Origin of the sequence: Pseudonocardia sp. (genome assembly GCF_050250275.1) — a bacterium.
Taxonomy (GTDB): Bacteria; Actinomycetota; Actinomycetes; order Mycobacteriales; family Pseudonocardiaceae; genus Pseudonocardia.
Genome location: NZ_JBFWOY010000026.1, coordinates 1 through 104,651 on the forward strand (window position 1 = coordinate 1; position 104,651 = coordinate 104,651).

At 73.6% G+C, this 104,651-nt stretch carries 94 protein-coding genes, 1 tRNA gene and 1 pseudogene; 48 read left to right on the top strand and 48 right to left on the bottom strand.

The window, feature by feature from the left end; genetic code table 11:
• Window positions 1-439 precede the first annotated feature (439 nt).
• The 12 genes from tyrS to argC form a co-directional block, all read right to left on the bottom strand.
• Window positions 440-1,720, bottom strand: coding sequence for a tyrosine--tRNA ligase (gene tyrS, locus AB7F12_RS22045; protein WP_428501748.1), 1,281 nt, complete (start codon window positions 1,718-1,720; stop codon window positions 440-442).
• Between the two features lie 77 nt (window positions 1,721-1,797).
• Window positions 1,798-2,811, bottom strand: coding sequence for an ABC transporter substrate-binding protein (locus AB7F12_RS22050; protein WP_428501749.1), 1,014 nt, complete (start codon window positions 2,809-2,811; stop codon window positions 1,798-1,800).
• Between the two features lie 20 nt (window positions 2,812-2,831).
• Complete coding sequence (locus tag AB7F12_RS22055; RefSeq protein WP_428501750.1) at window positions 2,832-3,461, bottom strand: DNA-3-methyladenine glycosylase; 630 nt, start codon at window positions 3,459-3,461, stop codon at window positions 2,832-2,834.
• Between the two features lie 74 nt (window positions 3,462-3,535).
• Window positions 3,536-4,765, bottom strand: coding sequence for an aminotransferase class I/II-fold pyridoxal phosphate-dependent enzyme (locus AB7F12_RS22060; RefSeq protein WP_428501751.1), 1,230 nt, complete (start codon window positions 4,763-4,765; stop codon window positions 3,536-3,538).
• Window positions 4,762-6,159: an argininosuccinate lyase gene (argH, locus tag AB7F12_RS22065; protein ID WP_428501752.1), complete on the bottom strand. Its 1,398-nt coding sequence runs from the start codon at window positions 6,157-6,159 to the stop codon at window positions 4,762-4,764. The genes AB7F12_RS22060 and argH overlap by 4 nt, the downstream gene beginning before the upstream one ends.
• On the bottom strand, window positions 6,159-7,601 hold the full coding sequence (gene argG, locus AB7F12_RS22070; protein ID WP_428501753.1) for an argininosuccinate synthase: 1,443 nt from the start codon (window positions 7,599-7,601) through the stop codon (window positions 6,159-6,161). The genes argH and argG overlap by 1 nt, the downstream gene beginning before the upstream one ends.
• A 79-nt stretch (window positions 7,602-7,680) precedes the next feature.
• Window positions 7,681-8,169 carry an arginine repressor gene (locus tag AB7F12_RS22075; RefSeq protein WP_428501754.1) on the bottom strand — a complete coding sequence of 163 codons (489 nt, stop codon included), beginning with the start codon at window positions 8,167-8,169 and terminating at the stop codon, window positions 7,681-7,683.
• Window positions 8,166-9,104 (bottom strand): ornithine carbamoyltransferase, encoded by a 939-nt coding sequence (gene argF / locus AB7F12_RS22080; RefSeq protein ID WP_428501755.1) that lies wholly within the window; start codon window positions 9,102-9,104, stop codon window positions 8,166-8,168. The genes AB7F12_RS22075 and argF overlap by 4 nt, the downstream gene beginning before the upstream one ends.
• Window positions 9,101-10,240 carry an acetylornithine transaminase gene (locus AB7F12_RS22085; protein WP_428501763.1) on the bottom strand — a complete coding sequence of 380 codons (1,140 nt, stop codon included), beginning with the start codon at window positions 10,238-10,240 and terminating at the stop codon, window positions 9,101-9,103. Before AB7F12_RS22085 ends, argF begins: the two co-directional genes overlap by 4 nt.
• 109 nt (window positions 10,241-10,349) lie before the next feature.
• Window positions 10,350-11,267, bottom strand: coding sequence for an acetylglutamate kinase (gene argB, locus AB7F12_RS22090; protein ID WP_428501756.1), 918 nt, complete (start codon window positions 11,265-11,267; stop codon window positions 10,350-10,352).
• The gene (gene argJ / locus AB7F12_RS22095; protein WP_428501757.1) at window positions 11,251-12,411 is read right to left on the bottom strand and encodes a bifunctional glutamate N-acetyltransferase/amino-acid acetyltransferase ArgJ; all 1,161 of its coding nucleotides are present in this window, start codon (window positions 12,409-12,411) and stop codon (window positions 11,251-11,253) included. The genes argB and argJ overlap by 17 nt, the downstream gene beginning before the upstream one ends.
• Before the next feature lie 33 nt (window positions 12,412-12,444).
• Window positions 12,445-13,497 (bottom strand): N-acetyl-gamma-glutamyl-phosphate reductase, encoded by a 1,053-nt coding sequence (gene argC / locus AB7F12_RS22100; RefSeq protein ID WP_428501758.1) that lies wholly within the window; start codon window positions 13,495-13,497, stop codon window positions 12,445-12,447.
• A gap of 9 nt (window positions 13,498-13,506) precedes the next feature.
• Here argC and AB7F12_RS22105 point away from each other — a divergent pair, with 9 nt between their 5' ends.
• Entirely contained in the window at window positions 13,507-14,235 is a 729-nt protein-coding gene (locus tag AB7F12_RS22105) for a DNA alkylation repair protein (RefSeq protein ID WP_428501759.1), read from the top strand.
• Window positions 14,236-14,281: 46 nt separating this feature from the next.
• Window positions 14,282-15,007 carry a TMEM175 family protein gene (locus tag AB7F12_RS22110; protein ID WP_428501760.1) on the top strand — a complete coding sequence of 242 codons (726 nt, stop codon included), beginning with the start codon at window positions 14,282-14,284 and terminating at the stop codon, window positions 15,005-15,007.
• 10 nt (window positions 15,008-15,017) lie between these two features.
• Here AB7F12_RS22110 and AB7F12_RS22115 read toward each other — a convergent pair whose 3' ends face one another.
• A complete protein-coding gene (locus tag AB7F12_RS22115; RefSeq protein WP_428501761.1) occupies window positions 15,018-15,686 on the bottom strand; it encodes a DsbA family oxidoreductase in 669 nt (222 codons plus the stop codon).
• Between the two features lie 61 nt (window positions 15,687-15,747).
• Between AB7F12_RS22115 and AB7F12_RS22120 the strand changes: the two genes are divergently transcribed.
• Window positions 15,748-16,788, top strand: a complete 1,041-nt coding sequence (locus AB7F12_RS22120) for an Atu2307/SP_0267 family LLM class monooxygenase (protein WP_428501762.1) — start codon at window positions 15,748-15,750, stop codon at window positions 16,786-16,788.
• A gap of 55 nt (window positions 16,789-16,843) precedes the next feature.
• Here the strand turns inward: AB7F12_RS22120 and pheT are convergent, their stop codons facing one another.
• The 7 genes from pheT to AB7F12_RS22155 form a co-directional block, all read right to left on the bottom strand.
• Window positions 16,844-19,354 carry a phenylalanine--tRNA ligase subunit beta gene (pheT, locus tag AB7F12_RS22125; RefSeq protein ID WP_428516496.1) on the bottom strand — a complete coding sequence of 837 codons (2,511 nt, stop codon included), beginning with the start codon at window positions 19,352-19,354 and terminating at the stop codon, window positions 16,844-16,846.
• Window positions 19,355-19,386: 32 nt separating this feature from the next.
• Entirely contained in the window at window positions 19,387-20,460 is a 1,074-nt protein-coding gene (gene pheS / locus AB7F12_RS22130) for a phenylalanine--tRNA ligase subunit alpha (protein ID WP_428501539.1), read from the bottom strand.
• Window positions 20,461-20,484: 24 nt separating this feature from the next.
• Window positions 20,485-21,789 carry a hypothetical protein gene (locus tag AB7F12_RS22135; RefSeq protein ID WP_428501540.1) on the bottom strand — a complete coding sequence of 435 codons (1,305 nt, stop codon included), beginning with the start codon at window positions 21,787-21,789 and terminating at the stop codon, window positions 20,485-20,487.
• Window positions 21,779-22,444: a response regulator transcription factor gene (locus tag AB7F12_RS22140; RefSeq protein WP_428501541.1), complete on the bottom strand. Its 666-nt coding sequence runs from the start codon at window positions 22,442-22,444 to the stop codon at window positions 21,779-21,781. The genes AB7F12_RS22135 and AB7F12_RS22140 overlap by 11 nt, the downstream gene beginning before the upstream one ends.
• Window positions 22,445-22,449: 5 nt before the next feature.
• Complete coding sequence (locus tag AB7F12_RS22145) at window positions 22,450-23,247, bottom strand: ATP-binding protein (protein ID WP_428517979.1); 798 nt, start codon at window positions 23,245-23,247, stop codon at window positions 22,450-22,452.
• A gap of 95 nt (window positions 23,248-23,342) precedes the next feature.
• Complete coding sequence (locus AB7F12_RS22150) at window positions 23,343-24,011, bottom strand: LuxR C-terminal-related transcriptional regulator (protein WP_428501543.1); 669 nt, start codon at window positions 24,009-24,011, stop codon at window positions 23,343-23,345.
• 133 nt (window positions 24,012-24,144) lie between these two features.
• Window positions 24,145-24,939 carry a choice-of-anchor P family protein gene (locus AB7F12_RS22155; RefSeq protein ID WP_428516493.1) on the bottom strand — a complete coding sequence of 265 codons (795 nt, stop codon included), beginning with the start codon at window positions 24,937-24,939 and terminating at the stop codon, window positions 24,145-24,147.
• A gap of 246 nt (window positions 24,940-25,185) precedes the next feature.
• On the opposite strand from AB7F12_RS22155, the gene AB7F12_RS22160 reads away from it, so the two are divergent.
• From AB7F12_RS22160 to AB7F12_RS22190, 7 genes are read left to right on the top strand one after another with little or no spacing between them, the layout of a single operon-like run.
• The gene (locus AB7F12_RS22160; protein ID WP_428501545.1) at window positions 25,186-25,893 is read left to right on the top strand and encodes a PIG-L deacetylase family protein; all 708 of its coding nucleotides are present in this window, start codon (window positions 25,186-25,188) and stop codon (window positions 25,891-25,893) included.
• A 23-nt stretch (window positions 25,894-25,916) separates the two neighbouring features.
• Window positions 25,917-27,302 carry a glycosyltransferase family 2 protein gene (locus AB7F12_RS22165; protein ID WP_428501546.1) on the top strand — a complete coding sequence of 462 codons (1,386 nt, stop codon included), beginning with the start codon at window positions 25,917-25,919 and terminating at the stop codon, window positions 27,300-27,302.
• Window positions 27,299-27,865, top strand: coding sequence for an exosortase/archaeosortase family protein (locus tag AB7F12_RS22170; protein WP_428501547.1), 567 nt, complete (start codon window positions 27,299-27,301; stop codon window positions 27,863-27,865). The genes AB7F12_RS22165 and AB7F12_RS22170 overlap by 4 nt, the downstream gene beginning before the upstream one ends.
• The gene (locus AB7F12_RS22175; protein WP_428501548.1) at window positions 27,858-28,541 is read left to right on the top strand and encodes a hypothetical protein; all 684 of its coding nucleotides are present in this window, start codon (window positions 27,858-27,860) and stop codon (window positions 28,539-28,541) included. The genes AB7F12_RS22170 and AB7F12_RS22175 overlap by 8 nt, the downstream gene beginning before the upstream one ends.
• Window positions 28,538-29,488 carry an ATP-grasp domain-containing protein gene (locus AB7F12_RS22180; RefSeq protein WP_428501549.1) on the top strand — a complete coding sequence of 317 codons (951 nt, stop codon included), beginning with the start codon at window positions 28,538-28,540 and terminating at the stop codon, window positions 29,486-29,488. The genes AB7F12_RS22175 and AB7F12_RS22180 overlap by 4 nt, the downstream gene beginning before the upstream one ends.
• The gene (gene wecB / locus AB7F12_RS22185) at window positions 29,485-30,609 is read left to right on the top strand and encodes a non-hydrolyzing UDP-N-acetylglucosamine 2-epimerase (RefSeq protein WP_428501550.1); all 1,125 of its coding nucleotides are present in this window, start codon (window positions 29,485-29,487) and stop codon (window positions 30,607-30,609) included. The genes AB7F12_RS22180 and wecB overlap by 4 nt, the downstream gene beginning before the upstream one ends.
• Complete coding sequence (locus AB7F12_RS22190; protein ID WP_428501551.1) at window positions 30,606-31,346, top strand: HAD family hydrolase; 741 nt, start codon at window positions 30,606-30,608, stop codon at window positions 31,344-31,346. The genes wecB and AB7F12_RS22190 overlap by 4 nt, the downstream gene beginning before the upstream one ends.
• On the opposite strand, the gene AB7F12_RS22195 is transcribed toward AB7F12_RS22190, so the two are convergent.
• The 5 genes from AB7F12_RS22195 to AB7F12_RS22215 form a co-directional block, all read right to left on the bottom strand.
• Window positions 31,292-32,116 carry a TrmH family RNA methyltransferase gene (locus tag AB7F12_RS22195; RefSeq protein ID WP_428501552.1) on the bottom strand — a complete coding sequence of 275 codons (825 nt, stop codon included), beginning with the start codon at window positions 32,114-32,116 and terminating at the stop codon, window positions 31,292-31,294. The two genes, AB7F12_RS22190 and AB7F12_RS22195, sit on opposite strands and share 55 nt — an antisense overlap.
• 8 nt (window positions 32,117-32,124) lie before the next feature.
• Window positions 32,125-32,511, bottom strand: a complete 387-nt coding sequence (gene rplT / locus AB7F12_RS22200; protein ID WP_098957998.1) for a 50S ribosomal protein L20 — start codon at window positions 32,509-32,511, stop codon at window positions 32,125-32,127.
• Window positions 32,512-32,591: 80 nt separating this feature from the next.
• On the bottom strand, window positions 32,592-32,786 hold the full coding sequence (rpmI, locus tag AB7F12_RS22205; protein WP_147112153.1) for a 50S ribosomal protein L35: 195 nt from the start codon (window positions 32,784-32,786) through the stop codon (window positions 32,592-32,594).
• A gap of 74 nt (window positions 32,787-32,860) precedes the next feature.
• Complete coding sequence (gene infC / locus AB7F12_RS22210) at window positions 32,861-33,475, bottom strand: translation initiation factor IF-3 (protein WP_428501554.1); 615 nt, start codon at window positions 33,473-33,475, stop codon at window positions 32,861-32,863.
• Between the two features lie 288 nt (window positions 33,476-33,763).
• Window positions 33,764-36,718, bottom strand: a complete 2,955-nt coding sequence (locus AB7F12_RS22215) for a BTAD domain-containing putative transcriptional regulator (protein ID WP_428501553.1) — start codon at window positions 36,716-36,718, stop codon at window positions 33,764-33,766.
• A gap of 260 nt (window positions 36,719-36,978) precedes the next feature.
• Between AB7F12_RS22215 and AB7F12_RS22220 the strand changes: the two genes are divergently transcribed.
• Window positions 36,979-38,115, top strand: a complete 1,137-nt coding sequence (locus AB7F12_RS22220) for a class I SAM-dependent methyltransferase (protein WP_428516491.1) — start codon at window positions 36,979-36,981, stop codon at window positions 38,113-38,115.
• A 6-nt stretch (window positions 38,116-38,121) separates the two neighbouring features.
• On the opposite strand, the gene AB7F12_RS22225 is transcribed toward AB7F12_RS22220, so the two are convergent.
• Window positions 38,122-38,568: an SgcJ/EcaC family oxidoreductase gene (locus AB7F12_RS22225; RefSeq protein WP_428499348.1), complete on the bottom strand. Its 447-nt coding sequence runs from the start codon at window positions 38,566-38,568 to the stop codon at window positions 38,122-38,124.
• Window positions 38,569-38,625: 57 nt separating this feature from the next.
• A complete protein-coding gene (uvrA, locus tag AB7F12_RS22230; RefSeq protein WP_428499347.1) occupies window positions 38,626-41,535 on the bottom strand; it encodes an excinuclease ABC subunit UvrA in 2,910 nt (969 codons plus the stop codon).
• Window positions 41,536-41,763: 228 nt separating this feature from the next.
• Between uvrA and AB7F12_RS22235 the strand changes: the two genes are divergently transcribed.
• The 3 genes from AB7F12_RS22235 (at window position 41,764) to AB7F12_RS22245 (ending at window position 45,184) form a co-directional block, all read left to right on the top strand.
• Entirely contained in the window at window positions 41,764-42,477 is a 714-nt protein-coding gene (locus AB7F12_RS22235; protein WP_428499346.1) for an MBL fold metallo-hydrolase, read from the top strand.
• A 586-nt stretch (window positions 42,478-43,063) separates the two neighbouring features.
• Window positions 43,064-43,579, top strand: coding sequence for an SRPBCC family protein (locus AB7F12_RS22240; protein WP_428499345.1), 516 nt, complete (start codon window positions 43,064-43,066; stop codon window positions 43,577-43,579).
• A gap of 306 nt (window positions 43,580-43,885) precedes the next feature.
• Complete coding sequence (locus AB7F12_RS22245; protein WP_428499344.1) at window positions 43,886-45,184, top strand: LCP family protein; 1,299 nt, start codon at window positions 43,886-43,888, stop codon at window positions 45,182-45,184.
• A 12-nt stretch (window positions 45,185-45,196) separates the two neighbouring features.
• Here the strand turns inward: AB7F12_RS22245 and AB7F12_RS22250 are convergent, their stop codons facing one another.
• Window positions 45,197-45,397, bottom strand: coding sequence for a hypothetical protein (locus AB7F12_RS22250; RefSeq protein ID WP_428499343.1), 201 nt, complete (start codon window positions 45,395-45,397; stop codon window positions 45,197-45,199).
• A 150-nt stretch (window positions 45,398-45,547) separates the two neighbouring features.
• On the opposite strand from AB7F12_RS22250, the gene AB7F12_RS22255 reads away from it, so the two are divergent.
• Window positions 45,548-47,653 (top strand): prolyl oligopeptidase family serine peptidase, encoded by a 2,106-nt coding sequence (locus tag AB7F12_RS22255; RefSeq protein WP_428499342.1) that lies wholly within the window; start codon window positions 45,548-45,550, stop codon window positions 47,651-47,653.
• A 33-nt stretch (window positions 47,654-47,686) separates the two neighbouring features.
• On the opposite strand, the gene AB7F12_RS22260 is transcribed toward AB7F12_RS22255, so the two are convergent.
• Window positions 47,687-49,162, bottom strand: a complete 1,476-nt coding sequence (locus tag AB7F12_RS22260; protein WP_428499341.1) for an MFS transporter — start codon at window positions 49,160-49,162, stop codon at window positions 47,687-47,689.
• Between the two features lie 115 nt (window positions 49,163-49,277).
• On the opposite strand from AB7F12_RS22260, the gene AB7F12_RS22265 reads away from it, so the two are divergent.
• The 6 genes from AB7F12_RS22265 (at window position 49,278) to AB7F12_RS22290 (ending at window position 55,124) form a co-directional block, all read left to right on the top strand.
• On the top strand, window positions 49,278-49,652 hold the full coding sequence (locus tag AB7F12_RS22265; RefSeq protein ID WP_428499340.1) for an FKBP-type peptidyl-prolyl cis-trans isomerase: 375 nt from the start codon (window positions 49,278-49,280) through the stop codon (window positions 49,650-49,652).
• Window positions 49,649-50,173, top strand: a complete 525-nt coding sequence (locus AB7F12_RS22270) for a metallophosphoesterase family protein (RefSeq protein WP_428499352.1) — start codon at window positions 49,649-49,651, stop codon at window positions 50,171-50,173. The genes AB7F12_RS22265 and AB7F12_RS22270 overlap by 4 nt, the downstream gene beginning before the upstream one ends.
• Before the next feature lie 75 nt (window positions 50,174-50,248).
• The gene (locus tag AB7F12_RS22275) at window positions 50,249-50,539 is read left to right on the top strand and encodes an antibiotic biosynthesis monooxygenase family protein (RefSeq protein ID WP_428499339.1); all 291 of its coding nucleotides are present in this window, start codon (window positions 50,249-50,251) and stop codon (window positions 50,537-50,539) included.
• 110 nt (window positions 50,540-50,649) lie between these two features.
• Window positions 50,650-53,520: an alpha/beta fold hydrolase gene (locus AB7F12_RS22280; RefSeq protein ID WP_428499338.1), complete on the top strand. Its 2,871-nt coding sequence runs from the start codon at window positions 50,650-50,652 to the stop codon at window positions 53,518-53,520.
• A complete protein-coding gene (locus AB7F12_RS22285) occupies window positions 53,517-54,521 on the top strand; it encodes an ABC transporter permease (RefSeq protein WP_428499337.1) in 1,005 nt (334 codons plus the stop codon). Before AB7F12_RS22280 ends, AB7F12_RS22285 begins: the two co-directional genes overlap by 4 nt.
• Window positions 54,522-54,671: 150 nt before the next feature.
• Entirely contained in the window at window positions 54,672-55,124 is a 453-nt protein-coding gene (locus AB7F12_RS22290; RefSeq protein ID WP_428499336.1) for a DUF6918 family protein, read from the top strand.
• Window positions 55,125-55,267: 143 nt separating this feature from the next.
• On the opposite strand, the gene AB7F12_RS22295 is transcribed toward AB7F12_RS22290, so the two are convergent.
• A complete protein-coding gene (locus tag AB7F12_RS22295; RefSeq protein WP_428499335.1) occupies window positions 55,268-56,317 on the bottom strand; it encodes an EamA family transporter in 1,050 nt (349 codons plus the stop codon).
• Between the two features lie 71 nt (window positions 56,318-56,388).
• On the opposite strand from AB7F12_RS22295, the gene AB7F12_RS22300 reads away from it, so the two are divergent.
• A complete protein-coding gene (locus AB7F12_RS22300; protein WP_428499334.1) occupies window positions 56,389-57,303 on the top strand; it encodes a LysR family transcriptional regulator in 915 nt (304 codons plus the stop codon).
• A 96-nt stretch (window positions 57,304-57,399) separates the two neighbouring features.
• On the opposite strand, the gene AB7F12_RS22305 is transcribed toward AB7F12_RS22300, so the two are convergent.
• The 4 genes from AB7F12_RS22305 to uvrB all read right to left on the bottom strand — a co-directional run bounded on the left by AB7F12_RS22305 (window position 57,400) and on the right by uvrB (window position 61,827).
• Complete coding sequence (locus AB7F12_RS22305; RefSeq protein WP_428499333.1) at window positions 57,400-57,822, bottom strand: VOC family protein; 423 nt, start codon at window positions 57,820-57,822, stop codon at window positions 57,400-57,402.
• A gap of 79 nt (window positions 57,823-57,901) precedes the next feature.
• On the bottom strand, window positions 57,902-58,249 hold the full coding sequence (locus AB7F12_RS22310; protein WP_428499332.1) for an MmcQ/YjbR family DNA-binding protein: 348 nt from the start codon (window positions 58,247-58,249) through the stop codon (window positions 57,902-57,904).
• Window positions 58,250-58,254: 5 nt separating this feature from the next.
• The gene (locus AB7F12_RS22315) at window positions 58,255-59,499 is read right to left on the bottom strand and encodes a glycosyltransferase 87 family protein (protein ID WP_428499331.1); all 1,245 of its coding nucleotides are present in this window, start codon (window positions 59,497-59,499) and stop codon (window positions 58,255-58,257) included.
• Window positions 59,500-59,631: 132 nt separating this feature from the next.
• Window positions 59,632-61,827, bottom strand: a complete 2,196-nt coding sequence (uvrB, locus tag AB7F12_RS22320) for an excinuclease ABC subunit UvrB (RefSeq protein ID WP_428499330.1) — start codon at window positions 61,825-61,827, stop codon at window positions 59,632-59,634.
• 82 nt (window positions 61,828-61,909) lie between these two features.
• On the opposite strand from uvrB, the gene AB7F12_RS22325 reads away from it, so the two are divergent.
• Window positions 61,910-62,410, top strand: coding sequence for a DUF402 domain-containing protein (locus AB7F12_RS22325; RefSeq protein WP_428499329.1), 501 nt, complete (start codon window positions 61,910-61,912; stop codon window positions 62,408-62,410).
• Between the two features lie 6 nt (window positions 62,411-62,416).
• Here the strand turns inward: AB7F12_RS22325 and AB7F12_RS22330 are convergent, their stop codons facing one another.
• The 5 genes from AB7F12_RS22330 to rpsA all read right to left on the bottom strand — a co-directional run bounded on the left by AB7F12_RS22330 (window position 62,417) and on the right by rpsA (window position 67,523).
• On the bottom strand, window positions 62,417-62,923 hold the full coding sequence (locus AB7F12_RS22330) for a hypothetical protein (protein ID WP_428499328.1): 507 nt from the start codon (window positions 62,921-62,923) through the stop codon (window positions 62,417-62,419).
• The gene (locus tag AB7F12_RS22335) at window positions 62,916-63,815 is read right to left on the bottom strand and encodes an RNA polymerase sigma factor (protein ID WP_428499327.1); all 900 of its coding nucleotides are present in this window, start codon (window positions 63,813-63,815) and stop codon (window positions 62,916-62,918) included. Before AB7F12_RS22335 ends, AB7F12_RS22330 begins: the two co-directional genes overlap by 8 nt.
• Window positions 63,816-63,953: 138 nt before the next feature.
• Window positions 63,954-65,018, bottom strand: a complete 1,065-nt coding sequence (gene coaE, locus AB7F12_RS22340; RefSeq protein WP_428499351.1) for a dephospho-CoA kinase — start codon at window positions 65,016-65,018, stop codon at window positions 63,954-63,956.
• Between the two features lie 35 nt (window positions 65,019-65,053).
• The gene (locus AB7F12_RS22345) at window positions 65,054-65,788 is read right to left on the bottom strand and encodes a hypothetical protein (protein WP_428499326.1); all 735 of its coding nucleotides are present in this window, start codon (window positions 65,786-65,788) and stop codon (window positions 65,054-65,056) included.
• Between the two features lie 265 nt (window positions 65,789-66,053).
• Window positions 66,054-67,523 (bottom strand): 30S ribosomal protein S1, encoded by a 1,470-nt coding sequence (gene rpsA, locus AB7F12_RS22350; protein WP_428499325.1) that lies wholly within the window; start codon window positions 67,521-67,523, stop codon window positions 66,054-66,056.
• 325 nt (window positions 67,524-67,848) lie between these two features.
• On the opposite strand from rpsA, the gene AB7F12_RS22355 reads away from it, so the two are divergent.
• The 7 genes from AB7F12_RS22355 (at window position 67,849) to AB7F12_RS22385 (ending at window position 74,914) form a co-directional block, all read left to right on the top strand.
• The gene (locus AB7F12_RS22355) at window positions 67,849-68,712 is read left to right on the top strand and encodes a class I SAM-dependent methyltransferase (RefSeq protein ID WP_428499324.1); all 864 of its coding nucleotides are present in this window, start codon (window positions 67,849-67,851) and stop codon (window positions 68,710-68,712) included.
• Between the two features lie 134 nt (window positions 68,713-68,846).
• Window positions 68,847-69,281 (top strand): hotdog fold thioesterase, encoded by a 435-nt coding sequence (locus AB7F12_RS22360; protein ID WP_428499323.1) that lies wholly within the window; start codon window positions 68,847-68,849, stop codon window positions 69,279-69,281.
• Between the two features lie 219 nt (window positions 69,282-69,500).
• Window positions 69,501-70,730 (top strand): branched-chain amino acid ABC transporter substrate-binding protein, encoded by a 1,230-nt coding sequence (locus AB7F12_RS22365; protein WP_428499322.1) that lies wholly within the window; start codon window positions 69,501-69,503, stop codon window positions 70,728-70,730.
• Window positions 70,731-70,823: 93 nt separating this feature from the next.
• Complete coding sequence (locus tag AB7F12_RS22370; protein WP_428499321.1) at window positions 70,824-71,873, top strand: branched-chain amino acid ABC transporter permease; 1,050 nt, start codon at window positions 70,824-70,826, stop codon at window positions 71,871-71,873.
• On the top strand, window positions 71,870-73,024 hold the full coding sequence (locus tag AB7F12_RS22375) for a branched-chain amino acid ABC transporter permease (protein WP_428499320.1): 1,155 nt from the start codon (window positions 71,870-71,872) through the stop codon (window positions 73,022-73,024). Before AB7F12_RS22370 ends, AB7F12_RS22375 begins: the two co-directional genes overlap by 4 nt.
• 332 nt (window positions 73,025-73,356) lie before the next feature.
• A complete protein-coding gene (locus tag AB7F12_RS22380; protein ID WP_428499350.1) occupies window positions 73,357-74,214 on the top strand; it encodes an ABC transporter ATP-binding protein in 858 nt (285 codons plus the stop codon).
• A complete protein-coding gene (locus tag AB7F12_RS22385) occupies window positions 74,201-74,914 on the top strand; it encodes an ABC transporter ATP-binding protein (protein ID WP_428499319.1) in 714 nt (237 codons plus the stop codon). The genes AB7F12_RS22380 and AB7F12_RS22385 overlap by 14 nt, the downstream gene beginning before the upstream one ends.
• Before the next feature lie 66 nt (window positions 74,915-74,980).
• Here the strand turns inward: AB7F12_RS22385 and AB7F12_RS22390 are convergent, their stop codons facing one another.
• Window positions 74,981-75,616, bottom strand: a complete 636-nt coding sequence (locus AB7F12_RS22390; RefSeq protein ID WP_428499318.1) for an ANTAR domain-containing response regulator — start codon at window positions 75,614-75,616, stop codon at window positions 74,981-74,983.
• 110 nt (window positions 75,617-75,726) lie between these two features.
• On the opposite strand from AB7F12_RS22390, the gene AB7F12_RS22395 reads away from it, so the two are divergent.
• The 5 genes from AB7F12_RS22395 to AB7F12_RS22415 all read left to right on the top strand — a co-directional run bounded on the left by AB7F12_RS22395 (window position 75,727) and on the right by AB7F12_RS22415 (window position 81,530).
• A tRNA-Leu gene (locus AB7F12_RS22395) sits at window positions 75,727-75,803 on the top strand.
• A gap of 557 nt (window positions 75,804-76,360) precedes the next feature.
• Window positions 76,361-77,638 carry a right-handed parallel beta-helix repeat-containing protein gene (locus tag AB7F12_RS22400; protein WP_428499317.1) on the top strand — a complete coding sequence of 426 codons (1,278 nt, stop codon included), beginning with the start codon at window positions 76,361-76,363 and terminating at the stop codon, window positions 77,636-77,638.
• 361 nt (window positions 77,639-77,999) lie between these two features.
• On the top strand, window positions 78,000-78,710 hold the full coding sequence (locus AB7F12_RS22405) for a response regulator (RefSeq protein WP_428499316.1): 711 nt from the start codon (window positions 78,000-78,002) through the stop codon (window positions 78,708-78,710).
• A gap of 26 nt (window positions 78,711-78,736) precedes the next feature.
• A complete protein-coding gene (locus tag AB7F12_RS22410; RefSeq protein WP_428516487.1) occupies window positions 78,737-81,154 on the top strand; it encodes a hypothetical protein in 2,418 nt (805 codons plus the stop codon).
• Window positions 81,141-81,530, top strand: coding sequence for a thioredoxin family protein (locus AB7F12_RS22415; protein WP_428498527.1), 390 nt, complete (start codon window positions 81,141-81,143; stop codon window positions 81,528-81,530). The genes AB7F12_RS22410 and AB7F12_RS22415 overlap by 14 nt, the downstream gene beginning before the upstream one ends.
• A gap of 153 nt (window positions 81,531-81,683) precedes the next feature.
• Here the strand turns inward: AB7F12_RS22415 and AB7F12_RS22420 are convergent, their stop codons facing one another.
• The gene (locus tag AB7F12_RS22420; RefSeq protein WP_428498528.1) at window positions 81,684-82,484 is read right to left on the bottom strand and encodes an IclR family transcriptional regulator; all 801 of its coding nucleotides are present in this window, start codon (window positions 82,482-82,484) and stop codon (window positions 81,684-81,686) included.
• 362 nt (window positions 82,485-82,846) lie between these two features.
• On the opposite strand from AB7F12_RS22420, the gene AB7F12_RS22425 reads away from it, so the two are divergent.
• From AB7F12_RS22425 to AB7F12_RS22440, 4 genes are read left to right on the top strand one after another with little or no spacing between them, the layout of a single operon-like run.
• A complete protein-coding gene (locus AB7F12_RS22425; RefSeq protein ID WP_428498529.1) occupies window positions 82,847-83,671 on the top strand; it encodes a hydroxypyruvate isomerase family protein in 825 nt (274 codons plus the stop codon).
• A gap of 37 nt (window positions 83,672-83,708) precedes the next feature.
• Window positions 83,709-84,602: a 2-hydroxy-3-oxopropionate reductase gene (locus AB7F12_RS22430; protein ID WP_428498530.1), complete on the top strand. Its 894-nt coding sequence runs from the start codon at window positions 83,709-83,711 to the stop codon at window positions 84,600-84,602.
• A gap of 25 nt (window positions 84,603-84,627) precedes the next feature.
• A complete protein-coding gene (gene gcl, locus AB7F12_RS22435) occupies window positions 84,628-86,421 on the top strand; it encodes a glyoxylate carboligase (RefSeq protein WP_428498531.1) in 1,794 nt (597 codons plus the stop codon).
• A complete protein-coding gene (locus tag AB7F12_RS22440) occupies window positions 86,421-87,620 on the top strand; it encodes a glycerate kinase (protein WP_428498532.1) in 1,200 nt (399 codons plus the stop codon). The genes gcl and AB7F12_RS22440 overlap by 1 nt, the downstream gene beginning before the upstream one ends.
• Here AB7F12_RS22440 and AB7F12_RS22445 read toward each other — a convergent pair.
• Together AB7F12_RS22445 and AB7F12_RS22450 are read right to left on the bottom strand one after the other, a co-directional pair.
• The gene (locus AB7F12_RS22445) at window positions 87,587-88,372 is read right to left on the bottom strand and encodes a GntR family transcriptional regulator (protein ID WP_428498533.1); all 786 of its coding nucleotides are present in this window, start codon (window positions 88,370-88,372) and stop codon (window positions 87,587-87,589) included. The genes AB7F12_RS22440 and AB7F12_RS22445 overlap by 34 nt on opposite strands.
• The gene (locus AB7F12_RS22450) at window positions 88,369-90,492 is read right to left on the bottom strand and encodes an aminodeoxychorismate synthase component I (RefSeq protein ID WP_428498534.1); all 2,124 of its coding nucleotides are present in this window, start codon (window positions 90,490-90,492) and stop codon (window positions 88,369-88,371) included. Before AB7F12_RS22450 ends, AB7F12_RS22445 begins: the two co-directional genes overlap by 4 nt.
• A gap of 410 nt (window positions 90,493-90,902) precedes the next feature.
• Here AB7F12_RS22450 and AB7F12_RS22455 point away from each other — a divergent pair, with 410 nt between their 5' ends.
• The 3 genes from AB7F12_RS22455 (at window position 90,903) to AB7F12_RS22465 (ending at window position 94,909) form a co-directional block, all read left to right on the top strand.
• Window positions 90,903-92,123: a L,D-transpeptidase gene (locus AB7F12_RS22455; RefSeq protein WP_428498535.1), complete on the top strand. Its 1,221-nt coding sequence runs from the start codon at window positions 90,903-90,905 to the stop codon at window positions 92,121-92,123.
• Between the two features lie 97 nt (window positions 92,124-92,220).
• Window positions 92,221-93,135: a hypothetical protein gene (locus AB7F12_RS22460; protein ID WP_428498536.1), complete on the top strand. Its 915-nt coding sequence runs from the start codon at window positions 92,221-92,223 to the stop codon at window positions 93,133-93,135.
• Between the two features lie 49 nt (window positions 93,136-93,184).
• Window positions 93,185-94,909, top strand: a complete 1,725-nt coding sequence (locus AB7F12_RS22465) for a phosphatidylglycerol lysyltransferase domain-containing protein (RefSeq protein ID WP_428498574.1) — start codon at window positions 93,185-93,187, stop codon at window positions 94,907-94,909.
• Here AB7F12_RS22465 and AB7F12_RS22470 read toward each other — a convergent pair.
• Window positions 94,836-95,567, bottom strand: coding sequence for a TetR/AcrR family transcriptional regulator (locus AB7F12_RS22470; protein WP_428498537.1), 732 nt, complete (start codon window positions 95,565-95,567; stop codon window positions 94,836-94,838). The genes AB7F12_RS22465 and AB7F12_RS22470 overlap by 74 nt on opposite strands.
• A 166-nt stretch (window positions 95,568-95,733) precedes the next feature.
• Here AB7F12_RS22470 and AB7F12_RS22475 point away from each other — a divergent pair, with 166 nt between their 5' ends.
• Window positions 95,734-96,525, top strand: coding sequence for an SDR family NAD(P)-dependent oxidoreductase (locus AB7F12_RS22475; RefSeq protein WP_428498538.1), 792 nt, complete (start codon window positions 95,734-95,736; stop codon window positions 96,523-96,525).
• Between the two features lie 7 nt (window positions 96,526-96,532).
• Window positions 96,533-98,068, top strand: a complete 1,536-nt coding sequence (locus tag AB7F12_RS22480; protein ID WP_428498539.1) for an AMP-binding protein — start codon at window positions 96,533-96,535, stop codon at window positions 98,066-98,068.
• Between the two features lie 34 nt (window positions 98,069-98,102).
• On the opposite strand, the gene AB7F12_RS22485 is transcribed toward AB7F12_RS22480, so the two are convergent.
• The gene (locus tag AB7F12_RS22485) at window positions 98,103-98,558 is read right to left on the bottom strand and encodes a YkvA family protein (RefSeq protein ID WP_428498540.1); all 456 of its coding nucleotides are present in this window, start codon (window positions 98,556-98,558) and stop codon (window positions 98,103-98,105) included.
• Between the two features lie 237 nt (window positions 98,559-98,795).
• On the opposite strand from AB7F12_RS22485, the gene AB7F12_RS22490 reads away from it, so the two are divergent.
• Entirely contained in the window at window positions 98,796-99,545 is a 750-nt protein-coding gene (locus AB7F12_RS22490; protein WP_428498541.1) for a PadR family transcriptional regulator, read from the top strand.
• Between the two features lie 60 nt (window positions 99,546-99,605).
• Here the strand turns inward: AB7F12_RS22490 and AB7F12_RS22495 are convergent, their stop codons facing one another.
• Entirely contained in the window at window positions 99,606-100,001 is a 396-nt protein-coding gene (locus AB7F12_RS22495; protein WP_428498542.1) for an SCO5389 family protein, read from the bottom strand.
• A gap of 106 nt (window positions 100,002-100,107) precedes the next feature.
• A complete protein-coding gene (locus AB7F12_RS22500; RefSeq protein WP_428498543.1) occupies window positions 100,108-101,058 on the bottom strand; it encodes an AAA family ATPase in 951 nt (316 codons plus the stop codon).
• A 190-nt stretch (window positions 101,059-101,248) separates the two neighbouring features.
• On the opposite strand from AB7F12_RS22500, the gene AB7F12_RS22505 reads away from it, so the two are divergent.
• From AB7F12_RS22505 to AB7F12_RS22515, 3 genes are all read left to right on the top strand, one after another.
• Complete coding sequence (locus AB7F12_RS22505; RefSeq protein ID WP_428498544.1) at window positions 101,249-102,172, top strand: fumarylacetoacetate hydrolase family protein; 924 nt, start codon at window positions 101,249-101,251, stop codon at window positions 102,170-102,172.
• A complete protein-coding gene (locus AB7F12_RS22510) occupies window positions 102,169-103,443 on the top strand; it encodes an LLM class flavin-dependent oxidoreductase (RefSeq protein ID WP_428498545.1) in 1,275 nt (424 codons plus the stop codon). The genes AB7F12_RS22505 and AB7F12_RS22510 overlap by 4 nt, the downstream gene beginning before the upstream one ends.
• Before the next feature lie 73 nt (window positions 103,444-103,516).
• Window positions 103,517-104,449 (top strand): MBL fold metallo-hydrolase, encoded by a 933-nt coding sequence (locus AB7F12_RS22515; protein WP_428498546.1) that lies wholly within the window; start codon window positions 103,517-103,519, stop codon window positions 104,447-104,449.
• A gap of 14 nt (window positions 104,450-104,463) precedes the next feature.
• On the opposite strand, the pseudogene AB7F12_RS22520 reads toward AB7F12_RS22515, so the two are convergent.
• Window positions 104,464-104,651: pseudogene (locus AB7F12_RS22520) on the bottom strand (LysR family transcriptional regulator); the annotation flags it as partial.

Below are 104,651 nucleotides of genomic sequence, written 5' to 3' on the forward strand. Positions count from 1 at the left end.
AACAAAACCCTGACAAACAAACTGGCACCCACACCCGGACGGGATCCGAAATGCGAGCACAAAACAAACTGGCACAAACCGCCAATTCAAAAACAAGCTCGACACACTGTTGAGTTCTCAAAAGACATCCGCGCACCATGATCACCGCTGACGCGGTAGATGTCCGGGGCTGTTCTGTCAGTTTGCCACACGGACCATGTCCGGAGCAACTTTCTTATGCTACGTGGTCCGAGTCGCGGAGTCAAGCTCCGCCTGTCCCACGCCCGCCAGGCCGACACCGAGGTGCTCGTCCTTGACGGAGGTTTGTCGCCGTTGTGGGGGCTGACTCTGGGCCGGTGAACCGTCCCGGTCTGTCGTGCTGCCCGCTGGCGACTTGGAGAAAGTTACACGAGGCGAAACCCGCCGTTTCACGGGGGGTCCCTTTTAGCGTTTCCGCAGGTCAGCGGGCTGCAGCGCGCGCGCCGGCCAGATTGCGCTTCCCGCGGCGCAGGACGAGCCAGCCGCCGGCGAGGAGGTCGGTCGCGCGCGGCGTCCACTCCTCGTCGGTCACCTTCGCGTTGTTCACGTAGGCGCCGCCCTCCTTCACCGCGCGCCGCGCGGCCGACCGGCTCTCGGCCAACCCGCTGTCGCACAACAGGTCGAGGATCGTCGGCGGCGCGTCGAGGCCGAAGTCGGCCGTCGGGACCTCGGCCATGGCGGCGTCGAGGGTCGAGGCGTCGAGACCGGTCAGCTCGCCCCGGCCGAAGAGCGCCTGGCTCGCCGCGACCACCTGGTGGGTGTGGTGCTCGCCGTGGACGAGCGTCGTGAGTTCCTCGGCGAGGCGTCGCTGGCCGGCGCGCAGGTGCGGTCGTTCGGCGACGTCGCGGTCGAGCTCGGCGATCTCGTCCTGGCCGAGGAACGTGAACAGCCGCAGGTACTTCCCCACGTCGGCGTCGGCGACGTTCACGAAGTACTGGTACCAGGCGTACGGCGAGGTCATCGCCGGGTCGAGCCAGATGTTGCCGCCCCCGGTGGACTTCCCGAACTTGCGCCCCGACGAGTCGGTCACCAGGGGCGTGGTCAGCGCGTGCGCCGATCCCCCCTCGACCCGGCGGATCAGCTCCACCCCGCCGACGATGTTGCCCCACTGGTCGGAGCCACCGATCTGGAGGCGGCAGCCCTGCTCGCGGTAGAGCCGCAGGTAGTCCTGCGACTGCAGGAGCAGGTAGGAGAACTCCGTGTACGACATCCCCTCCCCCTCGAGGCGGCGCTTGACCGTCTCGCGGGCGAGCATGACGTTGACCGAGAAGTGCTTGCCGACGTCGCGTAGGAACTCCAGCACCGACTGCGGTCCGGTCCAGTCCAGGTTGTCGACGATCGTCGCTCCCGTGGGCGAGTCGTCGAACTCCACGAACCGCTCCAGCTGGCCGCGGATCCGGCCCGCCCAGTCGGCGACGACATCGGCGGTGTTGAGTGTGCGTTCCCCCTGGTCGCGGGGGTCGCCGATCATCCCCGTCGCGCCGCCTGCCAGCACGATGGGCCGGGCACCGGCCTGCTGGAAGCGGCGCAGCGTGAGCAGGGGCACGAGGTTGCCGGCGTGCAGGCTCGGTGCCGTCGGGTCGAACCCGCAGTAGAGCGTCAACGGGTCGGGTCCGGACAGGTCCGTGCGCAGGGCGTCGCGGTCGGTCGTCTGCGCGATCAGGCCGCGCCAGTCCAGCTCGTCGAGGATGTGCGTGCTCACATCGTCGATCCTCCCGGTGACACGCCGGTGCCCGGCCGCCGGGGTCGGCAGTCGGGCACCGGTGGTGGGTCGTGTGGTCAGCCGGCCTTCCGGGCGAGCTCGGCGGGGAGGGTGTCGAGGACCGACGGCAGGCTCAGCACGCTGCTGAACGACAGGGCGGCGGACTCGTCGTCGTCGAGGACGAGGAACGTGCCCTCACGCACCGACTCGAGGTCGGCGTAGCCGGGCTGCGACTCGAACGCCGTGCGCTCATCCGCGGAGGCCGTGATCAGCACGACGAGATCGGCCTGGTCGAGCTGGGACAGCTGCTCGCTGCTGATCGTGGCGTAGAACTTGTCGCCGGCGAGGGTGTCGAACGCGGCCGGCGTGGTCAGGCCGAGGGCCTCCAGGAACCGGACGCGCAGGTCCTGCGAGCCCCAGACGAAGAACTCGGCGCTGCTGGTGCTCGGGCGGACCGCGGCGACCGACTTACCGGCGAGCGCCGGGTACTGCTGCCTGACCTGCGCGAAGCGGGCCTCGAGGTCGGCGACGAGCGCGTCGGCCTCCGCGGAGCGGCCCAGCGCCTGGCCGGTCAGCCTGGTGGCGTCCTGCCACGGGGTGCCGTAGTCGACGAAGCCCGAGGGTGCCGCGATCGTCGGCGCGATCTTCGAGTAGGTGTCGTAGGTCTCCTGGGTCAGACCCGCGGAGATGCCGACGATGAGGTCGGGGCGCAGGGCCGCGATCGCCTCCGTCGAGACGTCGCCGACGGGCAGGACCGTCGCGGTCCGGCCGTCGAGCTTCGGCTGGGCCCACGGCCAGGTGGCCGACGGCTGGTTGCCGGTGAACTCACGGATCCCGACGGGCACCACGCCGAGCGCGAGGATCGCGTCCTGGTCGGTGTAGCCGAGGGAGACGACGCGCTGCGGGGCGGCGGGGACGGTCGTCGAGCCGAACTTGTGGGTGACCGTCGCGGGGAACGCGCCGCCGGCCGACGGCGCGGAGGAGCCGTCCGGGGAGCCGGAGCCACACGCGGCCAGGACGAGCAGTGCGACCAGCGAGGCGGCCACGGCGGACAGACGAAGTGCGCGCATGCGCAGGAATCGGACGATCACGCAAGATAGGTTAGGCTGTCCTACTGTGACCGTCCAGGCGTGGTTGCGTGACGGTCGCGAACGCGTCCCGGCCGGTACGGACTGACCGCATGCGACCCGCTGTCCCAGAATCGCCACGGCAGGTCGGCCGCTGCCGCGACCCCGACTCGCGGTCCCCTGGCCACCCGCGCCACCGGCACCCGCGCCCCCCTGAGCAACCGCACGGGCGACGCCGCGTCGGTCACGTCGATCCCGTTGTGCTCCTTGCGCAGACCCATCAAGGACGCGAGCCGGGCCGGGCCACGGGCGAGGTCGTCGTCGCGCCGGGCGGTGGGGCGGCGGGTACGGGCCACCCCGAGGTCGGACACGACCTCCCCCGCGCGCAGCAGCACCGCGCCCGCCTCCCCGTCGGGCAGGCAGCTCACGTTGGCGCAGAAGTGCATCCCGTAGACGAAGTACACGTACAGGTGCCCGGCCGGCCCGAACATGACGGCGTTGCGCGGCGTGCGGCCGCGGAAGCTGTGCGACGCGGGGTCGTCGGCGGCCCGGTATGCCTCGACCTCGACGATCCGCGCGGCGACGAGCCCGTCCGGGGTGTCGGCCTCCAGCACCGTGCCGAGCAGCCGGGGCGCCACGGTGAGGACGTCGAGGGTGAGCTCGGCACGGGTCACCGGCGCTGCCGGGCCGAGAGGTGCGGACGTCGCCCCGGTGCGCGCACCGGGACGACGTCCGCCGTGCGACACGATCAGGCGCCCGCGCGAGCCAGCGCCAGCCGCACACACGTGACGACGCCGGCCATCGCGGCCTCGACGTCGGCGAGCGGCGGCAGGGTCGGGGCGAGGCGGATGAGCGCGTCCTGCGGGTCCTTGCTGTAGGGGTGGGTCGCACCGGCCGGGGTCAGCACGATCCCGGCGTCCTTGGCGAGCGACACGACCTGCGAGGCCAGCCCGTCGGGCACGGTCAGCGCCACGAAGTAGCCGCCCCTGGGCGTCGTCCAGCTGACCCCGGGGGTGTCGGCGAACGCCTCGGCGAGCAGCTTCTCGACGACGGCGAACTTCGGGGCGATCAGCGCCCGGTGCGCGGCCATGTGGGCCCGCAGGCCGTCGCCGTCGCGCAGGAACAGGGCGTGGCGGCGCTGGTTGACCTTATCCGGCCCGATGGTGCGCTTCTCGGTGAGCTTCAGCCACCAGGCGACGTTGGCCGCGGACGCCCCGAGGAACGCCACGCCCGCGCCGGCGAGCGTGATCTTCGACGTCGACCCGAACACGAACGGCCGGTCGGGGTTGCCCGCCTCGGCCGCGAGCGCGAGGACGTCGGCGAGCTCGGGCTCCTGCTCGGTCAGGTGGTGCACCGAGTAGGCGTTGTCCCACATGATCCGGAAGTCCGGCGCGGCCGTCGGCATCGCGGCGAGGCGGCGGACGACCTCGTCGGAGTAGACGACGCCGTCGGGGTTGGAGTACTTCGGCACGCACCAGATGCCCTTGATCGACGGGTCGTCGGCGACGAGCCGCTCGACCTCGTCCATGTCGGGGCCGTCGGCGGTCATCGGCACGCTGACCAGGTCGATCCCGAGGCGCTCGCAGACGGCGAAGTGCCGGTCGTAGCCGGGGACGGGCGCGAGGAACGCGACCCGGCCGGCGTCGGCCCACCGCACGGGCGCACCCGGCAGCGGGGAGAGCAGCGCGTGGACGAGCGTGTCGTGCATCAGCTCGAGGCTCGAGTTGTTGCCCGCGATCAGCTGCGCGACGGGGACCTGCAGGAACGGCGCGAACAGCTCGCGCAGCTCCGCGAGGCCCTGGACGTTGCCGTAGTTGCGGGTGTCGGAGCCGTCGGCGGCGCGGGCCAGCTCGGAACCGGGCAGGTCGAGCATCGGCGCGGCGAGGTCGAGCTGTGCCGCCGACGGCTTGCCGCGGGTGAGGTCCAGCTTCAGGCCTGCGGCCCGGAGGTCCTCGTAGTCCTGCTGCGGGTCACTCATCGTGCCAACCATTCCCTCGAGTCGGTGACGGCCGTGCGCAGGCCGTCGAGCTGTTCGGCGACGCGAACGCCTGCGGTGCCTCCGCGGGCGTCGCGCGACGCTATGGAGCCTGCCACCGTCAGCACCTCGCGGACCTGCGGGGTCAGCGCGGGGTGGACGGCGGCGAGCTCGTCGTCGGTGAGGTCCTCCAGGCCGGCGCCGCGGGCCTCGGCGGCGCGGACGCAGCCGCCCGCGGCCTCGTGGGCGACGCGGAACGGCACACCCTGGCGGACGAGCCACTCGGCGACGTCGGTGGCCAGGGTGAACCCGGCCGGGGCCAGCTCGGCGAGCCGGTCGGTGTGGAAGACGAGCGTCGCGACCATGCCGGCGACCGCGGGCAGGAGCAGGTCGAGCTGCTCGACGGAGTCGAACAGCGGCTCCTTGTCCTCCTGCAGGTCGCGGTTGTAGGCCAGCGGCAGGCCCTTGAGCGTGGCCAGCAGCCCGGCGAGGTTGCCGATGAGCCGACCGGCCTTGCCGCGGGCCAGCTCCGCGACGTCGGGGTTCTTCTTCTGCGGCATGATCGAGCTGCCGGTGGAGTAGGCGTCGTCGAGGGTGACGTAGGAGAACTCGGCCGTCGCCCAGACGATGACCTCCTCGGCGATCCGGGACAGGTCGACCGCGACCATGGCCAGCACGAACGCGGCCTCGGCGGCGAAGTCGCGCGACGCGGTGCCGTCGATGGAGTTGGCCGCGCTGCCGGTGAAGCCGAGCTCGGCGGCGACGGCCTCGGGGTCGAGCCCGAGCGACGAGCCCGCGAGCGCGCCCGACCCGTACGGCGAGACGGCGGTACGGCGGTCCCAGTCGCGCAGCCGGTCGACGTCGCGCAGCAGCGCGTGCGCGTGCGCGGCCAGGTGGTGGCCGAGCAGGACGGGCTGGGCGTGCTGCAGGTGCGTGCGGCCGGGCATCGGGGCGTCGGCGTGCGCGGTGGCCTGGTCGACGAGCGCGTCGACGACGTCGAGCACACCGGCGGCGACCCGGCGGGCGGCGTCGCGCAGCCACATCCGGAACAGCGTCGCCACCTGGTCGTTGCGGGACCGGCCGGCGCGCAGCTTGCCGCCCAGGTCGGGGCCGGCGCGCTCGATCAGGCCGCGCTCCAGCGCCGAGTGGACGTCCTCGTCGTCGGGCGCGGGGCCGAACACCCCGGTGTCGACGTCGGAGGCCAGCTTGGTGAGCGCGTCGAGCATGCCGGCGAGCTCGTCGTCGGTGAGCAGGTCCGCGCCGTGCAGCACCCGCGCGTGCGCCATCGACGCCCGCAGGTCGTAGGGGGCCAGGCGCCAGTCGAACTGCGTGGACTTGCTCAGGGCGGCCAACGCGTCGGCCGGCCCGCCCTCGAAGCGGCCACCCCACAGGGCCATCAGTCGGTCCCCGCTTCCAGCGCCGCCTCGTCGAGGGACCGCTCGGCCTCGGGCTCGACGGTGTCGGTGGCGTCGTTGTCGGTCGCGATCGAGTCGAAACCGCCCGCGGGCAGCTCGCCGAACAGGGTGCCGTGCTCGACGAGCACCGTGCCCTGGTTGTGCGGCTGACCGGCGTAGGCCTCCAGCTTGGCGCGGGAGTCGGCGATGTCGAGGTTGCGCATCGTGAGCTGGCCGATCCGGTCGGTCGGCCCGAACGCCGCGTTCTCGACGCGCTCCATGGACAGCCGCTCCGGGTGGTAGGAGAAGCCCTCGCCCTGGGTGTCGATGATCGAGTAGTCGTCGCCGCGGCGCAGCCGCAGCGTCACGGTGCCCGTGACCAGCGAGGCGATCCAGCGCTGCACCGACTCGCGCACCATCAGCGCCTGCGGGTCGAGCCAGCGGCCCTCGTAGAGCAGCCGGCCCAGCTTGCGCCCCTCGTTGTGGTAGTTCGCGACCGTGTCCTCGTTGTGGATCGCGTTGACCAGGCGCTCGTAGGCGATGAACAGCAGCGCCATGCCGGGCGCCTCGTAGATGCCGCGGGACTTGGCCTCGATGATGCGGTTCTCGATCTGGTCGGACATGCCCAGTCCGTGGCGGCCGCCGATCGCGTTGGCCTCCAGGACCAGGGCGACGTCGTCGGCGAAGCGCTTGCCGTTGATCGCGACCGGGTAGCCCGCCTCGAAGGTGACCGAGACGTCCTCGGTGCCGATCTCGACCGACGGGTCCCAGAACTTGACGCCCATGATCGGCTCGACGGTCTCCAGCGACACGTCGAGGTGCTCCAGGGTCTTGGCCTCGTGCGTGGCCCCCCAGATGTTGGCGTCGGTCGAGTACGCCTTCTCGGCGGAGTCGCGGTAGGGCAGGTCGTGCGCGGTGAGCCAGCGGCTCATCTCGTCGCGCCCGCCGAGCTCCTCGACGAAGTCGGCGTCGAGCCACGGCTTGTAGATGCGCAGCTCGGGGTTGGCCAGCAGCCCGTAGCGGTAGAACCGCTCGATGTCGTTGCCCTTGAAGGTCGAGCCGTCACCCCAGATGTTGACGTCGTCGGCCTGCATCGCGCGCACCAGCAGCGTTCCGGTGACCGCGCGGCCCAGCGGGGTGGTGTTGAAGTAGGTGCGCCCACCGGAGCGGATGTGGAACGCCCCGCACGCGAGCGCCGCGAGGCCCTCCGCGACCAGCTGCGGCTTGATGTCGACGGCGCGGGCGATCTCGGCGCCGTACTGCTTCGCGCGGGCCGGGACCCCGGAGATGTCGAGCTCGTCGTACTGGCCGAGGTCGGCGGTGTACGTGCAGGGGATCCCGCCCTTGTCGCGCATCCAGGCGACCGCCACGGACGTGTCGAGCCCCCCGGAGAAGGCGATGCCGATGCGCTCTCCCACGGGGAGGGAGGTCAGGACCTTGCTCACGGGTTGGTGCTCCTTGTCGAGTTCTCGCGGTCGGGGTCTCGCGCAGGTCGGGGGTCGCGCGCGACCCCGGTGGTACGGGTCAGAGCTCGCGCAGCCGCGCGACGAGCTCGGCGCCGGTGAGCGGCTCGCGGGCCACCACCAGCAGAGTGTCGTCGCCCGCGATCGTGCCGACGACATCGCCCAGCGCCGCGCGGTCGAGTGCGCTCGCAAGGTACTGGGCGGCGCCCGGCGGGGTGCGCAGCACCGCAAGGTTGCCACTCGCGTCGGCGGACACGAGCACCTCCCCCAGCAACCGGGCCAGCCGCGCCGTGCCGCCCTCGACACCGCGCACGGGGCTCCCGTCGTCGGGGATGACGTAGGTCGCCGCGCCGCCGTCGACGCCGCGAAGCTTGACGGCGCCCAGCTCGTCGAGGTCGCGCGACAGCGTCGCCTGCGTCGTGGCGATGCCGTCGTCCTCCAGCAGCCCGAGCAGCTCGGTCTGGCTGTGCACGGCCCGGTCGCGGATGAGCTCGGCGATCCGGGCCTGCCTGGCAGGCCGCGACACGGCGCCGCTGCGCGCGGCCGTCATCGCGGCGCCTGCTCCGATCGCTGCAGCAGCCAGGTGAGCAGCGCCTTCTGGGCGTGCAGCCGGTTCTCGGCCTCGTCCCACACCGCCGAGGCCGGGCCGTCGAGCACCTCGTCGGTGATCTCGTCGCCACGGTGCGCGGGCAGGCAGTGCAGGACGATCGCGTCCGCGGCCCCGCGCGCGAGTAGCTGCGGGTCGAGCCGCATCGCGCGGAACGGCGCGGCCCGGTCGAGGCCGTCGTTCTCCTGGCCCATCGACACCCAGGTGTCGGTGACCAGGACGTCGGCGCCGTCGGCCGCGGCGTGCGGGTCGGCGACGACGTCGACGCTGGCGCCGGTGTCGGCCGCGCGCGCCTTGGCGTCGGCGAGGAACTGCGGGTTCGGCGCGAAGCCCTGCGGCGCGCAGACGCGCACGTGCAGGCCGGCCGTCGCGCCGCCCAGCAACAACGAGTGCGCCATGTTGTTGGCGCCGTCGCCGAAGTAGGTCAGCGTGAGCCCGGCGAGGCGGCCCTTGCGCTCGCGGATCGTCTGCAGGTCGGCGAGGACCTGGCAGGGGTGGAACTCGTCGGTCAGCGCGTTGACGACGGGGACGCTCGCCGCGGCGGCCATCTCCTCGATGCGGGTCTGCGCGCCGGTCCGCCACACGACGGCGTCGACGTAGCGCGACAGGACGCGGGCGGTGTCGGAGATCGTCTCCCCGCGGCCCAGCTGGCTGGAGCCCGCGTCCATGATCAGCGGGTTGCCGCCGAGCTCGGCGATGCCGACCTCGAACGACACCCGGGTCCGGGTCGAGGACTTGTCGAAGATCACCGCGACCGACCGCGGACCGGCGAGGGGCCTGTGGCCGAAGCGGTCGGCCTTCATCACGTCGGCGAGGTCGAGGACCTCCCGCTGCTCGTCGGGGGTGAGGTCGTCGTCGCGCAGCAGGTGCCGGATCACGGGGTCACCCCGTCGAGGAGCGACGGCAGCGCCGCCACGAACTCGCCCGCCTGGGCCTCGGTGAGCACGAGCGGCGGGGCGAGCCGGACCCGGTCGGGCACGGCGTTGTTGACGAGGAACCCGGCGTCGCGGGCCGCGTTCGCGACGTCGGCCGAGACCGGGGCCGTGAGCGCGATGCCGACGAGCAGCCCGGCGGCGTCGACGTGGTCGACCAGCGGGTGGCCCAGCCCTTCGACGCCGCTGACGATCTCCTTCCCGACACGGGTGACGTGCTCGAGCAGGCCGTCGGACTCGATGGTCGTGAGGACCGCCATGGCGGCGGCGCAGCTGACCGGGTTGCCGCCGAACGTCGTGCCGTGGTGGCCGGGTTCGAGCAGCTCGGCGGCCGCGCCGATGCCGATGCAGGCACCGATCGGCAGCCCGCCGCCGAGACCCTTCGCGAGCGTCACGACGTCGGGGACGATCCCGAGCGGCTGGTGGGCGAACCAGGCGCCGGTGCGCCCGATGCCCGTCTGCACCTCGTCGAGGATCAGCAGCGCACCCCGCTCGGCGGTGATCTCCCGCGCCGCCCGCAGGTAGCCCTCGGCCGGGATGATCACGCCGGCCTCGCCCATGATCGGTTCGAGGATCACGGCGGCGGTGTCGGCGTCCACGGCCACGTCGAGGGCGTCGACGTCGCCGTAGGGGATGTGGGAGACACCCGGGACGAGCGGCTCGAACGGCGCCCGCTTGGCGGGCTGGCCGGTGAGCGCGAGCGAGCCCATCGTGCGGCCGTGGAACGCGTTCTCCGCGGCGACGACGTGGGGCCGCCCGGTGCGGCGCGCGATCTTGAACGCGGCCTCGTTGGCCTCGGCGCCGGAGTTGCCGAACAGCACCCGCGCGCCGGGGACGGCGAGCAGCTCGACGAGCTTCTCCGCCAGGGCGAGCGCCGGCTCGTTGACGTAGAGGTTCGACGTGTGGCCCAGCGTCGAGACCTGGCGGGTGACCGCCTCGACGACGGCCGGGTGGGCGTGGCCGAGTGCGTTGACGGCGATGCCGCCCAACAGGTCCAGGTAGCGTCGGCCGTCGGCGTCCCAGACCTCGGCGCCACTGCCGCGCACGAGCGCGAGCGGCGGGGTGCCGTAGTTGTTCATCATCGTCGCCTGCCACCGCGACGCGTAGGACTCGCTCACCGCACTCCCTCGCTGACGCTCGGTCGGCGCTGCGCGCACACGCTGTGCCGTTGATTCGCTCGCTGCCGCTCGCTCATGGGATCACCATCGTTCCGACTCCATCGGACGTGAACACCTCGAGCAGTACCGAGTGCGGTACCCGCCCGTCGATCACGTGTGCCTGGCCGACCCCGTCGCGCACCGCCCGCAGGCAGGCCTCCATCTTCGGCGCCATCCCGCTCTCCAGCGACGGGAGCATGGGCTCCAGCTGGTCGGCGGTGAGCTCGCTGATGATCGAGTCGGGGTCGGGGTAGTTCTCGTAGAGCCCTTCGACGTCGGTGAGCACCACGAGCTTCGCGGCGTCGAGTGCACCGGCGAGCGCCGCGGCGGCGCTGTCGGCGTTGATGTTGTAGACCTGCCCGTCGACGTCGGGCGCGACGCCCGCGACGACGGGGATGCGCCCGGCGGCGACGATGTCGAGCACCGCGTCCGGGTTGACCCGCACGACGTCGCCGACGAGGCCGATGTCGACCTCCTCACCGCCGACGAGCGCGGTGCGCTTCTCCGCGGTGAACAGCCCCGCGTCCTCCCCGGACAGGCCGACCGCATAGGGGCCGTGCTGGTTGATCAGCCCGACGAGCTCGCGCCCGACCTGGCCGACGAGCACCATGCGCACGACGTCGACGGTCTCGGGCGTGGTCACCCGCAGCCCGCCGCGGAACTCGCCGGGCAGCCCGAGCCGGGCGAGCATCGCGCTGATCTGGGGTCCGCCGCCGTGGACGACGACGGGGTGGATGCCGGCGAGGCGCAGGAACACCATGTCCTGGGCGAAGGCCTGCTTGAGCTCCTCGTCGATCATCGCGTTGCCGCCGTACTTGACGACGACGATCTTGCCGTGGAACCGCTGCAGCCACGGCAGCGCCTCGGCGAGGACCCCGGCCTTCTCCCCGGCGTGTTCGAGCCGTGCGGCAGCCGCGCTGCGGCGGGTACCGGCCTCAGGAGGGGTAGGCACTGTTCTCCTCGACGTAGGCGTGCGAGAGGTCGGTGGTGAGGATCTCGGCGGCGCCGTCGGCCAGGCCCAGCGCGATGTCGACGACGATGTCCGCACCGGACAGGTCGGCGTCGGTGCGCCCGCCCGCGGCGACGCCGCCCTTGCACAGCAGCGTGCCGTTGATCGTGATGTCGATGCGGTCGGGGTCGACGTGGGCGTCGGAGTAGCCGACGGCGGCGGCGACGCGGCCCCAGTTTCCGTCGGAGCCGAACAGGGCGGTCTTGACCAGCGAGTCGCGGGCGACGGTGCGGGCGACGGTGACGGCCTCCTCCTCGGTGCGGGCGCCGGTGACGCGCACCAGGATCCGCTTGGTGACGCCCTCGGCGTCGGCCTGCATCTGCCGGGCGAGGTCGCGGCAGACCTCGGTGACCGCCGCGGTGAGCGCGGCCTCGTCGGCCCGGACCCCGGACGCGCCGGAGGCGAGCAGCAGGACGGTGTCGTTGGTCGACATCGAGCCGTCGACGTCGAGGCGGTCGAAGCTGACCCGGACGGCGGCCCGCAGCACGTCCTGCAGGCAGGCGGGGTCGACGAGGGCGTCGGTGGTGACGACGGACAGCATCGTCGCCATCGACGGGGCGATCATCCCGGCGCCCTTGGTGAGCCCGCCGACGCTCCAGCCCGCCGGGTCGGTGTGGGCGGCCTGCTTGGCGACGGTGTCGGTCGTCATGATCGCGGAGGCGGCGGCCAGAGCGGCGGCCTCGGTCGCCGCCAGGGCACCGGCGGCCTTCTCGACGCCCGCGAGCACCGTGTCGCGGGGCAGCTGCCTGCCGATGAGCCCGGTCGAGCAGACGGCGACCTCGATCGCGCCGCAGCCCAGGACCTCGGCGGCCTTCTCCGCGGTGGCGTGTGCGACCTGGAAGCCCTCGGGGCCGGTGCAGGCGTTGGCGCCGCCGGAGTTGAGGACGACGGCGGTGAGCGTGCCCGTCGTCAGGACCTGCTCCGACCACAGGACGGGCGCGGCCTTGACCTTGTTGCGGGTGAAGACGCCCGCGGCGTGGTGGTCGGGGCCGTCGTTGACGACGAGGGCGAGGTCGAGCCGCTCGTCGGACTTGATGCCCGAGGCGACGCCCGCGGCCCGGAAGCCCTTCGGGGTGGTGACGGTCATGTCTGGTCCTTCACGTTCAGGGAGCGACCGGGATCAGGGAGCGACGCCGGTGAGCGGCAGGCCGGCCGTCTCCGGCAGGCCGAGGGCGATGTTCATGCACTGCACGGCCGCACCGGCGGTGCCCTTCGCCAGGTTGTCGACCGCGCCGACGACGACGACCCGGCGGGCGTCGGCATCGACGGCAACCTGCAGGGCGACGACGTTCGACCCGAGCACCGCGCCCGTCGTGGGCCACTGGCCCGCGGGCAGCAGGTGCACGAACGGCTCGTCGGCGTAGGCCTTCTCGTAGACCTCGCGGACGGCCTCGGCGGCGCCCGCCGCGTCGCCCGCGAGCGGGGCGGAGCAGGAGGCGAGGATGCCGCGCGGCAGCGGCGCGAGGACCGGGGTGAAGCTCACCGAGACCGGGCCGCCGCACGCCGCGGACAGGTTCTGCATGATCTCCGGGGTGTGGCGGTGCACGCCGCCGACGCCGTAGGCCGACAGCGATCCCATGACCTCGGCGCCGAGCAGGTGCGGCTTGAGCGACTTGCCCGCGCCGGAGGTGCCGGTGACCGCGGTGATCACGACGTCGGGCTCGACCAGCCCCGCGACCAGCGCGGGCACGAGCGCGAGGCTCGACACCGTCGGGTAGCAGCCGGGGACGGCGACGCGCCGGGTGCCCTGCAGCGCGTCGCGGCCGCCGGGCAGCTCGGGCAGGCCGTAGGGCCAGTGCCCGGCGTGCTCGCCGCCGTACCAGCGGTCCCAGGCGTCGGAGTCGGCGAGCCGGTGGTCGGCCCCGCAGTCGACGACGAGCGTGTCGTCGCCCAGTGCGGCGGCGACGGCCGCGGAGTGGCCGTGCGGGAGGGCGAGGAAGACGACGTCGTGGCCCGCGAGGGTGTCGGTCGTGGTCTCGGCGAGGACGCGGCCGGCCAGCGGCAGCAGGTGGGGCTGCAGCTCCCCCAGTCGCGCGCCGGCGTTGCCGCCCGCGGTGAGTGTGCCGATCTCGACGTCGGGGTGGGTGAGGAGCAGCCGGAGCAGCTCGCCTCCCGCGTACCCGCTCGCCCCTGCCACCGCTGCCCTGATCACGTGGATGATTATGCATACCATCGAATGGCGATGCAACGCGATTCGTCGGTACCCGGCCGTAGTGTGCGCCACGTGACGGATTCGGCAGCCGCCCTGGTCGCGGCCGCGCGCGCGGGACTCGCCGAACGGGGCGATCCCGCCGCGGCGGCGGACATGCAGCGGTACATGAAGTCGGAGCTGCCCTTCCACGGCGTGCCCGCCCCCGCCCGGGAGGCGCTGCTGCGGTCGCTGGTCCAGACGCACCCGCTCGCCGACGACGACGTCGGCGCGGCCGCCGACGCGCTGTGGGACGGCGCGTCCCGTCGCGAGGAGCGCTACCTGGCCACCGGGCTGGTCGGGCACCGCCGCTACGCGCGGCTCGTCGACCCCTCGTGGGTGCCGCGGCTGCGGCACTGGATCGTCACCGGCGCCTGGTGGGACCACGTCGACGAGATCGCGTCCCGGCGGATCGGGCCGCTGCTGCGCGCACACCCCGGCGAGCTGCGGCCCGTCGTCGTGGCCTGGTCCACCGACCCCGACCCGTGGCTGCGCCGCACCTCGATCATCTGCCAGCTGCAATCGCGGGCCGACACCGACCTCGACCTGCTCACCGAGGCGATCGAGGCCAGCATCGACGACCGGGACTTCTTCCTGCGCAAGGGGATCGGCTGGGCACTGCGCCAGCACGCCCGGACCGACCCGGGCTGGGTGCGCGCGTTCGTCGACAGCCATCCGCAGCTCTCGCCGCTGTCACGCAAGGAGGCGCTCAAGCACCTGTGAGCCGGTCCTACCGGACACGCGCCCGGGATCACTACGCTCCCGGCCCATGACGTCCGAGGGACCGGAGCGGCCCGCCGGGTCCGCCCCCTCCGAACGGCCCGCCCGTGATGGCGCGGTCGAGGGCTCCGACGGGGCCGAGGGGGCGGGCGAGATCGCCCGCGGCGCCGCCGAACGGCTCGCGTTCTTCTCCGACGCCGTCGTGGCCATCGCGATCACCCTGCTCGCGATCGAGCTCCCGGTCCCCGAGGGCAACTCCGACACCGAGTTGCTGCACAGCCTCGCCGCGGAATCGCTCAGCTACGTCACGTTCCTGATCAGCTTCGTCGTCATCGCCAGCCACTGGTCGGCACACCACCGGGTCTTCCGCTGGGTGGCGCGGGCCGACCGCGGGCTGGTGCTGCTGAACCTGGCCTGGCTGCTGCTCGTCGTGCTCACGCCGTGGCTCACCGAGGTCCTCCGCGAGGGCGACGAGCTCACCTGGGCCCGCTTCGGGATCTACGCGACCGCGCAGGCGCTGCTGCTGTCCCTGCTCGCACTCATGATCGCGCGGATGTCGGCGAAAGGCCTGTTCCTGGCCGGGACGCCGGCCTCGCTGCGCCGCCGCGGCTGGGCCGGCGCCGCGATCAACGGCATCGCCTTCCTCGTGTCGATCCCGCTGTTCCCCCTGCTGGGCCTGTGGACGTTCGCGGTGTGGATCGTCGTCCCGGCCGCGCTCACCACCCTCGCCCACCGCGTCGGGCTCGTCCCGCGCCGCGAACGCGAGCAGCGCTGACGCCGCCGCGTCACGCGCCGCCGCGGGCCTCCCACGCCGCGTCGAGGGCCCTGCCGAACAGCTCGACCGGCTGCGCACCCGACACCGCGTGCGTCCCCCCGAGGACGACGAACGGTACCCCCGTGACGCCCAGCTTCGCGGCACGGACGACGTCGGCGTCGATCTCCTCGTCGAACCCGCGGCCGTCGAGCACGTCGCGGGCGGCGTCGGCGTCCACGCCGACCTCGGCGGCCAGACCGGCCAGGGTGTCGTGGTCCCCGACGCGGGCGCCCTCGGTGAACTGTGCCCGGTAGAGCCGCACGAGCATCGCCGTCGACCGTTGCGACTCCCCCGCGAGGTGCACCATCCGGTGCGCGGCCCGCGTGTTGGCCATCAGCGCCCGGTCGAAGCGGTACTCGATGCCCAGCGCGGCGCCCTGCGCACGGATGCGGTCGTGCATCTCCTCGGCCTGCGGGCCGGCCGCGACGCCCTTGGCCGCCAGGTACTCCCCGACCGGGACCGCCGTGTCCGCGGGCAGGTCCGGGTCGAGCTGGAAGCTGCGGTGGCGGACCTGCACCGCGTCACCGTGGACGAAACCCGCGATCGCCCGGGCCAGCGCGGCATGCCCGAGGTAGCAGAACGGGCAGACGACGTCCGCCCAGACGTCGACCACCATCGGGGCGTCGTGATCACCTGCCATGTGCCCACCCTCGCAGAGCGGCGCCGGAACAAACCACGCCACGCGGCGACTTGGTGCCGGCATGGAGATCGGCGTCACCACCTTCGCGGACGCGTCGCACGACGTCGCGCCGGCGCAGCGGCTGCGCGAGACCGTCGAGCAGATCGCGCTGGCCGACCAGGTCGGGCTCGACATGTTCGGCGTCGGCGAGCACCATCGCGCCGACTACCTCGCCTCCGCCCCCGCGATGGTCCTTGCGGCCGGCGCCGAGCGGTCCTCCCGGATCCGGCTCAGCAGCGCCGTCACCGTCCTGAGCAGCGACGACCCGGTCCGCGTGTTCCAGAACTTCGCGACGCTCGACCTGCTCTCGGGCGGGCGCGCCGAGATCATGGCGGGCCGCGGGTCGTTCGTGGAGTCGTTCCCGCTGTTCGGCCACGACCTCGCCGACTACGACGAGCTGTTCGCCGAGAAGCTCGACCTGCTCCTCGCGCTGCGCCGGGACCCGCGCGTCACGTGGTCGGGGCGGCACCGGGCGGCGCTCGCCGACCAGCCCGTGTTCCCGCGCCCCGTGCAGGACCCGCTGCCGGTGTGGGTGGCCGTCGGCGGCAACCCGCAGTCGGCGGTGCGTGCCGGGACGCTCGGGCTGCCGATGGCGCTGGCCATCATCGGTGGCGCACCCGACCGGTTCGTGGCGTTCGCGGAGCTGTTCCGGCGGTCGCTCGCCGCGGCCGGCCACGACCCGGCGACCCCGCTGTCGCTGAACATGCACGGTTTCGTCGCCGACACCGACGCGGCCGCCGCCGACACCTACTTCCCGCCGCACTCGCGGGTGATGAACCGGATCGGGCGCGAACGCGGCTGGAGCCCGACCGGCCGGGCCGCCTTCGATGCCGCGACGACCCTGCCGGGCCCCTACGTCGTGGGCGGCCCGGAGCGCGTGGCGGAGAAGATGCTGCACCACCACGAGCTGTTCGGCCACGCCCGCATCGCGCTGCAGCTCGCCATCGGCGACATCGCCCACGCCGACGTCATGCGGGCGATCGAGCTGCTGGGTACCGAGGTGGCGCCGCTGGTCCGCGACGAGGTCGCGCGGCGCCGTGCGACACCGGCACCGGCCGTCTGAGCCCGGGTCGTGTCCCGCCCCGGTCGCCATGGCGACCGGGGCCGGGCACAGGGGCCTACCCGCGCAGCTCCGCGCCGACGCGACGGCCGGCCAGGGCCACCGCCGCGTCGCGGGCCGCGTTGGCCTCCTCGCTGGTCAGCGTCCGGTCGTCGGCGCGGAAGCTCATCGAGAACGCCAGCGACCGCCGGCCCTCCCCGACCTGCGCACCGCTGTAGACGTCGAACAGCCGGACCTGCTCCAGCAGCTCGCCACCGCCCTCCTCGAGGGCGTCGGCGACGTCGGCGACGGGGACGTCGTCGGCCGTGACGAGCGCGACGTCGACCGCGACCGCCGGGTACGGCGACACCCGCGGCACCGGCCGCGGGTCGGCCAGCGGGACCAGGTCGAGGTCGAGCTCCATCGCGCACGTCCGCGGCGGCAGCCCCAGCGCCTCGACGACCTTGGGGTGCAGCTCGCCCGCGTGCCCGGCCGGGAGGTCGCCGACCCGCAGCACCGCGGTGCGACCCGGGTGGAACGGCGCCAGCTCGCCCTTGGTGACCCGCAGCTCGACACCCGCGACCCGCCCGACGAGCCGGGCCGCCTCCACCGCGTCGGCCCAGCCCGCCTCGCGCCCGTCGCCCCACCAGCCCCGCGGCTCGCGCTCCCCGGCGAGGACCGCGGCGACGTGGATCGGCTGCGCCGGGAGCGCGGCGTCGATCTGGGCGTACTCGTTCGCGCTCGGCCGTGTCCGTACCGCCGGCTCCGGCATGGCGACGGGCTGCGCGTGCGGCAGCACGACCTGTCCGACGTGGAACAGCGCCACGTCGTCCAGGCCGCGGGACCTGTTGCGCACCAGCGCGTCCAGCAGTCCTGGCAGCAGCGTCGTCGACAGCGTGTTGCGTTCGGCGTCGAGCGGGTTGACCACCGTGACGGTGCGCCGGCGGACATCGTCGGCGGCCAGGCCGAACGCGTCCCACACCGCGTCCCCGACGAACGGGAACGGCAGCACCTCGACGTAGCCGGCCTCGGCCATCGCCCGCGACACCGCGCGACGGCGGCGCTGACCGGCGGTGAGCCCGCGCCCGGCGGGGGCGGCGGGCAGGACCGACGGGATCACGTCGAGCCCTTCGAGCCGCAGCACCTCCTCGACGAGGTCGGCAGGCATCGTGATGTCGGGACGCCACGACGGCGGGGTCGCCACGACGACACCCTTGCCGTCGTCACCGGTCTCGAGCGTGACCGAGGCGCCGATCCGGGTCAGCTGCTGCACGGTCGCGCCACGCGGGTAGGCCACGCCCGCGGTGCGGTCGGGCAGGTCGAGCGGCATCCGCACGGGGGCGGGCACCGGCGCGGCACCCACGTCGGTCCGGCCTCCCACGATCGTGCCGCCGCCGTGCTCCACCAACAGCTGCGCCGCGCGCTCGGCCGCGACCGGGGGCAGCTGGGCGTCGACGGCACGCTCGAAGCGCCGCGATGCCTCGCTGGGCAGCTTGTGGCGGCGCGCGCCGCGGGCGATCGTCGCCGGGTCGAAGTGCGCCGCCTCGATGAGGACGTCGATCGTCGCGCCCTCGGCGTGCTCGGCCGGGATCTCGGTGCTCGCCCCGCCCATGACCCCCGCGAGACCGATCGGTCCCGAGTCGTCGGTGATCAGCAGGTCGTCCGGGTCGAGGACGCGCAGCGCGTCGTCGAGGGTGCGCAGCTTCTCCCCCGTCCGCGCGCGGCGCACGACGATGTCGCCGGCCAGCTTCGTGGCGTCGTAGGCGTGCAGCGGCTGCCCCAGCTCGATCATCACGTAGTTGGTGACGTCGACGGTCAGCGAGATCGGGCGCATCCCCGCGGCCAGCAGCCGGCGGCGCATCCACCACGGGCTGGGCGCGTTGGGGTCGACCCCGCGGACGCGGCGGGCGACGAACCGCGGGCAGCCCTCGGCGTCGTCGAGGCGCACCGGCCACGACGACTCCTTCTCCTCCGGCACGGCGATGCGTGCGGCGGGGTCGGTGAAGTCGCGCTCCAGGGACGCCGCGAGCTCGCGGGCCAGGCCGCGCACCGAGAAGCAGTAGCCGCGGTCGGGCGTCACGTTCAGCTCGATGACCGGGTCGTCGAGGCCCAGGACCGGACGGGCGTCGGCACCGGGCTCGGCGGTGCCCCCGGGCAGGACGAGGATTCCGGAGTGGTCGGCCCCGATACCCAGCTCGGCCGCCGAGGAGATCATGCCGTCGGAGACGTGGCCGTAGGTCGTGCGCGCCGCGATCGCGAAGCCGCCCGGCAGCACGGTGCCGGGCAGGGCGACGACCACCAGGTCGCCGACGACGAAGTTGCGGGCGCCGCAGACGATGCCGCGCGAGCCGCTCTCCTCGTTGTGCCCGGGACCGACGTCGACGCGGCAGTAGCGGATCGGCTTCTTGAACTCGGTCAGCTCGGTGATCTCGAGGACCCGGCCGACGACCAGCGGGCCGGGGATCTCCTCGGCGCGGTGGATCTCCTCGATCTCGAGGCCGACCCGCACGAACGCCTCGCCGATGTCCTCGGGATCGGCGGGCAGGCCGCCGTCGACGTGGTCGGACAGCCAGGACACGGGGACGCGCACGACTTCTCCTGTGTGGTTTCTCTACAGCGGGGTCAGACGCCGAACGCCCGGCTGAACCGGACGTCGCCCTCGACCATGTCGCGCATGTCGGGCAGGCCGTTGCGGAACTGCAGCGTGCGCTCCAGCCCCATGCCGAACGCGAAGCCCGAGTACACCTGCGGGTCGACGCCCGCCGACAGCAGGACGTTCGGGTTCACCATGCCGCAGCCGCCCCACTCGACCCAGCCGGCGCCGCCCCTCTTCTCCGGGAACCACACGTCGACCTCGGCCGACGGCTCCGTGAAGGGGAAGTACGACGGCCGCAGCCGGGTCCGCGACTCCGCACCGAACATGGCGCGGGCGAACGCGTCGAGCGTGCCCTTGAGATGCGCCATCGTGATGCCCTTGTCGACGGCGAGGCCCTCGACCTGGTGGAACACCGGGGTGTGGGTGGCGTCGAGCTCGTCGGTGCGGAACGTGCGGCCGGGGCACACCACGTACACCGGCAGCGGGCGCTCCAGCAGCGCCCGGATCTGCACCGGGGAGGTGTGGGTGCGCAGCACCATCGTCGAGGTGTCCGCCGAGTCCTGGCGCTCCCGCAGGTAGAACGTGTCCTGCATGGTGCGGGCCGGGTGGTCCTTGCCGAAGTTAAGCGCGTCGAAGTTCAGCCACGACGCCTCGACCTCGGGGCCTTCCGCGACCTCCCAGCCCATCGCGACGAACACGTCGGCGATCTGCTCGGCGATCTGGGTGATCGGGTGCCGGGCCCCCCGCGGGGTGCGGTCCCACGGCAGCGTGACGTCGACCGACTCCTCGACGAGGACCTTCTCGTCGCGCTCGGCGAGCAGGACCTCGCGGCGCGCGTCGAACGCCTCCTGGGCCCGCACACGTGCCGCGTTCACGCGCTTGCCCGCGTCGGCCCGGTCCTTGCCGGGCAACGACCCCAGCTCACGACGGGCCAGCAGCAGCGGCGCGCGGTCGCCCAGGTGCGCCGGCCGCACGGCCGCGAGCGCGGCGAGATCGGTCGCGTCGGCGAAGGCCTGCACGGCCGCGTCGGCCGCGGCGTCGAGGGTGGCGGCGTCCAGCGGGCCGCCGGCGGGGACCGTCTCCTGCGTGCTGTCACTCATGGTGGGCCGATCCTAGGCGGGGCGTCATCGCGGCCCGAGGCCGACCTGCGCCGCGAGCGCCCGGAACCCCGAGTCGTCGACCGTCCACGGCGGCGGGCGGCCCGGGTCGACCCAACGGGTCTGTGACGAGCGCAGATACGCGTCGAGGGCGGCGCGGTCGCCGACCACCGCCGCGGCGTGGGCGACCGAGGAGTTCGGGTCGTGGTCGGGCGAGACCGCCCCGTACCGCGGGGTCGAGTCCGCCCAGCCGGGCCATCGCGCCGAGAACGCCGCCCACAGCGCCGACCTGCGGTCCTCGTCGCCCAACCCGGCCATGACCGGCCACAGCTGGGCGAGCGAGTCGGGGAACCACACGTCCCACGACGGGTCGAGGTCGTCGGCGGCCACGGCATAGAGCCCCGGTGTGTGCGACCCGGCCCACAGGACCCGCTCGATCGCCTCGCCCATCGCGGCGGCCTCGGCGGCACGCACGGACGCGGCGGCCGGGTCGGCGAAGACCGTGCCGAGCAGCCATGCGTAGTCGGCGAGCCCCTGCTGGGCCTCGATGTTGTCGAGCAGGTACTCGGCGTCGTAGGTCGGGGTGGCGGCGGTGAGCCCGGACGGAGTGCGGGTCGCGCCGATCGCGTCGGCGACACGGACGAGGCCGGCCCGCAGCTGCGGGGTGTCGAGCGCCCGGGCAGCGGCGGGGTCGGCGCGGGCGTAGTGGGTGACCAGCGTCAGGAAGGTCCCCGCATAGGCGTCGGTCGAGTCGTAGGTGGGCACCATGGTCGACCCGGGCCGCTGCTGGAACCGGCCGGCGCAGGTCACGGGGTCGTAGTCGTAGTCGTAGACGGTCCCGTCGACACCCGAGGTGTCGGGCGCGTTGAGCCGCGACAGGTACCAGTCGAGGTAGTGGCGCACCATCGGCAGGTAGCGGCCACCCGCGGCGACCATCGCCCGCGCCCCGATGTTGGCCTCGTACGGGTGGACCGAGACGAGCCCGGTGCCGACGATCCGCGCCTCGGCGATGGCACCCGCTCCCTCGCCGGCGCAGGTGAGCTGGGCCGTGGACACCCAGTAGGCCTCGTCCTCGACGATCGCGGCGAGGTCCGGCACCTGCGCGGGGCCGCCGCCCTGCATCCGGCGCGGCTGCTCCACGTGAGCGGGACGCGACGTCGCCGCCGCGGCGGGGGTCGCCGGTCCGGCCGGTCCGACCCCGCCCGCGCCCACCGGCCGGCCGCCGGCCGGGTGCACCAGCCCGAGGACGGCGAGCCCCGTGCAGGCGACGACGGCGAGCCCCACCGCCACCCGGCGGGCGGCGGCCCGGCCACGCCGCGGGTCAGTCGGCATGCCGCAGCAGGTCGTGGCGGACCGCGAACGACGCCGCCTCGATCCGGGAGTGCACCCCGAGCTTGGTGAGCACGCCCTGGACGTAGGTGCGGACGGTCGCCGCCGACACCCCCAGCCGGTCGGTGATCGCGGCCGTGCCGAGACCCTCGACGATGAGCGCCAGGCACTCCCGCTCGCGCGGGGTCAGGTGGGCGGCCAGCCGGTGGGCGTCGGCCTCGGCCGGCGAGCGCGGCCCGGGCAGCTCGGCCGGAACGTCCACGACGCCCTCCCCGGCCAGCACGGCGCGCACCGCGTCGACGAGGGCGGCGACCCCCGCGGTCTTGCACACGTACCCGGCCGCCCCCGCGGCCACGGCACGGCGGGCCGTCGCCGGGTCGCGGTCGCCGCTCAGGACCAGGACCCGGGTCCCGGTTCCCGCGGCGACGATCCCGGCGATGAGGTCGAGCCCGTCGTCCGGGCCGAGGTGCCGGTCGACGACGCAGACCTGCGGCCGGTGCGCCCGGACGGCGGGCAGCACGTCCGCGGCGGTGTTGACGACGGCGCGGACGGTGACCCCGCGCGCGGTCAGGACGATGCCGAGGGCGTCGACGAAGATCGGATGGTCGTCACAGAGAACCACGTCGTTCCCCGAGGCGGGGTCGTGCGGGCGTGCCACCGAGCTCATCCACGACCGGGGTCGGGCACGGTGGTGGCACCGACGGCGACCGTCGCCGCGGACAGCGCCGGGGTGCGGACGGTGCTGTGCACGATCCGCGGAGCCGGGCCCGGGGCGCGCCGGGCCCGGGCCGCGTCGGGCAGCGTGACCCGGACGCGGGTGCCCCGGCCCGACGACCCCGCGGTGATGTCAATGGGGCCCCCGCACGACGACACGCGCCTGCGCCCGACGCCCCGCCCCAGCCCCGCCACCCCGCTGGTGCCGCGGCCGACCCCGGGCCCGTCGTCGACGCCGTCGACGACGAGGCCGGGGGCGAGGCCGTCGCGGGTGCCGGGCCGCGCACCGGCGTGGACCTGCACGGTACCGCCGTGTCCGGCGGCCCGGGTGGCGTTGTCGACGAGGTTGGACACGATGCGCCACAACAGGGTCGGGTCGGCCAGGCGCGGCAGCGCGGGGTCACCGGTCAGCGTGACGGAGGCCGGGCCGCACTGGTCGGCGAACGTCACGACCCGCTGGAGGACGGGCATCACCGGCTCGGCCTGCCCGTGGCGCCCGCCGCGGTGGTGCAGCAGCGAGGACAGCCGGGCGGTCTCCTGCTCGACCATCGCGAGCAGCGACTCCCGCCGTGCGGCGTCGTCGCCGGTCGTGCGCACCGACTCCATCAGCAGCGCCAGCGTGGCCAGCCCGTGGCCGACGTCGTGCATGAGCCCGCGCAGCTCCTCGACCTCGCCGCCCGCGTCGGGCCGGGACCGCTGGTCTCGCTGGGCCGGAACCACGACGTGGGCCTCGGGGACGTTCCGCATGACGGGAAGATCGTCGAACTGTCCGTGACCGTTACATCACAGAAGGTTCCGGGATTGCGCCGCTCGGCCCACCCGGGCCCGGCGATCACGGGCTGTCACTCCGCCGGGTGGGCTCCTGGCCGCACCCCCGCCGCGCGGGCCACGCTGACCGCCTCCAGCCGGCTGTGCACACCGAGCTTGAGGAACAGCCTGCGGGTGTGGGAGCGCACCGTGCCGACGGACACATGCAGTGCCGCAGCGAGATCCGGGCCCCGGGCGCCATCGACCATGCCTTGCAGGACCCGGCGCTCCTGCCGTGTCAGGCCGGCGAGCGGGTCGTCGGCCGCCGCCTCCGGCTGCCCGCCCGCGAGGGCCCGCAGCACGGCACCGAGGTGCGCGCTCGGGTACACGGTGTGACCGTCGCAGACCGCGCGGACGGTGGTGGCGAGCTCGGCGGACCCTGCCGACTTCGACAGCCACGCGTCGGCGCCCGCCCGGGCCGCGGCGACCATCCGGTCCAGCTCGGCGCTGGCGGTAAGGACGACGATCCTGGGCCGCGGCACGACACCCGCGATCCGCGCCAGCAGCGCGGTCCCCGCGTCGCCGGCGTCCTCGATCTCGACGGTCACGACGTCGGGCCGCGTCCGGGCCAGCAACGCCTCGACGTCGGTGTCGGCGCTCGGCGCGTACCCCACGACGCGGAGGTCGGGCTCCGCCGACATCGACTCGGCCAGCAGCTCCCCGAGCATGCGGTGGTCGTCCACGACGACGCGCCGGATGGTCATGGCACCGATCGTCTCCTGCCCGGATCTCGTCGGGGACCCCGGATGCGGGTCCCGGTCTGCACGACACAACAGGTGCCGGTCCCGCCGCGGCGGGACCGGCACCCGATGGAGTGACCTGTCCGTCGGTCCGGGGTCAGACCTGCACGTCGCCGCGACGGCGGCGGCGCAGCTGCGTCACGCCGAACCCGGCGGCGACGACACCGGCGAGCAGCACCCCGCCGACGGCACCGGTCGGGACGACGACGCCGTCACCGGTGACCGCACACCTGGACTGGCCGATGATGATCGTGCCGTTGCCCAGGCCCGCGTTCAGCGTCAGGCGCACCGCGTTGACGGTGATCCCCGTCGACGCCCCCGACCCGGTCACGACCTGCTCGTTGACGTAGAGGATGCCGACGTTCGCGATGTTGAGACCGGTGTTCGGGACCGCCGACACGTCGACGGACTGGCCGAGGACCCGCAGGTTCGCGATCGTCGTCGAACCGGTGGAACCCTCGGCGTCGGACGTGCAGGTGCTGCCGACCGCGTCGGCGCTGACGGCGGGGGCCAGCGCCAGGCCGACCTTCGGGTTGGCGACCTGCGCCGAGCTCGTCACCGATCCCGTCGCCCCGGGCACACCCTGGGTGCTGACCTCGAGCAGCCCGGTGCTGAGCAACCCGATGACGTTCACCTGCGCCGTCGAGTTCGTGACCGCGGTGGCGCTGCCGCCCGCGGGCAGCGTGACCGTGGGCATCGGGCCGCTGCTCACCAGACCGGTGCCGAGCACGGTGACGTTCACGCTCTCGCCGAACGCGCTGCCCGACACGGCCGACACGTCGGCGAACGCGGCGCCGGCACTCGCGACGGCCATCGCCGGGACGAGCGCGACCAGCGCGAGGGATCGGGCGAGACGACGTCCGCGGGACGCCGGAAGTCTTGTCCTGTTCATGGGTGAGCCTCTCGGGTAGTGGCGGGCACGCCGGCGGCGTCCGCTGTCCCTGCCGGGAACCGGGGTGGGCGACGACCTGCAGCCACCGACCGCCCGGCGAGCAGTGTCGGGGCCGCACGAGAACGGCGGATCGGCCGGACGGCACAGCCGGACTGTGCCGTTCACGGGGTCCGTGCCGTGCCGCACGACGAGAGCATGTGCGCCGTCGGGGCCATCCCGACGTGCTGTGGCGCAGGAGGTTCGACGATGCGAGTGCTCGCGGTGGGTGCCCACCCCGACGACATCGAGCTCGGCTGTGGTGGCGCGCTGCTCGCGCACCGTGCCCGTGGCGACGAGGTCACGCTGCTGGTGATGACCACCGGCGAACAGGGCCCGCAGGACGCGCGCTCGCGCATCGGCGAGCAGGAGGACGCGGCCGCGCTGCTCGGCGCGGACCTGCGCTGGGGCGGCTTCGACGACTGCGCCGTGCCCACCGACCGCTCGGCCGTCACCGTCGTGCAGGACGCGATCGACGCCAGCGGCGCCGACATCGTCTACACCCACGCACCGCTGGACACCCACCAGGACCACCGCGCCACCGCCGCCGCCGTCCGCGCGGCCGCCCGCCGCGCGCGCCGGGTGCTGCTCTACGAGTCGCCGACGACGACGGCGTTCGACCCCGTCGTCTACGTCGACGTCGCGACGCTGGTCGAGGCCAAGCTCGACCTGCTGCGCGCCCACATGTCGCAGGTCCTCAAGAACGAGCTGGTCGACCTCGAGGCCGTCGAGGCGCAGGCCCGCTACCACGGTTTCCGCGGCCGGCTGCGCAACGCCGAGGCGTTCGAGGCCGAGCGCTTCGTCTGGGACCTCGGGGGCGCCCAGCCCGCCGTGGCCGCCGTCGCGGCGGCGGCCGTGGCGCCACTCGTGTCCCGGACCGGCGCCACCGTCGTCGTGCCCCGGTCGCGCCGGCCATGACCGTCCCCGTCCCCGGTGCCCCGGTGGACGCCCCCCCGCCCACGGGCTCCCGCCGCACCGGCGGGAGCCCGTGGGTGCTGCTCACGATCGCCGGGGCCGCGGTCGCGGTCGTCGCGGTCGTCGGCGTCTCGACGTCGATCTCCGCGCTGACCATCGCGCTGCAGGCGTTCTTCCTGCTGTTCTTCGTGCGGCACCTGGCGTTCGTCGCCGCCGCCGTGTCCGGCGACGCCCGCGGGGACGACTCCCCCGTCGGCGCCGACGGCGCCGACCACACCCCACCGGTGAGCGTGCTCGTCGCCTGCCACAACGAGGAACGCGTCCTCGACCGGCTCCTGCGCGCCCTCGACGCCCTCGAGTACCCGCAGGGCCGGCTGCAGCTGGTCCTGGTGAACGACAACAGCGCCGACCGCACCGGCGAGCTCCTGGACGCCTGGGCGGCCCGGCAGCCGCGCGCCCGCATCCTGCACCGCCCGCCCGGGTCGACCGGCGGCAAGTCCGGGGCCCTCAACGCGGCGCTGGTCCACGTCAGCGGCGAGGTCGTCGTCGTGTTCGACGCCGACCACCGCCCGCGTCCCGACGTCGTGCTGCGGCTGGCCCGGCACTTCGCCGACCCCGGCGTCGGCGCGGTCCAGGGCCGCTGCCGCATCCTCAACGGCGGCGAGACCCTGGTGTCCGAGCTCGTCGAGATCGACTACCTCGGTGGCTACCTCGTCAACGAGTACGGCCGCCAGGCCGTGTTCCGGCTGCCCGCCTACGGCGGGGCGTGCTGCGCCGTGCGCACCGCGAGCCTGCACGCCGCCGGCGGCTGGAACGAGAACACCGTCACCGAGGACACCGACCTCACGCTGCGGCTGCTGCTCTCGGGCCGGCGCGTCTGCTACGACGTCACCGCCGTCGACGAGGAGGAGGCCGTCCGCACGCTGCGCCGCTACTGGACGCAGCGCTACCGCTGGGCCCGCGGGCACCAGCAGGTGTGGCGCGACTTCCGCCGCGCGGTGTGGCAGTCGAGGCGGCTCGCGCCGCTGGAGAAGATCGAGACGCTGATGTTCCTGCTGGTGTTCCACCTGCCGGTGCTCGCCGTCGTCGGGATCGGGCTGCTCGTCGCCGGCATCGCAGGGCTCGGCTCCATGTCGACGCCCGTCGACCAGGCCACCGCGGTGCTGTGGACGCTGCTGCTGCTTGGCCCGATGCTGGAGCTGTCGACAGGGCTGCTGCTGGCCCGCTCCCCCCGCCGCAAGGCGCGCATCCTGCTGTTCTTCCTGCCGCTGTTCTTCGTGTCGATGGCGTTGTGCACCAAGGCCTGGTTCGACGGCATCCTCGGCAGGCCCTACACGTGGGCCAAGACGAAGCGCAGCGGGGACAGCGACGGCCCGGCCACACCGGCCGCGCCGCGGGCGGTGGCCCCGTGAGCGGGCGCGCGCTGGGCATCCTGGCCCGGCCCGTCGGCGTCGTCGTCGGCGTCCTCGTCGTGTTCTTCCTGCTGGACAGCACGTTCCGGCGGATCGAGGCGGGAGCGGCGGCGTGGGTGCTGCACCTGTCCGGGGTGGCCGACGAGGCCGTGATCCTGGTCCCGGTCTCCTCGATCGCGGTGTTCCCGCCGACGGCCGGACCGTTCCTGGCCACGGTGACGTCGTCGTGCTCGTCGCTGTCCTCGCTGCTGGCCGTCGCGTTCCTGGGACTGTTCACGCCGCGGCGCGCACCGCTGCGCCGGGCCGGGGCGCTGCTCGCGGCGTGCGCGGTGATCCTGGCGGGCAACGTCGCCCGGATCGCGGCGTCGCTGGGCATCGGGCTGGCCGCGGGGCCCGCGAGTCTCGTGCTGTTCCACGACTGGGTCGGCAGCCTCTTCGCGTTCGCCTACACCGTCGGCGGCTACCTGCTGATGCTGTGGATCCTGCTGCCCCGGCACGACGAGGGCGGCTCCGACGCCCCGCATGCCGTGGGTTCGTACCGATCGGGGGTCGGGGTTGTCTGAGATGTGGGAGCTGGCGCTGCAGTGGGCCGGCGACTGGGCGTGGGTCGGCGGCGGTGTCGCCATGATGGGCTGCGCCGTGTGCTGGCGGATCGTGCGGCGCACGCGGATCCGGGCGCGGCTCGAGGCCCGGCTCGCCGATCCCGACCCGGCACGGCGCCGGGCCGCCGTCGAGGTGGCCACCGAGCAGGGGCTCCGCGCGCACGCCGCGCTGCTCGTCGCGCTGCTCGACCGCGAACAGCACACCGGCGTGCTCGACGCCCTCGCCACCGGGGTGCTGCGCAGCGCGTGGGAGCCCGCCGACCGCCCGGACCTGCTGCGGCTTCGGTTGTGGGCGCACGAGCACCGTGGCACGCCCGCGGACGAGCGCGGCCCCGCCCCGCTCGTGGCCGCCACCGCCGACACGGGCACGGTCGCCGAGGCGGAACGCACCGTCGCCCTGCACCCCGTCGTCCCCCGGGTGCCGATCGCCCCGCCGCTGCCGCGCCGCCGCCCGCAGGTGTGGACCGAGCCCGGCACCGTGGCCCTCCCACCGGTGGCGCCGCGGCACGCCGCGCACACCGACGCCCCGCCCACCCCGCCACGCGGCACCGCGCCGCGGCACCGCTCGGCCCCGGCCGGCCTCGCCCCCGTGCCGCGGCGCGGCGCGTTCCCCCTCCTCGCGGAAGGCAACCGATGAGCTCCGTCGACGTCACCGCTCCCGTCCTCGTCACCGGCGCCGGCGGTGCCGCGGGCATCTCCGTCATCCGGGCACTCGACGGCGTGCGACCCACCGTCGCCGCCGACTGCGACCCGCTCGCCGCGGGCCTGCACCTGGCCGGGGACGCCGGCACGGTGCCCCGCGCCGACGACCCGGGGTTCGTCGAGCACCTGCTCAAGCTGGCCGACCGGACGGGCGCCGCGACACTCGTCTGCACCGTCGCCGAGGAGCTGCCCGCGCTGGGCGCCGCCACCGCCGACCTGCGGCGCGCCGGGCTGCGGCACTGGCTGCCCGCGGCCGACGCCGTCACGACGTGCGTCGACAAGTGGGCGTTCGCCGCCGCCTGCACGGCCGCCGACGTCCCCGCCCCGGCCACCGGCCTCGGCACCGCCGACGGTGTCCCCGGGCCGTGGATCGTCAAGCCCCGCACCGGGCGCGGCTCACGCGACGTGCACGCCGCCGACGACGGCGCCGACCTCGCCCGGGCGCTGGCCCGGGTGCCCGGCGCGCTCGTGCAGACCCGCCTCGCCGGGACCGAGTTCACCGTCGACACCCTCGTGGACCGCGACGGGGTGCTCGTGGGCGCGGTGCCGCGGTGGCGGCTCGTCACCAAGGCGGGGATCAGCACCGTGGGCCGGACGTTCGACCACCCCGAGCTGGTCGCCGCCGTCGCCACCCTGCTGGTGGCCGTCGGGCTGACCGGCCCGGCCTGCGTACAGGGGTTCGCCGACGACGCGGGCGGGTTCGCGTTCACCGAGATCAACCCCCGGTTCTCCGGCGGTCTGCCGCTCTCGCTCGCCGCGGGCGCCGACCTGGTCGGCGAGTACGTCCGCGGCGTCGACGGGCTCCCGGTCCGCCGCGAGCGGCTCGTCCACCGAGCCGGGGTCACGATGATGCGCCACCACGCGGAGGTGTTCACCGGATGAGGCTGCTCGTCCCCTTCGGTACCCGGCCCGAGATCGTCAAGCTCGCCCCCGTCGTGCGGGAGCTGCGCGCGGTGGGCGACGACGTCGTCGTCGCCGCCACCGGCCAGCACCACGACCCGGCGCTCACCGACGTCTTCCACGCCGAGCTCGGCGTCCACCCCGACATCGTGCTGTCCCCCGGCGACGTCGCGGCGCGGCGCCTCGGCGACATCGTCGGCGACGCCCTGGAGACGGTCGCGTCGGTACGGCCCGACGCCGTGCTGGTCCTCGGCGACACCCACACCGTCCCCGCCTACTGCCTGGCCGCCCGCAACCACCGGGTCCCGGTGATCCACCTCGAGGCGGGCATGCGCTCGTTCAACCCGACGTCGGTCGAGGAGGTGAACCGCCGCGTCGCCGCCGCCACCGCGTCGCTGCACCTCGCCCCCACCGCCATCGCCCGCCGGTTCCTGCTCGCCGAAGGCGTCGCCCCCGAGCGGGTCGCGGTCGTCGGCAACCCGGTGCTCGACGCGCTGCGGGCCGTCGGTGCCGCCCGGCTCGACCCGGCGCAGCGCTGCGGGGTGCTGCTCACCGCGCACCGCGCCACCAACGTCGACGACCCGCAGCGGCTGGCCCAGCTCGTCCAGCTCGTCCACGACCTCGGCACGCAGGTCGGGCACGTCACCTTCCCCGTCCACCCCCGCACCCGGGACTCGCTGCGGCGCCACGGACTGTGGGACGCGCTGACGGCCGCGGCCGTCACGGTCACCGACCCCGTCCCGTACGGCGAGATGATCGCGCTCGTCGCCGCGGCCGCGGTCGTCGTCACGGACTCCGGGGGGCTGCAGGAGGAGGCGTCCTGGCTCGGGGTGCCCGTCGTCGTCCTGCGCCGCTCCACCCCCCGCTGGGAGGGCGTGCACGCCGGGTCGGCCGTGCTCGCCGGTCTCGACGCCGCCCGCGCCCTCAAGGCCGCCCTCGACCTCACCGAGCCCGCGACGCGCGACCGCGTCGCCGCCATGGACTGCCCCTACGGCGACGGGCACACCGCCGGGCGGGTCGCCCGGCTGCTGCACGACCCCGCGACGGCGGCGCTGCTGCGCCTCGACGAACCCGACTTCGTCGACCGGGAGCCGCCGGCGTGACCGCTCCGATCCGTGCGGTGCTCGTCGACCTCGACGACACCCTGTATCCCCAGGCACGGTTCCTGGAGCTCGCGTGGCGCGCCGTCGCCGACCGCGGCGCAGCGCTCGGCCTCGACCGCACCCCGCTCCTGCACGCGTTGCGCGACATCGCGGCGCAGGGTTCGGCCCGCGGCGGGATCATCGACCGTGCGCTCGCCCGCGTCGGCGCGCCCACCGACCTCGTTCCCGAGCTGCTGGTCGCGTTCCGCGGCGTCGACCCCGGCCGGCTCGAGCCCTACCCGGGCGTGGTCGACGCGCTGGCGGCGCTGCACGCGCGTGTGCCCGTGGCCATCGTCACCGACGGAGAGGTGCCCGGGCAGCGCCGCAAGGTCGCCGCGCTCGACGTCGCGCACCTCGTGGACGCCGTCGTCTACAGCGACTCCGCGGGGCGCGGGTACCGCAAGCCGCACCCGCGTCCGTTCACCGACGCGCTCTGGATGCTCGACGTGGCGGCGCGCGACGCGGTCATGATCGGCGACCGGCCCGAGAAGGACGTCGCCGGTGCGGTGGGCGCCGGCCTGCGGGCGGTGCGGGTGGGCACCGGCGAGTACGCCACGGCACCCGACCATCCGGCGACGTGGCGCCGGGCGGCGACGTTCGCCGACGCCGTCGACGCGCTGCTCCCGCTGCTGGCGCCGCCGGATCAGGGCGCCGCGGTGGCCGCCGCCAGCCTCGTCCGCGCCGCGACCGAGCCGTAGAGGCAGACCGCGGCGGCCGTCGCGAGGTTGAGGCTCTCCGCGCGGCCGTGGATCGGGACCGACACGCGGTGGTCGGCGGCCGCGAGGACCTCGGCGGGGACGCCGTGCGCCTCGTTGCCGAACACCCACGCGACCCGGCCACCGAGCACCGCGTCGGCCGCCGGGTCGTGCAGGTCGACCTCGCCGTGCGCGTCGGCGGCCAGCAGCACCAGCCCCGCGCCGCGGCAGGCGTCGAGCACCGCCGAGGCGTCACGGTCGCGCGCGAGCGGGAGGTGGAAGACGCTGCCCGTCGACGCCCGCACGGCCTTGCCGTTGTGCGGGTCGACGGTGTCGCCGGCCAGCAGCACGGCGTCCGCGCCCGCGGCGTCGGCGCAGCGGACGACGGTGCCGACGTTGCCGGGATCGGCCACGCCGGCGAGCACCGCGACCAGCCGCGGGCTGCCGCCCACCGCCGCCGGGAGCGGCACGTCGAGGAGGTCGCAGACGGCGACGAGGCCCTGCGGGGTGACCGTGTCCGACAAGCTCGCGGCGGCACCGTCGGTGACGTCGACGACCCGGACACCCGCGGCGCCGGCGGCGTCGACGAGCCCGGGATGGCGGTGCGCCGCCGCGGGCGTCACGAACAGCTCGTGGACGACCTGCGGCGCGGCCAGCGCCTCCCGGACGGCCTGGGCCCCCTCGACGAGGAAGCGACCGGCCCGTTCACGACCCGCGCGCCGCAGCAGCTTGCGGGCTGCCGCGACGCGCGGGGTCCGTTCTGTCCCGAGCACCGGCTCGCTCAGGCGGCGGTGTCCTTCTGCGTGTCGTGGGCGGGCACGTTGGCCCGGGCCAGCTCGACGAGCGCGGTGAAGGCGGCCGGGTCGCTGATCGCGAGCTCCGACAGGTTCTTGCGGTCGACCTCGACACCCGCGGCCTTGAGGCCCTGGATGAAGCGGTTGTAGGTCATGCCGTTGGCGCGGGCGCCCGCGTTGATACGGGTGATCCACAGCTGCCGGAACTCGCCCTTCTTGGCGCGGCGGTCGCGGTAGGCGTAGTTCAGCGAGTGGAGCATCTGCTCCTTCGCCTTGCGGTACAGGCGGGAACGCTGGCCCCGGTAGCCGCTCGCCTGCTCGAGGGTCGAGCGGCGCTTCTTCTGGGCGTTGACCGCGCGCTTCACGCGTGCCATGGGTGTGGTCCTGTCTCTCGATCGGCCGGGCTCGGCGCGGGTGCGCGCCGGGTCCGGCCGGGGTCAGCGGGGTGGGAGGCTCAGCGCCCGAGCAGCTTCTTGACGCGCTTCACGTCGGCCTTGGCGATCGGCACGGTGCCGGACAGGTCGCGCGTCTCCTTGCTCGACTTGACCTCCAGCCGGTGCCGCAGGCCGGCCTGCTGGCGCCGGAGCTTGCCACTGCCGGTCACCTTGACCCGCTTCGAGATACCGCTGTGCGTCTTGTTCTTGGGCATGACTGATCCGTTCACGTGTGACGTCCGGGAGGGGACGTCGGGTTCTGTCCTGCGGTGGTCCGGGTGCGGGCCGGTCAGACCTGCGTCTCGTCGGCCGGGGCAGCCTCGGCCGCCGCGTCGTCGGCCGCGGCCGCGCTGTCGGCGTGGGCCGGGCGCTTGGCCGGCTTCTTGAGCGGAGCGATCACCATCGTCATGTTGCGGCCGTCCTGCTTCGGCGCGGCCTCGACGACACCCAGATCCACGACGTCCTCGGCCAGGCGCTGCAGCAGCCGGAACCCGAGCTCCGGGCGGGACTGCTCGCGGCCACGGAACATGATCGTGACCTTGACCTTGTTCCCACCCTCGAGGAAGCGCACCACGTTGCGCTTCTTGGTCTCGTAGTCGTGGGTGTCGATCTTCGGCCGGAGCTTCTGCTCCTTGATCACCGTGAGCTGCTGGTTGCGGCGGGACTCGCGGGCTTTCTGCGCGCTCTCGTACTTGAACTTGCCGAAGTCCATGAGCTTGCAGACGGGCGGGCGGGCCTGAGCCGCGACCTCGACGAGGTCGAGCTCGGCCTCCTGCGCCAGCCGCAGGGCGTCCTCGATACGCACGATGCCGACCTGTTCACCGTTCGGCCCGACGAGTCGGACCTCGGGAACCCGGATTCGGTCGTTGATGCGCGTCTCTGTGCTGATGGGGTCTCCTCGTATAGACGTCGTGTGCTCGGCGACGACAAGAGAGACCCGTGATTCGACGACGAGGCTGCTGACGCGCCGCCTCGGCACCGGACCTGGACCCGGCCACCAGGGGTGACGTCGGGTGGGAGCGGGGCTCCACTTGAACGCCCTGAGCACGTGCTGCTGATGCACACAGCATGCACAACAGTCAACGTGCGACAGGGTGGTCGCATTCCGAAGGGTACACGAGGCCCCCGGAGCGGACACACGGGGCGTTCGGCCCCGTGGGCCCCCCGACGTCGCCCCGTGGGTCCCCCGACGTCAGTGCCGCGCCACGGCCCTGGCCAGGGCGATCGCCGGGCCGTCCCCCAGCGCGGCACCCTCGGCGAGGGCGAGGTCGAACCCGTCGCCGAGCGCCGCGCGGCCTGCGGCCTCCGCCTCGGCCTCCCGGCGCGCGTCCGGCCCGAACGCGCGCGTCGCGCGGGGGCTCGCCGCCAGCGCGCCGAGCAGGAGGCCCGCGGTCCGGTGGTCACCAGCCCGCGACCGCGCCACGACCAGCGAACGCACCGCCACCCACAGGTGCGTCCACGCCCCGGCCGCGAGCCAGTGGTCCAGCAGCGGCAACAGCGCGGCGACGTCGTCGCCGCCGCGGACCGCCGACGTGACGAGGGTGTGCCGGGCGATACCGGCGACGAACCGCGAGTCCACCGACTCCGCGAGCGCCACCGCATCGCGCAGGTGCCCCGCCGCCGCGGCTGGGTCGCGCTCGGCGCGCCGCTCCCCCCGCACGTAGGCCAGCGTCGCCCGCGCCGTCGCGGACCCGATCCGCGCGACCAGCCCCGCCATCGCCTCCTCCTCGCGGGCGGCCGCGACGTCGTCACCGGCGTACGCGGCGGCGACGGTGAGGTCCATGCGCCCGAGCAGCGCGGTGTCGACGTCCCCCACCGCATCGGCGAGCTCAACACTGCGCCGGCCCTCCCGCCGCGCCGCCGCCAGATCGCCGCGGAACAGGTGCACGTTGGCCAGCGCCTCGTGCCCGTCGCGGGCCGCACCCCGGTCCGGCCCGGCCTCCGCCAGGGCGATCGAGCGGCGTGCGTAGGCCTCGCAGAGGTCGAGGTCGCCGCGCTGCCAGCACGACGCGGCGACGAGGCCGAGCAGCCGGGCCGCCTCCGGGCGGACCGGGACCGCCACCTCGGCGGGGAGGTCGGCGTCGTCGAGCACCCCCACCACCCGCAGCGACCGCAACGCCGGCCGCACCAGGTCGACCCGGCCCCGCACGTAGCCCAGCTCCGCGAACAGCAGCCCGAGCCGCACCACCTCCGGCACCGGGCCCACGTCGCACAGCCGGGCGTGGGCGCGCCGCAGGTCTGGCAGGTGCGCGTCGAACCGGGCCACCGCCGCCTGCTCCCCCGGACCCCGCCGGGCCTCGCGGATCTCCTCGGCCAGCCCGGCCGCCCACGTCGCGTGCGCGGTACGCAGGGCCTCGGCCGACCGGTCGGTGGCGAGCCGCTCCCGGCCGAACGCGCGCAACGTCTCCAGCTGGCCGAAACGCGCAGGCTCACCGGGGTGGCGCACCACGAGCGACCGGTCGACGAGATCGGGCAACGCGCCCGCGTCACCGCACACCACCGCGACCGCTGCCGCCTCGACGGGACCCGCGAACACCGACATCCGCACGAACAGGGCTTGCTGGGCGTCGTCGAGCAGACCGAACGACCAGGCGACGACGTCGCGCAGCGACCGGTGCCGCCGCGCGGCCGTACGCCGTCCGCCGCGGAGCAGATCGAGCGCGGCACTGTCAGGCGCTGTGCCGTCACGCGCGGTGCCGTCACGTGCGGTGCCGTCACACGCCGTGCTCGCCGGCGCCGTCGGGTCCTCCAGAGCCTCCGCGATCGCCGGCAGGCCGAGCGCCGCCACGCGGGCCGCCGCCAGCTCCAGCGCCAGCGGCAACCCGTCGAGCCGGGCACACACCACCTCCACCAGGGCGGCGTCGGCGGGGCCGGGCACCGCGTCGGGACCCGCCGCCCGGATCCGGTCGGTCAGCAGCGTGGCCGCGTCCGCGGGAGCGAGCGGGCCCACCGGCACCACCTGCTCCCCGTCGACGCGCACCGCCTCGCGGCTGGTGAGCAGCAGGTCGGTGCCCGCACCACCCGCGCACACCGCCTCTACCAGACGGGCCACCTCGTCGGCGACGTGCTCGCAGTTGTCCAGCACCAGCAGCATCCGGCGCACCGCGAGCACCTCGACGATCCGCCGGGTCAACCCCTCCCCCGACCGGCCACCGTCGGCCAGCGACAGCGCCGCGGCGACGGCGGGCTCCACGTCGGCGCGACCGCCCTCACCGAACTCGACCAGCGCGACCCCGTCGTCGTAACCCGCGGCCACCACGGCCACCACATGCCGGGCAAGCCGGGTCTTCCCGACCCCACCCGGCCCGACCAGTGTGAGAACCCTGTTGCCCGCCAACAGTTCTCGGACGCGGGCGAGATCGGCGGTGCGGCCGACGAACGAGCTCACCGGGGGCCGCGGCGCCCCACCGGCCACGGGCCCGGGCTCCTCGTCGCGCAGCAGCCGGGCCTCCAGCTCGCGGAGCTGCGGGCCGGGGTCGACACCGAGCTCGGCCGCCATCCGCCGGCGCAGACCTGCGAACGCCGCGAGCGCGTCCCGGCGCCTGCCCGCCGCCGCGAGCGCGCGCATCAGCACCGCGACCGCGCCCTCGCGCCACGGCTCGTCCACGCACAACCCCTCCGCGACGACCACCGCGTCCGCCGCCCGCCCGGCGTCGAGCAGCGCGGCGGCGAGCCGCTCCCGGGCGTCGGCGTGCACGGCGGCCAACCGCGCGGCGAGCGCGGGGGCGTCGGGATGGTCGAGATCGGCGAACGGCCGGCCCCGCCACAGCGCGAGCGCCGCGACCAGACCCGCCGCCCGGTCACGGGCCGACGGCTGCGCCGACGCGGCCGCGACCCCGTCGGTGAACGCCGTGGCGTCGACGGCGTCGCGTGCCGCCCGCAGCGCGTACCCACCCGGCACCGTCTCGACGGCGACGCCCGCGGGCAGGAGCCGGCGGACACGCGCGACGAGTGTCTGCACCGCGCCGACCGGGTCCACGGGCGGGGTGCCCGACCAGACGAGGTCGGCGATCCGGTCGACCGTCAACGGCTCCCCGGGATGGGCCGCGAGCGCGGTGAGCAGCCGCCGCTGCCGCCCCGACCCGACCGTCACCGGGCCGTCCGGGCCGTACACCTCCAGGGGGCCGAGGACGCCGACGGAGGTCACACCGTCATCGTCGCAGCGTCTGCCCCCACCCACCCCCACGCGATCTCGACACCGACGGTCCGGCGGGGTCGTCGCCGGCCTGCCGGCGACCCCGGGCACGGCGTGCCTGCCCGGGCCGACAGGGACCCGACGGAGCCCCGACGGAGACCTGACAGGGACCCGACAGGGACCCGACAGGGACCCGACAGGGACCCGACAGGGCCGCACCCGACGCTCGGGGCACCACGACCACGACGACGACCACGACGACGGGAACGACGATGACGACGACACCCGCACCTGCGACGTCCGAGAGCACGGAGCCGACCGCCGACGCGTTCGCCGAACGCATCCTCGCCGCCGGACTCGCCGCGCTCGACCTGCAGACCATCCGCCTCGGCGACCGGCTCGGCTTCTACCGGGCCATGGCCTCGGGCGCACCGGTCACGTCGGCCCAGCTCGCCGAGCGCACCGGCACCGCCGAGCGGTACGCCCGCGAGTGGCTCGAACAGCAGGCCGTCACCGCCGTCCTCCACGTCGTCGACGACACCGGCGACCCGGCCACCCGCACCTTCCGGCTCCCCGCCGGGCACGCCGAGGTCCTGACCGACGTCCTGAGCCCCGCCCACCTCACCTGGATGGCGACCATGGTCGGCGCCTTCGCCCGGCAGGCCGACGCGCTCGAACGGGCCTACCGCACCGGCGGCGGGGTCAGCTGGGACCAGCAGGGCGACGACGCCCGGCACGCCCAGGCCGCCGCCAACCGCCGCATGCTGCTCGAGGACCTGCCCCGTACCCACCTGCCCCTGATCCCCGGCATGGCCGAGACGCTGCGCGCCGGCGCCCGGGTCGCCGACGTCGGCTGCGGGTTCGGGTGGTCCTCGATCGGGATCGCGCTCGCCCACCCGGAGGTGTCGGTCGACGCGTTCGACGTCGACGCCCCGTCGGTGGAGGCGGCCCGGCGCAACGCCGCCGAGGCCGGGGTCGCCGACCGCGTCCGGTTCCACGTCGCCGACGCCGCCGACACCGGCGGCTCCGGCGTCGACGGGGGCTCCGGCGTCGGCGGGGGCTACGACCTCGTGCTCGCGGTCGAGTGCGTCCACGACCTGCCCGACCCGGTCGGAGTGCTCGCCGGGATGCGCCGGCTCGCCGCGCCGGGCGCGACCGTGCTGGTCGTCGACGAACGCGTCGCCGAGACCTTCACCGCGCCCGGCGACGAGGTGGAGCGCCTCATGTACGCCTACAGCGTCCTGTGCTGCCTGCCCGACGGCATGGCACACCCGCACTCCGCCGCGACCGGCACGGTCATGCGACCGGCCACGCTGCGCCGCTACGCCGCCGAGGCCGGCTTCCCACGGGTCGACGTGCTCGACGTCGAGGACGACTTCTTCCGCTTCTACCGGCTCGTCCCCGGCTGAGCGGGATCACGTCGCGACCAGCGTGTTCTGCCGGGCGGCGATCCACCACCGACCGTCCTGCCTCGTGAGGACGTACAGCGCGGACATCGTGTGGTCCAGGTCGAGGGCCTCGCCGTCCGCCGTGACCGCGGCGGCGTGCTTGCGGACGAGCGCGACGTCGGGACGGACGAACCGCACGTCGACGACCGAGTACCGGGCGAACTGGTCGCGCAGGAACCCGCCCGGTCCCACGGCGGCGAGATGGGCAGCGTCGAGCGCCGCGCGGCCGACGTTCGCGCGCCCGTCCACCCCGACGGCGACGGCGTCGGCGGCGAAGTGCCGCGTCATCAGCTCGGCGTCGTTGGTGTTCAGGCCGGTCTCGACGTCGGCGATGACCTGCCGGACCGCGGCCTCGTCGGCCGCGGTCGAGGTGGTGGGACTGATGGACGTGGTGGGACCGGGGGAGATCGTCATCGGGCCAGCGTGCGACCTCGACCCGGCTTCAGGTCAAGGCCGCACCCGCGGCGGGGCTCAGCTCGCCGCCGGGGCCTTGCGCCGGGCCGGCCTGCGGGCCTTCGGCGGCTCCGGGGTGACCAGGTCGCGCAGGAAGCGGCCCGTGTAACTGGCCTCGACCGCGGCGACCTGCTCCGGGGTGCCCTCCGCGAGCACCGTGCCGCCGCCGGACCCACCCTCCGGGCCCATGTCGATCACCCAGTCCGACGTCTTGATGACGTCGAGGTTGTGCTCGATGACGATGACGCTGTTGCCCTTCTCGACCAGCCCGTTGATGACCAGCAGCAGCTTGCGGATGTCCTCGAAGTGCAGACCCGTCGTCGGCTCGTCGAGGATGTAGATCGTGCGGCCGTTGGACCGCTTCTGCAGCTCGCTGGCCAGCTTGACCCGCTGCGCCTCGCCACCGGACAGGGTCGGCGCCGGCTGCCCGAGCCGGACGTAGCCGAGCCCGACGTCGACCAGCGTCTTCAGGTAGCGGCTGATCGAGGAGATCGGCTCGAAGAACTCGGCCGCCTCCTCGATGGGCATGTCGAGGACGTCGGCGACCGTCTTGCCCTTGTAGTGGACCTCGAGGGTCTCCCGGTTGTACCGGGCCCCGTGGCAGACCTCGCACGGCACGTACACGTCGGGCAGGAAGTTCATCTCGATCTTGATCGTGCCGTCGCCCGAGCAGCCCTCACAGCGGCCGCCCTTGACGTTGAACGAGAACCGCCCGGCCTGGTAGCCGCGCACCTTCGCCTCGGTCGTCGACGCGAACAGCGTCCGGACCTTGTCCCACACGCCGGTGTAGGTGGCCGGGTTCGACCGCGGGGTCCGCCCGATCGGCGACTGGTCGACGCGCACGAGCTTGTCGAGCTGGTCGACACCGGTGATCCGGGTGTGGCGGCCCGGGACCTGGCGGGCGCCGTTGAGCCGGTTGGCCAGCACCGTCGCCAGGATGTCGTTGACCAGTGTGGACTTGCCCGAGCCGGACACCCCGGTGACCGCGACGAGCCCGCCCAGCGGGATGTCGACGTCGATACCGCGCAGGTTGTGCTCGCGGGCGCCCACGACGGTCAGCTTGCGCTCGGGGTCGAGCGTGCGGCGCTCGGCCGGGACCGGTATCGACCGGCGGCCCGACAGGTAGGCGCCGGTGAGCGACGTGTCGTGCGACTCCAGCCCCGCGACGGGCCCGCTGTGCACGATGTACCCGCCGTGCTCGCCCGCACCCGGCCCGATGTCGACGGTCCAGTCGGCCGCGCGGATGGTGTCCTCGTCGTGCTCGACCACGATCAGCGTGTTGCCCAGGTCGCGCAGCCTGGTCAGCGTCTCGATGAGGCGGCGGTTGTCGCGCTGGTGCAGCCCGATCGACGGCTCGTCGAGCACGTAGAGGACGCCGACGAGCCCCGAGCCGATCTGGGTCGCGAGCCGGATGCGCTGCGCCTCCCCGCCCGACAGGGTGCCCGCGGCACGGTCGAGCGAGAGGTAGTCGAGCCCGACGTCGAGCAGGAAGCCGAGCCGGGCCTGGACCTCCTTGAGCACCCGCCCGGCGATCATGGCCTGGCGGTGGTCGAGGACCATCCCGTCGAGGAACGCCGAGCACTCGGCCACCGACATCGCCGACACCTCGGCGATCGACCGGTCGCCCTGGTCGCGGTGGGCGAGCGTGACGGCGAGGACCTCCGGCTTGAGCCGGGCACCCTTGCAGACCGGGCACGGCACGTCGCGCATGTAGCCCTCGTAGCGCTCGCGCTGCGAGTCGGACTCGGTCTGGTCGAGGCGGCGCTCGAGGAACGGGATGACGCCCTCGAAGTTGGCGTAGTAGGCGCGCTCACGGCCGTACCGGTTGCGGTAACGGACGTGGACCTGGTCGTCGCTGCCGTGCAGGACGGACTTGCGGGCCGCGTCGTCGAGCTTGCGCCACGGCGTGTCCATGCGGAAGCCGACGGCCTTGGCCAGCCCCGACAGCAGCCGCCCGAAGTACTCCGAGGTGTGGCCCGTCGCCCACGGCGCGATCGCGCCGTCGGCCAGGCTCAGGTCGGGGTCGGGGACGACCAGCTCCGGGTCGACCTCCTTCTTGATCCCGATTCCGCTGCAGGCCGGGCACGCGCCGTAGGGCGAGTTGAAGGAGAAGGTGCGGGGCTCGAGCTCGTCGAGTCCGAGGGGGTGCCCGTTGGGGCAGGCCATCCGCTCGGAGAACCGCCGCTCGCGGTCGGGGTCGTCCTCGGGGAGGTCGACGAACTCCAGCACGGTCAGCCCGTCGGCCAGCCGCAGTGCCGTCTCCACCGAGTCGGTCAGGCGCTGCTTCGACGACGGCCGCACCACCAGCCGGTCGACGACCACGGAGATGTCGTGCTTCTCCTGCTTCTTGAGCTTGGGCGGCTCGGCCAGCGGATGGACCGTGCCGTCGACGAGCACACGCGAGTAGCCCTGCGCCTGCAACGCCGAGAACAGGTCGACGAACTCGCCCTTGCGGGTGCGCACCACCGGGGCGAGCACCTGGAACCGGGTGCCCTCCTCCATCGCGAGGACCTGGTCGACGATCTGCTGCGGCGTCTGCTTCTCGATCACGTGCCCGCAGGTGGGGCAGTGCGGGACGCCGGCGCGCGCATAGAGCAGCCGCAGGTAGTCGTAGACCTCGGTGATCGTGCCGACCGTCGAGCGCGGGTTGCGGTTCGTGGACTTCTGGTCGATCGACACCGCGGGCGAGAGCCCCTCGATGAAGTCGACGTCCGGCTTGTCCATCTGCCCGAGGAACTGCCGCGCGTACGCCGACAGCGACTCGACATAACGCCGCTGACCCTCGGCGAAGATCGTGTCGAACGCGAGGCTCGACTTCCCGGAGCCCGACAGGCCCGTGAACACGACGAGGCTGTCCCGCGGGATGTCGAGATCGACCCCCCGCAGGTTGTGCTCGCGCGCGCCCCGCACCACGAGACGATCTGCCACGGTGTGCGCCTCCTGAAGATGTCCGGGCCCGACGGCCCACGATCCAATGCTAGGCGGGGCGTCCGACAAGTTCCGCTCGCCCGGTCGTCGAGCGGTCGGCGACCGCCGCGGCGCGCCGAGCGCTCACAGGCACGCCCCGACCCGTCCCGACGGGTTTCCTCGCCCCGTACAACACGCACCGCGCCACCGATCATCCGACGCCGCGGATCGTCACACAGGCTCGCACACATGTTCGACACGCCGCACGGCGGGGATAAGGTGACGACCGTGGACGTCCTCGACGAGTACACCGGTCACACCGACCCCGGCGGCGCCGCGATCCGACGCGATCTCGGTCCCCTCACCATCACCAAGGTCTCCGTCGGCCCGATGGACAACAACGCCTTCCTGCTCGTCTGCACGGCGACGCACGAGGCGCTGCTGATCGACGCGGCGAACGAGCCCGAGCGGCTGGCCGATCTCGTCGGCAGCGGGAAGGACCGGCCCGAGCTCAAGCACCTCGTCACCACGCACCGGCACTGGGACCACTGGCAGGCCCTCGGCGCCGTCGCCGGGATGTTCCAGCCGCGGCTGATCTCGCACCCGCTCGACGCGCCCGAGCTGCCGGTCCCGATGGACGTCGTCGTCGAGCAGGGCGACACGGTGACGTTCGGCGAGATCGACCTCGACGTCGTGCACCTGCGTGGGCACACCCCGGGATCGATCGCGCTGGTCTACCGCGGCGCCGACAGCACGCACGTCTTCACCGGCGACTCGCTGTTCCCGGGCGGCCCGGGCAAGACCGACTCGGCCGGCGACTTCACCTCGCTGCTCGACGACCTCGAGTCCCGGGTGTTCGGCCCGCTGCCCGACGCGGCCTGGGTCTACCCGGGCCACGGCGACGACACGACGATCGGCAAGGAGCGCCCGTCGCTGCCGGAGTGGCGCTCGCGCGGCTGGTAGGCCACGCTCCGCACGACCGGACACGACGAGCCCGGCCCACCGCGGCCGGGCTCGTCGCCGTCCGGGGCCAGAACGCGTCGGCCGGCGGCCCGGCCCCCGGCTGGTTGCCCCGGAGCACCGCGGCCGCGGGGCGTCCCGTCCCCGGGAGGATGGCGACGACCTCGGACGTCGAGCTCGACACCGACGCAGAGACCGACACGGTTCGTGACGGGTGCGCCGGGGGTCCGGCCGCCTCCGCCGGTGTGGATTCCCGGCCGCACCGGTTCGGCGCGGCCGGGCCCTCTCACCAGTTCTTGTTCGACCCCACACCGCTGGAGGCCGTCGAGAGGTGCATTCCTGTCGTCGATCTCGTGGTTCGACTCACCGTGCGCACCACCCTTCCCGCGTCCCGATACGACCCGCTCGCCGTAGCGGAACGTCCACTGTGCATCAGGCCCGGATACATTCGTAGCCGAACATCACGCCCTCACTCGATCGGGTGACTCCCTCGCGTCGTGAGCAGCCGAAACACGCCCGTCCCGACCGACCGGACGGGCGGGTCCAGGTCCGCCGGGCCCGGCTCCGCACCCGGTGCCACGATGTGCGAATGGCAGCGCCCCAGACACCGGACGTCCCCGCGACGGCATCGCGCATCGAGGTCTCCCGCACCGTCCGCGCCGCTCCCGCAGCGGTGTTCGCCGTGCTCACCGACCCGCAGGGACACGTCGCCATCGACTCGTCCGGCATGCTCATGGGCGCCGCCGGTGAGCGGGTCACGGCCGCCGGCGACACGTTCGTCGTCCACATGGACCGCGAGGCGCTGGGCGACGTCCCCCTCGGCGAGTACGACGTCACCGTCACGATCCGTGACTACGAGCCCGACCGGCTGATCTCCTGGTCGGTGCTCGGCAAGGTCCGGCCACCGATCGGGCACGTCTACGGGTACCGGCTCTCCCCCGTCGACGGCGGCACCGAGGTCGTGTCCTTCTACGACTGGTCCGACATCCACCCCGAGTGGCGGGCGCGCGACATCTTCCCGGTGATCTCCGAGGCCTCCCTGAAGGCGACGCTCGGCATCCTCGCCCGCACGGTCGCGCCGTACCGTCGCGACAACGACGCGTGACCCCGGAGCCGCGACGGCGCGGGCACCGGTGGCGCCACGTCGCGCCCGGGCGCGACGCCCCCCGGCGTCGCGGTGGCCGTGGCGGTCGCGTGGCGTCGGCGTGGCGAGCGGCCGGATGCGTTCCGCCGATGTTGCTTCACCCAGCGTCACCGCGAGTGCCGTAGGTCACTTCTGTTCACTCACCAGAGCCTGCGGTCGACCCGGCCGTATCCATAGAGTGGTCGACATCGACCGCGCGACGTCCGGGGTTCGCGTCGCCGCGTCGGGCTCCGCACCGGCGAAGGACCTGGTCGGAGCCTCGGGAACGTGGCGAGGGGCAGGGACAGGGTGCGGCGGGCGGACGGCGCGCGGCGACGATGGGGGCTGGCCGGCAAGGCGCTGGTCACCGTCGTCTCCCTGGTGGTGCTCACCGCCGCCGGCTACGGCTGGTCGACCTTCCGCGCGCTCGCGGGATCGATCGTCACCAGCGACGTCCTGAGCGACGGCGCACCGGCCACGGGCGCGCCGTCGCGGACCGTCACCGCCCTGGTCGTCGGCGTCGACAGCCGGACCGATGCCCAGGGCCGGCCGCTGCCGCAGAGCGTGCTCGACGAGATGCACGCGGGCCCCGACGACGGCCAGCTCAACACCGACACGACCATCCTGCTGCGGATCCCGGCCGACCCCGCCAAGCCGGTCGTCGCCGTGTCGTTCCCCCGTGACTCCTACGTGAAGCTGGCGGGCGACCAGGGCACACACAAGATCAACTCAGCGTACGGGCGCGCGGTCACCGGGGCGACCCGCACCCTGCAGGCACAGGGCCTCGACGCGCAGACGGTGCGCAGGCAGGCGCTCGAGGCGGGCCGCAGGCAGCTCGTCGCGACCATCACCCAGCTGACGGGGATCGTCGTCGACCACTACGCCGAGATCAACCTTGCCGGGTTCGTCGAGCTCACCGACGCGATCGGTGGCGTCCCGGTGTGCCTCACCGAGCCCGTCGACGACGCGCGGTACTCGGGTGCGGTGCTGCCCGCCGGTCCGCAGACCCTCGACGGCGCGAACGCGCTCGCGTTCGTGCGGCAGCGGCACGGACTCGTCGGGGGCGACCTCGACCGGATCACCCGTCAGCAGGCCTACATGGCCGGACTCGCGAACACCCTGCTCGGTGGCGGGCGGCTCGCCGACCCGGCGACGGTGCAGCGCCTGCTGGGGATCGTCAGCCGCTACGTGGTGCTCGACCAGGGATGGGACCTCGACCAGATCGTCGGCCAGGTGCGGCAGGTGTCGGCGTCGCGGGTCGAGTTCCACACGATCCCGACGCTGCGGTCGGATCTGTACACGCCCTACGACGGGGTCGCCGTCGAGGTGGACCCGGACGCGGTGCGCACGTTCGTGCGGTCCGTCCTCGACGGGCTGCCCGTCCCGGCCACGAGCGCGTCGTCGGGCGGCTCGGCCCCGGCGACCGGCCCCGTGTCGACGACCGTGCCGGGCCCGGGGATCCCGCGCACGACGGCCCCGCGCACCACCTCACCCCCGACCACCTCACCCCCGAGCACCACCGCGGGTACACCGACGACGGCCGAGCCGCAGCCCATCACCGGCGCGACGGTGCCCTGCGTGAGCTGATCCGCGTCGGGGTCAGTCCCCGCGCGCGATCCGGTCGGCCCGCTCGCGGATCTGCTCCACGGACCAGCCCGCGACCTCGCGCAGCTGCTCCACGATGGCCACCTCCACGGCGGCGTGCACGGCCGCCGGGGACACCTGCGGGTCGACGGAGCGGGCGGCCGCGAGCGAGCGGCCGGACAGGTACAGGTTGATCATCGGAGCAACTCCCCTCATCCGGGGAACCGGATGCGATGCAGTCCACTCCTCCCCAACGGTGTGTCGTCCATCACGACACGCTCCCGATCGGGTGCCGGGGGCGAACGGTCGCCGTCGTGGGTGTGGCGGCGCCACGCAGTCGGCGAACGGGCGGCAGACTGCTCCACCGTGACCGACAGCTTCCCCCGACGGCAGGCCCGTACCCGGCGCTTCACCCTGGGCGCCCCGCGCGGCGCGGTCCTGTCCCCCGACGGCCGGCGCGTCGTCTTCCTGCGCAGCCGCGGCGGCACCGACCCCGTGACGTGCCTGTGGAGCCTCGACCTGGACACCGGCGACGAGCGGCTCGTCGCCGACCCGCGGGTCCTCGATGGCGCGGGCGCCGAGGAGGACCTGCCGCCGCAGGAGCGGGCGCGCCGCGAACGGGCCCGTGAGCAGGCGGGCGGCGTCGTCGCCTTCGCGACCGACCGGCCGGTCACGATGGCGGCGTTCACGTTGTCGGGCAAGCTCTACGTCGCCGAGTTCGCATCCGGGCTGACGCCGCGGCTGATCGAGACGCCCGGCGGCGTGGTCGACCCGCGGCCCGACCCGCAGGGCCGTCGGGTGGCGTTCGTCTCCGGCGGGTCGCTGCACGTGCACGACCTGGTCCCACGGCTCACGACGCTGCTGGTCCGCCCGGACGACGAGGACGCGTCGTGGGGACTGGCCGACTTCGTGGCGGCCGAGGAGATGGGTCGGATGCGCGGCTACTGGTGGGCCCCCGACGGCGACCGGCTGCTCGTCGCCCGCGTCGACGAGGACCCGGTGCGGCGCTGGCACATCGCCGATCCCGCCAACCCCGACCGCGAGCCGGTGCGCGTCGCCTATCCGGCGGCGGGCACCCCGAACGCCGAGGTGACGCTGCACCTGATCGCGCTCGACGGGGTCCGGGTGCCGGTGACGTGGGACGCGGCGGCCTACGAGTACGTCGTCGACGCGACCTGGGGCGCGACGGACCTGCTGCTGACGGTGCAGTCGCGCGACCAGCGGGCGCTGCGGGTGCTGCGGGTCGACCAGCGGTCGGGGGCGACGACGGAGGTCGCGGCGGTCGACGACCCCGATTGGGTCGACATCGTCCCCGGCGTGCCGGCCCACCTGGGCGGGGAGCTCGTCACCGCCGGGGCGCACGAGGGCGCCAACCGGCTGTGCGTCGGCGGCACCCCGGTGACCCCGACGTCGCTGCAGGTCCGGGCGCTGCTCGACGTCGACGGCGACACCCTGCTGTTCAGCGCCTCCGGGGCCGACCCGGCGTCGACGGGGCTGTGGTCGTGGTCACGCGAGGGCGGCCTCGTCGAGCGGGCCACGGAGCCGGGTGTGCACTCGGGGCGGTTGTCGGGCGGGACGCTGCTGGTGACCCGGGCGTGCCTGGAGTCGGAGGGCACGGCGACGGTCGCGCACCTTCCCTCGGGTGCCGCCCGGACGGTCGACTCGTTCGCCGATCCGGCCGGCCTCGTGCCGCGTCTGCAGCTCACCACCGCCGGTGCCGGGTCGCTGTCGACGGCGCTGCTGCTGCCGTCGTGGTGGGAGCCGGGGACACCGCTGCCGGTGCTGCTGGACCCCTACGGCGGCCCGCACGCCCAGCGCGTCGTGGCGGCCCGCAACGCGCACCTGACCAGCCAGTGGTTCGCCGAGCAGGGGTTCGCGGTCGTGGTGGTCGACGGGCGGGGCACGCCGGGCCGTGGCCCGGCGTTCGAACGCGCGGTCCACGGCGACCTGGCCCAGCCGGTGCTCGACGACCAGGTCGACGCCCTGCACGACCTCGCGACCCGCCACCCCGACCTGGACCTCGACCGCGTCGGCATCCGGGGCTGGTCGTTCGGCGGCTTTCTCGCGGCGCTGGCCGTACTGCGCCGCCCCGACGTGTTCCACGCCGCGGTCGCCGGTGCACCCGTCACCGACTGGGCGCTCTACGACACCCACTACACCGAGCGCTACCTCGGCACCCCCGACGGCGACCCGGACGCCTACGCCCGGTCGTCGCTGTTCGGCGACGCCGCCGCGGCCCGCACCCCGCACCGGCCGTTGCTGCTGGTCCACGGCCTCGCCGACGACAACGTCGTCGCCGCGCACACGTTGCGGCTGTCGTCGGCGCTGCTGGCGGCGGGCCGTCCGCACAGCGTGCTGCCGCTGTCGGGGGTCACGCACATGACGCCGCAGGAGGTCGTCGCGGAGAACCTGCTGCTGCTGCAGGTCGAGTTCCTGCGCGGCGCCCTGGGCGTCCCCACCCCACCGTCATGACCGCTGCCGTCATGACCGCTGCCGTCGTGACCGCTACTGGTGCTGGTGGGCGGCGTCGGGCGGGACGACGGCCGCGTCGGCCGCGCGCCGCCCGGCGCGCAGCTCCACGATCGCGATGCCCAGCGCGGCGAGCACCATGACGACGGCCGTGCCCAGCGCCGCGGCCACCGCGATGTGCAGCCGTGCCGGATCGGAGCCGAGCACGGAGTAGTAGATGCCGGTCAGCGCGGCGGTACCGACGGCGGCGCCGATCCGCTGGCCCGTCTGCAGCGCGCCGCCCGCCGACCCGGCCATCCGCACCGGGACGCAGCGCAGCGTCATCGTGACGTTCGGGGAGATGACGAGCCCGCCGCCGAGACCGCCGAGCAGCATCGACGGGATGATCACGAACCCGGCGAGGTGGGCGGGGACCGTCGCGACCAGGACGGTGGTGACGCCCAGCCCGACCGCGACCGCACACAGCCCGGCGACGGTCAGGCTCCGGCCGAAGCGTTCGACGACCCGCCCCGCGAGCACGGCGGACACCGCCGAGCCCACCGCGAACGGTGTCACGGCGAGGCCGGACTCCAGCGGGGTCCAGCCCAGCCCGTTCTGGAAGAACAGCGCGAACACCAGCCAGATACCGCTGAACCCGACGAAGTAGACCATCCCGAGCGCCGCGCCGGAGGCGTAGCCGGGGGTGTCCGAGAGCAGCCGCAGGTCGATCAGCGGGTCCCGGCCGCGGCGGATCTCGCGGCTCTCCCACCACACGAACGCCACCCCGAGCGCGACCCCGACGACGAACAGCCACCACAGCCGCCCCAGCCCACCCGACTCGGCCTCCACCAGCGGCAGCAGCACCGCGAGGACCGCGCCGCCGAGCAGCGCGACGCCGACGTGGTCGATGTGCCCCGGCTTGCCGGGCTGCCGCATCGGGGGCAGCAGCCGCGCCGCCAGCACCAGCGCGACGACGCCGATCGGCACGTTGACGTAGAAGATCCAGCGCCAGCCGTCGTCCTGCCCCGCGACCGCGAGGATGACGCCGCCGACGATCGGGCCGACCGCCGTCGAGATGCCGACGGTCGCGCCGAAGAACCCGAACGCCTTGCCCCGCTCGGCCCCGCGGAACAGGTCCTGGATGAGCCCCGAGTTCTGCGGGGCCAGCATCCCGGCCGCGAGGCCCTGCGCGACCCGGGCCACGACCAGCAGCAACGGCGTCGGCGCCGCCCCGGCCAGCGCGCTGAACACCACGAACGCGGCGAGCGCGATCAGGAACATCCGGCGCCGGCCGAACGCGTCGCCCAGCCGCCCGGCCGGGACCAGCGCCAGCCCGAACGCCAGCGCGTAGCCCGACACCACCCACTGCACCTGCGACGGGCTCGTTCCCAGGCCGTGCTGCATCGACGGCAGCGCCACCGACACGATGCTGACGTCGAGCAGCCCCATGAACCCCGCGACGAGGGTGACGGTCAGTGCGCGCCAACGCCTCGGGTCCGGGTGGTACGTCTCGTCGGTCGAGGGTTGCGGCACGCACCCCAGTCTGTGCCGCACGATCCCACGACGCGACCGCAGCGTCCGGGTCTGGCAGGGTGATGGGCCGCACCGCACCGGAGGCCCGGTGCGCCGCACGACGTAAGGAGCACCCGTGACGTTGCAGAAGCCCGAGGTCGAGCCCATCGACGGCGACGCCCCCACCGACCTGAGGGTCACCGACATCACCGTCGGCGATGGCAACGAGGCCAAGGCCGGCTCGTTCGTCAGCGTCCACTACGTCGGGGTCGCGCACTCCACCGGCGAGCAGTTCGACGCCTCCTTCGACCGTGGGAGCCCGCTCGAGTTCCCGCTCGGTCAGGGCCGCGTCATCGCCGGCTGGGACCAGGGCGTGCAGGGCATGAAGGTCGGCGGCCGCCGCCGCCTGGAGATCCCGCCGCACATGGGCTACGGCGACGCCGGCGCCGGTGGTGTCATCAAGGGCGGCGAGACGCTGATCTTCGTCGTCGACCTGCTGGGCGTGCACTGACCGCGCGCCTGCTCGTCGTCAGCGACACCCACGTCCCGGGCCGCGGCCGCGTCGTACCGGCCGCGGTCTGGGACGCCGTCGACGCCGCGGACGTCGTCGTCCACGCCGGCGACTGGGTGGGCGTCGACCTGCTCGACGAGCTCGAGGCCCGCGCGGCCCGGCTCGTCGGTGTGTACGGCAACAACGACGGCCCCGACCTGCGTGCCCGGTTGCCCGAGGTCGCCCGCGTCGTGATCGACGGGGTCCGGCTGGCGGTCGTGCACGAGACCGGCCAGGCCGCCGGGCGTGAACGGCGGCTGGACCGGCTGTTCCCCGGTACCGACGTCCTCGTGTTCGGGCACAGCCACATCCCCTGGGACACCACGACTCCGGCCGGCATGCGGCTGCTCAACCCCGGCTCCCCCACCGACCGGCGCCGCCGGCCCACCCACACGTGGATGACGGCCGCGATCGACGACGGGGTGCTCCGCGACGTCGTCCTGCATCACCTGGAAGGCCCACCGGGCGACTCCGGACGGTGACGAGCACTGCAACGCTCGGCGATTCACGTCCCTCCCCAGGTGACCGGAGCCACGTGATGGACAAGGATCACGGTCATGGTGCTCGAGATCGCCGACTTCGACATCCGCCCCGGGACCGAAGACCAGTTCGCCGCCGCCTATCTCCAGGCGCGCGACCTGCTGGCCGTCACCCCCGGGTTCGTCTCCGCACGCATGACCCGCGGTATCGAGTCGCCCAGCCGCTTCGTGCTGCTGGTCGAGTGGCAGAGCGTCGAGGCGCACACCGTCGGCTTCCGCGAGTCCGACCGCTTCCCGAAGTGGCGGGAGATCATCGGCCCGTTCTTCGCGGGCGACCCGAAGGTCGAGCACGCGAACGACGTGCGCTGACCCGGCCCGTCGTCCGCGGTCCTGCAGCGCTGAGAGTGCGCTGAGGGGCACCCACCGGTGCCCGACACGACTACGCATAACGTCGTCGTGTGCCCCGACTTCCTCGGAGCGTGCGTCCGCGCGCGCTCGTCGCCGTCGTGGCCGTCCTCGTCGTCGCCGCGGGAGTCATCCTGTTCGCGACGACGCGCGGCGGTTCGAGCGACCCCGACGTCCGCATCTCCGAGCAGCGCATCGAGGTGAGCGGTGGTCCCGGCGTGGCCGCGCCGGTCGGCCTCGACACCACGCTGTACCTGCCCGCGCGCACCCCGGCGCCCGCGGTGCTGGTGGCGCACGGGTTCGGCGGCAGCAAGGCCTCCGTCGACGCCGACGCCCGCGACCTCGCCGCCCGCGGCTACGTCGCGCTGGCCTGGTCGGCCCGCGGCTTCGGGACCAGCGGCGGCCAGATCGCGCTCGACTCCCCCGACTACGAGGTCGCCGACGCCCGCAGCCTGATCGACTGGCTGGCCCAGCGCCCCGAGGTGGCGCTCGACGGTCCGGGCGACCCGCGCGTCGGCGTCACCGGCGGCTCCTACGGGGGCGCGCTGTCGCTGCTGCTCGCGGGCTACGACAAGCGGGTCGACGCGCTCGCCCCCGTGATCACCTGGAACGACCTCGGTCAGGCGCTGTTCCCCGACGCCACCGGTACCCCGCCGCCGGGCGAGACCCCTGCCGCGCGCACCTTCGGCACCGACGGCGTGTTCAAGCGCGGCTGGGCGGGTGTCTTCTTCTCCGCCGGGGCGTCGACGACCCAGTCGGCGCAGGCGTCGGTCCTGGGCCGCGGCAACACCGGCTCCGACGACGAGACCGGCACCGCCACGCAGGGTCAGGACCCGCCGCCCGGCGCGGCCGACCCGGGCCGGGGTCCCTCCCCGCAGCCGCCCGGCACCCCGTTGACCTGCGGACGGTTCACCGCGCAGGTGTGCGCCGCCTACACCGAGGCCGCCACCACCGGGCGCATCTCCCCCGCGACCGCCGACCTGCTGCGCCGGTCCTCCCCCGTGTCGGTCACCGACCGCATCACCGCCCCCACGCTGATCGTCCAGGGCGAGCAGGACACCCTCTTCGGCCTCGACCAGGCCGACGCCAACGCTCGCCAGATCGCCGCGGCCGGCGGCACCGTGCGCGTCGTCTGGTACGCGGGCGGCCACGACGGCGGTGCCCCCGGAAGCTCGGTGCGCGACGACATCGCCGAATGGTTCGACCACTACCTGATGCGGACGGGCCCGGCGCCCACCTCCGGCTTCGCCTACGCCGTGCAGAGCGGCGTCCGCGCGGGCGGCTCCACCCCGACCGGGCGCACGATCGTCGCCGACGCCTACCCGGGCCTGCCGGGCAACGCGCCGGTCACCACCGGGCGGCTGCCGCTCACCGGCGCCCCGCAGGACGTCGTGAACCCGGCGGGCGGCAACCCCGCCGCGATCACGTCGCTACCCGGGCTGGGCGGGTCGCTCGGCACCCTCGCGGGCCGGCTGTCCGCGTTCACCTCGGAGCTGCCGGGCCAGTCGGCGCAGTTCCGCACCGACCCGTTCCCCGAGTCGACGACGCTCGCCGGTTCCGCCCGCGTGACCCTGACCGTGGCCCGGTCCCCGGGCCAGCCCGCGGGCTCCGAGGCCGTGCTGTTCGGCAAGATCTCGACGCTGTCCGCCGACGGCCGTCGCGTCCTGCTCGGCTCGTCGGTCGCGCCGATGCGCGTTCCCGTCCCGGCCGACGGCTCACCCGCGACCGTGACGGTCACCCTGCCCGCCGTCGTGGCACCGGTGCAGGTCGGCGACCGGCTGCTCGTCTCGGTCAGCACCACCGACCAGGGCTACACCCCGGCCGACGCCCCTGCCGTGTGGCGGATCGGGCTCGCAGACACCGGCGCCCCGGCCACGCTGTCGGTCCCGTCGGTCCCGGGGCGGGCCGTCACCGAGAACACCGTGCCGCTCGGCTACGTCGTCGGCATCGGCGTGATCCTGCTCGGCGCGCTGCTGGCCTGGATCGTCGGGCGGTCGCTGCGGCGCCGCCGGCTCGCCCCCGAACCCGACCCGGCGGCCCTGCCGCTGGAGATCCACGGCCTCGCGAAGACCTACAAGGGCGGGTTCACCGCGGTGCGCGACGTGTCGTTCGAGGTCCGGCCGGGCATGGTGCTGGGCCTGCTGGGCCCCAACGGCGCCGGCAAGACGACGGTGCTGCGCATGCTCATGGGCCTCATCCGGCCCACCAAGGGCACCATGCGCGCCTTCGGCGAACCCATCGGCCCCGGCGCCCCCGTGCTCGCCCGGATCGGCGCGTTCGTCGAAGGCCCGGGGTTCCTGCCCCACCTGTCCGGGGCCGACAACCTGCGTCTGTACTGGGCCGCGACGGGCCGCCCGCCCGCCGACGCCCACGTCGAGGACGCGCTGGCGATCGCGGGCCTCGGGTCGTCGGTCGACCGCAAGGTCGGCACCTACAGCCAGGGCATGCGCCAGCGGCTCGCCATCGCGCAGGCCATGCTGGGGCTGCCCGAGCTGCTGCTGCTCGACGAACCCACCAACGGCCTCGACCCGCCCCAGATCCACGCGATGCGTGAGGTCCTGCGCCGCTACGCCGCCGACGGCCGCACCGTGCTGGTGTCGAGCCACCTGCTGGCCGAGGTGGAGCAGACCTGCACGCACGTCGTCGTCATGCACAAGGGGCTCGTGGTCGCCGACGGCACCGTCGACGACATCATCGCGGGCGGTGGCGCGGCCAGCTTCACCGTCGACGAGCCCGATCGGGCCGCCGCGGTCCTCACGGACCTCGACGGGGTGCGCGACGTCGCCGTCGACGGGGACCTCGTGCACGCGGAGCTCAACGGAATGCCGCGCGCTGCCGCCGTGCAGGCACTGGTGACCGCCGGGGTGGGCGTGCAGTCCGCCGGGCCCCGGCGCCGGCTGGAGGACGCGTTCCTGCAGCTCGTCGGAGAGGACGCGACACCGTGACCACGCCCGATCCCCGCACCAACGGCGCGGGGCCGACCACCGGCACCGTTGTGGACGCCGCGGACCCGGCCCTCGACCCCGCCCGCGACCCGGCCCGTGACCCGGCGCTCGGCTCGGCCGAGGCGTCGACGCGGCGCGGGCACGTCGGCGGGTTCTCCGCGCCCGTGCCCACCGCGCCCTACGACGTCACCCGCACCATGCCGCTGCGCGTGGAGCTGGTCCGCCAGCTCAAGCGGCGTCGCACGCAGGTCGCGTTCGCGCTCGTCGCGCTGCTGCCCGTGATCCTGTGGATCGCGTTCAGCCTCGCCTCCGACGGTCCACCCGGCGCCACGGTGAACCTCGTCGACCTCGCCAAGGAGAGCGCCGCCAACTTCGCGGTGTTCGCCCTGTTCGCGTCGGCGGGCTTCCTGCTGGTCGTCGTGGTGGCGCTGTTCTTCGGCGACACCGTCGCCGCGGAGGCGAGCTGGTCGAGCCTGCGCTACCTGCTCGCCGCGCCCATCCCCCGGGCGCGGCTGCTGCGGCAGAAGGCGATCATCGCCGCCGGGCTCTCGCTCGCCGCACTGCTGCTCCTGCCCGTGGTGTCGCTGATCGTGGGCGCCATCGCCTACGGCCCCGACGCCCTCGTGTCGCCGACCGGCGAGGCGCTGTCGTTCTGGACGGCCGTCGGGCGTGTCCTGCTCGGCGCGATCTACCTGGCGTTGTCGATGAGCTGGGTGGCCGCGCTGGCGATGTTGTTGTCGGTGAGCACCGACGCCCCGCTGGGTGCCGTCGGCGGCGCCGTGATGGCGTCGATCGTGTCGCAGATCCTCGACCAGATCACCGCGCTGGAGGACCTGCGCGACTACCTGCCGACGCACTACGCCAACGCGTGGGCCGACCTGTTGGCGAGCACGGTCGACTGGGGTGACATGACCCGCGGTGTGTTCTCGTCGTTGTGCTACGCCGCCGTGTTCGGCGCGCTCGCCGTGTGGCGGTTCCAGCGTAAGGACATCACCAGCTGAAATCCCATCCGTGTAACTCACCGGCCCGGCGGTCACCCCTCCGAGGTACAGGGCCTAGTTGATCTTGTAGTAGCGTCCCGGCGTCGACATCGGCGTGCCCCGACAGGCCGATCCGATACCCCCTAGAGAGACCGAAAGGACCGTCCGGCTGTGGCCCAGACGCTTGAAGAAATCCTGCTGAACCCTGCCAACCGCCCCACGGTGATCACCGACCTGCAGCACCTGGTCGACGCCGAGGTTTCCGACAAGAACGGCGTGTCGGGCGCGGTCATCAAGACCGGCTACACCGCGGTGAAGAAGATCAAGCCCGGCATCGTCGAGTCGGCCATGAACCGGATGCTCCCCGAGTTCGCCGACGCCCTGGAGCCCTTCTACGGCGAGTACCGGGCCACCGGCGGCAACGACTTCGGCGCCTTCCTCACCGCCCGCGCCGACGCCGCGGCCGACGCGCTGCTCAACGTCACCGACGAGCGCGCCCAGCACACCAGCAGCGACGCGGCCAAGAAGGTCTACGCCAAGCTCCGCCCGAACGGCAAGAAGAACGTCGAGGAAGCCCTCCCCCGCCTCGGCCAGCTGATCGACCGGCACGCGGCCGGCGTCTGACACGCCCCGCGCCTCGACCGAGGGCGGCGATCCCGACCGGGGTCGCCGCCCTCCGTCGTCTCCGCCCCGTGCGCACCGACCCGCCGGGCGCCGCCTCCCTGTCCGGCCACCTCACTGCCCGGCCGCCTCCCTGTCCGGCCACCTCACTGTCCGGCCCCCTCCCTGTCGACCGCCTCACTGTCCGGCCGCCTCGTGGCACCGACGGCAGCCCGGACCGGCTCGGTCGCGGGAAAGGGCCGTTCGTTCGCTCCGGGGCAGCGGGGTGGAGCCGGGTCGTCCGTCCCCGACGCGGACCCGTCGACCGGTTCCTCCGCCGTGCCCGCCTGCGCCGCCGGGCGGGCGGAGCCCAGCAGCACCCCGCCGACGACGACGGCACCCGCGACGATCTCCACGATTCCCGGGCGCTCCCCCAGCACCAGCGCCGCCGACGACATCCCGATGATCGGCACCAGCATCGAGTAGGGCGCCACGACGCCCGCCGGGTAGCGGCGGATCAGCGCCGTCCAGATGCCCGAGCCGATGATCGTCGCGAACACCACGAGGTAGACGACCGCGCCGATGCCCACCCAGCCCGAGGGCGTGAACGCCGTCCGCAGCGCCTCCAGGTCGGCGGCGGGGCCCTCGGTGGCCAGCGACAGCACCAGCAACGGCACGGGCGGCACCACACACGCCCACAACGTCAGGTGCATCGGCTCCGGCGGCGCCGCGAGCCGGGCACACAGGTTGCCGACCGCCCAGCTGAGCCCCGCCAGCAGCGTCAGCAGCACCGGCACGAGGGCCGCCGACTGCGACTGGGCCGCCGCGATGGCCGCCAGCCCGAGCGCGGCCGCACCGATCCCGACGACCTGCCGCCTGCTCGGCCGCTCCCGCAACAGCAGCACCCCGAGCACGACGGTCAGCGGCGCCGACGACTGCAGCACCAGCGACGCCAGGCCCGTCGGCATGCCGACGTCCATGGCGACGAACAGGAAGACGAACTGCAGCGTGCCGAACCCGATGCCGTAGCCGAGGAACCAGCGCAGCGGAACGGCCGGCCGGGGTACGAACAGGATCGTCGGGATCGCGATGAGGGTGAACCGCAGACACGCCAGCAGCATCGGCGGGAAGTGCGTCAGGCCGAAGTGGATCGCCAGGAAGTTGACGCCCCACAGGACGGCGACGACGGCGGCGAGGAGGCGATCGCGGGGTCTCACCCGTTCACCGTCACCCGCGCGGTCATGGAAGTCGATCGAAAAGAACTGAACCGATCGTTCAGAATCACTTCATGGACGTCCAGCGCCTGCGGGTGCTCCGCGAGCTCGCCGACCGGGGCAGCGTCACCGCCGTCGCCGCCGCCCTGTCCTACACCCCGTCCGCCATATCGCAGCAGCTCAAGACGCTCGCGGAGGAGGTCGGCACCCCGCTCACCGAACCCGCCGGGCGCGGCCTGCGGCTCACCGACGCCGGGGTCGTCCTCGTCGCACAGGCGGAGGACGTGCTGGCAGCCGTGGCCCGCACGCAGGCCGCGGTCGACGCGCTGCGCTCCGAACCGGCCGGGGATGTGACGGTGTCGTTCTTCCCGTCGGGCGCGCGGATGATCCTGCCCGGCCTCCTCACCCGGTTCGCGGCGAGCCCGATCCGGGTCCGCGCCGCGGTCGTCGACATGACGCCGAGCGACGTGCCGGCGCTGACCGCGGACGCCGACGTCGTCGTCACCCACCACGACGAGCTGAGCCCGCACCCCGGCCACGACGCACGGCGCTGGGTGAGCGTGCCGCTGCTGCGCGAACCGCTCGACGTGGTGCTGCCGCCCGGGCACCGGCTGGCGCGGCGGCGGGGACTGCGCCCGGCCGACCTCGCCGGCGAGGACTGGATCAGCGTGAACATCGGCTGGCCCGTCGACGACGTGCTCCGCACGATCGCGCTGCGCACCGGCACCCGGCCGCGCGTGGTGCAGCGCATCAACGACTTCGCCGTCACCGAGGAGCTCGTGGCCGCCGGCCTCGGGATCGCCCTGCTCCCCCGCTACTCCACCGACGACCGCGGCGGCCGCCGCCTCGCGCGCCGCCCGTTGCGCGGGATGCGGGCCGCGCGCCGGGTCGAGGCGGTCTCACGGGCCGCGACGGCGGCACGTCCGGCCGTCGCCGCCGTGATCGACGCTCTGAGGGCCGAGGCCGCCGCCGTCGTGGCCCGCGGCTGAGCCGCGGGCCCCGGCGGGCGAGCGCACCCGGCTCCGGCGGGCGCCGGCCGGCGGGCACGTCGAGTCGGCAGGCCGCGCTCGCGGGAGGACGGGCGGCTACTGCAGGCAGAACTCGTTGCCCTCGGGGTCCTGCATGACCAGGCACCAGCCGCCGGGCTCGTCGACGACCCGAAGCAACGTCGCCCCCGCCGCCTCGAGAGTCGCCTGGTGCGCGCGAGCGGCGGCCTGCCGGTCGTCGGTGCCGGCGCCGACGTTGACGTCGAGGTGCACGCGGTTCTTCGCCGTCTTGCCCTCCGGGACCTTCTGGAAGAACAGGCGCGGACCGACGCCGTCCGGGTCGACCAGCGCCGAGGCGCGGTCGTGCTGGTCCTCCGGGATCCCGATCGACACCAGGAACGTCGGCCAGTCGGCGAAGCCGGGCGGCGGCGGCTGCACGACATAGCCGAGGGCCAGCGCCCAGAACTCGGCGAGCGTCCCGGGATCGTGCGCGTCGAAGGTGATCTGGACTCCGATTCCCATGTGCCCACCCTGGCACGGGGGTCCGACACTTTCGTTCCGATCCGGATGCGACTGGTCCGCGCCCGGGCCGGCCGGGCGGTCAGCCCGGGCGCTTCGACCGCGGCAGCTTCGCGACGACCGCGTCGTAGCTGGCGTCGACCAGCTCGCGGAGCTCGTCGTCGGGGATCGCGCCCGCGGCGGCGTCGAGGTCGACGGAGTTCCAGCCGTGCCGCCCGATGTAGGCCATGATCGACACGGCGTCCGGGTAGCGTTCGCGCAGCTCGGCGGCCTCGTCGGCGTCACGGCCGCATTTCACCCCGAGCCCGTTGCCGCCGAGGAACGCGAAGATCTTGCCGCCGACCTTGGCGACCGTGTCGCCCTCCCACGGCTCGTCCTCCGTGGCCCCGGGCTTGGCCAGCGCGTAGGCGACGAGCTCGGCGTGGTCCATCCCGATCAGGCCCCGGACGTGGGCGAGGACGCAGCGAGACGGCGTTCCCGGCCCGGCCCGAACTGCCACCAGCCGACCACGAGCAGTGCCACCGCGACGATCACGTACGTCGCCCCCGCGACCTGCTCCCAGCCGTTCCAGTGCGCCTCGCGGCCCTCGTCGTGGGGCAGGAACCGGAACGGCGCCACGTAGAAGGCCACCACCAGCACCGCCGACACCGCCGCCCAGCCCGCCGACCTGTCCCGCAGGGCGTGCCCGATCGTCACGACCAGCGCGGGCGCGATCCACACCCAGTGGTGCGACCACGACGTCGGCGACACCAGCAACGCGAACGCGGCGACCGTGACCAGCGCGAGCGGGGCGTCGCCGCGACGGACGACCGGCACGATCAGCACGAGCAGGACCAGCGACGCCAACGCCCAGATCGCCGTCAACGTGAACCCGGCGACGCCCATCCGCGCGAGCACGGCCTGGATCGTCTCGTTGGTGTAGAAGAGCGAGCCGCTCACACCGGCCGCCGGGCCACCGAACCAGTAGCGCGCCGACGACGCCGGGTCGACCAGGAAGCCGAGCCCGGTGGCCGCCGCGGCGGTCACGACGGTGACGGCCGCCGCCTTGTAGTCGCGGCGGAGCAGGAAGAACAGCACGAACGCGGCCGGGGTCAGCTTGATCGCCGCCGCGATGCCGACGAGCAGACCCCGCGGCCACCGGGTGCGCACCGTGAGGCAGTCGACCGCGACGAGCGCCATCAGCACCAGGTTGACCTGGCCGAACTCGAACGTCTCCAGGACCGGTTCGATCCACAGCGCCAGCGGCAGCCCCAGCGACGCGGCCGCCAGCGCCCCGCCCCGACCGCCCGCGGGCCAGCACCGCAGCGCGACCACGTACAGCGTCACCGCGAGGCTCACGAACGAGACCGCGAACAGCGCGATCCACGCCACCGCCCACGGCACCAGCGCGAACGGGGTGAGCACCATCGCCGCGAACACCGGGTAGATGAACGGCAGCGCCAGCCCGCTCACCGTGGGCGGGAGCGGGCCGTACATGTCGCCGCCGGCCAGCCAGGTGTCGACGCCGAGCCGGTAGACCTCGAGGTCGATGTGGTAGCCGTGGGTGTGCAGCAGCAGCGCGGTGAGCGCCACCGCGAGCAACGGCACGGTGACCACGAAGGTCCTGCGGGGCACCGCGAGGCGGCCTCGCAGCCCCCTGCCGAGCGCAGCCGCAGCCGACGGCATGCTCGAGACGGTCACGCATCTCCTCCGGCCGTTGACGCGGTGCAGGTCACGCACCACGGTAGCCAAGGCCCGTCACGCCCGGTCGCACGGGGCGAGCAACGCGGCGCTGCGCGTCACCGTGGCCCGGCGATCGGGAGATCACCGGGTTCACGTGATCCCGGCCGCGTCCATCCCCCGCATCTCCTTCTTCAGGTCGGCCACCTCGTCGCGCAGCCGCGCCGCCAGCTCGAACTGCAGATCACGCGCGGCGGCGAGCATCTGGTCGGACAGCTGCTGGATGAGGTCGGCCAGCTCGGCACGCGGCATGTTCGCCGTGTCCCGGCCCGCGACGATCCCCGCACTCGCGGACGCACGACCCGGCTCGCCCGCCGCACGCTTGCCCCGCGACTGGTTGCGGCCCGACCCACCGACGGGCACCTCGCCGTCCTCGGCCTCGCGGTACACCTGGTCGAGGATGTCGGCGATCTTCTTGCGCAGCGGCTGCGGGTCGATCCCCTTCTCCGTGTTGTAGGCGACCTGCTTGGCGCGGCGCCGGTCGGTCTCGTCGATGGCGTGCTGCATCGACTCGGTGACCCGGTCGGCGTACATGTGCACCTGCCCGGACACGTTGCGCGCCGCCCGCCCGATCGTCTGGATCAACGACGTGCCCGACCGCAGGAAGCCCTCCTTGTCGGCGTCGAGGATCGCGACGAGCGACACCTCCGGCAGGTCGAGACCCTCGCGCAGCAGGTTGATGCCGACCAGCACGTCGTACTCGCCCGTGCGCAGCTGCCGCAGCAGCTCGACGCGGCGCAGCGTGTCGACCTCGGAGTGCAGGTACCGCACCCGGATACCCAGCTCCAGCAGGTAGTCGGTGAGGTCCTCGGCCATCTTCTTGGTCAACGTGGTGACCAGGACGCGCTCGTCGCGCTCCGTGCGCAGCCGGATCTCGTGGACGAGGTCGTCGATCTGGCCCTTCGTGGGCTTCACGATCACCTCGGGGTCGACCAGGCCCGTCGGCCGGATGACCTGCTCCACGAACTCGCCACCGGTACGCGACAGCTCGTAGTTGCCCGGGGTGGCCGACAGGTAGACGGTCTGCCCGATCCGGTCGGCGAACTCCTCCCAGGTCAGCGGGCGGTTGTCGACCGCCGACGGGAGCCGGAACCCGAACTCCACGAGGTTGCGCTTGCGGGACATGTCGCCCTCGTACATGCCGCCGATCTGCGGCACCGTCACGTGCGACTCGTCGATGACCAGGAGGAAGTCGTCGGGGAAGTAGTCGAGCAGCGTGGCCGGTGCCGTACCGGCACCCCGCCCGTCGATGTGCCGGGAGTAGTTCTCGATGCCCGAGCAGAACCCGACCTGGCGGATCATCTCCAGGTCGTACTGGGTGCGCATGCGCAGCCGCTGCGCCTCCAGCATCTTGCCCTGCCGCTCCAGCTCGGCCAGCCGCTCCTCGAGCTCGGCCTCGATGTCGCGCACCGCGCGTTCCATCCGCTCCGGGCCCGCCACGTAGTGGGTGGCCGGGAAGATCCGGACGGTGTCGACCTGGCGCACCACGTCGCCCGTGAGCGGGTGCAGGTAGTACAGCGCCTCGATCTCGTCGCCGAAGAACTCGATGCGGATGGCCAGTTCCTCGTAGGCCGGGATGATCTCGACCGTGTCGCCCCGCACCCGGAACGTGCCACGGGCGAACGCCATGTCGTTGCGCGTGTACTGCACGTCGACCAGGGCCCGCAGCAGCTGGTCGCGCTCGACCTCCGTGCCGACGGACAGCTGCACCGACCGGTCGAGATAGGACTGCGGCGTGCCCAGGCCGTAGATGCACGACACCGACGCCACCACCACGACGTCACGCCGCGACAACAGGTTCTGCGTCGCCGAGTGCCGCAGCCGCTCGACGTCGGAGTTGATCGACGAGTCCTTCTCGATGTAGGTGTCGGTCTGCGCGATGTACGCCTCGGGCTGGTAGTAGTCGTAGTACGAGACGAAGTACTCGACCGCGTTGTGCGGCAACATCTCCCGCAGCTCGTTGGCCAGCTGGGCCGCCAGCGTCTTGTTGGGCGCCATCACCAGGGTGGGCCGCTGGACGCGCTCGATCAGCCACGCCGTCGTCGCCGACTTACCGGTTCCGGTGGCCCCGAGCAGCACGATGTCCTGCTCGCCCGCGCGCAGCCGGCGCTCCAGATCGTCGATCGCCGCGGGCTGGTCGCCCGCCGGGCTGTACTCGCTGACCACCTCGAACCGCGCACCGGTGCGCGGGATGTCGCCCACCGGGCGGTGCTCGGAGTGCGCCACGGGCATGCCCTGCCGGATGTGCGTGTCGGCGGCGCTGCCGGGGACCTCTGTCGCGAATGCCACCCTTCCAGGGTACGAGCCGGCACCGACGTTTTCCCGTCCGCGCCGGACACCCCCGACCGGGCGCGGCTGCAAGGATCGTGGCGTGCACCCGCCGAAGATCCAGACCTTCGACGTCGACGCCGCCGTCAACACCGACAACAAGGGGTTCGTCCGGGAGGTCACCACCTACCGGGTCGAGCCGTTCGGGCTCTACATGAGCCGCGCCGTCGTCGGTCGCCCCAGTGCGACCTGGATCCGGCAATGGCTGCTGCCGGAGCTGGGGATCGGCGTCGCCGTGTGGGAGTGGACCCCCGACCACGTGCGCGACCAGGACTTCTACCTCGACATCGCCCGCATCGAACCCGGCCACCCGTGCTGGACGATGACCGACCTGTACCTCGACGTCGTCGTCAGGACCGGCCGGGAGACCGCGGTGATCGACGTCGACGAGTTCGTCGGCGCCGTCGCCACCGGGGTCCTCGACCCGGCGCTCGCCGAGTACGGGATGCAGCGCGCCTACGCCACCGTCGCGGCGCTGGCCGCGCACGGCAACGACCTCGACGCCTGGCTCGCGACCGAGGGGGTCACGCTGACCTGGGACTGACGCGGTTCACTCCAGGACGTCGTCCGCGATCCCTGCGGACGGCGCGGCCGGCGGCGGCGTGGCGGGTCTACGGCTGGTGGTGGTTGTGGCGGTCCGGGGGACCGTCGTCGTGACCGGCGGGGCGACCGTCGTGGTCGGCGCGACCGTCGTCGTCCTGGGCACCGTGGTCGTGGTCTTCGGGACCGTCCGCGTCGTGGTCCGCGGTGCGACCCGCGTCGTCGTGGTCGTCGGCGCGGTCGTGGAGACGACCGGGGCCGGCGGTGCGAGGACGGCACCGGTGGGCAGCGGCCCGCCCGGCGCGGCGACACTGTCGGGCTGGGATGCCTGCGCGACGGCGGTGATGCCGCCGAGCGCGCCGACGGTGATGACGGCCGCCGCCGCGGCGGTGCTGGCCCGGTTGAGCCGGCCGGCGCGGCGGATCACGTCGTCGACCGGCGGGAGGGCGACCCCCGCGGCGAGCTCGTCGTCGAGGCGGCGGAACTCCTCGTTCACGACGCGGAGCGGATCAGTCACGGTCGTCCCCTACCTCCGCACCGAGGATGTCGAGGAAGACGTCCCCCATGTCCTCGGTGACGGCGAGCCTGGCGCGGACGAGCCGCGCCTCGATCTTGCGTGCGGGGCGGCGTTCGAGCGCCGCGATGTCGGTGACGGGCATCCCCACCATGTGGTGCAGGACGACAGCGCGTCGCTCGGCGGGCGAGATGCGCTGCAGCGCGCCGACGAGGGCGGCGGCGCGGGGTTCCATCGTCTCGATCTCGGGCGGGCGGCGACGCGCGAGGCGGCCGACCATGGCGCTCCAGCTGCGCATCGAGGTGGAGACGGCGACGCGCCGCACCCAGTCGGCCGGTTCGCCGCGGCGGACGATCTCGGGCCAGGTGCGCCAGGCGCGGGCGTAGGCCTCCTGGACGAGGTCGTGTGCCTGGCCTGCGTCGAGGGTGATGGCGTAGAGCTGGGCGACGAGCCGCGGGTAGTGCGCCTCGAGGTGGCGTCCGAACTGGGCGCGCTGGCGGCCGACGGGCGCGTTCTCGGCGTCCTGCTCGGCCTCGGCGTACCGGCCGCCGGCGCCGGCGTCGGCCTCGACGGGCACGTACCGGGCGTCGCGCTCGCTGTAGGGCGTGCCGTAGTCGTCTGCGTCGTAGTCGGCGGCGTAGTCCGTGTGGTCGTAGTCCGTGCCGTCGTAGTCCGTGCCGTCGTACTCGTCGGCGCCGCGGTTCCCGGCGCCGTGGCCGCCGGCGCGGTAGCCGTCGTGGCCGGCGGCCCCGTCGTACTCGGACGGCTCGTCGGGGTGTGCCCGGTCGTGCGGCGCGCCGACGGTGGACGCGGCCGGACCCGTGCCCGCGGGCCACGAGCCGCGGCTACGTGCGGGGTCGCCGGGGTCAGAGCGATGGTCCACGAGGGCGCTCACGACCGTGGTCTTCCCTTTCGTCTCGGAACAGCGGACCGCGCGCACGCAGGGGAGCTCGCACGATCCACCACCTGACCATCGGGGGGCATCCCGATGCCGTTACATCGGCCGACCTGTCACATCGGCTGGAAGGCCCGTTCATCCTAACGGCAGCACCCAGCCGGTCGACACGGCCCACCGTTCCGCCACCTCGACGGTTTCCCGGGACCACCCGTCCGGAGGCTGCCAGGAGGCCTTCGCGTGGTCCGCTCCGGCGCGCAGCCGGTCTCGGACGAGCAGCTCGACCCGCAGTGCCGGGTCGTCGGGGGCGAAGGCCCGCAACCGGGCCGGGCGGGCGGGGTCGGCACTGCCCCAGCGGGCCGCACCGTCGGCGACGAACCCGACGCGGGCGAGCGCGGCGGTGAGGTCGGCGGCGGGGTCGTCGACGACGAGCACGAGGTCGACGACGTCGGCCGCCGGGAGGCCGGGCACGGCACCAGGCCCGACGTGCTCGACGCCGCGGGAGTTCTCCCCCGCGGCGGCAGCCACCCGGGCGGCAAGCCGGGCGACCGACGCCGGGTCGGCACCGGCGACCGAGGCGCCCGCGCTGGCCGGGGTCGCGGCGATCATGTTGTCGCGGAACGGCACCAGCCGTCGCGTCCACATCTCGTCGACCTGTGCACGCAGCTCGTCGGGGGTGGCGGAGTTGTCGAGCCGGACGTCGGCGGCGGCGCGGCGCTGGTCGTCGCTCGCCTGGGCGCGGATGCGGGCACGGGCGTCGTCCTCGGCCATCCCCCGGCTGTCGACGAGCCGCCGGATGCGGACCTCCTCGTCGGCATGCACGACGACGACCAGCGCGAACCCCGCGCCCATCCCACCCTCGACGAGCAGCGGGACGTCCTGGACGACGATCGAGCCGGCCGGGGCGGCGGCGACCAGCTCGGCGGAGCGGGCCCGCACGAGCGGGTGGACGATGCCGTTGAGCTTCTCGCGGGCGGCGGGGTCGGCGAAGACGGCCGCGGCCATGCGGGGGCGGTCGAGCTCACCGTCGGGACCTGCGAACTCGGGGCCGAACTCGTCGAGTATCCGAGCCAGGCCCACGGAGCCGGCGGCCACCACCTCGCGGGCGATGGCGTCGGCGTCGACGAGGACGGCACCGAGCTCGGTGAGCCGCCTCGCGACCGTCGACTTGCCCGATCCGATCCCGCCCGTGAGGCCCACCATCAGCGCGACGTCCGCCACGGGCGCCACGCTACCGATCAGCGGCCGAGGGCACCGGCCGCGGGGTCGTGGTCGGCGGTCGGCGTGGCGGGCGTGGCCGGTCCCGCAGGCGCGGTGGAGGGTGGCGGCATCGTGGCGACGAGCGTCGGGATCATCCGGCGGGCCAGGTCGACGAGCACGTCCTGCGGCGCGCGGCCGCCGCCCTGCGCGGCGGGGAGGATGAAGGTGAGCGTGTCGAGCCGGTAGGACACGAGCATCGTCGTCTCCTTGGGCCTGCTGACGACGACGGCCGTGGCGTCGCCGATCGCGATGTCGCTCGCGGTGGCCCCGGCACGTTCGACGTCGGAGTTGACCTTCCACTGGCTGCGCGCGGCGGCGTCGTCGGTGTAGCGGCCGATGTTGACGTCGACGAGCGGCGCGACGGCCGACCCGGTCTCCCCGGCGCGGCTGTAGGTGCACGCGACGCGTTCGACGCGGCCGACGGCAGGCGCCGGGACGCCGCGGATCGTGCGCACGACGACCGTCCCGACGGGCTGGGCGAAGATCGCCCCGAGGTCGTCGGCGGCCATGAGGCCGGAGCAGTCGTCGGGCAGCCCGTCGTCCTTCTTCGCCCCGGAGGCACCGGCACTCGTCGTCGAGCCGGGGAAGGTGGGCACGGCGAGCGGCGCGGCATCGCCCGGGCCGCGCGCGCAGCCGCTCACGCCCGCGAGGGCGAGGGCCGCGACCAAGGCGACGCCGGCGGTGACCAACCGCTGACGCCACGTGTACCCCACGACTGAGACGGTAGGGGCCGGACAAGATCAACGCACCAGACTCGCCCGACCGATCAGCGATAGCCGCTCAATCGTGACCGCTTCCTTCGTAACCGAACGTCGTGGACGGACCTGCGGTGCGGCAATCGGTCCACGCCACACAGCCACCTGGAGCCACACGCTCCGGAGCGTCCCCACCCCACACACGACGGCGGCCCCGGTGATCACGAGGATCACCGGGGCCGCCGGTCCCCACCGGACGGTCACCCGCCCGGCGAGGAGACGATCACGCTCCGCCGGAGAGCTTCTCCCGCAGCGCCGCGAGCTGCTCGTCGCTGGCCAGCGAGCCGCCGGACTCCGCCGGCTCCACACCCTGCGAGGAGTAGTTGGTCGCGCCGCCGTCGGCAGCGGCCTCGGCGTCGGCCTCGGCCGTCTTCTTGATCTGCGCGATGTGCTGCTCGTAGCGCACGTGGGCCTCGGCGTACTCCTTCTCCCAGGCCTCACGCTGCGACTCGAAGCCCTCGCGCCACTCGCCGGAGTCGACGTCGAAGCCCTCGGGGTAGATGTAGTTCCCCTGGTCGTCGTACTCGGCGGCCATGCCGTAGCGGGTCGGGTCGAACTCGGTCTCGGCCGTCATGCCCTCGTTGGCCTGCTTGAGCGACAGCGAGATGCGGCGACGGTCGAGGTCGATGTCGATGACCTTGACCATGGCGTCGTCGCCGACCTGGACGACCTGCTCCGGGATCTCGACGTGGCGCTCGGCCAGCTCCGAGATGTGGACGAGGCCCTCGATGCCCTCCTCGACGCGGACGAACGCGCCGAAGGGGACGAGCTTGGTGACCTTGCCCGGGACGATCTGGCCGATCGCGTGGGTCCGGGCGTACAGGCGCCACGGGTCCTCCTGCGTCGCCTTGAGCGACAGGGAGACACGCTCGCGGTCGAGGTCGACGTCGAGAACCTCGACCGTGACCTCCTGGCCGACCTCGACGACCTCGGAGGGGTGGTCGATGTGCTTCCAGGACAGCTCGGAGACGTGCACCAGACCGTCGACCCCGCCGAGGTCGACGAACGCGCCGAAGTTGACGACCGAGGAGACGACACCCTTGCGCACCTGGCCGCGGGCCAGCTGGTTGAGGAACTCGCTGCGGACCTCGGACTGGGTCTGCTCGAGCCACGCCCGGCGGGACAGGACCACGTTGTTGCGGTTCTTGTCCAGCTCGATGATCTTGGCCTCGATCTTGCGGCCGACGTACGGCTGCAGGTCGCGCACGCGGCGCATCTCGACCAGCGAGGCGGGAAGGAAGCCCCGGAGCCCGATGTCCAGGATCAGGCCGCCCTTGACGACCTCGATGACCGTGCCCTCGACCGGCTCGTCGGCCTCCTTGAGGGCCTCGATCGTGCCCCAGGCGCGCTCGTACTGCGCGCGCTTCTTGGACAGGATCAGCCGGCCTTCCTTGTCCTCCTTCTGGAGGACCAGGGCCTCGACGAACTCGCCGACCTCGACGACCTCTGCGGGGTCGACATCGTGCTTGATCGACAGCTCCCGCGAGGGGATGACGCCCTCGGTCTTGTAGCCGATGTCGAGGAGGACCTCGTCGCGGTCGACCTTGACGATCGTGCCTTCGACGATGTCGCCGTCGTTGAAGTACTTGATCGTCTGGTCGATGGCGGCGAGGAAGTCCTCCTCCGACCCGATGTCGTTGATCGCGACCTGCGGGGTCGTGTGGGTCGGGGCGGCGGTGGTGTCGGTGGACATGTAGTGGGTTGCTCCGGTGCTGGATTTCGGCGTGGTCGTGGTGACCTGGGTCGATGAGTGTCGCTGTGACGTTGTAGCTGTCACCCTTTGAATCGGTGGGTCATGCAGATCATGCTGGATGGTACTGACGCCGCGGTGAGCGGTCCCCGGGCACTGGCCCTGCGGTGTCCGCCGCGTTGACCACGGTCTGTGGTTCATGCTACGCGGCAGCGTGAGATCAGGGCAACGCGGGTCCCCCCGGCGCGGACCGGACTAGCTGGGACGATGTGCCCGTGTGCACTCGACCTCCGGCCGCGGCGGGCCACCTCCCCGATGGTGACGCGCCGTGAGCAGCTCGACGCAGGGTGTGAGCGGGGATGATCATCCGGGGGCGTCGGCCGAAGCGCTGCTCGGCACGGCCGGGATCGCCCGCCGCGAGGTCGGGTCGGCCGAGTCCGAGCGGGCCAGCCGCGCCTGGTGGGACGCCGACGCCGACGACTACCTCGACGAGCACCTCGGCGACATCGGCCAGGTCGACTTCGTGTGGTCCCCCGAGGCGTTGCGCGAGGCCGACGCCCGGCTCCTCGGTGACGTCCGGGGCCGCCGCGTGCTCGAGGTGGGCTGCGGGTCGGCCCCGTGCTCGCGCTGGCTGGCCACCCAGGGCGCCCTCCCCGTCGGCCTCGACCTGTCCGCGGCGATGCTGCGCCACGCCCGGGCGGCCGGGACCGCGACGGGGGTGGTCGTGCCGCTCGTGCAGGCCGGCGCCGAGCACCTGCCCTTCGCCGACGCCTCCTTCGACATCGCGTGCTCGGCCTACGGCGCGGTGCCCTTCGTCGCCGACCCCCGGCAGGTGATGCGGGAGGTCCACCGGGTGCTCGCGCCGGGCGGCCGGTGGGTGTTCGCGGTCAACCACCCGATGCGCTGGGTGTTCCCCGACGACCCCGGCCCCGACGGGCTCGTCGCCGGCCAGTCCTACTTCGACCGCACCCCCTACCTCGAGGTCGACGACGACGGCGCCGCCACCTACGTCGAGCACCACCGCACCATGGGCGACCGGATCCGCGACGTCGTCGCGGCCGGGCTGGTCCTCGACGACGTCGTCGAACCGGAGTGGCCGGAGGGTCACGAGCGGATCTGGGGGCAGTGGTCGCCGTTGCGCGGCAGGCTGTTCCCCGGCACCGCCATCTTCGTGACGCACCGCCCCGCCTGAGCGCGGCGCCGCGCCGGCGGCGCCCGGCGCGGCGGTGCACGACAGGGGCCCGGACGCACCCGGCCCGTTCCGGGGCACCCCCCTGCGCCGACGTCACCACCACCACGGCGCCGCCTCTCGAATAGGGTCCGGCGGTGCCGATCGATCCTGCCGACCTCGCCTCCCTGCCCGGCCCCCACATCGACCCCGCCGAGCTGCTCTCGACCCGGATGGGGATCGAGATCGTGTCGATGTCGCCGGAGGAGGTGGTCGGGCGCATGCCCGTCGCCGGCAACCTGCAGCCGTTCGGCCTGCTGCACGGCGGCGCCAGCGCCGTGCTGGCCGAGTCGCTGGGCTCGACGCTGTCGGCCCTGCACGCCCTGCCCGACCGGTTCCCCGTCGGGCTGGAGCTGGCCTGCACCCACCACCGCGCGGCGACGGGCGGCGTCGTGACAGGCACCGCGCGGCCGCTGCACGTCGGTCGCAGCACCTCCACGTCCGAGATCGTGATCGTCGACGAGCAGGGGCGGCGGACCTGCACGGCCAAGCTGACCTGCCTGCACCGCGACACCCGCCCCGCGGCCGGGTAAGCACGCGCTCCACCTCCGACCCTCCGGAAGCGCACGAGTTCACCCCGAAGAGGTAACGGCAGGCGGGCGTGTCCCGATCACGACTTGGACACAACAGTTCACGGCATTCTGTCCACCTCCGCGGCGCGGGACTACTTTTCGCGGCTATGCCTCGCCCCGATCGGTGGCGGGGCCTCGGCCAGCCTGTCGCCCGGGGGGTGCAGGTGCGAGGAGGTCAACGTGGCTAGAGCAAGGCGCATCGCAACGATCGCGAGCGCGGCGGCACTCGCCGTCGTACTCGCCGGTTGTGCGGCGAACACCGGGTCGGGTGACACCGGGTCGGGGGGCCCGTCCAAGGTCGACGTCCCGGAGGTGACCACCCTTCCGGCGCTGCCCGACGCGGTGAAGCCGGCCGGGAACGGTCAGGCGCAGTGCGCGGCCACCACCACCATCGCGTTCGCCGGTGCGCAGTCCGGCGCCAACGCCCAGCTCGGCATCAACATCCTCAACGGCGCCCAGCTCGCCGTGAACCAGCACAACCAGGCCAACCCCGGCTGCCAGGTGCAGCTCAAGAAGTTCGACACCGAGGGTGACCCGGGCAAGGCGCCCGGCATCGTCACGCAGCTCGTCAGCGAGTCCGCCACCATCGGGGCACTCGGCCTGCCGTTCTCCGGCGAGTCGAAGGCCACCGGCGCGATCTTCGAGCAGGCCGGCCTCGTCCACCTCACCCCGTCGGCGACCAACCCGAGCCTGACCCAGAACGGCTGGACGACCTTCTTCCGCGCCCTGGGCAACGACGCCGTGCAGGGCCCGGCCGCCGCGAAGTTCATCACCGGCAAGCTCGGTGCCAAGAAGGTCTGTGTCATCCAGGACGACTCGGACTACGGGATCGGCCTGGCCAAGACCACGAACGACGCGCTCGGCGCCGTCGCCGCGGACTGCCAGGACAAGGTGACGACCGGGCAGAAGGACTTCTCCACCGTCGCCAACAAGGTGATCGCGGCCAAGCCCGACGCCGTCTTCTACGCCGGCTACTACGCCGAGGGCGCGCCGCTGGACCAGCAGCTCGTCACCAAGGGCTTCACCGGCGCCTTCGTCGGCCCCGACGGCGTGAAGGACGACAAGTTCATCCAGCAGGCGGGCGACGCGTCCAACAACGCGTTCTTCACCTGCCCCTGCGTCCCGGGTGAGCTGCTGCCCGAGTTCGCCGACGCCTACAAGGGCGTCAGCGGCGGCCAGGCCCCCGGCACCTACTCGCTGGAGGGCTACGACTCCGCGACGATCCTGCTCGCGGGCATCGACTCCGGCATCACCGACCGCGCCGGCCTGCTGAACTGGGTCAAGAACTACGACAAGGACGGCTTCAGCAAGCACTTCAAGTGGGACGCCACCGGCGAGCTCGCTGCCACCACCGTCTACGGGTACAAGGTTCAGGCCGGCAAGATCGTCTACGTCGGAACGATCGGCTGACCCTCGTCATTCATCCGCACGACTGCTCACGGGCATGCCCGCCGATGACCTCCACGGTCGTCGGCGGGCATGCCCGTCGCACATGAGGGACGTGTGCCCGTGATCTCGACACTCCTGCTCGCGCAAGGTCACGACCTGCTCGCGCAGAGCCATGGCCTGCTCGCGCAAGGCCCCGACTGGATCAAGTTCGACGTCGACTCGTTCCTGAACCAGTTCTGGAGCGACACCATCGACGGCCTCGCCTACGGCGCGATCTACGCGCTCGTGGCGATGGGCTACACGATGGTCTACGGCGTGCTGCAGTTGATCAACTTCGCGCACTCCGAAGTCTTCATCGTCGGTGCCTACGCAGTGTTCTTCACCCTCTCCGCGCTGGGCTTCGGCACCTCGGCGCCCAACCTGGGCATCGCCGCCCTCATCGGTGACCTGGTCCTCGCGATGCTCGTCGCGATGCTCGTGTCCGGCCTCGTGGCCGTACTGCTCGAACGCGTGGCCTACAGACCGCTGCGCAGACGCAACGCTCCCCGGCTCGCCTTCCTCATCACGGCGATCGGCGCCTCGTTCGCGATCCAGTACGCGATCTTCGCCTGGCGCGGCCCCAACCCCGAGCCCGCGATCATCATGTTCCGCCCGGAGCCCGTCTTCGACATCGGCGGCGTGATCATCACGAGCCAGCAGCTCGTCATCTTCGTGGCGGCGATCGTGCTGATGATCGTCACGGACGTCTTCGTCAACCGGACGCGGCTGGGCCGCGGCCTGCGCGCCGTCGCCCAGGACCCCGACACCGCGACCCTGATGGGGGTCAACAAGGAACGGGTCATCGTGCTGACATTCCTCATCGGCGGCATCCTCGCCGGCGCGGCCGCCCTCTTCTACATGATGCGGGTGCCGGCGGGTGCCCAGTTCAACGGCGGCTTCATCCTCGGGATCAAGGCGTTCGCCGCGGCCGTCCTCGGCGGCATCGGCAACATCCGCGGCGCCCTGCTGGGCGGCCTGCTCCTCGGCGTCATCGGCAACTACGGTGCGACCCTGTTCGGCAACGGGCAGTGGATCGACGTCGTCGCGTTCGTCGTGCTCGTCGCCATCCTGATGATCAGGCCGACCGGCATCCTCGGTGAGTCCCTGGGGAGGGCACGGGTATGACGACCACCTCCGACCGGCCGAAGGCCTCGGGCTCCGCGCCCGCGTCCTCGGACAACGTCTCGTTGCGCGACCGCTGGAACAGCCTCCCCCGCCCGCAGCAGTGGCTCGTGCTGATCCCGGTCGTCGTGCTGATCTACGCGCTGCCGGTGCTCAACCCGCCCCTGCTGACGACGGAGCCGGGCACCAACTTCCCCCTCGCCCTCTTCGATGCCGCCCGGTTCGCGCTCATCGCGATCGGGCTCAACGTCGTCGTCGGGCAGGCCGGCCTGCTCGACCTCGGCTACGTCGGCTTCTTCGCGATCGGCTCCTATGTCGCGGCGCTGCTGACCAGCCCCGACTCCGTGCTGTGGCACATCCCGTACCTGTGGACGCTGCCGCTGGCGATGGTCGTCACCATGTTCTTCGGCCTGGTACTGGGAGGGCCGACGCTGCGACTACGCGGCGACTACCTGGCGATCGTCACACTGGGGTTCGGCGAGATCGTCAGGCTCCTGGCGACGATCGTCGGCCCCCTCAAGGGCCAGGTCGGCTTCCAGAGCGTGGGCAGCCCGCCCGGCACCAACTCCGAGGGCGACCCCATCTTCACGACGTCCAACGGCACCGCCTGGTACTGGCTCGTTGTGACGATCACGATCGCCATCCTCTTCCTGGTCGGCAACCTGGAGCGCAGCCGCGTCGGCCGCGCCTGGGTCGCGATCCGCGAGGACGAGGACGCCGCCGAGATCATGGGCGTCGCCACGATCCGCTTCAAGCTGTGGGCCTTCGTGATCGGAGCGGCCATCGGCGGCCTGTCGGGCGCGTTGTTCGCCGGGCAGGTCGGGTTCGTCAACAACCAGAAGTTCGACGTCCCCACCTCGGTGCTCTTCCTCGCCGCGGTCGTCCTCGGCGGCTCCGGCAACAAGGTCGGTGTGGTGCTGGGCGCGTTCGTCGTGTCCTACATCCCCAACCGCTTCGTCGAGCTCGCCGCCTACAAGTACCTGATCTTCGGCATCGCGCTGATCGTCCTCATGATGTTCCGCCCACAGGGCCTGCTCGGGGCCCGGCAGCGGCTGCTCGCCTACGGCAGGCAGGCGTACCTGCGACTGGTCGGCAGACCCGAACAGGTCAGTTCCGACAGCTCGCTGCGCGGTGAAGGGGAGAAGGCCGGATGACAGACGAGACACGGGCCTCCGGCACCGGCCCCGACCGTCCCGGGAAGCACGCGGCCGACCCGACGTCCGCCGCCACCGCCGCTGCTGCCGCGCCTGACCCGGCGCCGCAGCCGGCCGGGTCGACCGCGGCCGCGGCCGGATCGACGACCGAGGGCCCCACGCACGACGCGGCCCACGACGACGCAGCCGATGACGACGCGGCGGTGACCCTCGACGAACGGGCCCGCGACCAGGCGGTGGCGCGCGCCGACGAACACGCCGACAACCTCGCGGCCGAGGGCCCCGGGCTGGTACCCGACGGCGAGGGCAGCATCGTCGAACAGCTCGCCCAGATGACGCCCGAGGAACTCGCCGAACGCGAGGCCGAGGTCGCCGAGGTCGTCGCACCCGAACGCGAGATCGCGGTCGAGGTCGGCGCCACGCTGCTCGCCATGGATGACGTGACCATGCGCTTCGGCGGTCTCGTCGCGCTCGACTCGGTGTCGTTCGAGATCCGCCGCGGCGAGATCCTCGGCCTCATCGGCCCCAACGGCGCGGGGAAGACGACCTGCTTCAACGCGCTCACCGGCGTCTACCGGCCGACGTCGGGGCGGGTCCTGCTGGAGGGCCAGCCCCTCGGCCGACGGTCGCGCCACCAGATCACCCGGCTCGGCATCGCCCGCACCTTCCAGAACATCCGCCTGTTCGGCGAGATGACCGCGCTGGAGAACGTCGTCGTCGGCGCCGACGCCCGGCACAGGACGAGCGTCGTCGGCGCGCTGCTGCGACTCCCGCGCCACCACCGCGAGGAACGCGCGGCGATCGACCGGGCCATGGCGCTGCTGGAGTTCGTCGGCATCGCCGGCCGCGCCGCCGAGAAGGCCCGCAACCTGCCCTACGGCGACCAGCGGCGCCTGGAGATCGCCCGGGCGCTCGCGACCGAGCCGAAGCTGCTCTGTCTCGACGAGCCCGCCGCGGGGTTCAACCCCGCCGAGAAGGACAACCTCATGGGGTTGATCCGCAAGATCCGCGATGACGGCTACACGGTCCTGCTCATCGAGCACGACATGCGACTGGTCATGGGTGTCACCGACCGGATCGTGGTGCTCGAGTTCGGCCGCAAGATCGCCGAGGGTCTCCCCCACGAGATCCGCGACAACCCCGCCGTCATCGCCGCCTACCTGGGGGTCCCCGACGATGCCACTGCTTGAGCTCGACGCCGTGTCCGCACACTACGGACGGATCCAGGCCCTCCACGACCTCACCCTGCACGTCGACGAGGGCGAGATCGTCACCCTCATCGGGGCGAACGGCGCAGGCAAGACGACCACGATGCGGGTCATCTCCGGGATCCGGCCCGTGTCGTCGGGCACGCTGCGCTTCGACGGCGACGACATCGGATCGCTGCGGGCCGACCTGCGGGTCGTGCGGGGCATCTCGCAGAGCCCCGAAGGTCGCGGCGTGTTCCCCGGCATGACCGTGCTGGAGAACCTCGACATGGGCGCCTACAGCCGCAAGGACCGCAAGACCCTGGCCGAGGAGATGGACCGGGTGTTCGAACTGTTCCCGCGGCTCGCCGAACGCAGGACCCAGGCGGGCGGCACCCTGTCCGGCGGCGAGCAGCAGATGCTCGCCATCGGCCGGGCGCTCATGGCCAAGCCACGGCTGCTGCTGCTCGACGAGCCGTCGATGGGCCTTGCGCCGCAGTTCATCCAGCAGATCTTCCGGATCATCACGGAGATCAACTCGCAGGGCGTGACGGTCCTGCTGGTCGAGCAGAACGCCCAGCAGGCACTGCAGCGCGCGCACCGGGCCTACGTCATCGAGACGGGCCGCATCACCAAGTCGGGCACCGGCGAGGAGCTCCTGGCCGACCCGGCGATCAAGGAGGCGTACCTGGGCGTCGCCTGACGCCGTGCACCTACGACGCCGCCGGGTCCGCGGACCCGGCGGCGTCGTCGTGTCACAGGCCGGTCGTCACCGGGACTCGGCGAGACCGTCGACGACCGCGTCGGCGACCGCCTTCATCGTGGTGCGGCGGTCCATCGCGGTCCGCTGGATCCAACGGAACGCCTCCGGCTCCGTCATCTTCTGCTTCGTCATCAGCAGGCCCTTGGCGCGGTCGACGACCTTCCGGGTCTCGAGACGCTCCGACAGCGTGGCGACCTCGTCCTCGAGGGCGCGCTTCTCGGCGAACCGCGAGACGGCCAACTCGATGGCCGGGACCAGCTCGTGCCGGGCGAACGGCTTCACCAGGTACGCCATGGCGCCGGCGTCGCGGGCCCGCTCGATGAGGTCGCGCTGGCTGAACGCCGTGAGCATGACGACCGGCGCGATCCGCTCCTCGACGATCGTGCCCGCCGCCTCGATGCCGTCCTTCTTGGGCATCTTGATGTCCATGATCACGAGGTCGGGCCGGAGGGCGCGGGCCATCTCGATCGCGGCCTCGCCGTCACCGGCCTCACCGGCGATCTGGTACCCCTCCTCGGAGAGCATCTCCGTGAGGTCGAGCCGGATCAACGCCTCGTCCTCCGCGACGAGCACCCGCCAGCCCGGAGCGGGTCCCGCCGCCTCTGCGGCCTCGTGGCCGTCCTCGGAAACCTGCTGAGCCACCGGGTAACTCCTTCAGCGTGGGGCGATTGCGGAGGGGCAAGGTTATCGGGCTAGGCTTCGAGCCCGGCGAACGATCTCCGTTTCGTGTTCGGAGACACGTCGCCGTGGGCGCCCCCGTAGCCCAATCGGCAGAGGCAGCGGACTCAAAATCCGTCCAGTGTGCGTTCGAGTCGCACCGGGGGCACCACCGTTGGGATCCCGGTTGCGGATCCCGGCGGGGCCGGCACGCGACGCTCCCGCTCGGCTTACTGTCGGGAGCACCTCCGCGTGCGACTCCCGTCCCCCACTGCGGCGCCGGCCCACCGCCACGCCCACGCGGCGCCGGCCCGCCGTCACGGGCCACGCGGCGCCGGCCCGCCGTCACGGGCCATGCCGCGCCGGCAACCGTCACGGGCCACGGCGCGAGGGCCGGTTCGTCCGGGACCGCCGTCGGTGCGCCGGCCGGGGCCGCCGTCGGTGCGCCGGGGCCCCGGCGACGGGCCGGGACGCTGCGTGACGCGGCCGTCACGGTGAATGTGGGCGCGGCGAACGGGCGATCCGCGCGAATCGCGTCCACCTCGCACGATTCCGCCCGACTTCACCCGGACGGCGGCCAACCCGAGGCCGTCCCGCTGCCCGAACCACCCACATGCACCTCATGCGCCTCATCCGTGAACCGACCCTCTGTAACGCCCCGGTCACGGCCGTCGAAGTCACGTGCGCAGTCCCGCTCCCCACGTGACTGAAATGCGGATTGAGAGAGACATGACTTCACATCGAGCAGCCTCCCCTGCGCGCCCGGCCCGCCGACGATGGGCGCCCACCCGTCGGCGGCAGACGTTCGTCGCCGCCGCGGCGCTCGCGATCGGCGCGGGTTTCGCCATCCACGGCGTCGCGTCCGCGGCACCACAGACGCTCAGCGTCGGCGCGACCGGCACGTACAAGACGATCCAGTCGGCGATCAACGCCGCCAAGGCCGGTGACACGGTCGAGGTGTCGGCCGGGACCTACGCGGAGGCGCTGAAGTTCCCGGCCAGTGGCAGCGCCTCCGCCGGGTACATCACGGTGCGCAGCAAGGCCGGCGCGAAGGTCGTCGTCGACGGGAAGAACACCCTCAAGAGCGGCAACGGCCTCGTCAGCCTCGACGGCCGGTCCTACATCAGGATCTCCGGGCTGACGATCACGAACTCCCCGACGCACGGCATCTACGGCAACCAGGCGTCGAACATCCAGATCTCCGACACCGAGGTGTCGAACACCCGCAACGGCGGGCTGGTGCTGCTCAACGGTGCGAACGCCGTGATCGACGGCAACGACGTCCACCACACGAACCAGGCGGGCACGTCGGCGTCGAACGAGGCGATGAGCCTGGTCAACTACGACACCGTCGACATCAGGAACAACGAGGTGCACGACAGCGGCGAGGAGGGCATCGACGTCAAGTACGAGACCCGCAACGCCCTCGTGCACGGCAACCGCGTCTACAACAACCGCGGCCCGAACATCTACGCCGACTCCGTGCACGACGTGAAGATCTTCAACAACGTCGTGAGCGGCGCGACGAACACGTCGAAGCCCGGAATCCTGGTGGCGGTCGAGTCGTACTCGCCGACGAAGCGGCTGTCGAACATCGACATCTACAACAACGTGCTGGTCGGCAATGCGGGCGGCGGCATCGGGCTGTGGAAGGAGGGCGGCGGCACGATGTCGAACATCCGCATCGTGAACAACGTGGCCTGGAACAACAAGCGGGCCGGGATCGTGTTCAGCACCAGCGGTTTCAGCGGCACCAACGTCATCCGCAACAACATCCTGACGGGCAACCCGGCGGCGATCAGCGGGGGCACCGGCGGGTTCACCGTCGACCACAACCTGACCACGGGTGACGCGAAGTTCGTCGACGCGGCAGGCGGCGGCTTCCACCTGCAGGCGGGCTCCCCGGCGATCGACGCGGGCGTGGCGACGTCGGCCCCGACCGTCGACGTCGCGGGCGTGGCCCGGCCCAAGGGCGGCGCGGTGGACCTGGGCGTCTACGAGCGCTGACCGTCGTGGTCGCCGCGATCCCGGGCCGCGCGACTCCCCCGGGTGGTGATCACCGCTCCCGGGACATGGGCGTCTCGGATGACGCTCATGTCCCGGGCTGTCGCCTGTCGGGCGGGTCGGCGGCCCGGCCGTGTCACCAGCGCGGTCGGGCAGCGCTGGTGACACGCTCGCTCGCGGGTGCGCCGCCGCGCGGGTCACCCGCCCGACGCTGCGCCGCACACGAGATGTTCGCGCGTGCAGGTGCACGCCCCGTCACGGCCCGACGTCCCCGGTGACCGGTCGGGCCCGGCGCGCCGCCGCGACCGGCTCGGCGCGTCGCCGACCTGGCGCTGCCGCACGGTTCCCGAGGGTCCCGTTCCGGATGGATCCTCGGTACTTTCACAGCGTCGACGAGGGGGTCGCGGTGGGCAGCATCTCGGTGTTCCTGGTCGACGACCACGAGATCGTCCGCCGCGGTGTCGCGCACCTGCTCGACCGCGAGGACGACGTGACCGTCGTCGGCGAGGCGGCGTCGGCGGCCGAGGCGCTCGCGCGGATGCCCGCGGCGCGCCCGGATGTCGCGATCCTCGACGTGCGGCTCCCCGACGGGGAGGGCATCAGCGTGTGCCGCGACGTCCGGTCGCTGCTCGACCCTCCCCCGGCCTGCCTGATGCTCACCTCGTTCAGCGACGACCAGGCGTTGTTCGGCGCGGTCGTCGCGGGTGCGGCGGGGTACCTGCTCAAGGACGTCGCGGGGGCCGGGCTGGTGGCGGCGGTGCGGACGGCCGCGGCGGGCGGGAGCCTGATCGACCCGGAGACCGCGGCCCGCGCGCTCGAGCGGCTGCGCACGCCCGCCGATCCGCGGTACGAGTCGTTGTCGCCGCAGGAGCGACGCATCCTGGACCTCATCGCTCTGGGGCTGACCAACCGCCAGATCGGCGACGAGCTGTTCCTCGCGGAGAAGACCGTCAAGAACTACGTGTCGTCGCTGCTGCACAAGCTGGGGTTCGCGCGGCGCACGGAGGCGGCGGTGTATGCAGCGGGGCGGCGGCGGTCCGGGCAGCTGCCGCCGAATGACGGGCGCCACGGATAGCCCCGAACGTGGGATCGTCGTCGACCATGGACGCCGACGGAGGGTTCGTCGAGCTGCGCGTGCACGGGGTCGCCGGCACGCCGCCGGCGGTGATGCTGCAGCTCGTCCCGCCGGTGCGGGTCGACCGGCCCGACGACACGGGCAGCGACGCCGACGGGGCGATCTCGGAGTGGCAGCGCCCGCCGCAGCGCCCGGGGCTGCGGGCATGGTCGTGGGGCTCGTTGACCTCGGGTCGGTGGTATCAGGCGTTCTACGTGGTCCTGCTGCCGTTCATGCTGGCCAATGTCGCGGGCTGGGCGTTGCTGGTGGGTCCCGACTCCCCGACGGCGGTGGGGGTGCCGGCGCGCCGCGGTGCCCGGATGCGGGCCGGGGTGCTGCTGGTCCGCGTCGCGGGGCTGCTGGTGACGGTGGTGTTCGTGTTGTGGGCGCAGCTGATCGTCGCCGACCTGGTGGCCTACCAGTGGCTGGTGCGCCGGCTGGGGACGCCGGTGTGGACGGTCGGCGCCGGCCTGCTGGCCGCGACGGGTGTGCTGCTGGTCGTGGTGTGGCTCAGCCGCATCCGGCAGCGGCCGGCGACGCGGCACGTCGATCCGTGGTCGGTGTGGACGGACCCGGCGGGCAGGGTGTCGCTGCACCACGACCAGCGCCCGATGTGGGACAGCCCCGGCATCAACGTGGCGCTGCGGCGGCTGCACCTGGGGGCGGCGCTCGGGGTCGTCGGGCTCATCGGGTCGTGGCCGGGCGCGGGGCGCTCCGGGGTGTGGGAGCTGTTGGGCCGCATCGGGTTCTGGGCGGCGGCTGCCGGGCTGGTGGTGGTCGCGGCGTTGCTGTGCGCGATCAGCCTCGCCGACGGGGCGCCCCGTCACGACGGGGGTGTCCGCGGGCGCGGGCTGCCGCCGGCCGCGCTGGTCCGCTACGGCTCGTGGCCGTTGCCGACGGTCGCGGTCGCGCTGGCGGCGGCGTCGTCAGCGGGGATCACGCCGGCGTGGGTGGCGGCGACACCGTTCCTGCCGGCGGTCCGCGGGTCGGCGCTGTGGCTGACGGCGGGGCTGCTGCTCGTGGTGGCGGCGGTCGCCGTGGCGGGCGGGCCGGGTCGGCGTCGCGACGGCCGAGCCCGGCACGGGGACCTGCGCCGGGCCAACGCGCCCGCGATCCTGCTCATCGCGGCGGCGACGGGGGCCGCGCTGGGGGCCGGGCTCGCCGAGCAGGTCGCGCGGCTGGCCGGCGGCGGTCCGGACGGTGGGCTCGTCGTCGGCGAGGCCGTCGGCTGGATGGCGGTGGCGTTCACGACGATCCTCGCCGCGACCGGGCTCGTCGTCGCGTTCGCGTGGCTGGCGCTGCGGTTCGTCGCGGTGGGCCGGCGGCGGCCGCTGCCCGCGCCGGTGGCGTTGCGCGCGTTGACGATCCACGCGTCGTGGTTGACGGCGCTGCTCGCGGTGCTCGGGGTAGCGGTCGCGGGCACGGGTGTGGGCGCGGCCCTGGCGCGCGGCGAGCTGCCGCCGATCGCGTCGATCCCGCCGGCGGTGTCGACGGGTGTCGTCGTGACGCTCGTGGCGTTGGCGCTGGCCGGGGTCGTCGCGGCGGCCCGGCACCGCCGGTTCGGTCCCGCCGGGTGGGTGGGGCTCGCGCTGGTGGTCGCGGGGGTGGCCGCGCTGGTGGTCGTGGCGCTGCGGGAGGGCTGGTCGGCGCAGCTGCTGGGGGTGCCGGTGCCGCCGCGGAGCTTCGCCGACCTGTCACTGGCGCTGGCCGTCGTGCTGCCGACGCTGGTCCTGCTGCGGCGCATGTACGCGGCGGTCCGCAGCGTCGCGGTGCGCCGGGGCATCGGGGTGCTGTGGGACGTCGGCACGTTCTGGCCGCGCTGGTTCCATCCGCTGGCGCCGCCGACGTACTCCGACCGCGCCGTCACGGGCCTCGCGCAGCGCGTCGCCGCCGGAACCGGCACCGGGGAGCCACTGGTGGTCGCCGCCCACAGCCAGGGCTCGGTCATCGCCGGCACGGCGCTGCTGCTGGCGCCCGCGCCGCTCGGGCCGGTCGCGCTGTTCACGTTCGGCTCGCCCTGGCACCACCTCTACGGCGAGTTCTTCCCGGCGTACTTCGACGCGGCGGCGACGACAGCGCTGGACCGGCGCCTCGGGGGGCGCTGGCGCAACCTGTGGCGCGACACCGACCCGGTCGGCGGGCCGGTCGACGACCTCATCGACGAGCCGGGGGCGCTCTCGGGCGCCGACCCGGGCGTCGACCCCGGTGTCGACCTCGCGCCGCTGCCCGACCCGCACGACCGGGTGCACGGGGACTACTGGTTGGAACCGCAGTACGACGCGGCCGTCGCCAGGCTGGTCCGTGCGGTCCGGCGCGACGAGCGGGCGGCCGTCACACCACGGGGCGGCGACGACGGGGAACAGAACGATCGGTCCGCCCGTTGTGCCACCCATGGCGACAGTTGAACTGACCACCGACAACTTCGACGAGGTCGTCGGCGGGCGCGGCACCGTGTTCGTCGACTTCTGGGCGAGCTGGTGCGGGCCGTGCCGTCAGTTCGGGCCGGTCTTCGAGGAGGCTTCGGAGAAGCACAGCGACATCACGTTCGCGAAGGTCGACACCGAGGCGCAGGTCGAGCTCGCGCAGGCGTTCGGCATCTCGTCGATCCCGACGGTGATGGCGGTGCGCGACGGCCTGGTGATCTACGCCGAGCCCGGTGCGCTGCCGGCGCCCGCGTTCGAGGACCTCATCGGCAAGGTGCGCGAGGTCGACATGGACAAGGTCCGTGAGGCCGTCGCGGAGCAGCAGGCCCAGGCGGGCAGCGGCGAGCCGACCGCCTGACCCGCCACCCGCCCACCCACAGGCCCCGGGACCTCGGTCCCGGGGCCTGTGGCATGTCGGTGGGCCCACGCCCGCGCGTGGTCGGCAGCGGCTGTGGCGCCGCGAGCCGGCCGCGGATCACCGGCGCGGTGTCGCGGGGCCGGTGCCGTGCGGTCAGCCGGCGCGGGCCGGGCCCGGGCGGGGCTCGTCCAGCTCGCCCGCGACGCCCTCGGCGGCGCGCCGCAGGAGGGGAACGGCGCGACGGATGAGGTCGTCGGTCATCCGGGGTGAGGGCCCGGAGATGGAGAACGCGGCTCGCGGGGCGCGGCCGGGGACCGCGACGGCGACGCAGCGGACGCCGATCTCCTGCTCCTCGTTGTCGACGGAGTAACCCGTCTCGCGGATCCTCGCGAGCTCGGCGTGGAAGCCGTCGAGGGTCACGATGGTGTGGCTGGTCTGCGGCGTCATCACCGAGCCGCGGACGATCACGTCGGCCTGCTCGGGGGGCATCAGCGCGAGCATCGCCTTGCCGACGGCCGTGCAGTGCACCTGGGCGCGCCTGCCGACCTCGGTGAACATCCGCATCGAGTGGGTGCCGGGCACCTGCGCGGTGTAGACGACGTGGTCGCCGTCGAGCATCGCGAGGTTGGCGCTCTCACCGATCTCGTCGACGAGGTCGCGCAGGTAGGGCATCGCCCAGGTGCCGAGGAGCCGGGAGGCGTGCTCGCCGAGCCGCATCAGCCGTGGGCCGAGGGCGTACTCGCGCGAGGGCTGCTGCCGTACGTAACCGAGGTCGACGAGGGTGCGCACGAGCCGGTGGATGGTGGGCAGCGGCAGGCCGAGACGGGTGGCGAGCTGCGAGAGCCCGGCCGTGCCGCCCAGATCGCTCATCGCCTCGAGCAGCTCGAAGGTCCGCTCGACCGACTGCACGCGACCGCTGCCGCGCTCGGTCGCCGGTTCGGTCTGTCTCGACATCTTCCATCCCGCCTGTCGCCGCGCCGTCGCCGGACCGGCCGGCGGCGCGAGCCGTCTTCCGCCATCCGGAATGATACGCACCCGCCCGGTACGGGCCGTCCCCGCTGAGCGGCGTCGCCGCCGGAGACCCACCGCCGGACCGGGCGCCGCTCCCGCATCGTGACCTGTCGATGCCCGGTCGGGGTGCGCCCCGACCTCGCCGATCGCGGCCACACACACCCCTTGAACGCCAACGCCTGCGCAGCCGCAGGCCCCTGTTCCCACTGGTCGAGGGTTTGACACGTCTCCCTGCCCGCCCTTACAGTTCCCGCATCACAGAAGTTGTCTTCCGCAATACGGAAAGTCTGGAGGATCGGCGGATCATGGCCTTCCCCGCGATGCGCTACCTGCCCAACTGCTCGCTGCTGTTCGCCGAGCTCCCGCTCCTGCAGCGGCCCGCCGCCGCCAAGGCGGCCGGGTTCGACGCGGTCGAGTTCTGGTGGCCCTTCGCCGAGGCCGCCCCCGCCGACGCCGAGGTCGACGCGTTCGTCACCGCGATCACCGACGCGGGCGTCGCCCTGGTCGGCCTGAACTTCTTCGGCGGCGACCTGGCCGGGCCGGACGCCGGCGTGCTGTCCATCCCCTCGCGGGCGGGCGAGTGGCGCGACAACGTCGCCGTCGCCGCGTCGATCGCGCAGCGGCTCGACGTGCGCGGCCTCAACGCGCTCTACGGCATCCGCGTCGACGAGGCGACCCCCGCCGAGCAGGACGAGCTCGCCGTCGAGAACCTGGTGCTCGCCGCGAAGGCCGTCGAGGCCACCGGCGCCACCGTGCTGGTCGAGCCGCTGTCCGGCCCGAAGCCCTACCCGCTGCGTACCGCCGCCGACGCCGTGCGGGTCCTCGACGGGGTACGGGCCGGCGGCGTCGACAACGTCGGCCTCCTGTTCGACCTGTTCCACCTGGCCGGCAACGGCGACGACCTCGACGCCGCGATCACCGCCCACTTCGGCGACATCGCCCACGTCCAGATCGCCGACGTACCCGGCCGCGGCGAGCCCGGCTCGGGCGACCTGGACCTGGCGGACCGGCTGCAGACCCTGCAGGACAAGGGCTACGACGGCTGGGTCTCGCTGGAGTACAAGCCCTCGACCGGCGACACCGCCGCGAGCCTCGACTGGCTGCCGCGCTCGATGCGTGGCGCCGCCTGACCACCCCCACCTCGTACGGAAGCGGAGCGAAGCGAACATGAGCACCACGACCACCGTCGCGTTCATCGGCCTCGGCATCATGGGCAGGCCGATGTCGGTCAACCTCGTCGCGGCCGGTTTCGACGTCGTCGGTTACAACCTGAGCCCCGAGCCGATCGAGGCCCTCGTCGCCGCCGGGGGCCGTGGCGCGGGCAGCATCGCCGAGGCTGTCAAGGGCGCCGACGTCATCGCCGTCATGGTCCCCGACTCCCCCGACGTCGAAGAGGTCCTGACCGGTGCCGACGGCGTGTTCGACAACGCCTCCGCGGGCGCGCTCGTCATCGACTTCTCCACGATCCTGCCCGACGTGTCGCGGCGCATGGCCGAGCTGGGCGCCGCGCGTGGCCTGCGCGTCCTGGACGCACCGGTCTCCGGTGGCGAGGCCGGCGCCGTCGAGGGCGTCCTGTCGATCATGGTCGGCGGTGAGCCCGACGTGTTCGAGGCCGCCCGGCCGGTCCTCGACGCCGTCGGCAGGACCGTCGTGCTCGTCGGCCCCGCGGGCTCTGGGCAGACCGTCAAGGCCGCCAACCAGCTGATCGTCGCGGGCAACATCGAGCTGCTCGCCGAGGCGATCGTCTTCCTCGAGGCGCACGGCGTCGACACCGAGGCGGGCGTCAAGGTCCTCGGCGGCGGGCTGGCCGGCAGCACCGTACTGGAGCGCAAGGCGGCGAACATGCTCAACCGCGACTTCGCCCCGGGTTTCCGCATCGCCCTGCACCACAAGGACATGAAGATCGTGACCGACGCCGCGCGCGCCGCCGGCGTGGTGATCCCGCTCGGGTCGCACGTCGCGCAGCTCGTCGCGTCGCTCGACGCGCGGGGCCACGGCGGGCTCGACCACTCCGCACTGTTCACGACCGTCGAAGAGCTCTCCGGCCGCGCCGGCCGCTGATCCCGACCCCTCGAGAGGACACGTCATGGCTCGCATGAGAACCGTCGACGCGGCGGTCGCGATCCTGCGCCGCGAAGGCATCACGCACCTGTTCGGCCTGCCGGGCGCCGCGATCAACCCCTTCTACTCGGCGGTCCGCGCCGACGGGGCGCTGCGCCACACCCTGGCCCGCCACGTCGAGGGCGCGGCCCACATGGCCGAGGGCTTCACCCGCGCCGCGCCGGGGAACATCGGCGTCTGCGTCGGCACCTCCGGCCCCGCCGGCACCGACATGATCACCGGCCTGTACTCCGCCGCCGCGGACTCGATCCCGATCCTGTGCCTCACCGGCCAGGCGCCGGTGGCGAAGCTGCACAAGGAGGACTTCCAGGCCGTCGACATCGCCTCGATCGCCGCGCCGCTCACCAAGATGGCGGTGACCGTCCTCGAACCGGCGCAGGTCCCGGGCGTGTTCGCGCAGGCGTTCCACCTGATGCGCTCCGGTCGTCCCGGGCCGGTCCTGATCGACCTGCCCATCGACGTCCAGCTCGCCGAGATCGAGTTCGACATCGACTGCTACGAGCCGCTGCCGGTCTACAAGCCGGCCGCGACCCGGGCCCAGGTCGAGAAGGCCCTCGACATGCTGGCCGCGGCCGAGCGCCCGGTCGTCGTCGCCGGCGGCGGCATCATCAACGCCGACGCCGCCGACCTGCTCGTCGAGTTCGCCGAGCTGACCGGCACCCCCGTCGTCCCGACCCTCATGGGCTGGGGCTCGATCCCCGACGACCACCCGCTCATGGCCGGTATGGCGGGTATCCAGACCTCGCACCGCTACGGCAACGCGACCATGCTCGCGGCGGACTTCGTGCTCGGGATCGGCAACCGGTGGGCCAACCGCCACACCGGTGACCTCGACACCTACACCGCGGGCCGCACGTTCGTCCACGTCGACATCGAGCCGACCCAGATCGGCCGCGTCTTCGCCCCCGACCTCGGCATCGTCTCCGACGCGGGGGCCGCCCTCGAACTGTTCGTCGAGGTCGCCCGCGAACGGGCCGCCGGTGCGGGCCTGCCCGACCGGTCCGCCTGGGCGGGCGAGTGCGCCCACCGCAAGGCCACGATGCTGCGCAAGACCCACTACGACCAGGTGCCGGTCAAGCCGCACCGGGTCTACGAGGAGATGAACCGGGCGTTCGGGCCCGACACCCGCTACGTCACGACCATCGGCCTGTCGCAGATCGCGGCCGCGCAGCTGCTGCACGTCTACAAGCCGCGCAACTGGATCAACGCCGGCCAGGCGGGCCCCCTGGGCTGGACCGTCCCGGCGGCACTGGGTGTCGTGGCCGCCGACCCGGCGCAGCACGTCGTCGGCATCTCCGGCGACTACGACTTCCAGTTCATGATCGAGGAGCTGGCCGTCGGGGCGCAGTTCAACCTGCCCTACGTCCAGGTGCTGGTGAACAACGCCTACCTCGGCCTCATCCGGCAGGCGCAGCGCAACTTCGACATGGACTTCTGCGTCCAGCTCTCGTTCGACAACATCAACGCCGACGACGACGCCCTGCCCGGCCTCAAGGGCTACGGCGTCGACCACGTCAAGGTCGCCGAGGGCCTGGGCTGCAAGGCGATCCGCGTCTTCGAGCCCGACGCCATCGCGCCCGCCCTCGTCGAGGCCCGCCGGCTGGCCGACGAGCACAAGGTCCCGGTCGTCGTCGAGATCGTGCTCGAGCGGGTCACGAACATCGCCATGGGTTCGGCGCTGGACAACATGACCGAGTTCGACGGCGCCACCTCCGACATCGCCGAGGCGCCGACCAGCGTCGTCGCCCGGACACGCTGATGCGTGTCGTCGTCGCCCCGGACAAGTTCAAGGGCTCCCTGACCGCCGTCGAGGTGGCCGGGCACGTCCGGGCGGGTCTGCGCGCGGCCGCCCCGGCGGTCGACGTCGTCGCCCTGCCGGTGGCCGACGGCGGCGACGGCACCGTCGACGTGGCACTCGCCGCAGGGTTCCGTGCCGTGCCGGTCACGGCGTCGGGCCCCACCGGCGAGCCCGTCCGGACCCGCTGGGCGCGTCGCGGCGACGTGGCGATCGTCGAGATGGCCACCGTCTGCGGCCTGACGCGGCTTCCCGACGGCGTCGCAGACCCGTTGTGCGCCAGCAGCATCGGCCTCGGGGAGGCCGTCGGTGCGGCGCTGGCGGCCGGCTGCACGCGGATCGTGCTCGCGATCGGCGGCAGCGCCAGCACCGACGGCGGCGCCGGGATGCTCGCCGCGCTCGGCGCTGTCGTCGTCGACGCCGACGGCAGACCGCTACGACTCGGCGGGGCCGCGCTCGTCGGCGCCGCGTCGCTGGACCTGACGGGGCTCGACCCCCGGCTCGCGGACGTCGACATCGTCGTGGCCTGCGACGTCGACAACCCGCTGTGCGGTCCGAACGGGGCCGCCGCGGTGTACGGGCCGCAGAAGGGCGCGACCCGCGCCGACGTCGCGACCCTCGACGCGGCGCTCGGCCACTGGGCCGACCTGGTCGCCGAGGCGACCGGCTCCGACCACCGTGACGACGCCGGTGCCGGCGCCGCCGGTGGGGTCTCGTTCGCGGCGTGCGCCGTGCTCGGGGCGACCCTGCGGCCGGGCATCGACATCGTGCTCGACCTGCTGCGGTTCGACGAGCACCTCGCCGGCGCCGACCTCGTCGTCACCGGGGAGGGCGCGCTCGACGAGCAGACCCTCGCCGGCAAGGCCCCCGCCGGGGTCGCCGCCGCGGCCCGCGCGGCCGGGGTCCCCGTCGTCGCCGTCACCGGCCACACCACGCTCTCACCCGAGCGGCTCGCGGCGGCCGGGTTCGAGAGGGCCTACGCCCTCACCGACCTCGAGCCCGACGTCGCGCGCTGCATCGCCGTGGCCGGCCCGCTCCTGGAGAAGCTGTCGCGCGACGTCGCCGCCGACCGGCTCCCCCCGGGCCGTCCCCGGCTGACCACCGCCCCGGCGCCCGGACCGGCCGGGCGTCAGATCGAGTCGTCGACGGGGCCGAACCGGTAGCCGTTGCGCGCGGAGAACTGTGCGGTCACGGCGAACCGGTCGCCGCGGACCAGCGTGTGGCGCCACTCGACGGCGCGCAGCCCCACCTTGCCGAGCCGTTCGATCGAGAACGCGGCCACGCCCACCGGGATGCCGAGCAGCTCCCGCTCCGACGCCACCGGCACCACCGCGCGGATGTGCTCCTCGCCCCCGGACAGCCGCACCCCGCACCGCTCGGCGTACTCGTCGTAGAGGGCGGTGTGGGTGAAGTCGACGTCGAGCAGCGGCGCGGCCAGCGACTCCGGCAACCACACCCGGTCGACCGCCAGCGGCGAGCTCCCGGCGAGGCGCAGCCGCTCCAGGTACACCAGCGGCGTCGACTCCTCCAGACCCATCCGGGCCGCGACCACCCCGTCGGCGCGCACGTCGAGGGTGCGCACGACACTGCGCTGGCGCAGGCCCGTCGACTCCACGGACGCGAAGAGGCTGTAGAGCGCGCCGAGGGGCTGCTCGATCTCGACCGGGTCGGCCAGCCGTGGCGCCCGCCCACGGGCGGCGACGACGGTGCCCTCGTCGCGCAGCCGGCGCAGCGCCTCCCGGACGGTGTGGCGGCTGACGCCGTACTCGGCGACGAGCGCGAGCTCGCCGGGGAACGCGGCGGCGAACGCCCCGTCGCGCAGCCGTCGGCGCAGGTCGCCCAGCAGCTGCGACCACAGCGGCTCGGCGAGGGTGCGGTCGAGCGGAGCGGCCGCGAGCTCGCCGGTCGCGTTCATGCCGTGCCCCTCCCGCGGCCCGGTCTCTCCGCGCCCGTCCGGGTGCACGCTACCTGCGCGGTGCCGGCGACGTGGCCTGCGGTGACCAGGTCGGCGAGTGCGACGGTGAGCGGTGCCGGCCCGTCCCACCCCACGACACCCGCGACGGCGCGGACCCACTCGACGCGCACCGCGTTGCACAGCAGCATGCCGTCGGCGGCGGCGAGCTCGTCGAGACCGACCGGGACCAGGTCGTAGCCGACGCGCAGGGAGTCCAGCGCGTCGAGGACGGCCTGCCGCGCGGTGCCGGGCAGCAGCCTGCCGTCGAGCGGCGGCGTGGCGAGCCGCCCGTCGCGCACGACGGCGACGCACGCCCGCGTCGCCTCCAGGACCGAGCCGTCGGTGCCGACGAGCAGCGGCACGGTCCCGGCCGGGACCGTGCCTTCGAGCTGGTCGAGCCAGGCGCGGTCGGCGAACTTGTGCGGCAGACCGCCCGGCACGGCGACCGGGGTGAGGACGACGCCGGGCTGGTCGACGGGCGGCACGGGCACCTCGGTCGGGGTGACGACGGCGCGCACCTCGCCGGGACGGTCGGGCCGGGCGTCGACCCGGACCCGGGCGTACCCGGGGGTCGCGGCAGCCGCGCCGCGGACGGCGGCGGGGACGTCGGCGCGCAGCGGGACACCGTAGAGCTCCCAGAACGACCGGTGCAGCCGGCGCAGGTGGTCGGCGAGGCGTCGCGGCTCACCGTCGACGACGAGCAGCGTCTCGAAGATCCCCTGGGCGGGGTCGGCGACGCCGGCGCCGGGCGGCCCGGCGTCGGCGCCCGCACCCGTCGGCAGGGTGGCCCCCAGTACCCGCAGCAGCGGCGCCGCCTTGGTGAGGCACTCGCGCCACTCCTCCGCGGGCGAGGAGTCGACGGTGACGCCCCCGCCCACCCCGAGGTGGGCGCGCCCGTCGGGCAGCACCTCGAGCGTCCGGATCGTGACGGCCAGCTCCAGGCCGGCCAGCGGCGAGGCGTACCCCATGGCCCCGGTGAACAGCCCGCGCCGCACCGGTTCGCGGTCCTCGATGATCTCGACGGCCCGGATCTTCGGCGCCCCCGTCACCGAGCCGGGCGGGAACGCGGCGGCGAGCAGCTCACCGTCGCCCACCCCCGGCGCCAGCTCGCCGCGGACCTCCGACACGAGGTGCCACACCCCGGGGTGCGGCTCGACGGCGAGCAGCCGCGGCACGGTCACGGTGCCGGTCGCGCAGACCCGGGACAGGTCGTTGCGCATCAGGTCGACGATCATGACGTTCTCGGCGGCGTCCTTGGCCGACGAGGCCAGGGCGGCACGTTCGCGCTCGTCGGTGGCCGACCCGGTGCGCGGGCGGGTGCCCTTGATCGGCTCGGTGCGCACCGTCGTCCCCGCGCGGTGCAGGAACACCTCGGGGCTCGCGCCGACGGCGGTGCAGCGGGGGTCGGCGACGAACCCGGCCCGGGCGGGGCCGAGGGCCTCCCCCAGCCGCGCCCACGCGTCGGCGGGTGAGCCGTGCAGCCGCAGGTCGAGGCGGGTGGCGATGTTGGCCTGGTAGATCTCGCCGCGCCGGATGGCCTGGACGCAGTGCTCGACGGCCGCGACGTGCTGCGCCCGGTCCGGGACGCGGGTCACCTCCAGCCGCGCGGCGTCGAGGCCCGCCGGGCGCAGCAGGTCCGCGACGAGGGCGTCGCGGCGCAGGTCGGCGGCCGCGGCGTCGAAGGACGGGCCGAGCAGGGCCTCGTACCACCAGCGGGTGCCGTCGTGGCGGAGCACGTCGCGGTACCAGGCCAGCGACCACGCAGGCACCTCGTCGCCCTGCGGGTCCGGCGCTCCGGCGTGGAACGCGAGGTAGCCGAACCAGCCACCGCCGACGGCACCGCGCTCGGCGACGTCGACCGACACCGCGGGCACCTCCCCCAGCAGCGCGAACGGGTCCGCATCGGGCGGGGGCGCGGGCCCGGCCGGGTCGCACGTCACCAGCGCCCCCCGCGACCAGCGGCCCGACCACGCCGTCACCCGGCTGCGGTGGGCGAGCCTGCGGACGGCGTCGAACACCGACAGGGCGTCGAGCGCCTCGGGAAGGGGACGGGCGTGCAACCGCAGGACCGTCTCGCCCATCGGACCCTCCACTCGCCTGCCGGACGGCCCCGGACGGGCGACCCGGGCACGGCCCGGCGACCCCGGACGAGTCCGCCGACGGCCGCGCACGCCCATTCTCCACCGCCCGTCCGGTGACACGACACGGCAGGGGGCCGCCGTCCACGTCCCCGAACGGAGCACCGACCACCCGGTCGGGTGGACCGCCGATCCGGCGGTAACGCCGCTTCGGGGACAGACCGATACGACCATCGGAGTGATCTCCGGAAGGCAACCGAAACGCAACCCGAACAGGGCGTTCCCGGGGCGTCGGCCTGCGATCATCTTCCGGCGGACCGCCCGGGCCGGCGGTCGCGGTGACGACGTCTGCCGCGACACGACCGGGCGTGGGGGAACGACGAGGGGGATCGGCCGTGGCCGAGCGTGCACGAATGACCGGGGGACGACCCGTCGGCAGCGACCGGCGGCCTGCGTCGCTGATCGCGGGCCTGATCGCCGCGCTGGTGGCGATGGTGCTCGTGAGCGGCTGCGCCACAGCAGCCGCCCGGGCCACCCACGAGCAGCGGCAGGCGCAGCAGAGCGCACCCGTCGTGCCCGCGTCGCTGTCGCCCGCCGACGGCGCCGCCGACGTCTCGCCCCGCGCGGCCGTGAAGGTTGACGGCGGGTCCGGCACGCTGCGCGACGTCGCGCTGACCAACGCGAAGGGCGTCGCCGTCACCGGCGCGCTCGCGCCCGACGGCACGCAGTGGGCAGCCACCGAGCCGCTGGGCTACGGCGGCACCTACACGTGGTCGGGCACCGCGGTCGCCGCCGACGGCACCACCACCCCGCTCACGGGCTCCTTCACGACGGTCACGCCGACGCGCACCGTCAGGGCCACCACCAACATCGGCGACGGTGCGACGGTCGGCGTCGCCGCGCCGATCGAGGTCCAGTTCCACCGCGACCTCGACCAGGACGCCAAGGCGGCCGTGGAGAAGTCGTTGACGGTGACGACGTCGGTGCCCGTCGAGGGCGCCTGGGCCTGGCTGCCCGACGACGAGCAGGGCTCCCGGGTGCACTGGCGTCCCAGGCAGTACTGGCCCGCCGGCACGCAGGTGCGGATGACCGCCGCCGTCTACGGCGTCGACATGGGCTCCGCCGGCTACGGCGCCGCCGACCTGAGCAGCGAGTTCACGATCGGCCGCAGCCAGGTCGTCAAGGCCGACGTCACCAGCCACCGGATCGTCGTGATCCGCGACGGGCAGCAGGTGCTCGACCTCCCCGCCTCCTACGGCCTGGAGACCGACCCGAACCGCGTCACCCGCAGCGGCACGCACATCGTGATGGGCAAGGCCGAGACCGTGCTGATGACCAACCTGGCCTACGGCTACGAGAACCTGCCGGAGAAGTGGGCGGTGCGGATCTCCAACAACGGCGAGTTCATCCACGCCAACCCGGCCTCGGTCGGGGCCCAGGGCAACCGCAACATCACCCACGGCTGCATCAACCTGTCGCTGAAGAACGCCAAGACCTACTACGACACGGCGATGTTCGGCGACCCGGTCGAGGTCACGGGCAGCAGCGTGACGCTCTCGGCGGCCGACGGCGACATCTACGACTGGGCGATCGACTGGAGCACCTGGCAGTCGATGTCGGCCCTGTCGAGCTGACCCTGTCGAGCTGACCCTGCCGAACACCCTGTGAGCGGCGGTTCCCGGCGAATCCACCCTGATCGGCCCGGCGGGCCGGGCACCTGCGCACCATGACATGTTCTTGCCTGTGTTCGCGCTCGACACCTCGGCAGTACGGCTGGTCTCGCCGTGGTTCGTCGGCGGTGCGGCCGTCCTCGCCGCCGCGGCGTGCGTCGCCGTCGTCGCCGGGTGGCGGCGCCGGCGGCATCCGCGGGCCGGCCGCACCGCCTGCGTCCTCACCGCGACCGTGCTGGTGGTGCTCGCGCTCGCGTCGGCGGCCAACGCCTCCGGCAGCTTCTACCCGACGCTCGGGGCGCTGCTCGGCACGTCGGCACCCGCGGTGCCGGTGGCCGGCGCCCGGGCCGAGGTGACCGGGCCGGGCACCGTGCGGACCGTCACCGGCCCGCACGGTCCGCTGTCGGTCTACCTGCCCGCGGCCGCGGCCGCGCCGGACGCCGGGGACGTCCGCTTCCCCGTCGTCGAATGGCTCGGGCCCCTCGCCGCCGGGGACCCGCTGGTCGACGCCCTCGACCGGGCCGTCGCCGAGCACCGCTCCCCTCCCGTCGTGGTGCTCGCCGCCGGCCCCGCGGGTGCCGACGAGGCCGCCGCCGTCCGCGACTGGGCCACCGGCGGCGCGTCCGGGCTGCCCGTGCGCGGCGACCGCGCCGGCTGGGCGATCGCGGGTCCCGACGCGGCGCGGGTCTGCCCGCTGGGGGTGGCGCTGGCCCGCCCGACGGACTGGTCCGCGGCGGCCGGGCCGCCCTGCGGGCTCACCCCGCCCGCCGGTCCGGACGCCCCGCCCGCGCTGCTCGCCGTGACGATCGGGACGGGCGGCGCAGACGTGACGGCGCAGGTCTCGCCCGCGCCCGTGACGGGCTACGTTCTCACCGGCGCGGCGGACACGCCCGCCGCCGTCGTCGGCTGGCTCGGGGCCCGGCTCCCCGGACCCGTGCGCGCCCCCGCGACAGGAGCCGACCGTGTCCCGTCCTGACTCCCCCGCCACCGGGGACCCGGGCGACACCCGCACCCGGCCCACGCCGGTGCGGCCCGACCCGTCGGCCCGCGCACGCCGGCTCGCCGGTACCGCCGCGGTGCGCGCCGTCGTGTGGACGGCACGGCTCGTCGCGCTGCTGACGGTCGTCGCCGCCCTGTTCCCGGCACCGCGGCGGGCGTTCATGGCGTCGCTGCGCGCGAGCCTCGGGCTCCCCCCGGCCGTGGGGCTGGCCGGGGTCGTCATCTCCCTGGTCGCGGCCGTCGGGCTGTGGCTGCTCGGCGCGGGGCTGCGGCGGCGCAAGCGGCGGGCGTGGGCGTTGGCGATCGTCGTCGGCGCGGTGCTGACCGTCGTGAACGTGCTGCACGGGCTCACCACCGGCCACGGCTGGGTCGCGGCCGCGCTGACCCTCGCGCTGCTCGTGGCTCTCGTCGCGTGCCGCACCCGGTTCGTGGCCCGTCCCGACCCGGGCGGGCTGACCCGGGGGGTGCTGGTCCTGGTGCAGCTGCCCGTCGCCGGGTTCGTGCTGGTGTGGCTGCTGCTGGCGCTGAACCCGCGACGTCTCGCCGGCTCGCCGGGGCCGTGGCAGGAGGCGGGGCACGCGGCGTTGTCGCTGGTCGGGGTGTCGGGTCCGGTGCAGTTCCGGGCCGGCTGGCTCGACGACCTCACCTCGGCGGTCGGGCTGGCCTTCGGCGTGGCCGCCGTGCTGGTCGCGGGCTACCACCTGTTGCGCTCCCCCGAGCCCGAACCGCAGCCGGCCGCCGACGACGACCGCATCCGCGCCCTGCTCGACCGGCACGGCCGTCGCGACTCCCTCGGCTACTTCGCGCTGCGCGACGACAAGGCCGCGGTCTTCTCCCCGACGGGGAAGGCGGCCGTGTCCTACCGGGCGCTCGCCGGGGTGGCGCTGGCGTCGGGCGACCCGCTGGGCGACCACGAGGCCTGGCCCGGCGCGATCGAGGTGTTCCTCGGCGAGTGCACGTCCTACGGCTGGGTACCGGCCGTCCTCGGCTGCTCGGAGCTCGGCGCCACGGCCTGGGCCCGCGCCGGGCTCGACGTACTCGAGTTCGGCGACGAGGCCGTCCTCGACACCGCGACGTTCACCCTCGAGGGCCGGGCGATGCGCGGCATCCGGCAGGCGTGCGGCCGGCTCGCCCGCGCCGGGTACACCGTGCGGGTGTGCCGGCTGCCCGACCTCACCGACGACGAGCGCGCCACCGTCGCCGAACGGGCGTCGCGCTGGCGCGGCGACGCCGTCGAGCGCGGCTACTCGATGGCACTGTCGCGGGTCGCCGACCCGCGCGACGGCGGGGCCGTGGTGGTCCTGGCCGAGCGGGAGGGCGAGATCCGCGGGCTGCTGCAGTTCGTCCCCTGGGGTGGCGACGGCCTGTCGCTGGACCTGATGCGTCGCGACCCGGCGTCGGACAACGGGCTCAACGAGCTGATGATCGCCGAGCTGATGGCCGCGGCGCCGGCGCTCGGGGTGGCGCGGGTGTCGCTGAACTTCGCGGTGTTCCGCGCCGCTCTGGAGCGCGGCGAGCGGATCGGCGCGGGCCCGGTGGCCAAGGGGTGGGCGAAGCTGTTGCGGACGGCCTCGCGCTGGTGGCAGATCGACAGTCTGTACCGCTTCAACGCCAAGTTCCGCCCCGACTGGGTGCCGCGCTACGTCGCCTACCCCACCGTGCGCGACCTGCCGCGGATCATGGCCGCGGCGCTGGAGGCCGAAGGCTTCGGCGGCCGGCCGCCTGCGGTGCTGCGGTTGCTGCGCCGGTAGACCCCCGCTCGCGGGCGCTCCGGGTGCCGGTGACGATCGCGAGCATGTCGACGACGCCCGTGTGCAGGTCGTCGGGTGCGGCCGGGTCGCCCGAGAGCTGCCGCAACAGGGCCTGCTGGAACAGCCCGTCGAACATCGCGTAGGCCATCGCGGTGCCGCACACCGGCGGCGTCGCGGCGAGCTCGGCGTAGCGGCCGACGACGCGGTCGATCATGCGCTCCAGGCTCGCGTCGATCTCGGCGACGTCGGCGCGGAAGGACTCCTCGAACAGCGCCTGCGAGCGCAGGTCGTACCAGAGCCGGTGCAGCAGGGCGTCCTCGACGAGCGTCGAGACCATGGCGTCCGCGAACTCGGCCGCCAGCCGCGGCGCCGTCGACGCCGTGGTGACGACGTCGTCGTAGCGCTGCACGCACACCGCCTTGTAGCGGCGCACGCAGTAGGTGATCAGGTCGACCTTGTCGTGGAAGTAGTAGTGCAGGACGCCGTGGGAGAACCCCGAGTTCTGGGCGATCTCGCGCAGGCTCGTCCGGGCGTAGCCGAGTTCGGACAGTGTCTGCAGCGCGGCGTCGCCCAGCTCGCGGCGGCGCTCGGAGAACTTGTCGACCTGGCGGCGCGCGATGCGGTCGGCGCGCTCGCCGGTGGTCGCCGGCCTGGTCACGGGTGCTTGTCACCGCCTCGTCGGAGTTCCGTCGAAGGATACGGTGCCTCACGTCCTGGGCATTCGTCCAAGAAAATCTTGACACTCGTCCAAAGACGTTCCTAGGTTGTGGTCCGCATCACCTACGCCGCGGGGCCGGTCCGGTGCCGCCGAACAAGGAGGTTCGATGGGTGGGATCGACCTGACCGGTCGCCGTGCGCTGGTCACCGGAGGCGCCCGCGGGCTGGGCGAGGGCATGGGGCGGGCGCTGGCCGCCGCCGGTGCCACCGTGATGCTGGCCGACGTGCTCGCCGACGTCGGCGAGAAGACCGCCGCCGACATCGCGGGCGCGCACTTCGTGGAGCTCGACGTCACCGACGACGCCGGCTGGGAGTCCGCGATCGCGCACACCGTGGCCGAGCTCGGCGGGCTCGACGTCCTGGTCAACAACGCGGGTGTCGAGGTCACCCAGCTGCTCGTCGACACCGAACCCGACGACGTCCGCACGATGCTCGACGTCAACATCCTCGGCACGATGCTCGGCCTCAAGCACGGCATGCGCGCCATGCGCCCCGGCGGTGCGGCGGGCAACGGCGGTGCCATCGTCAACATCGCGTCGGTCGCCGCGACGATCGCGTTCCCCGGTATCGGCGGCTACTCCGCCACCAAGTCGGCGGTCGACCGGCTCACCCGCGTCGCTGCGATGGAGTCGGGCAAGCTCGGCTACGGCGTGCGCGTCAACTGCGTCTACCCCGGCCTCGTGGCGACCGACATGGGCCTCAAGCTCGCCGTCGAGACCTCCGGGCTCGGCCTGTTCCCCGACCCGAACGCCGCCGTCGCCGCCGTCGTCGAGCTCACCCCGTCGGGGCGGCTCGGCGAGGTCGCCGACATGGCCGACGCCGTCGTCTTCCTCGCCTCCGACCAGTCCCGGTTCGTCAACGGCGCCGGCCTGCCCGTCGACGGCGGGATGGGGATGTGACCCGCTGATGTCGCTCACCGCCTACCTGGACAAGGGCGCGTCGCTCGGCCGCGACGCCCCCTGCCTGCAGATGGGCGGCCGGGTGCTGTCCTACGGCGACGTGCAGGACCTGAGCCACGACGTCGCCCGGGCGCTGCGGCGCTCGGGCGTCGGGCCGGGCGACAAGGTCGGCATCCTGTCGGGCAACGACCCCGTCGCGTTCTCCTGCGTGTTCGGCATCGCGCGCGCCGGGGCGGTGTGGTGCCCGATCAACCCGCGCAACGAGGCCGGGGAGAACCGGGAGCTGCTCGACCTGTTCGAGTGCAAGGCGCTGCTGTTCACGCGGGCCTACGCCGGGGTCGTCGAGGCCGTCGCCGGGTCGCTTCCCGCGCTCGACGTGCTCGTCTGCCTCGACGCCGAGCTTCCCGGCGTCCCGGCGCTGCGGGACTGGCTCGACCGGGCCGGGACCGTCACCGGCCCCGTCGAGGCGCCGCCACCCGACGACGTCGTCATGATCGTCGGCACCGGTGGGACGACGGGACGCCCCAAGGGGGTCGTGCTCACCGGCCGCGCGCTGGAGACGATGACGGCGATCACGCTGATGAGCTACCCGTTCGAGGGCCGGCCCGCCTACCTGGCGCTGGCGCCGCTCACCCACGCCGCCGGGGTGCTGTGCTTCCCGGTGATGGCTCTCGGCGGGCGGGTCGTCGTCATGCCGAAGCCGGACCTCGGCGAGTTCCTCGGCCTCGTCGAGCGCGAGCACGTCACGCACACGTTCCTGCCACCGACGCTGATCTACATGCTGCTCGACCATCCCGACCTCGACGGCACCGACCTGTCCTCGCTGCAGTGCCTGTTCTACGGCGCCGCGCCGATGTCGACGGCGCGCCTGGAGGAGGGGCTCACCCGGATCGGGCCCGTCCTCGGGCAGCTGTTCGGGCAGACCGAGGCGCCGATGATGATCTCGACCCTGGCCCCCGCCGACCACTTCCACGCCGACGGGACCCTCGCCCGGGAGCGGTTCTCGTCGGCGGGCCGGCCGACGCCGCTGGTCACCGTCGCGATCATGGACGACGAGGGCAACGTCCTCGCGGACGGGGAACGCGGCGAGATCGTCGTGCGCAGCTCGCTGGTGATGGCGGGCTACCACCGCAACCCGGAGGCGACCGCCGAGGCGTCCCGGTTCGGCTGGCACCACACCGGCGACATCGGCTTCCTCGACCCGGAGGGCTGGCTGCACATCGTCGACCGGGCCAAGGACATGATCATCACGGGTGGTTTCAACGTCTACAGCGCCGAGGTCGAGCAGGCACTGGCGGCGCATCCGGCGGTGCGGGAGTGCGCGGTGGTCGGGCTGCCCGACGAGAAGTGGGGCGAGCGCGTCGTCGCGGTCGTGGAGCTGCACCCGGGCACCGAGGCCGACGAGGCGGAACTGGTGGCGTTCGCGAAGCAGCGCGTCGGCAGTGTCAAGGCGCCCAAGCAGGTGCTGACGTGGACCGACCTGCCGCGCTCGACCGTCGGCAAGGTGGTGAAGACCGAGATCCGGTCCCGGCTGACGTCGTGACCGGGCGGGGGCGGTGTGCGCCGCCCCCGCCCGGTCAGCGGACGACCTCGCCGTCGATGACGCCGTCGAGGTTCTCGGTCCGGGTGCCGTCAGTGTGCTCCCAGTGCAGGAAGCGGTCGGTCTCGGCCAGCACCGCGCCACCGAGCCACAGCGCGACGACGGCGTCGTCGACGAGCCCGAAGACGTTGAACACGATCTCGGGGACGAGGTCGACGGGCGAGACCAGGTAGACCGCGGCGAGCACGAACAGGAACAGCCTGCTCGTGGTCAGCCCCGGGTAGCGTCCGGTGACCGCGGCGCCCGCCATCCGCGGGAAGGCGCGCAGCATGTCGCCGACGCCGGGCGCGCCGGGCCGGCGGGCCTGGCGCAGCAGGCTCCAGAGGGCACGGAACGCGGCGAGACGGCGCGGTCCGAACCGCCCGGCCATGCCCGCGACCCCCGTCGCACGTGCCCCGGCGCTCCGGGCCTTCGTTCCGCTGGTTCCGGCCATCGCCATCGCCTCCTCGCGGCGCCCCGGACGGAGCGCAACACCGTTGGACGAACGGGACGGTTGGTTGTGTTCCCGGCGCACCCTCGGAGGTGACGCAGGTCTCCCCCCGATGTTTTCGTAGTTGCATCGCGATGCAGTAGCGATATATCGTGATGGCACGCGAGCTGATCCGATGGCTCGCATCCGATCGACATCCCGGCCCTCCGGCCCGATGTCCACGTTCCGAGGAGAACATCGATGAACGCCATGAACCCCCCGTGGGAACACCCCTTCGCCGGCTTCGCCGGTGGTCGCGGCGGACGCGGCGGCCGTGCCGCCCTCCGCGCGGCGATGGCCGCCGAGCGCGGCGGCCCGCACGAACGTCCCGACGACGGTGACGACGGTCCACGTCAAGGTCCGGGCAGGCGCGGCGGTCGCCGCCACAGCGGCCCGGGCTTCGGCCCCGGTGGACCGGGCTTCGGCCCGGGCGGATTCGGCCCCGGCCCCGGCTTCGGCCCCGGCGGCCCGCGTGGCTTCGGCCCCGGCGGCTTCGGCCGCCGCGGTCGCCGCACCAACCGCGGCGACGTCCGCGCCGCCGTCCTCGCGCTGGTCGCGGAGCAGCCGCGGCACGGCTACGAGATCATCCAGGAGATCGCGTCGCGTACCGACGGTGCGTGGAAGCCGAGCCCCGGCTCGGTCTACCCGACGCTGTCGCAGCTGGAGGACGAGGGCCTGGTCCGCGTCGAACAGAGCGACGGTCGCCGCGTCGTGCACCTCACCGAGGCCGGCACGACCTACGTCGCCGAGCACCGCGACGAGCTCGACAAGGTCTGGGAGTCCGCGACGCGCGACCCCGACGAGGACACCGCCGAGCTCTGGACCCAGCTGGGCCAGCTGCACGCGGCCGCGCAGCAGGTGATGGCCACCGGCACGCCCGCGCAGATGCAGCAGGCGACCGAGTCGATCACCGAGGCGCGCAAGGCGATCTACCGCCTGCTCGCCGAGTGACACCCGTATGACGGAGAGGGCCCCGGCGGAACACCGCCGGGGCCCTCTCCTGTGCGCGGCTCAGCAGTCGCGCAGCTCCGGGCTCTGGTTGAGCACCTGGCCGCGGATGGAGACGAACTCGCGGTAGACGTCCGAGTCGACGGCCGCCGGGGCGAACGCGGCGACGCGGTGGCAGTTCTGGAAGGCCAGGGTCACACCGAAGTGCGACTCCAGGGCGCCGCGGATCGCGTTGCTCGCCAACGCCCGCAGCAGCTGGCCGCGCTCCGCCTCCGACGGGGGCGGGACCTCGTGCTCGCCGAACGGGGCCTCGGGGCGGGCCTGCCCGTCGGCGACCGCCGCGGACACGACCTCCCAGGCGTAGGGCAGCGAGTTGCGGACGACCTCGAGGAACGCGGCGTCGTCGAGCTCGCCGCGGGCGGCGCGCTCGAGAACGGCGGTAGGGACGTCGAGTGACACGGTTTCTCCTCTGTGGTGTGCGGTGGAGCTGTTGCACGAACGGCACGGTCGGGCAGTTCAGTTGCGGCACTGTGCCGTTCGTTCACATCCGGGGTGCGGGGGCGCGTCAGGCCGGGACGGGGGCACCCGGCACGAAGCCCGGCGCCACCTGCGCGGCGAGGTCGAGGCCGGTGGCGCGGTCGCCCCAGGCACGGGCGTTGCGCAGGTGGAACTCGACGGTGTCGCGGTGGTAGCGCTCCCAGTCGCGGGGGCGGGCGTCGAGGGCGGCGAGGACGTCGGCGAGCACGGCGAGGTTGGCCGGCTCCAGCTCGGCGACCGGGCGGGGCTCCCCGCGCTCGGCGGCCCGCACCCACGGCGAGCGGCCCAGCCAGCCCAGCAGCGCGTCGCCGGCGTGTTCGCGCAGGTAGGCGACGTCGGCGTCCTCGTCGACCTTGTTCCCGAGGACGGCGAGCGCGACGTCGCGGCCCGCGGCGTGCGCGGCGTACTGGTGGAAGACGCCGACGCCGCGCCGGGTCGGCTCGCTGACGAGCACCGTCAGGTCGAAGCGGGTGAACAGGCCCGACGCGAAGGCGTCGGCCCCCGCGGTCATGTCGACGACCACGTACTCCCCCGCGCCGTCGACGAGGTGGTTGAGCCACAGCTCCACCGCGCCGGTCTTGGAGTGGTAGCAGGAGACGCCGATGTCGGCCTCGTCGAACTCACCGGTGACGAGGTAGCGCACCCCGTCGGGGGTGGTGGCGGCGCAGCGGGCGAGCACGGGGTCCTCGGGGCGCAGCCCGGCGGTGCGGGAGCCGGGCCCGGGCGGAGTGGTCTTGATCATGGCCGCGGCCGACGGCACGAGCGGGTTGTTGCCGCGCAGGTGGTCCTTGAGCCACGACAGGTCGGCGCCGAGCGCGCGGGGCGCGGGACCGGTGGCGCCGAGAGCCTCGCCGAGGTTCTGGTTGATGTCGGCGTCGACGGCGAGCACGGGGTGCCCGCGGTCCGCCAGGTAGCGGCTGAACATGGCAGCCACCGTCGTCTTGCCGCTGCCACCTTTGCCGACGAACGCGATCCGCACGAGCCGTCCCTTCCCGAGTCCTGAGTGAACACGGTAACGGTATCGGTTTTCACTAACGAGTGATCATGCCGGGTCCCGGTCGGCTCCGACGAATTCACCACGCCCCGTGGTGAATCGACGCCGAGCCGGTGTTTCACATCACATCGCCGGGAGCCCTAGCGTCGGCGGCACCGAGGTCGAGGAGGACACGTTGCGGCTCGTCACCTACCGCCCACCCGGCGACGCGGACCCCCGCGTCGGGGCACTCGACGGTGAGCGGGTCGTCGACCTGCCGGGCTTCACCTCCATGCTCGACCTGCTCGAACGCGGCGCCGCAGGCCTCGACGACGCCCGCACCCTCGCCTCCGTCGCCGCGACCGCGCACCCCCTCGCCGACGTCACGCTGCTCGCCCCGCTGCCCCGGCCCCGCACGATGCGCGACTTCATGCTGGTCGAGGAGCACGTGCGCAACAGCTTCGGCGACGTGCCCGCGGAGTGGTTCCGGATCCCGGTGCACTGGAAGTGCAACCCCGACACCGTGATCGGCCCCGACACCGTCGCGCCCTGGCCCTACTACACCGACAAGCTCGACTACGAGCTCGAGGTCGCCGCCGTGATCGGGGCGCCGCTGTACCGCGCGAGCCCCGCCGAGGCCGCCGCCGCCATCGCGGGCTACACGATCTTCAACGACTGGAGCGCCCGCGACATCCAGTTCCGCGAGATGTCGGTCGGCATCGGGCCGGCGTTCGGCAAGGACTTCGCGACGTCGCTGGGGCCCTGCCTGACCACCGCCGACGCCTTCGACACCACCGCAGCCCGGATGCGCGCCCGGATCAACGGCGAGACCTGGTCGGAAGGCTCCATCGGCGCCATGCGCTTCTCGTTCCCCGACGTCATCGCCACACTCTCGGAGTACCAGCCGCTGCACCCCGGCGACGTCCTCGGCGGTGGGACCACCGGCCGCGGCTGCGGGCTCGAGCTGGACCGCTGGATCCGGCCCGGCGACGTCGTCGAGCTGGAGGTCGACGGCATCGGGGTGCTGCGCAACACCGTCGGGCAGCCGGACCCGCCCGGCGACCGCACCGTGGATCTCAGAGAACCGTCGACCCGTGGAGAACAGGTGGAGGACGCATGACCGAGGTCATCCTGCAGGTCTATCCGACGCTCGGCGACGAGGCGGCGATGGCCGCCCAACGGCCGATCGGCCGCAACAACGACGCCTACCAGAAGATGCTGGCGGGGCTCATCGAGGTCTGCCAGGCCGCCGACGACCTCGGCTACTGGGGCATCACCCACGTCGAGCACCACATGCACACCGAGGGCATGGAGATCTCCCCCGCCCCGCTGATGCTCAACATCCACCTGGGGCACTACACGAAGCGGCTGCGCCACGGCCAGCTCGGCCTGGTCCTGCCCGCGCACGACCCGATCCGCCTCGCCGAGGAGATCGCGATCGCCGACCACATGCTGCAGGGCAGGCTGTTCGTCGGAATGGCGCGCGGCTACCAGGCGCGCTGGCAGAACATCCTCGGCCAGCGGTTCAACGTCACCAGCACGGCCTCGGACCAGTCCGACGCCGACCAGCGCAACCGGCTGCTGTTCAGCGAGAACTTCGCGATCATGAAGAAGGCCTGGACCGAGGACCTGCTCACCTACGACGGCCCCACCTACAAGATCCCGTTCCCGACCTCGGGCATCCCCAACTGGCCGCCGGCCGCCACGATCACCGGCAAGTACGGGGTCCCCGGCGAGGTCGACGAGAACGGCACCGTCAAGGGCGTCGGCATCGTCCCCAAGCCGTACACGAGCCCGCACCCGCAGCTGTTCCAGGCGTTCGGCGCCAGCCCCGGCACGCTGCGCTGGTGCGGGGAGGAGAACGTCACCCCGACGATCCTCATGGGCTCGCTGGTCAAGCTGCGCGCGCTGATGGAGATCTACCAGGAGGGCGCCGCCTCACGCGGCCGGCACCCGCGCTTCGGCGAGGGCATCGGCGTGTGCCGCACCTTCTACGTCTTCCCCAACGGCACCCCCGAGGACGAGGTCCGGGCCAAGATCCGGCGCAGCGTCGAGCTCTACGAGGAGCCGGTGTGGCGCGGCTGGTACGAGCAGTTCGGCTTCATGGAGGGCAGCCGCCTCGACGACGAGGAGGGGCCCGTCCCGAAGCCCGGCGAGCACCTCGCCGACCGGCTGATCAACTCCGGGTTGCTCATCGGCGGCACGGTCGACCAGGTCAAGCGGCAGATCGAGGGCTTCCTCACCGACCTGCCGATCGACTACTTCGTGTGGCTGTTCCACTGGGGCATGATCCCGCGCGACGAGGGGCTGCGGATGCTGGAGCTGTTCGGCGAGAAGATCATGCCGGAGTTCGGGATCACCGGGGCCCCCGCGACGGTGGCGGGTTCATGAGCGGGCAGCGACGACCGACCCGTCGACACGGCGCCCGCGCGCAGCGCCGGCCGGGCCCCGGCGAGCAGGTGCGATGAGCACGCCACGCTCGCGGGAGGCGGGCATGCCGGACCCCGCCGTCCAGGACCTCGGCAAGGGGTTCCACGTGTTCGTCCAGCTCGACGGCAGCTGGGGCCTCAACAACGTCGGCATCTTCGCCGGCCGCGACGGGGTGATCCTCGTCGACACCACGTTCACCGAAGGCCGGGCACGAGCCCTGCGGGCAGCGGTGACCGACCTGTCGCCGCACCCCATCCGCACCGTCCTCAACACCCACCACCACGGCGACCACACCTACGGGAACTACCTCTTCCCCGAGGCGACGATCATCGGCCACGAACTGTGCCGCTCGACGACGATCGCCACGGGCTTCGAGACGAAGAAGTGGTTCCCGGGCGTCGACTGGGGTGACATCCGGATCGTCCCGCCCGCGGTGACGTTCCGCGACGAGATCACGATCTGGTGCGACGACGTGCCGGCCACCGTGAAGTTCGTCGGCCCCTCGCACACGACCAACGACGTCTACATGTGGGTGCCGGAGCACTCGCTGCTGTTCGCGGGCGACCTCGTGTTCAACGGCGGCACCCCGTTCGTGGTGATGGGGTCGATCTCGGGCCTGCTGCGCGCACTCGACGAGATCGACGGACTCGGCGCGCAGACGGTCGTACCCGGGCACGGGGCCGTCGGCGGGCCGGAGCTGATCGGGCAGCAACGCGACTACCTGCTGTGGCTGCAGGACGTCGCGACCCGCGGGTTCGACGCGGGAACCGAGCCGCTCGACCTCGCCCGGTCACTGGACCTGGGCACGTTCGCGCGGCTCACCGACTCCGAGCGGCTGGTGGGCAACCTCCACCGCGCCTACTCGGAACTGCGCGGGGAGCCGCTGGGCGGCCCGCTGGACTACGACCGGATCGTCGACGAGATGATCGCGTTCAACGACGGGCAGCCGCTGCACTGCGTGGCATGACCTCGTGGGTGGCGTCACCGGCCACGGCCGGCGGCGCCACCCACCGGGCGTGCCGCGGCCCACCCCTCGCGCTCGGCGACGTCGAGTGCGAGCGAGCGGAAGTTCTGCACCGCAGGCCCGGCGACGGTGCGCCAGAACAGATGCACCGGCACGAGCGGCGCGGGCTCGACGGGCCGCCACACGAACCCGTCGGGCACCGGAT

Bases quoted from the DNA above. Each gene is read 5' to 3' on its own strand.
- AB7F12_RS22445 (WP_428498533.1), bottom strand. From the start codon at position 88,372: ATGAACGCGACCGGCGAGCTCGCGGCCGCTCCGCTCGACCGCACCCTC.
- AB7F12_RS22180 (WP_428501549.1), top strand. From the start codon at position 28,538: ATGAGCTCCGTCGACGTCACCGCTCCCGTCCTCGTCACCGGCGCCGGC.
- AB7F12_RS22440 (WP_428498532.1), top strand. From the start codon at position 86,421: ATGCGTGTCGTCGTCGCCCCGGACAAGTTCAAGGGCTCCCTGACCGCC.
- AB7F12_RS22275 (WP_428499339.1), top strand. From the start codon at position 50,249: ATGGTGCTCGAGATCGCCGACTTCGACATCCGCCCCGGGACCGAAGAC.
- pheS (WP_428501539.1), bottom strand. From the start codon at position 20,460: ATGAGTGACAGCACGCAGGAGACGGTCCCCGCCGGCGGCCCGCTGGAC.
- AB7F12_RS22450 (WP_428498534.1), bottom strand. From the start codon at position 90,492: ATGGGCGAGACGGTCCTGCGGTTGCACGCCCGTCCCCTTCCCGAGGCG.
- AB7F12_RS22305 (WP_428499333.1), bottom strand. From the start codon at position 57,822: ATGGGAATCGGAGTCCAGATCACCTTCGACGCGCACGATCCCGGGACG.
- AB7F12_RS22480 (WP_428498539.1), top strand. From the start codon at position 96,533: ATGTCGCTCACCGCCTACCTGGACAAGGGCGCGTCGCTCGGCCGCGAC.
- AB7F12_RS22150 (WP_428501543.1), bottom strand. From the start codon at position 24,011: ATGACCATCCGGCGCGTCGTCGTGGACGACCACCGCATGCTCGGGGAG.
- AB7F12_RS22515 (WP_428498546.1), top strand. From the start codon at position 103,517: ATGAGCACGCCACGCTCGCGGGAGGCGGGCATGCCGGACCCCGCCGTC.
- rpsA (WP_428499325.1), bottom strand. From the start codon at position 67,523: ATGTCCACCGACACCACCGCCGCCCCGACCCACACGACCCCGCAGGTC.
- AB7F12_RS22155 (WP_428516493.1), bottom strand. From the start codon at position 24,939: ATGAACAGGACAAGACTTCCGGCGTCCCGCGGACGTCGTCTCGCCCGA.
- argJ (WP_428501757.1), bottom strand. From the start codon at position 12,411: ATGACCGTCACCACCCCGAAGGGCTTCCGGGCCGCGGGCGTCGCCTCG.
- AB7F12_RS22405 (WP_428499316.1), top strand. From the start codon at position 78,000: ATGGATCCTCGGTACTTTCACAGCGTCGACGAGGGGGTCGCGGTGGGC.
- AB7F12_RS22105 (WP_428501759.1), top strand. From the start codon at position 13,507: ATGCAACGCGATTCGTCGGTACCCGGCCGTAGTGTGCGCCACGTGACG.
- AB7F12_RS22410 (WP_428516487.1), top strand. From the start codon at position 78,737: ATGGACGCCGACGGAGGGTTCGTCGAGCTGCGCGTGCACGGGGTCGCC.
- gcl (WP_428498531.1), top strand. From the start codon at position 84,628: ATGGCTCGCATGAGAACCGTCGACGCGGCGGTCGCGATCCTGCGCCGC.
- AB7F12_RS22310 (WP_428499332.1), bottom strand. From the start codon at position 58,249: ATGGACCACGCCGAGCTCGTCGCCTACGCGCTGGCCAAGCCCGGGGCC.
- AB7F12_RS22120 (WP_428501762.1), top strand. From the start codon at position 15,748: ATGGAGATCGGCGTCACCACCTTCGCGGACGCGTCGCACGACGTCGCG.
- AB7F12_RS22240 (WP_428499345.1), top strand. From the start codon at position 43,064: ATGGCAGCGCCCCAGACACCGGACGTCCCCGCGACGGCATCGCGCATC.
- AB7F12_RS22385 (WP_428499319.1), top strand. From the start codon at position 74,201: ATGCCACTGCTTGAGCTCGACGCCGTGTCCGCACACTACGGACGGATC.
- AB7F12_RS22415 (WP_428498527.1), top strand. From the start codon at position 81,141: ATGGCGACAGTTGAACTGACCACCGACAACTTCGACGAGGTCGTCGGC.
- AB7F12_RS22250 (WP_428499343.1), bottom strand. From the start codon at position 45,397: ATGAGGGGAGTTGCTCCGATGATCAACCTGTACCTGTCCGGCCGCTCG.
- AB7F12_RS22485 (WP_428498540.1), bottom strand. From the start codon at position 98,558: ATGGCCGGAACCAGCGGAACGAAGGCCCGGAGCGCCGGGGCACGTGCG.
- AB7F12_RS22060 (WP_428501751.1), bottom strand. From the start codon at position 4,765: ATGAGTGACCCGCAGCAGGACTACGAGGACCTCCGGGCCGCAGGCCTG.
- AB7F12_RS22420 (WP_428498528.1), bottom strand. From the start codon at position 82,484: ATGTCGAGACAGACCGAACCGGCGACCGAGCGCGGCAGCGGTCGCGTG.
- AB7F12_RS22135 (WP_428501540.1), bottom strand. From the start codon at position 21,789: ATGCCGACTGACCCGCGGCGTGGCCGGGCCGCCGCCCGCCGGGTGGCG.
- argC (WP_428501758.1), bottom strand. From the start codon at position 13,497: ATGGTATGCATAATCATCCACGTGATCAGGGCAGCGGTGGCAGGGGCG.
- AB7F12_RS22075 (WP_428501754.1), bottom strand. From the start codon at position 8,169: ATGACGGCCGCGCGCAGCGGCGCCGTGTCGCGGCCTGCCAGGCAGGCC.
- argH (WP_428501752.1), bottom strand. From the start codon at position 6,159: ATGGCCCTGTGGGGTGGCCGCTTCGAGGGCGGGCCGGCCGACGCGTTG.
- AB7F12_RS22490 (WP_428498541.1), top strand. From the start codon at position 98,796: ATGAACGCCATGAACCCCCCGTGGGAACACCCCTTCGCCGGCTTCGCC.
- AB7F12_RS22110 (WP_428501760.1), top strand. From the start codon at position 14,282: ATGACGTCCGAGGGACCGGAGCGGCCCGCCGGGTCCGCCCCCTCCGAA.
- AB7F12_RS22375 (WP_428499320.1), top strand. From the start codon at position 71,870: ATGACGACCACCTCCGACCGGCCGAAGGCCTCGGGCTCCGCGCCCGCG.
- AB7F12_RS22460 (WP_428498536.1), top strand. From the start codon at position 92,221: ATGTTCTTGCCTGTGTTCGCGCTCGACACCTCGGCAGTACGGCTGGTC.
- AB7F12_RS22220 (WP_428516491.1), top strand. From the start codon at position 36,979: ATGACGACGACACCCGCACCTGCGACGTCCGAGAGCACGGAGCCGACC.
- AB7F12_RS22400 (WP_428499317.1), top strand. From the start codon at position 76,361: ATGACTTCACATCGAGCAGCCTCCCCTGCGCGCCCGGCCCGCCGACGA.
- AB7F12_RS22380 (WP_428499350.1), top strand. From the start codon at position 73,357: ATGACGCCCGAGGAACTCGCCGAACGCGAGGCCGAGGTCGCCGAGGTC.
- AB7F12_RS22300 (WP_428499334.1), top strand. From the start codon at position 56,389: ATGGACGTCCAGCGCCTGCGGGTGCTCCGCGAGCTCGCCGACCGGGGC.
- AB7F12_RS22225 (WP_428499348.1), bottom strand. From the start codon at position 38,568: ATGACGATCTCCCCCGGTCCCACCACGTCCATCAGTCCCACCACCTCG.
- AB7F12_RS22160 (WP_428501545.1), top strand. From the start codon at position 25,186: ATGCGAGTGCTCGCGGTGGGTGCCCACCCCGACGACATCGAGCTCGGC.
- rplT (WP_098957998.1), bottom strand. From the start codon at position 32,511: ATGGCACGCGTGAAGCGCGCGGTCAACGCCCAGAAGAAGCGCCGCTCG.
- coaE (WP_428499351.1), bottom strand. From the start codon at position 65,018: ATGGTGGGCCTCACGGGCGGGATCGGATCGGGCAAGTCGACGGTCGCG.
- rpmI (WP_147112153.1), bottom strand. From the start codon at position 32,786: ATGCCCAAGAACAAGACGCACAGCGGTATCTCGAAGCGGGTCAAGGTG.
- AB7F12_RS22455 (WP_428498535.1), top strand. From the start codon at position 90,903: ATGACCGGGGGACGACCCGTCGGCAGCGACCGGCGGCCTGCGTCGCTG.
- AB7F12_RS22145 (WP_428517979.1), bottom strand. From the start codon at position 23,247: ATGCGGAACGTCCCCGAGGCCCACGTCGTGGTTCCGGCCCAGCGAGAC.
- AB7F12_RS22475 (WP_428498538.1), top strand. From the start codon at position 95,734: ATGGGTGGGATCGACCTGACCGGTCGCCGTGCGCTGGTCACCGGAGGC.
- AB7F12_RS22430 (WP_428498530.1), top strand. From the start codon at position 83,709: ATGAGCACCACGACCACCGTCGCGTTCATCGGCCTCGGCATCATGGGC.
- wecB (WP_428501550.1), top strand. From the start codon at position 29,485: ATGAGGCTGCTCGTCCCCTTCGGTACCCGGCCCGAGATCGTCAAGCTC.
- AB7F12_RS22425 (WP_428498529.1), top strand. From the start codon at position 82,847: ATGGCCTTCCCCGCGATGCGCTACCTGCCCAACTGCTCGCTGCTGTTC.
- AB7F12_RS22235 (WP_428499346.1), top strand. From the start codon at position 41,764: ATGTTCGACACGCCGCACGGCGGGGATAAGGTGACGACCGTGGACGTC.
- AB7F12_RS22115 (WP_428501761.1), bottom strand. From the start codon at position 15,686: ATGGCAGGTGATCACGACGCCCCGATGGTGGTCGACGTCTGGGCGGAC.
- AB7F12_RS22510 (WP_428498545.1), top strand. From the start codon at position 102,169: ATGACCGAGGTCATCCTGCAGGTCTATCCGACGCTCGGCGACGAGGCG.
- AB7F12_RS22085 (WP_428501763.1), bottom strand. From the start codon at position 10,240: ATGATGAACAACTACGGCACCCCGCCGCTCGCGCTCGTGCGCGGCAGT.